This is a genomic window from Pseudoduganella namucuonensis (assembly GCF_900116645.1).
Taxonomy (GTDB): domain Bacteria; phylum Pseudomonadota; class Gammaproteobacteria; order Burkholderiales; family Burkholderiaceae_D; genus Rugamonas; species Rugamonas namucuonensis.
Genome location: NZ_FPBO01000020.1, coordinates 1 through 115,343 on the forward strand (window position 1 = coordinate 1; position 115,343 = coordinate 115,343).

Sequence of the window (115,343 nt, forward strand, 5' to 3'; positions counted from 1 at the left end):
CCAGCTCCATCAATATTTGCGGCCAGTGATCGACAAGGACGTGTTACTGGTCAGTGATTCCAACGCTGCTTATCGCTACTTCGCTAGCGAAGCTCAGATTACTCACGAAGTGATCAACCTGAAGGCGAAACAGCGAGTAAGGGGCGCAATCCACGTACAAAACGTCAATGCTTATCACAGTCGCTGTCGCCAATGGTTGGCGCGATTTCATGGCGTCGCAACGCACTACCTCCCCAACTACCTGGGATGGCGGTGGGCACTGGATGCTCGGCGCATCAATACACCAACGACACTACTGAAAGCAGCGGTCGGCGTATTTCCACACCTAGCCGCGACATAGCCTTTTTTTTCGCCGTGGCGAAATTACCAAATGGTAATTCGTTAGACAAATATCAATGTGTCGGTTTTTCTGCCAGTTATATTTTTCCAGGTGGAATGAGGTCAGGACCGGCATATGCTCAGCTTTGAACGCTCCGGCTTGAGCCGGAAATTAACCATCATCAGTGCCTGGTCGACCGGCAGCGCACTGCTGCTGGCGTTCGCCGTGTTCGCCACGACCCACGTCATCAGCCAGCTGGAACTGGAGCGCCGCCAACTGTACACCCTGGCCGGCACGCTGGCCGCCGCCAGCGAACTGGCCCTGCTGTATGTGGACCCGTCGCAGGGCGACCAGGTGCTGGCGCTGGCCACCTTCGACGGCCGCGACGACATCCGCCAGGTGGTGCTGTTCGACCGCGACGGCAAGCTGCTGTCGCGCAGCGCCACGCGCGAGGACGGCCCGCCCGCGCCGCCGGACCTGGACCACCACCGCCTGCTCGAGGCGGGCAAGGCCGGCGCCTGGGAGTTCAGCGGGCCGTTCTGGACGCCCGGCATGCGCCTCTACCGCGGCGTGCATTTCCACCAGGACCAGGTGGGCGCCGTGATGCTCGAGGCCGGCATACCGCGCATGTGGCTGGGCGTGCTGCAAAACCTGCTGGCCGGGGCGCTGGCCGCCGTGCTGTCCTTCCTGTGCGCGCAATTCCTGGCGCGGCGCTTCCGCGAGGGCGTGGCCGAGCCCATCGCCAGCCTGATCGCGGCGGCGCGCCAGGCCGCCGACGGCCAGGCCGGCGTGCACCTGCATCACAACCGCGGCGACGAGCTGGGCGCGCTGATCGACAGCTTCAACGACATGCTGACGCAGATCGCCAGCCGCGACGCCAAGCTGGCGCAATACCGCGACCAGCTGGAGCGCCAGGTGGGCGTGCGCACCGAGCAGCTGGAGAAGGCGAAGAACGCGGCCGAGGCGGCCAGCCAGGCCAAGAGCGCCTTCCTGGCCACCATGAGCCACGAGATCCGCACGCCCATGAACGGCGTGCTGGGCATGACCGACCTGCTGCTGGCCACGCCGCTGTCCGAGCAGCAGCGCCACTACACGGAGATGGTCAAGCGCTCCGGCGAGCACCTGCTGGTGATCATCAACGACATCCTGGACTTCTCCAAGATCGAGGCCGGCAAGCTGACGGTGGAGTACATCCATTTCAACTTCCGCGAGCTGCTCGACGATATCGACCAGGTGTTCTCGCCGCAGGCGCACGGCAAGGGCATCGCGCTCGAATTCGCCATCGCCAACGACATCCCGGTGGCCATCTGCGGCGACCCGAACCGGCTGCGCCAGGTGCTGTTCAACCTGCTGGGCAACGCCATCAAGTTCACCGAGACCGGCAAGATCACCGTCAAGGTCCATGTCACCACCGAGGACGCGCAGGCGGTCGGGCTGCGCTTCGAGGTGCACGACACCGGCATCGGCGTCTCGCGCGAGGCGCGCGGCCGCATCTTCGATTCCTTCTCGCAGGCGGACGGCTCCACCACGCGCAAGCACGGCGGCACCGGGCTGGGGCTGGCGATCTCCAAGCAGCTGGTGGAACTGATGGGCGGCTCCATCGGCGTCGACCACGCGCTGACGCAGGGCTCGATCTTCTGGTTCGCCGTGTCCTTCGACAAGCGCCGCGTCGACGGCGAGGACGGCGCCTTCACGCCGACCTTGACCATGGGCCTGCGCGCGCTGCTGGTGGACGAGCGGGCCGAGGGCCGCCTGCCGCTGGAGCGCCAGCTGGCGCGCTGGCAGCTGAACAGCGACAGCGCCGGCGACGCGGCCGAGGCGCTGCGCCTGCTGCACGAGGCGGCCGCCCGCGGCCACCCCTACGACGTCGCCATCGTGGACATGGACCTGCCGACCGGCAGCGGCCTGATGCTGGCGGCCGAGATCAGGGCCGACGCGCTGATCGCCGGCACGCGCGTGATCCTGCTGAGCAGCGAGCGCAACGCGGCCGACACGCTGCAGCGCCGCCAGGCGGGCGTGGCCTTCCAACTGATCAAACCGCCCCGCGCCTGCGACCTGTACGACTGCATCGCCGCCCCGCCGCGCGGCAAGGAGCGCAAACGCGCGGCGCCGCCCCCTCCCCCGCCCGCAGCCCCCGGTGGCGCGCACGCCGGCGACGCGGACGCCGGGGCGTACGCCGCGCCCGGGCAAGCGCACGCGGCGCAGGCGGCCCGCGAGCGCGCCGGCGAGCCGGCCAGCGGGCCCGCCGACCGGCCGGCGGCAAACGCGGTGGGACAAGGGGCGGCACAAACGGCGGGACGAACGGCGGGACAAGCCGCGCTACACGCGGCTGGATACGCGGCGGACGCGCCGGGAACGGCGCCGGCCCAGGCCCCTGCGCACCCGCACGGCAAGGGCCGCCGCGGGCGCCAGCGCAAGGTGCTGCTGGCGGAGGACAATCCGGTCAACGTCGAGGTGGCGTCGGCCATGCTGGAGGGCCTGGGGTTGACGGTGAGCCGCGCCGCCAACGGCGCCGAGGCGCTGGACGCGGTGCGCGGCGGCTCCTTCGACGCCGTGCTGATGGACTGCCAGATGCCCGTGATGGACGGCCTGGCCGCCACCGCCGAAATCCGCCGCCACGAGCAGCGGCTCGCGCCGCCGCGGCACGTGCCGGTGGTGGCCATCACCGCCAACGCCCTGCCCGGCGACCGCGAAACCTGCCTGGCCGCCGGCATGGACGACTACCTGAGCAAGCCCTTCACCCAGCAGGGCCTGAGCGACACCCTGGCGCGCTGGATCAAGCTGCCGCAGCCGCGCCAGGCGCGCGCGAGCGAGCCCCAGGACGACGGCGCGGCGGCGCGTCCCGCCATCCCCGCGGCGCCCGCCCCGGCCACCCTGAACCTGCGCGCGCTGGAGCACATCCGCGCGCTCAATCCCGAGCGCGGCGGCGCCCTGCTCGAACGCGTGCTGCGCACCTTCCTGCGCGACACGCCCACCCACCTGGAGACGCTGCGCCAGGCCATCGCCGAAGGCGATGCGGCCACGCTCTGCAGGACGGGACACAGCCTGAAGTCGAGCAGCGCCAACGTCGGCGCCGACACGCTGGCCCGCCTGTGCAAGGACATCGAACAACTGGGGCGCGCCGGCATCGCCGATGGCGCCTCCCCCGTGCTGGCCGCCATGGAACACGAATTCCAGTGCGCGCGGCTGGCGCTCAGCGCCATCCTCGAAAGGGAAATATGACATGGCTGCGCTCACCCCCACTCCCCGCGGCACCGTCCTGGTGGCCGACGACGATCCCGTCATGCGCTTGCTGATGCTGGAAATGCTGGCCCAGGTCGGCCTGGACGCGATCGAGGCCGAGGACGGCCCGGCCGCCCTGGCCTGCTACCAGCACATCCAGCCCGACCTGGTCATGCTCGACGTCGACATGCCGCGCATGGACGGCTTCACCGTCTGCCGCGCGATCCGCGCGCTGGAGAGCGGCGCCACCGTCCCCATCATCATGGTCACCGGCAGCGACGACCTGGAGGCCGTGACCCAGGCCTACGAGGACGGCGCCACCGACTTCATCTCCAAGCCGATCAACTGGCCCATCCTCGGCCACCGCGTGTTGTACGTGCTGCGCGCCAGCGACGCCATCGCCCGCCTGCGCGTGGCCGACGCCCACAACCGCGCGGTGCTGGCGGCCATTCCGGACACCTTCTTCCGCATCAACCGCGACGGCTACTACCTGGACTACGAGCAGGGCCAGGACGCCTGCGCCGCCATCGACACCACCGACTGCGTCGGCCGCCACGTCAGCGAGGTGCTGCCGCCGGCCATCGCCGTGCACGTGCTGGAGGAGATGAACATGGTGCTGGAGACACACAACATCCGCTCGCTGGACTACGAGCTGCAGCACGAGGGACAGGTGATGCACTTCGAGGCGCGCCTGGTGAGCACCGGCGCCGGCGACGTGCTGGGACTGGTGCGCGACATCAGCGAGCGCAAACGCGCCGAGGACCAGATCCGGCGCCTGGCCTATTGCGACAGCCTGACCGGCATCCCCAACCGCCAGGCCTTCCTGGAGACGCTGGAGCGGGAACTGGCGCGCTCGCGCCAGCTCGGCAAGAAGTTCGCCGTGCTGTTCATGGACCTGGACTCCTTCAAGCGCATCAACGACACGCTCGGCCACAACATCGGCGACCTGCTGCTCAAGGTGGTGTCCGAGCGGCTGCGCGAAACCATCCGCCCCAGCGACACCGTCACGCGCGCCGAGAACCACGGCAACCTGGCGCGCCTGGGCGGCGACGAGTTCACCATCCTGATCCCGGACCTGGAAAAGGTGGACAGCGCGCTGGCCGTGGCGCAGCGCGTGAAGGACGCGATGCGGCGCCCGTTCCAGCTGGAGGGCCACGAGATCTTCGTCACCGCCAGCATCGGCATCTCGCTGTACCCGCAGGACGGCGAGGATTGCGACTCGCTGCTCAAGTTCGCCGACACCGCCATGTACCACGCCAAGAACTGCGGCAAGAACAACGCCAAGCTGTACAGCTCCTCGCTGACGATGCAGATCATGAGCCACGTGAAGCTGGAGGTCGGCCTGCGCAAGGCCATGCAGAACAACGAGCTGTATCTGCTGTACCAGCCGCAGGTGGACGTGGCCAGTTCGCAGATCGTGGGCGTGGAGGCGCTGGTGCGCTGGCGCCATCCGGAGCACGGCGTGATTCCGCCCAACGAGTTCATTCCCCTGGCCGAGGAGACGGGGCTGATCGTGCCGATCGGCGAATGGGTGCTGCGCACCGCCTGCGGCCAGGCGCGCGCGTGGCAGCACACCTGCCGCCGCGCGATCCGGATGGCGGTCAACCTGTCGGCGCGCCAGTTCAAGGACGACAACCTGACGCAGACGGTGGTGTCCGCGCTGGTCGACACCGGCCTGGAGCCGCGCCTGCTGGAACTGGAGCTGACCGAGGGGACGCTGATGGACGACGCGCGCGCCACCATGGCCACCTTGGAGCAGTTGCGCGGCATCGGCGTGTTCCTGTCGATCGACGACTTCGGCACCGGCTACTCGTCGATGAACTACCTGAAGCGCTTCGACGTGCGCGCGCTCAAGATCGACAAGAGCTTCATCAGCGGCCTGCCGCAGGACTCGGAAAACGCCGCCATCACGCGCGCCATCATCGCCATGGCGCACGGGCTGAAGATGATCGTGGTGGCCGAGGGGGTGGAGACGGACGAGCAATTGCTGCTGCTGGAGCAATACGGCTGCGACATGGCCCAGGGCTACCTCCTGGGGCGGCCGTCTCCGCAGGAGGCCATCACGCAGATGCTCACGGTGCAGCGCGGGCCCATCGCGAGGCTGGCCTAGCTACAGCACCTTCTCGGCGCGCAGGACGGCGATGTCGGCGTCCGAGTAGCCCAGCGAGCGCAACACCTCGTCGTTGTGCTCGCCCAGCCCCGGCCCCATCCAGTTGGTGTGGCCCGGCGTCTCCGACAGCTTGGGCGAGATCGCCGGCAGCTTGACCGGCGTGCCGTCGGCGAAGTGGTGCTGCTCGAACATGCCGCGCGCGACGAACTGCGGGTCCGTCATCATGTCGCGCACCGAGTAGATCTTCCCGGCCGGGACGTCGGCCGCCTTCAGCACCGCCACCGCCTCGTCGATGGTCTTGGTGTCGCACCAGGCCTGGATCGCGCCGTCGATGTCGGCTGTGCGCGCCACGCGGCCGTCGTTGCGTTCCAGCTGCGGGTCGCCCGCCATGTCGATGCGGCCCATGGCAAGCATCAGGCGCTTGAAGATGGCGTCGCCGTTGCCGGCGATGACGATGTTCTCGCCGTCCCTGGTGGTGTAGGTGTTGGACGGCACGATGCCCGGCAGCGCGCCGCCGGTGCGCTCGCGCACCACGCCGGCGTGGTCGAACTCCGGCACCAGCGATTCCATCAGGTTGAACACGGATTCGTACAGCGCCACGTCCACCATCTGGCCCTGGCCGGCCTCGCGGCCGCCGGTGGCGTCGCGGTGGCGCAGCGCCATCATGGCGCCGATCACGCCGTGCAGCGCGGCGACCGAGTCGCCGATCGACACGCCGACGCGCACCGGCGGCCGGTCCGCGTGGCCGGACACGTAGCGCAGCCCGCCCATCGATTCGCCGATGGCGCCGAAGCCCGGCTGGTCCCTCATTGGACCGGTCTGGCCGAAGCCGGACAGGCGCACCATGATGGTGGACGGCCTGGCGGCCTTCAGCTGCTCGTAGCCGATGTCCCACTTCTCCAGCACGCCGGGGCGGTAGTTCTCGATGATGATGTCCGCCTCCAGCGCGAGTCGCTTGGCGATGGCGCGGCCGCGCGCGTCCTTCATGTTGAGGGTGATGCTCTTCTTGTTGCGCGCCTGGACCGACCACCACAGCGAGGTGCCGTCCTTCAGCACCCGCCATTTGCGGATCGGATCGCCCTCGCCGGGCGCCTCCACCTTGATCACCTCCGCGCCGAATTCGCCCAGCATGCGCGCGCAAAACGGGCCCGCGATCAGCGTGCCGAGTTCCAAGACTTTGATGCCCCGCAAAGGGCCGTGGGTGGGTTTCACTATGTGCTGCGCCTGTCGAGCATGGCCCGCGCGATGGTGCCCGCGTCCACATATTCAAGCTCGCCGCCGACCGGCACGCCACGCGCCAGACGGCTCACCCTCAGTCCGCGCGCCTTCAGCATCTCGCTGATGTAGTGCGCGGTGGCTTCGCCCTCGTTGGTAAAGTTGGTGGCCAGGACCACCTCGCCGACCACGCCGTCGTTGGCGCGTTCGACCAGTTTTTCAAGGTGGATGTCCTTGGGGCCGATACCGTCCAGCGGCGACAGCCTGCCCATCAGCACGAAGTACAGGCCCTTGTAGGTCAGGGTCTGCTCGATCATCATCTGGTCGGCCGGGGTCTCCACCACGCACAGCATGGCCTTGTCGCGCTGCTCGTCGGCGCAGGTGGCGCAGACCTCGTCCTCGGTGAAGGTGTTGCACAGCGCGCAGTGGTGCACCGCCTCCACCGCCTGGTACAGGGCGCGCGACAGCATGGCCGCGCCCTCGCGGTCGTGCTGCAGCAGGTGGAAGGCCATGCGCTGCGCCGATTTCGGCCCGACCCCGGGCAGGCGGCGCAAGGCCTCCGTGAGGAACTCCAGCGACTTCGCCATCGATCAGGCCTGCTTGAAGGCGCTGAGGATGTCGGCCGTCATGGTCGGCACGAACTCGGTGATGGCGTAGCTGGCCGCGCCGGCCTCGTTGAAGGGATCGAGTTCGATCACCGCCTCGATGTCGGCCCGGCTGTCGGCCGTGGCGATGATGACGCCGCCGGTGCGCGGCACCATGCGGCCGGACATCAGGAACATGCCGTTGTCATACTGTTCGCGCAGGTACTCGCGATGCGCGGCCAGCAGGGCGTCGATCTCCTCGGCGGGCTTGAGGTACGTGAGCGCGATGATGAACATGACGCGTGGCCGGCTTAGAACGGCATCTTGAAGCCGGGCGGCAGGGCCATGCCGGCGGTCAGGCCGCTCATTTTCTCGGCGGAGGTGGCCTCGGCCTTGCGCACGGCGTCGTTGAAGGCGGCGGCCACCAGGTCTTCCAGCATGTCCTTGTCGTCGGCCAGCAGCGACGGGTCGATCGACACGCGCTTGACGTCGTTCTTGCAGGTCATCACCACCTTCACCAGGCCGGCGCCGGACTGGCCCTCGACCTCGATCGAACCCAGCGCCTCCTGGGCCTTCTTCATGTTGTCCTGCATGGCTTGCGCCTGCTTCATCAGACCGGCGAGTTGGTTTTTCATCATGATGGTGTGCTCCGTTGAGGATAAGTATAGGGATTTTAATGCGCGGCAGGGGCCGGCGGCGGCACGATCGAACCGGGCACCACGAAGGCGCCGAAGTCGCGGATCATGCTCTTGATAAAGGGATCGTTGGCGACGGTCTGCTCGGCGGCGCGCTGCACCGCCTCCCGGTGGGCGGCGGCCTCGGCGCTGGCCGTGTAGAAGGCCGGTCCCAGCTCGGTCTCGACGCGCACCGGGCGGCCGAAACGCTCGGTCAGCGCGACGGCCAGCTTCTCCACGTTGGCCGGCGTGCGCCAGGTTTCGATCGGCACGCGGATGCGGAACTGGGCGCTGTGCGCGCCGTCCGGCAGGCATTCGATCAGTTCGGCCTGGGTGGCCAGTTGCTGGGCCACGCCGCGCAACGGCAGGCGGGCGGCCAGCGCGGGCCAGTTGCCGTCCCAGTCCAGCTCGGGAACGGGCGTGATCACGTAGGCGTAGGTCGGCCTGGCGGGGGCGCGCGACGGCGCCTGCTGCTGCGGGGCCGGCGCGGCGGCGGCCTCGCCGGCCGGCATGGCGCTGGCGCTGTCGTCGGAGAATTCGGTGACCCATGGCGGCAGGTCGTCCTCGGGCTCGGGTTCGGGCTGGCGCTGGGCCGCGGCGGGCGCGGCGGCGCCCATCGAGGGGCGGCCATCATCCCACGGGGCCGACGCGGGCGCGGATGCGCGCGACGGCGCGGCTTGCCCCGACGCGTCATCCCATGGCGCAGACGCGGCGGCACGCGGCGCGGCGGACGCGTTCGCGGCGGGCGCGTCGTTCCAAGGCGCGGACGGCGCGCCGGCGGCGCGACCGGCCGTCCCGGGCGCGTCCGCCGAGGAGGCGTCCTCCCACGGCGCGGGCGAAGCGGCGCGGGACGGGGCCGTCCCGGCGGACGCGGGCGACGCGGCGGAGTGCGGCGCGCCGGCGGCCGGCGTGGCGTCGGGCTGCGCATCCTCCCAAGGCGCCGGCGCGCGCGCGGCGGCTGGCGCTGGTGTTGCGGCCTCGGCCGCGGCCGGCGCTTGCGGCGCGGCTGGCGCAGCCTCGGCCGAGGGCGCCGGCGCGACCGGACGGTTCAGAGGCTTCATGCCGGACGCCGCGCGGGCGGCTTCCAGCGCCGCCTGGATCGCGGCACGGGCCGGACTCAGCGGCACACTGGACGCGGAGGCGGCGGCCTGCGGTACGGACGCCGTAGACTGTGGCACGGACGCGGCAGGCCGCAGTGCGGACGCGGCGGGCTGCGGCGCGGACGCCGTTGGCTGTGGCGCGGGAGCGGCGGGCCGCGGCGCGGCGCCGGCGGGCTGCGCCGCCATATGGCCACCCGTGCCGGCGGTGGCCGCCGCCGGCTGTGCATTCATCCCGCCGGCCGGAAAGCCAGCGGCTTGCGGCGCGGCCGGACGGCCCGCGTCGGCGCGCGCCATGGCGGCGGCACCGGCGACAACCGACGGCGACGGCGACGGCGGCAACGACGCGTGGCTGGCCAGCGAGGCGGACGCGGCGCGTGCCGGCGCGCCTGCCACCACACCCGCGGCGGCCGCGGCGGCGCGCGCGGCGCCCGGGCCACGGGCGGCGGCCGGCAATCCCTCGGCGCCGCCTACGCCGGGCCGAAAGGCCAGCATGCGCAGCAGCGTCATGGAAAAGCCCGCGTACTCGTCCGGCGCCAGTCCCAGTTCATTGCGGCCGTGCACGGCGATCTGGTAATAAAGCTGCACTTCCTCGGCGTCGAACTCGGCGGCCAGGCGCACGATGTCCGCGTATTCCGGCAGGTCCGACGGCACGGCCGACGGCACCGTCTGCGCCAGCGCGATACGGTGCAGCAAGGTGCCCAGGTCCTGCAGCGCGCCGTTGTACGACAGGCTGCGCGTGGCCATCTCGTCGGCCACCGCCAGCAGGTCGGCGCCGTCCTGCCGGGCCAGCGCGTCGAGCAGGCGGATCAGGTAGGACTGGTCCAGCGCGCCCAGCATGCCTTGCACCGCCTCCAGCGTCACCTCGCCGGCGGCGTAGGCGATGGCCTGGTCGGTCAGCGACAGCGCGTCGCGCATGGAGCCGTGCGCGCCCTGCGCCAGCAGGCGCAGCGCGGGCTGCTCGAAGGCGATGCCCTCCTGGCCCAGGATGTTGTCCAGGTGGCCGATGATGTGGCCGGGCGGCATCTGCTTCAGGTTGAACTGCAGGCAGCGCGACAGCACGGTCACGGGGATCTTTTGCGGGTCGGTGGTCGCCAGGATGAACTTCACGTGCTCCGGCGGTTCCTCCAGCGTCTTCAGCATCGAGTTGAAGGCGTGGTTGGTGAGCATGTGCACCTCGTCGATCATATAGACCTTGAAGCGCGCGTTCGACGGCGCGTACACCGCCTGCTCCAGCAACTGCGCCATCTCGTCCACGCCGCGGTTGGACGCCGCGTCCATCTCTATATAGTCGACGAAGCGGCCGCCGTCGATGGCGGTGCAGGCCTCGCACACGCCGCACGGGGTGGCGGTGATGCCGCCGTCGCCGTCCGGGCCGACGCAGTTGAGCGACTTGGCCAGGATGCGCGACAGCGTGGTCTTGCCGACCCCGCGGGTGCCGGTGAACAGATAGGCGTGGTGCAGCCGGCCGCTGTGCAGCGCGTGCGTGAGCGCGCGCACGACGTGCTCCTGGCCGACGAGCGTTTCAAAGTTCCGGGGACGGTATTTACGGGCGAGGACTTGATAGGACATGGCGGAATTCTACCATCCCACAGCCGGGATGCGACGGCGGCTTTGGCCGCGCCAAAAAGCGGAACGAAAAAAAAGCCGCTTGGGTAAGCAGCTTCTTTCTAAAAGGCGAGCCTGATCTGCGGCACTTGCGGTGAATAGCTGTGGCTGCTTCGTTCCCGACCTGACCAGGTTGGCCATGCCGCAATGCGCAGGGGCCCGCCGGGGACAATTATAACCGCTCTTGCCGATTCCGCCTAATGCCCCCCGGAAGCGGCGTCAGCGGCACTTTGGGGTCAGACCCCAGCCGTGGCTGACGCCGCTTCCGGAGGGCAAGCTCCTACAGGCCCAGTTCCTGCCAGATGCGGTCGACGCGGGATTTCACCTCCGGCGTCATGGCGATCGTGGTGCCCCACTCGCGGCTGGTCTCGCCCGGCCACTTGTTGGTGGCGTCGATGCCCATCTTGCTGCCCAGGCCGCTGACCGGCGAGGCGAAGTCCAGGTAGTCGATCGGCGTGTGGTCGACCAATGTGGTGTCGCGCGTCGGGTCGACGCGGGTGGTGATGGCCCAGATCACCTCCTTCCAGTCGCGGATGTCGACGTCCTCGTCCACCACCACGATGAACTTGGTATACATGAACTGGCGCAGGAAGCTCCACACGCCGAACATCACGCGCTTGGCGTGGCCGGCGTACTGCTTGCGGATCTGCACCACCGCCATGCGGTAGCTGCACCCTTCCGGCGGCAGGTAGAAGTCGGTGATCTCGGTGAACTGCTTTTGCAGCAGCGGCACGAACACCTCGTTCAGCGCCAGGCCCAGCATGGCCGGCTCGTCCGGCGGCTTGCCGGTGTACGTGGAGTGATAGATGGGGTCGCGCCGCATCGTGATGCGGTCGATGGTGAACACGGGGAACCAGTCCTGCTCGTTGTAATAGCCGGTGTGGTCGCCGTATGGCCCCTCCAGCGCGTGCTCGTAGCCGGACGGGTGGTTCTGGTCCGGATAGATATGGCCCTCCAGCACGATCTCGGCCGAGGCCGGCACCCGCAGTTCGCTGCCGATGGCCTTCACCAGCTCGGTGCGGCCGCCGCGCAGCAGGCCGGCGAACTGGTATTCGGACAGGGTGTCCGGCACCGGCGTCACCGCGCCCAGGATGGTGGCCGGATCGGCGCCCAGCGCCACCGCGACCGGATACGGCTTGCCCTTGGTCTGCGCCCCGTGCTCGCGGAAATCCAGCGCGCCGCCGCGGTGCGCCAGCCAGCGCATGACGACCTTGTTCGGCCCCAGCACCTGCTGGCGGTAGATGCCCAGGTTCTGGCGCTTCTTGTTCGGCCCCTTGGTGATCACCAGGCCCCAGGTGATCAGCGGCGCCACGTCGCCCGGCCAGCAGTGCTGGATCGGCAGCCTGGACAGATCGACGTCGTTGCCCTCCCAGACGATCTCCTGGCACGGCGCGCCGCGCAATTCCTTGGGCGACATGTCCCACACCGCCTTCACCAGCGAGCCCATGTCCATCAAATCCTTGAATCCCCGGGGCGGCTCCGGCTCCTTCAGGCGGGCCAGCACGTGGCCGATCCTGCGCAGCTCGCCGACATCCTCGGCGCCCATGCCCAGCGCCACGCGGCGCGTGGTGCCGAACAGATTGGCCAGCACCGGCATGCTGTGGCCGGTCGGATTCTGGAACAACAGCGCCGGTCCGCCCGCCCGCAGCGTCCGGTCGCACACCTCGGTCATCTCCAAATGCGGCGAAACGGGGGTGGAAATGGGCTTAAGTTCGCCCATTCGTTGCAACTGAGAAATAAAATCACGCAAATCTGAATATTTCATACTTTTTTACTTTTTTTTCGCTTTGGACGGGCCAAGTGAGGTTTTTATGTCAAGTGGTTGATTTTATTGGTTTTTGCTGCGGCGCAAGCCAAAATTCTAGATTCAAAAGTTATAAAGAACGCGTTTGTTAGTATTGACGTGATATAAAACGCCTTCTACAATTTGCCTACTTGAAGAGGACATGGTCACTTAGCCAACTTTGTTGTCACTCATTCATTCACGGAGCCGGGGCTCCACATGACATTTTAAGGAGTGTTTTCAAAAGGCGTCTGCCTTCCCCCCGAAAAAAGTTGTATTGCGACTGTTAGGCTTCACCTGCACTAGACCAGGTAGCAACAGCTCAGGCAAGCAATGATGGCGTCACCCGCGCGCTCCCAGCGGCGGTGGACGATTTAAATCTGATGCACGGCATTGGCACATCGAGAACAGCTGCGTTTGAACGCGGCGGGGATGCGCTCGTTACGGACATTTCAGGGAGGTCTATGACTCATCGTAACACCGGGGTAGCCGTGTCTACCCACACGCTGGCCGCCGTGGCTACCAGCCTGGCGAAGTCGCGCGTCACCGTGCGCAGCCTGCTGACCACGTTCCAGCACACCCTCACGATCTTCGGCGTCACCGCCCTGGTCGTCATCGGGGTACTGTACGCCCGTCCCGACCTCGCTCACGCCCTCAGCAAGAGCCTGGCGCAGCAAGCCGCGGTGGAAGTGGCCACCGTAACGGCCCCGCCCCTGTCGGCGCTGATGGAAGCCCCCGCGTCCGGCGCCCAGCCGGTCGCCGAGACGCCCCTGACGGCGGACGAGAAAGCCCTGATGGGCACGAAGAAGCAGCAGGAATGGGTGACCTCCTGGCTGTCCAAGCGCTACCGCGTGGCCGGCGACGCCGCCAACATGCTGGTGTCGACCGCCTACCTGACGGCGCGCGAAATCAAGCTGGACCCGCTGCTGATCCTGGCGGTGATGGCGATCGAATCGGGCCTGAATCCGTTCGCGGAAAGCCCGATGGGCGCGCAGGGCCTGATGCAGGTGATGTCCAAGGTGCACCACGACAAGTTCCAGGACTTGGGCGGCGTGCAGGCGGCGCTGAACCCGGTGGCCAACATCCGCGTCGGCTCGCTGATCCTGAAGGACTACGTGACCCGCGGCGGCTCGGTGGAAGCCGGCCTGAAGACCTACGTCGGCGCCGCCGCGTTCGAGTCGGACGACGGCTACGGCTACCGCGTGTTGGCCGAGTACCGTCGCCTGAAACAGGTTTCGGCCGGCAAGAAGGTGCCGACCACCAATCCGGTGATGGCGGCCGCTCCGGTGGCCCCGGCGCCGGCCAAGCAGCCCGAGACGGTCGCCGCGGCCAAGATGCCGGACTCGCAGATCGCCGGCCTGTAACAAGCGCCCGCACTATAAAGAGGCCCCTTGAGAACCAAGGGGCTTTTTTTCGTCCCGTCTATCGGATACTTAGGCGGCGGCCAAGCGCAGGGCGGCCCGCACGCCGCCGCCCTCCGGGTGCTCGATGCGGACCGCGATGCCGGCCCGCTCCCCCAGCCGGCGCGTGATCGACAGGCCCAGCCCGAATCCGGCGCTGCCCTCGCCTTTCACGCCGGGCTGGCCGACGCGCCCGCGCAGCGCGGCGGCGATGCCGGGGCCGCTGTCGGCCACCACCAGCCAGCCCTCCTCTATATAGATGCGCACCAGTCCCCGCCCGCCATGGCTGAAGGCGTTGCTGACCAGGTTGTCGAGCAGGATGGCGAACGCCGCCTCGTGGCACACTGCGCGCGCGTCGGCCGCCACCCGCACGTCGACCTCGGCGTCCGAACCGTCCAGCAGATGGGCGTAGCGCACCACCGCGCCCTCCACCAGCGGCAGCACGGCGAAGGACCCGGCCGGCCAGGCCGCCGGTCCGCCGTCGCCGTCGTCCTCGCGCGCCAGCGCCAGCAGGGTCCGCACCGATTGCGCCATGTGCGCGGCGGCGTCGCGGATGCGCCCCACCTGCTCGGCGGCCTGCGCCGGCAGCGGCTGCCTCGCCAGCAGGTAGCCCGCCCCCTCCACCACCGCCAGCGGCGTGCGCAGTTCGTGGCTGGCGTCCCGCGTGAAGTGCCGCTCGCGCTCGATGAAGGCGGCGATGCGGCCCATCGCCTGCTCCAGCGCGGTGGCCAGCGCGCCGATTTCATTGTCCGGGAAGCCGCGCGCGAAGCCTTGCGGCAGCTGGCCGGGCGCCGCGTCCGACATCAGCCGCGCCAGGCGGCTCAGCGGCGCGGTGGCGCGGTGCGCCAGCCAGTAGCCCGCCCCCAGCGTGACGCCGAGGATGGCCAGCGCCGACAGCCCGAGGAAGGTGGCGATGAACGGCAGGCGTGGACGCACCACCAGGTCGCGGCTGACCTCCGCCACCATATAAATAGGCGCGGCCTCGCCGGGCAGGCGCAGCGCCCGCACGTGGTAGTGGCGCCCCCGCTCGCCGTAAAACTCGCCGGCCCGCGCCGCGCCGGGCATCTGGCGCGCCAGGTCCGGCGGAAAGCCGGCCACGTCGCGGTGCAGGGAAATGGTGTCGCGCAGCGGCGGCGCCAGCCGGCGCGCCTGCGCCCAGGCGCGCGACTGGTGCGCGGCCTCCTGCTCCAGCATCTGCTCGAAGAAGCGGTCCTCGACCGTGTACACGAACAGCACGCAGAACGCGCTGAAGCACAGCGCCGACAGCAGCGCGAAGAAGGCGAAGGCGGCGACCAGGCGGCGGCGCAGGCCGTGGCGGGCCGCGCTCACGCCGACGCGTCCAGGCGCAGGCCGACGCCGTGCACGGTCAGCAGCATCGGCCGGCCGAAGGGCTTGTCCAGCGCTTGCCGCAATTGGTAAAGATGGGTGCGCAGCGCGTCCGAGTCGGGCGGATCGTCGCCCCACAGCTTGCGTGTGAGCTCGCTGCGCGTGAGCACGCGCGGATGCGCCTCGGCCAGCGCCAGCAGGATACGGTAGCCCACCGGCTGCAGCCGCAGCGGCCGCCCATCCCGCGTCACGGCCTGGCTGCGCCGGTCCACGCGCAGGCCGCCCACCTCGACGGCGTACGATTCGTGGCGGCAGGCCAGCGCGTGGCAGCGCGCCATCAGCTCCTCCAGCGCGAACGGCTTGACCAGGTAATCGTCCGCGCCGCGCTCGAAGCCGGCCAATTTGTCGCGCAGGGTGTCGCGCGCCGTCAGCATCAGCACCGGGACGCGGCGCGCCTGGCGCGCGCGCAGCTGGCGGCACACTTCCAGCCCGTCCATGCCGGGCAGCGCCAGATCCAGGATCACCAGGTCGTAATCCTGCTCCAGCGCCAGCCGCAGGCCCAGCACGCCGTCGGCGGCGAAATCGGCCGTGTGGCCGTGCTGTTCCAGCGCATCCGCCAGGTTGCGCGCCAGCGGCGCGTGGTCCTCGACGACCAGTATGTGCAAAGGCATCCGTTTTCCTGTGTTGTCATCCCCGGGCCAGGCGCTGCAGCTGGAAGGCGTCGGCCACCCGCCATTGCATGGCCGCCACCAGCGCGTGCAGCAGCACCAGCGACGGGTCGAAGCGCGCCACGCGCTCGGCCCGCGCCGCCGACAGGCCGCCCTGGTAATAGGCCGCCAGCATGCGCACGCTGTGCTCCTCCGGCGTGCGCTCGCGCGCCACCGGCCGGTGGCCCAGCGCCGCCACCATCGCCTCGGCCACCGACCAGGTGGACCATGGATTCTGCCCGGTCACGAGGCGGCCGTCCACCACCGTCGTGTCGACGAACTTGGGGCCGGCCTCGAAGCGGGCGCCCCGCTCGCGCGCGCGGTCCTCCAGCAGGAAGGGAAAGCGCGCGCGAGCGTCCTTCATCAGGAACAGTTCCTCGTCGTTGCTGAAACCCGTCATGCGCTTGCCCGCCACCAGCGGCCGGCCGTTTGCCAGGGTCACATCCAGCAGCGCGGCCGGGCCGTGGCAGACCGCGCCCACCACGCCACGCTCCGCCACGGCCCGCGCGATGCGGTTGATGTCGGCGTTGCCGGGAAAGTCGAACATCGCCCCCTTGCCGCCAACGAAGTAGACGGCGGCATAGTTCGATGGATCGACCCGCGCCAGCGGCAGCGTGTCCGCCAGCTTGCGCCGCGCCGCCGCGTCGTTGAGGAAGGCGTAATCGACGTCGCGCATGTCGTCGTCGTCGATGCGGGCGGCCGGCTGGCCCCCGGCGGGCGAGGCGATGTCCACCTCGTAGCCGTTGGCCTGGAACACATAATAGGCGCGCGACAGTTCGGTGAGCTCGTAGCCCGCCTTCTTTTGCGTGCCGGGGAAGCGGGGAGCGCTGCTGACCACGGCGAGCACGCGGCCGCGCTTCGCCGGTACGCTGTTTTTCAGATAGGCCAGTCCCTCCGGCGTGGCCAGCGGGTCGGCGGGCGTCGCGGCGTCCAGCCCGAAGCCGCGCGCGTACAGATAGGCGCAGATGGCCAGGACGGCCAGGATCGCGGCCAGCCATGCGGCCGCGCGTAGGGTTTTCTTGAGCATCGCTGCCTCCGTGAAGTCGGTAAGGCTGCCATGCTCGTCGAACGCGCGTGAAGGGGATGTGAAGAGGAAGGTGAAGGCGAGGAGCCGCTACTTCCAGAAACCCTCGTGGGCCCGCGCCGCCTCGTCCTCCAGCATCGGCCCCTCCACCGCGACGCGGCGCTGGCCGCGCGCGAACACTTCGCGGCACGGCAGCGAGAAGGTGGGATTCTCGGGATGGCTGCCGGTCAGCTCCAGCAGCTTGTGCTCGGACAGCGCGTACACCACGCGTCCCACGTTGGTCCAGTACACGGCGCCGGCGCACATGCAGCACGGCTCGGCGCTGGTATACAAGGTGCACTTGGCCAGCTGCTCCGGCGTGAGGCGCCGCGCGGCCTCGGCCACCGCCACCAGTTCCGCGTGCTGGGTGGGATCGCCCTCCGGCGGCATGGAGTTGTTGCCGGCGCGCGCGACCACGTTGCCCTCCCCGTCCGCCACCAGCGCGGCGAAGGGATGGCGGCCGTCGGCGCGCGAGCGCGCCGACAGCGCGATGGTTTCGCGCAGCAGCGCCAGGTCTTTCGCGTTCAGCGCCGCCGCGCCCGGATCATTGCTCATCTGTCGCCTCCATGGGTGGGAAGGCCATGGTAGCGCACGACAAAATCGGCCCGTATATCGGCCGGCATATGGCGGCCATATGAAAACATGAAAAAAGCCACCGGCGCTGGCGCGGCGGTGGCTTCGGGAGGCGATGGAGGCGGATCAGCGCTTCTTGTCGGCGTCCACCTCGTCGGGGCGGATGCGGCCGGCCAGCTTGTCCAGCACGCCGTTCACGTACTTGTGGCCGTCGATGCCGCCGAAGGACTTGGTCAGCTCGACCGCCTCGTTGATGACGACGCGGTAGGGGATCTCCAGGTTGTTCTTCAGCTCGTAGGCGCCGATCAGCAGCACACCGTGCTCGATGGGCGACAGTTCGGACACGCCGCGGTCCACCAGCGGCGCGAAGCTGTCGCGCAGCGCCTGGCAATCCTTGATGGCGCCGTACAGCAGGTGCGTGAAGTGCTCCGCGTCCGCCTTGTCGAAGCCGTGCGCGCCGCGGATGTTGTTGACGACGGTGGTGGCGTCTTCATTGTTCAGCAGCCACTGGTACAGGCCCTGCAGCGCGAACTCGCGCGCGCGGTGGCGCGGCGTGCGGTTCTTGCTGGGGTTGGCGTGCGTGGAAGTAGATTTGTCGGTCATGTTGTTGCCTATGTTCTGATTGCTTGTTACTCGTCGTCGCCGGCGTCTTGCTGCAGTTCTTCCAGCGCGATCGACAGGTTGGCCATTTCCACGGCCACGCGGGCCGCGTCGGCGCCCTTGACGGCCATGCGCACCTCGGCCTGCTCGTCGTTCTCGGTGGTCAGCACGGCGTTGGCGATCGGGATGCCGAAGTCCAGGCCGATGCGGGTGATGCCCGCGCCGGACTCGTTCGACACCAGCTCGAAGTGGTAGGTTTCGCCGCGGATGATGGCGCCCAGGGCGATCAGCGCGTCGAACTGCTGGGACTCGGCCAGCTTTTGCAGGATCAGCGGAATCTCCAGCGCGCCCGGCACGGTCACGTGCAGCACGTCCTCGTCGGCCACGCCCAGGTGTTTCAGCTCGGCCAGGCAGGCCGACAGCAGGCCGTGGCAAACGTCCTCGTTGAAGCGCGCCTGGACGATACCGACGCGCAAGCCTTCGCCGGACAGATTGGTTTCGTAGCTTCCTACAGTCATGGCAGCCCTCTTGTATGGTGTGTGTTGGTTGAAAAAAGCGGGCGCCTCAGGCGGCCGGTCTGGCCAGGTAGCCCGTCACTTCGAGATCGAAACCGGTCATCGACGGCATCTTGCGCGGGCTGGCCATCAGTTGCATCTTGCGCACGCCCAGCGCGCGCAGGATTTGCGCGCCGATGCCGTAGGTGCGCAGGTCCATGCTGGCGGCGCGGCCCTGCGGCTTGGTTTCCGGCTTGTCCAGCGCGGCGAACTGGTTGAACAACTGCTCGGCCGTCTCCTCGCAGTTCAGCAGCACGATCACGCCCTGCCCGGACGCCTTGATCGCCTTCATGGACGAGGAGATGGTCCAGGAGTGAGTGGTCACTTCGGATTCCAGCACGTCCAGGATGGACACCGGCTGGTGCACGCGCACCAGCGATTCCTGGCCGGCGGCCATGTCGCCGTGCACCAGCGCCAGGTGGGCCGAGCCGCTCGGGGTGTCGCGGAAGGCGATCATGCGGAAGTCGCCGTAGGCGGTTTTCAAGGTGCGCTCGGCCACGCGCTCGACCATGCACTCGTTCTGGCTGCGGTAGTGGATCAGGTCGGCGATGGTGCCGATCTTCAGGCCGTGCTCCTTGGCGAACTCCAGCAGGTCCGGCAGGCGCGCCATGGTGCCGTCGTCCTTCATGATCTCGCAGATCACGGAGGCCGGGGTCAGGCCGGCCATCGCGGTCAGGTCGCAGCCCGCCTCGGTGTGGCCGGCGCGCATCAGCACGCCGCCCTTGACCGCCTTCAGCGGGAAGATGTGGCCGGGCTGGACGATGTCCAGCGGCTTGGCGTCCCTGGCCACGGCGACCTGGATGGTTTTCGAGCGGTCGGCCGCCGAGATGCCGGTGGTCACGCCCTCGGCCGCCTCGATCGAGACCGTGAAGTTGGTGCCGAAGGAAGTGCCGTTGCGGGTCGTCATCATCGACAGGTCGAGCTGGTTGCAACGTTCCTCGGTCAGCGTCAGGCAGACCAGGCCGCGCGCGTGCTTGATCATGAAATTGATGGCTTCCGGCGTGACAAAGTCCGCCGCCAGCACCAGATCACCCTCGTTTTCCCGGTCTTCCTCGTCGACCAGTATCACCATGCGGCCCGCGCGCAGTTCGGCGACGATTTCTTCGGTGCTGGAGATTGACATTGCTTTATCCTTGGTTTCAAGTTTCCCTAACCCTCTATTTTAAAGGATTTGGCGCGCCCCGGCCTGAATAACCCCTCAAAACTGCCGTGCGCCCCAGAAACAGGGCGCGGAGTAGCATCGGTTAGACTGGACAGATATTGAAGTTCCGTGGAGAGAGCATGTCCGAATCCGACCCGAAGACCGATCCCGAGACAGAAGAGGCGCCCCCGCCGCCGCAAGGCCCGAGCCGCACCGTCCTGATCGTCGACGACCGTCCCACCAACCGCGCCTTCCTGGCCACCCTGCTCGGTTTCACCCCGCACAAGCTGCTGGAGGCCACCGACGGCGCCCAGGCGCTGGCGCTGGCGCGCGGCGAGCGGCCCGACCTGGTGGTGACCGACCTGCTGATGCCGACGATGGACGGCTACGCCTTCACCCAGCAGCTGCGCGCCGACCCGGACCTGGCGGACACCCCGGTGATTTTCTTCAGCGCCACCTATTCGCTGCAGGAGATGCGCGCCATGGCCGCCACCTGCGGCGTGCGCACCGTGCTGCAAAAGCCCTGCGACCCGCAGGCGATCCTGGACGCGGTGAGCATGGAGCTGGGGCTGGACGACGGCGGGCCGGAGCGGGACGCGCCGCCCGCCCCCCGGGACGGCGCGGCGCCCCCGTCCGGCATGGCGCAGGCTCTGGCCGCGCTGGCGCCGGCGCCGCCGGCCACCGCCGCGCTGCTGGTGGACCTGGGCCTGCGCCTGAACAGCGAGCGCGACTGCGCGGCCATGGCCGCGCTGTTCACCGAGGCGGCGCAGCGCATCCTGGACTGCGAGTGCGTCGCGCTGTGCCTGCTGGACTGCCACGAGCAGCAAATCCAGCACCTGTCGGCGCGCGGCGTCGGCGCCGCCGTGCTGCAACCGCACGCGCTGAACCGGGACGCCCTGCCCGGCTGTCTGCTCGAGAGCCGCGACGTGCTGCGCCGCGCCGCGCCCGCGGGCGCGCTGGAGCGGCTGCCGGACGGCCATCCGCCGGTGCGCAACCTGATGGGCATGGCCATCCGCGACCAGTTCCACCTGCACGGCTGGCTGTACTTCGCGGGCAAGCACGGCGCCCCGCAGTTCAGCGACGAGGACGCCGAAACGGCCGCCACGCTGGCCGCCCAGCTGACCGTCGCCTACGACAACCTGAACCTGTACCAGGTGGTGCAGCGCCACGCGGCCCAGCTGCAGATGGAGGCCAGCGCCCGGCGCGACGCCGACCTGGCCCTGCGCGCCAGCGAAACGCGCTACCGCGCCATGAGCGAGTCGGCGCCGGACGCCATCGTCACCCTGGACCACGAGCTGCGCGTGCTGCACTTCAACCGCGCCGCCGTCGCCATGTTCGGCTACAGCGAGGCGGAGATGGTGGGCCAGAGCGTGATGGAGCTGATGCCCGAGCGCTTCCGCGACAAGGCGCGCCAGCGCTTCGGGCAGTTCCGCCGCACCCAGCGGCCCTATTACAGCGGGCGCGTGGTGGAGATGCACGGCCGCCGCAAGAACGGCGAGGAGTTCATCGCCGACCAGGCGCTGTCCATCGTCCACGTCGACGGCAAGCAGATCTTCACCGCCATCCTGCGCGACACCACCCAGCGCCGCCTGCTCGAGAGCCGGCTGCGGCTGTCGGCCATGGTGTTCGACAGCACGCAGGAAAGCATCACGATGACCGATTCGGACTGCAACATCATCGCCGTCAATCCCGCCTTCGAGCAGATCACCGGCTACCGCGAACAGGAGGTGCTGGGCCGCAATCCCAGTCTGCTGCACTCGGGCCGGCACGACGGCGCCTACTACCGCGCCATGTGGAACTGCCTGGAAACCGTCGGGCACTGGCGCGGCGAGATCTGGAACCGGCGCAAGAACGGCCAGGTCTATCCGGAACGCATGAGCATCTGCGCGGTGCGCGACACGCACGGCCACGTCAGCGCCTACGTCTCCGTGTCCAGCGACATCAGCGCGCTGAAGGAGGCCCACCATCAGCTCGACTTCCTCGCCAACCACGACCCGCTGACCCTGCTGCCCAACCGCAACCTGCTGAACGACAGGCTACAGCTGGCCGTCGCCTCGGCCGAGCACGGCAACGCGCTGGTGGCCATGCTGCTGTTTAACATCGACCGGCTGCAGCGCATCAACGACAGCCTGGGCCACGACGCCGGCGACGCGCTGCTGCAGGAGCTGGCGCGCCGCCTGGCGAAAATCGTCGCGCCGGGCGACACGCTGGCCCACCTGGGCGCCGACGAGTTCGCGCTGATGCTGACCAAGTGCCAGGACGTGGACGACGTCATCGTGGCGGCGCGCCAGTTGATGGAGGAGATCGCCCGGCCGGTGCACCTGCAGGGCCAGGACGTCTACGTGACGGCCAGCGTCGGCATCAGCATGTACCCGCGCGACGCCAGCACCCCGGGCGCGCTGCTGATCGGCGCCGACGTCGCGCTGTCGCACGTGAAGGAGGCCGGCCGCAACGCCTTCCGCTTCTTCACCGGCGAGATGAACGCGCACGCGCAGCGCTTCATGTCGCTGGAAACCCATTTGCGCCACGCCATCGAAAAGGACGAGCTGCGGCTGCACTACCAGCCCCAGGTGTCGCTGATGGACGGCCGCATCAGCGGCATGGAGGCGCTGCTGCGCTGGAACAGCCCGGAACTGGGCGCGGTGTCGCCGGCCGACTTCATCCCGCTGGCCGAGGACACCGGCCTGATCCTCGAAATCGGCGCCTGGGTGCTGAACCAGGCCTGCGCCCAGAACAAGGCGTGGCAGGCGACCGGGCTGGCGCCGCTGCCGGTGGCCGTCAACGTGTCGGCGCGCCAGCTCGCCGCCGGCAACCTGCCGCAGGTGGTGCGCACCGCGCTGGCCGCCAGCGGCCTGGCGCCGGCCAGCCTGGAGATCGAGCTGACCGAAAGCATCATGATGCATGACAACGAATCGACCCAGTCCCAGCTGGCCGAACTGGCGGCGATGGGCGTGGCCGTCTCGCTGGACGACTTCGGCACCGGCTATTCCTCACTGGGCTACCTGTCCCGCTTCACCCTGGACAAGCTGAAGATCGACCAGGCATTCGTGCGCAACATCACCTGCGAGCCGCGCAGCGCCGCCATCGCCCAGGCCACCATCGCGCTGGCGCACGGGCTGAACCTGGTGGTGGTGGCCGAGGGCGTGGAAACGCCGGGGCAGTTGAACTACCTGCGCAACATTGGCTGCGACAAGATCCAGGGCTACCTGTTCAGCCGGCCGCTGCCGGCCGACGAGATGGCCGTGCTGCTGCGCGAGAAGCGCACGCTGGACCAGGAAAACCTGGCACTGGCGCCCGCCCGCACCCTGCTGCTGCTGGACGACGAGCCCGGCATCCTGTACGCGCTGGTGCGCCTGTTCCGGCGCGAGGGCTACCGCATCCTGGTGGCGCACAACGCGCGCGAGGCGCTCGAGCTGCTGGCCGCCCACGCGGTCCAGGTGGTGATCTCGGACCAGCGCATGCCGGAAATGAACGGCACCGAATTCCTGGCCCGGGCGCGCGAACTGTACCCGGAGACGGTGCGCATCCTGCTGTCCGGCTACGCCGACCTCAAGGAGGTGACGGACGCGGTCAACCGCGGCGCCATCTACAAATGCCTGAGCAAGCCCTGGGACGACGCCGACCTGAAGGCGGCCGTCCAGATGGCGTTCCGCGTGGCCGAGCAACTGCAGGGCGAGCGGGCCGCCGGCTAGCTGTTGCCGGGCCGCACTAAAAAAATGGTAGCGCTACACCGGAACGGCCGTTTTTGAGGCATAGTTACGCCTTCCATCCCGCTCGTTTTTCAACCCACACCAATGAACGCCGTGACTGCACAATCCAAAGACCTCACACCCCGCCTGCTGTGGCAACTGGGCGCCGAACTGGGCGAAGGCCCGCTGTGGCTGCCGGAACAGCAACGCCTGTATTTCGTCAACCTGAAGGGTTCCACCCTGCACGCCAGGGACGCCGACGGCGCCACCCACAGCTGGACGCTGCCCACCTACATCTGCTGGATCGTTCCGCGCCGCGACGGCGACGGCTTCATGGCCGGCCTGCGCGACGGCATCGTGCGCCTGTGGCTGGAGCCCGAGCTGCGCTATGAATACGTGGGCAAGCCGGTGGCCGCCGACCAGGGCGTGCGCCTGAACGACGCCAAGGCCGACGCCCAGGGCCGCATCTGGGCCGGCTCCATGAACGGGTCCGACGTCAGCCGTCCGGACGGCCAGGTGTTCCGGCTGGACGCGGACGGCGAACTGAGCGCCGTGCTGAACGATTATCACATCTGCAACGGCCCGGCCTTCAGCCTGGACGGCAAGACCATGTACCACAGCGACAGCTACCTGAACCGCACCTACGCCTACGACGTGGCCGAGGACGGCGGCCTGGGCGAGCCGCGCCTGTGGCGCCAGTTCGGCGACGGCGACGGTTCGCCGGACGGCATGACGGTCGACAGCGAGGGCTGCGTCTGGATCGCGCAATGGGGCGGCGCCCGCGTCTGCCGCTACAGCGCCGACGGCGAGTTGCTGGCCACCATCCGCATGCCGCTGTCGCAGCCCGCGTCCTGCGTGTTCGGCGGGCCGGACCTGAAGACGCTGTACATCACCACGGCCTGGGAAGGCATGAGCGAGGAACAGCGCGCCGCCGAGCCGCTGGCCGGCTCCCTGTTCGCGGTCGACCTCGACGTGGCCGGCGTGCCGCCCGCCCGCTACGGCAAATAACGCCACCAAGGGGACAGACCCTCCGCGCCAGTCGCCTTCGCAAAGGCAGCCGGTGCGGATCGCCGGTCTGTCCCCGGTTTGAAGCCGCGGCTCCCCATGCGGCCACCGCATATGCTTACCCCCCCCTCCCGCATAAGCTTACTCGCCCCCTCCAGATAAGCTAGCGCAATCTTATTCGTTCCACCACGCCGCGGGCGTGAATAGACTCGGTGTCTCCAGGTACTCATAACCTGTCATGACAGGTCAGCCGCCATGCCGTGCAACGAATCCCAAGTCTTTCAACCGATAGCGCTCTCGCCCGTTCCGCTGCACACCCAGCTGCGCGAACGCCTGCGCGAACGCATCCTCGACGGCAGCTACGCCCCCCACGCGCAGCTGCCCGCCGAGAGCGAACTGGGCGCCATCTTCGGCGTCAGCCGCATCACCGTGCGCCAGGCGCTGGGCGACCTGCAAAAGGAGGGCCTGATCTTCAAGGTGCCCGGCAAGGGCACCTTCGTCGCCAAGCCCAAGGCCTTCCAGGAACTGACCCAGCTCGAGGGACTGGCCGAGGCCATGTCGCGCATGGGCTACGAGATCTACAACCAGGTCGTCAGCCACAAGACCGTGCCCGCCTCCGCCAAGGTGGCGCAAAAGCTGGGCCTGGCCAAGGACCAGCCGGTGTGCGAGATCAAGCGCGTGCGCCACCTGAACCGCGAGCCGCTGTCGCTGGAGATCACCTATGTGCGCGCCGAACTGGGCGAGCGCCTGGCCGGCGAGGACCTGGCCGGGCGCGACATCTTCGCGATCCTGGAAAACGACTACGGCATCACCCTCGGCCACGCCGACCTGCGGATCGAGGCGGTGCTGAGCGACGCGGCGCTGGCGCACGCGCTGCGCGTCGACGAGGGCAGCGCCATCCTGCGCATGGAACGCCTGACCCACAGCGCGGGCGCGGACGGCACACCGCATTCGCAACAAGTGCCGCTGGACTTCGAATACCTCTACTTCCGCGGCGACGCCTTCCAGTACCGCCTGCAAGTCGCGCGCCGCCACCCATAACGAACGGAGAGACCATGGAAACACATTACCAAACAGTGGACGTGCTGGTGATCGGCGGCGGCACCGCCGGCCCGATGGCCGCCGTCAAGGCCAAGGAAGCCAATCCCGCGCTGCGCGTGCTGCTGCTGGAGAAGGCCAACGTCAAGCGCAGCGGCGCCATCTCGATGGGCATGGACGGCTTGAACAACGCCGTCGTGCCCGGCTTCGCCACGCCCGAGCAGTACGTGGAGGAGATCACCACCGCCAACGACGGCATCGTCAACCAGAAGACCGTGATGGCCTACGCCGAGGGCAGCTATCCGATGATCGAGGAGCTGGACCGCTGGGGCGTGAAGTTCGAGAAGGATGAAAACGGCGACTACGCGATGCGCAAGGTGCACCACATGGGCACCTACGTGCTGCCTATGCCCGAGGGGCACGACATCAAGAAGGTGCTGTACCGCCGCCTGAAGCGGGCGCGCGTGGAGATCACCAACCGCCTGGTGGCGACGCGGCTGCTGACGGCCGAAGACGGCGGCATCGCCGGCGCCATGGCCTTCGACTGCCGCACCGGCGACTTCCACGTGGTGCGCGCCAAGACCGTGGTGCTGTCCACCGGCGCGGCCGGCCGCCTCGGCCTGCCCTCTTCCGGCTACCTGTTCGGCACCTACGAGAACCCGACCAACGCGGGCGACGGCTACAGCATGGCCTACCACGCGGGCGCGGAACTGAGCGGCATCGAGTGCTTCCAGATCAACCCCTTGATCAAGGATTACAACGGTCCCGCGTGCGCCTACGTGACCGGCCCCTTCGGCGGCTACACCACCAACGCCAAGGGCGAGCGCTTCATCGAGTGCGACTACTGGAGCGGCCAGATGATGCAGGAGTTCTACAACGAACTCCAGGGCGGCAACGGCCCCGTGTTCCTGAAACTGGACCACCTGGCCGAGGAAACCATCAGCACCATCGAGACCATCCTGCACACCAACGAGCGTCCCAGCCGCGGGCGCTTCCACGAGGGCCGAGGCACCGACTACCGGCAGCACATGGTGGAGATGCATATCTCCGAGATCGGCTTGTGCAGCGGCCACTCGGCCTCCGGCGTGTGGGTCAACGAGCACGCCGAGACCACGGTGGCCGGCCTGTACGCGGCCGGCGATCTGGCCTGCGTGCCGCACAACTATATGCTGGGCGCCTTCGTGTACGGCAAGCTGGCCGGCGAGAGCGCGGCGCGCTACTGCGCCGAGCGCGAGCTGCCCGAGGTCGACGAGGCCCAGGTGGAGCTTGAACGCGCGCGCGTCTGGGCGCCTTTGGCCCGCAAGGACGGCCTGCCGCCCAACCAGGTGGAATACAAGCTGCGCCGCATGGTGAACGACTACCTGCAGCCGCCCAAGGTCACGCGCAAAATGGAACTGGGCCTGGCGCGCTTCGAGGCGATCCGCGCGGACCTGGACCGGCTGAGCGCCGCCAATCCGCACGAGTTGATGCGGGCGATGGAGATCCACGCGATCCGCGACTGCGCCGAACTGGCCGCGCGCGCCTCGCTGTACCGCACCGAGAGCCGCTGGGGCCTGTACCACAACCGCGTCGACTACCCGGAGCGCAACGACCAGGACTGGTTCGTGCACGTGCAGGTGAAGAAGGTGGACGGCGAGATGACCTGCTTCAAGCGCCCCATCGCGCCCTACATCGTGCCGCTGGACGAGCACGAGAAATCGGCCTACCAGCACCTGCGCGTGAAGAAACCGGAACCGGCGGCCAACGAAGCGCTCGCCGCATGAAAGGAGCAACACCATGACCACAGCCTACATCCCGGCCAGCCTGCCGGTACGCATAGACGAAGACCTGTGCATCGCCAACAAGGGCTGCACCGCCTGCGTCGATTCCTGCCCGCTGGACGTGCTGGCGATCGACATGATCAAGGGCAAAGCCTATATGAAGTTCGACGAGTGCTGGTACTGCATGCCTTGCGAAAAAGACTGCCCCACCGGCGCCGTCACCGTCGATATCCCTTACTTACTGCGCTAGGAGTTAACACATGAAGCAAAAACTGATCGCCCTGCTGCTGTCCACCGCCATCGCCTCCGTCACCGGCGGCGCCGCCAGCGCAGAAACCATCCGCGTCGCCATCGGCACGCAGGACACCACCATCAACTGCGCCACCGGCGGCCTGCTGATCCGCGAACTGAAGCTGCTGGAGAAGTTCCTGCCGCGCGACGGCAAGTACAAGGACGCGCAGTACGACATCCAGTGGAAGAACTTCACTTCCGGCGCGCCGTTGACCAACGAGATGGTCGCGGGCAAGCTGGACCTGGGCTCCATGGCCGACTTCCCCGGCTCCTTCAACGGCGCCGCCTTCCAGAAGGCCGGCAAGCAAAGCCAGTTCATCACCGTGCTGTCCGGCAGCACGCAGGGCAGCGGCAACGGCATCGTGGTGCCGAAGGCGTCGCCGGTGCAGTCGCTGGCCGAACTGAAAGGCAAGACCATCTCCGTGCCCTTCGCCTCCACCGCGCACGGCATGCTGCTGCGCGCCGTGAAGGCCCAGGGCTGGGATCCCGAGAAGGACGTGACCATCGTGACCCAGGCGCCGGAAGTGGCCGGCTCCGCCCTGCAGAGCAACAAGATCGAGGCGCACGCCGACTTCGTGCCCTTCGCCGAACTGTTCCCGCACCGCGGCTACGCCCGCAAGATCTTCGACGGCTCGCAGGCCAACGCGCCCACCCTGCACGGCAGCCTGGTGGACACCGACTTCGCCAGGAAGTATCCGGAGATCGTGGTGGCCTACCTGCGCGCCGCCATCGAGGCGGAACGCCTGATCGCCGCCGAACCCGAGAAGTACAGCGAGTTGATCGCCAAGGTGACCGGCATCGAGGCCGAGGTGAACTACCTGTTCCACGGCCCGCTCGGCCTGCAGACGCGCGACTTCACCTGGAAGCCGGAATACCGCCAGGCGGTGAAGACGTCGATCGAGACGCTGCTGCTGATGAAGCGCACCGACGCGGGGCTGGACGTGAACACCTTCATCAACGACCAGTACCTGAAAACGGCGTTCAAGCAGGCCGGCATCGACTACGACGCCAAGCTGAAGAACTACGGCCGCCAGCCATTGACCGCCAAGGACGCCGCCACCGGCAAGGCCATCACCGACTTCAAGCGCGTGGCGCAGCTGTGGGTGGACGGCGAGCCGCTGGTGCGCTCCTACGCCTCCACCGAGGCCGCGTTCGGCGAACTGGCCAAGCTGGAGAAGGCCGGCAAGAAGGTCCGCGTGGTGTACGCGCACGACCGCAACAGCGGCCTGAAACTGCTGGCCGAGGACGCGTGGTTCGTCAGCTCGAAGAAGGAGATCAGCAGCTTCCTGTTGAAGGACGCGGCCGAGGCCTGGGCCAGGAAGAACGGCGGCAAGGTGCTGGACTTTAGCGCGGCGAAATCCGCCGCCATCTGACAGGGAGACGCAGCATGAGCACAGCCGCACAAACCGTACCGGGCCTGCCCGCGGGCGCGGGCGAGCAGCCATCGCCGCGCGGCGCGGCGACGGGGGGGGAGCCGCATCCGCCGGCGGCCCGCTCGCTGGCCGAGGCGGGCGCCCGCGCGGGCCACCTGTTCCTGCGCCTCGCCTCGCTGGCCCTGTGCCTGCTGGGCTGGCACTGGGCCTCGACCCACCGCGTCGACTTCGGCCTGGTCACGTTCCAGAACGTGCCGCCGCCGGTGGAGGTGCTGAACGCGGGCCTGGACCTGGTGCGCTCGCCGAAGCTCGGCCAGCACCTGGGCGCCAGCCTGGCGCGCGTGTTCGCCGGCTTCGCCGCGGCGGCGGCGGCCGGCATCGCCCTCGGCCTGCTGATCGGCCGCTCGCGCTGGGCCGAGGACGTGCTGCTGCCGCCGCTGGAAATGCTGCGCCCCATTCCCGCCGTGGCGTGGATACCGCTGGCGATCCTGATGTTCCCCTCGTCCGAAATGTCGATGGTGTTCATCACCTTCACCGGCGCGCTGTTCCCCATCCTGCTCAACACCATCCACGGCGTGGAGCACGTGGACGCCCGGCTGGTGGCCTCGGCCCGCAGCCTGGGCAGCGGCCGGCTGTCGATCTTCACCGACGTGATCCTGCCCGGCGCCGCGCCCAGCGTGGTGACCGGCCTGGCGATCGGCATGGGCACGGCCTGGTTCTGCCTGGTGACGGCGGAGATGATCTCCGGCCAGTTCGGCATCGGCTACTACACCTGGGCCTCGTACACGGTGCAGAACTACGCCGAGATCGTGGTCGGCATGCTGTTCATCGGCGTGTTCGGCATGGGCAGCAGCGCCCTGATCAAGCGGCTGGGCCACGCGCTCATGCCTTGGCAAACAGAGGAGAAAAAACCATGAGCACAGGATCGAACACAAAAGCGGGTGGCCCGGCCACCGGGCAAATCAGCATCGAGCGCCTGCACATCCATCTCGGCCAGGGCGCGCGCGCCTTCGAGGCGGTGCGGGACGTGAGCCTGGCCGTGGCGCCCGGCGAATTCGTCTGCCTGCTCGGCCCCTCCGGCTGCGGCAAATCCACCTTGCTGGGCGCCCTGGCGGGCCACCTGGACCCGAGCCGGGGCGGCATCGCCGTGGACGGCCAGCGCGTGCGGGGACCGCATCCCGAGCGCGGCCTGGTGTTCCAGCAGCACACGCTGTTCCCGTGGAAGAAGGTGCTGCAGAACGTGGCCTTCGGCCTGAAGATGAAGGGCGTGCCGCGCGCCGAGCGCCACGCCCGCGCGCTGGAGCTGATCGAGCTGGTGGGTCTGAAGGGTTTCGAGCACCACTACCCGTCGCAGCTGTCGGGCGGCATGAAGCAGCGCGTGGAGATCGCCCGCGTGCTGATCAACCATCCGCGCGTGATGCTGATGGACGAGCCCTTCGGCGCGCTCGACGCGCAAACCCGGCTGATGATGCAGCAGTTGCTGCTGGACGTGTGGGCGCGCATCAAGACCACCATCGTCTTCATCACGCACGACATCGACGAGGCCCTGTTCCTGGCCGACCGCATCCTGGTCATGAGCCCGCGCCCCGGCCGCATCGTCGAGGAACTGCGGCTGGACTTCGACCGTCCGCGCGACGCAGAGCTGGTGACCTCGCCCGAATTCACGCGCCTCAAGCGCCATTGCATGGCGCTGCTGCACCCGTCGGTGCACCAGTTGCCATTGGAACGCCTCAGCCCACTGGGCCCGGCCAACCCCACCCTGATACGAAAGACCGCATGACTACCATCCTGAACGACGATCCCGAACTGCTGGCCCGCATCCGGCACGAGGACAGCGGCGTGCGCCGCATCGCCCTGCTGGAACTGGCCGACTACGCCGACGACGAGCACATCCCCGTCTTCATCGCCGCGCTGAACGATCCCGCCGCCGACGTGCGCACCCAGGCCGCCCGCGCGCTGGAATCCTGCGAAAGCCCGGAAGGCACGGCGGCCCTGGCGCTGGCGCTGGCCGACGCCGACGAGGACGTGCGGGCCGCCGCCGCGCAGACGCTGTCCGAATTGAAGCAGACCTCGTCCGCCGCGCCGCTGCTGCCGCATGTGTCGCACGCCTCGCCGTACGTGCGCGCCGCCGTCCTGCGGGGGCTGCGCGAGTTGCGCGTGCCCGGCAGCCTCGGCCCCGCCCTGGTCGCGCTGGAGGACGCCGACGCCACCGTGCGCCGCGAGGCCGTCTCCGTGCTCGGCTACCTGAAGCATCCCGACGCGCTCACGCCGCTGACCGCCGCCGCCCGCGGCGACGCCGCGCCCGAGGTGCGCCGCGCCGCCATCGGCGCGCTGGGCTACGCCGGCGACGCCGTCCCCGCCCATGTGCTCGACACGCTGCTGAACGCCCTCGCCGACCCGGTCTGGCAGGTGCGCGAGGAAGCGGCGACCACCTTGGGCAAGCTGCGCCCCGCCTCCGCCGCCGGCGCGCTGACCGCGCTGCTGGACGACGACTACTGGCAGGTGCGCCTGCGCGCCGCCCGCGGCCTGGGCCGGCTGCGCCACGCCGGCGCCATCGCGCCGCTGGCCGCCGCCCTGTCGCACACCATCGCCAACCTGCGCAAGGAGGCCGCGCTGGCGCTGGGCGAGATCGGCGACGCGCGCGCCCTGCCCGCGCTGGCCGCGATCCAGGACGACGCCGACCCCGAGGTCCGCAAATCGGCCCGCCTCGCCATCGGCCAGATCCGGAAGACCGCCGGGAGCGCCGCGTGAGCATCCAGGGCATCAGCAACGACCGCGCCGCCGGCACGCTGGAGCTGGCGCTGGAGGGCGGCGAAACGCGCCGCCTCAGCCACGCCGGGCTGCGCGCGCGCTGCCACTGCGCCGACTGCAAGGCGCTGCGCCGCCGCGGCGAGGAATTGCAGGTGGACAACAGCATCCGCCTGATCGACATCGTCCCGGTCGGCGCCTACGGCGTGCAACTGGTCTTCAGCGACGGGCACGACCGCGGCATCTACCCGTGGCGGCTGCTGGAGTCGCTGGAGCCGTCCATCCCGGAAACGCCTATCCCTTAAGTGAGCGGCGCGAAATCCACGATCGGCATAGGATGGTCGCTCCCTGTACAACGTACTGAAAGGAGCGACGATGAAGACTCACGGATCTGCCGTCTGGTCGGGCGGCATCAAGGACGGCAAAGGCGCCATCAGCACCAATAGCGGCGCGCTGAAGGACTACCCCTACGGCTTCGCCAGCCGCTTCGAGGGCAAGCCGGGCACCAACCCGGAGGAACTGATAGGCGCCGCCCACGCCGGCTGCTTCACGATGGCGCTGTCGCTGATCCTGGGCGAAGCCAAGCTGGTGGCGGAGAAGATGGAAACCAGGGCCGAGGTCACGCTGGACAAGGACGGCGACGGCTATTCCATCACCGCCGTGCACCTGACGCTGCAGGCGAAGATCCCCGGCGCGGACAAGGCCACCTTCGACGAGCTGACCGCCAAGGCGAAAGCCGGCTGCCCGGTCTCCAAACTGCTCAACGCCGCCATCACCCTCGACGCGACGTTGCTGTAAGCAGTTACTTTCGCGCGCTTGGAGGGCGCGCGGGTTGATGGTATAAATGGGACTCGCTTCCGAGCCCGAGCGTCCGTATGCCCAGCAAACCCCAGCCCGCCCTCAGCGCCCTTTCCGCCGCCCCGGCGCCCGCCATGGCGCCGAAACGGCGCGGCCGCCCCGCGAAGAGCGAGAACGACAGCCTGCGCGGGGAGCTGATAAAAAAATCCGCTTTCCTGTTCCGCACCCAGGGCTACGACAACACCACGGTGCGCGACATCGCGGCGGCCGCCGGCATCCATTCGGGCAGCTGGTTCTACCACTTCAAGACCAAGCAGGACATCCTGGCGGCCGTGATGGAGCAAGGGATGACGCAGTCGCTGGCCGACATCGAGGCCATCGCCCTGCACACGCTGGCGCCGCGCGACGCGCTGCGGCGCCTGGTGGAGGTGCACCTGCAAACGCTGCTGGCGCCCAACCACGATTTCATCCCCGTGCTGCTGTACGAATGGCGCTCGCTGGACCCGCTGTCGCGCGCCCGCATCATCAAGCTGAAGGACCGCTACGAGGCCATCTGGGACGGGGTGCTGAAGGCGCTGCACGCGTCCGGCGAGTGGGCGATGCCGACCCGCTTCGACCGCCTGCTGATGTTCGGCGCCCTGAACTGGACCGCCCAATGGTACAAGCCGGGCGGCGCCATCGCGCTGCGGGACCTGGCCGACAGCGCGGTGACCTTCATCCTGCGCTCCCCGCCCCGGCCCGCGTAAGCACTTTGTTTTCGCCGCGGCGCCGCGCAGGCTCACGGCAGGTGGAAGTATTCCCTCGGTATCTGCCGGAAGGCGTTGCTGAGATTGGGGTTGTCGAGCTGGATGATGGTGCGCTCCCGCAGGTTGTCGCGCAAACGGATATCCAAATCCAGCAGCTTTTGCAGGCTGCCGTCGGCGAACGCCTTGCGCAGTCCCGCGTGGATCGCGTCGCGCAGCTCCTGGTCGCCCTTGCGGACAAAGAACAGCCTGGCGAACGGATAGTGCAGGGCCAGATGGGGTTCGACGACGACGTCGGGCGCCTGCGCCCTGTAGCGCTCCAGCAGCGGCAAGATCTCGTCCGCGCCCAGCGGATAGAAGTCGATGCGTTTCGCGTTCACCATGCGGAACAGCGACGCGAATTCGGCGGTCTTCACGCCGATGCCCGCCGCGCTCAGGATCTTGATGTCGGCCCATCCCGGGCCCTGGCCGGCGGTCATTTCCGCCAGCTGACCCAGCGTCCGTATGCGCGCGAAGTCCGGCGCGCGCTCCTTGTGGATGAGGAGCAGCCGGTAGCCGCTCAGGCCTCGGTCCAGGGGAAAGTAGACCGGATCGTAGCGCGCCTCGAAGTCCGCGCTGACGCCCGCGTCCAGCACCGAGATCTCGCCCCGCTCCAGCAGGAGGCGGGCGCGCTCCTGGTTCATTTTCACCTTCGACATGGACAGCGCGTGCGGCACGCCGGACTTCGCCAGCGCCAGTTCCAGCACCTTGTAGCCGTAGTCGTCCGGCGGCCGCTCGTCGATGCGCGGGTACACCACGTTCAGCGCGCACCAGGCCGGCGCCATCGTCAGCAACAGGCCGACCATGGCGCAGCGGCAAAGCAATCGGCGGAACCGGGTTTTCGACGCGAACGCGGGCATGCGTCCAACATATACCGATTCGGCGACCCGCTCAAGCCATTCGGAACGCGGCCATTACCCAATGGCAAGCACCTGGCGGCCGTGCATCAAGTCGCTTGACGCCACGCACGTCGCGATGTTACTGTACTATCAATACTAGTACAGGAATTCACCCCATGACACTCCGCGTCCCGCTCATGCTGCACATCGCCACCGGCGATCCCCGCCCCATCCACCGCCAGATCGTCGACGGCGTGCGCCGCCTGGTCGCGAGCGGGGACCTGCCCGTCGGCGCCGCCCTGCCCAGTGTTCGCGGCCTGGCCCAGCAACTGTCCATCAATCCCAACACGGTCGCCAAGGCCTACGGCGAACTGACGCAGGAAGGATGGCTCGACGCCCGCGCCGGGCTCGGCCTGTTCGTGGCGGTGCCGCGGCAGCGCTTGTCGAACGAGGAGCGCTCGCGCCGGCTCGACGACGCCGTGCAGCGCTTTGTCGGCGACGTGATCGGCCTCGACTACCCGAACGCCACGGTGCTCGACCGCGTCGCCGGTGAACTCGAACAATGCCAACCCAGGAAGCTCGCCTGAACATGGACACGCCAGTCATCCACACCGAGGACTTGTGCCTGCAATACAAGCGCAAGATGGCGCTCGACCATCTCACCCTCACCATCGAGCGCGGCGGCATCCACGCCATCGTCGGCGCGAACGGCGCGGGCAAGTCCTCGCTGTTCCGCGTCTTGCTGGGCTTCGAAACGCCCAGCGCGGGCAGCGCGCGTTTGCTCGGCTGCGCCAGCGGCGGGCTGACGCCGGACGTGCGCGGGCGGGTCGGCTTCGTCAACGAGGAACACACGCTGCCCGGCTGGATGCGTGTCGACGAACTCGCCGCCATGCAGCGCCGGCAGTACGCGCGCTGGGACGATGGCCGCTACCGGGACGTCGTCCACAACTTCAACGTCCACGCCGACCAGAAGATCGCGCAGCTCTCGCGCGGCGAACGCGCCGGGGTCAACCTGGCGCTCGCGCTGGCGCAAGGCCCGGAACTGCTGATCCTCGACGAGCCCACGCTCGGCCTGGACGTGGTGGCCAAGCGCGCCTTCCTCGAAGCCCTCATGCAAACCAGCTACGACAGCGGCGCGACCATCATCTATTGCTCGCACCAGATGGAGGAAATCGAGCGCGTGGCCGACAATCTCGTCATTCTCGAACGCGGACAGCTGCGCCACCAATCCGAACCCGCCGCGTTTTGCGCCCGCGTGCGGCTGTGGGTCGCCGAGTTCCCGTTCAAGGCGCCGGACACGCGCTTGCTGCCCGGCGTGCTGGAGGCGCGGCGCATCGACGAAATGACCCACCTCATGGTGTTCGACCAGGACGAGGGCTTCGACGCGCGCCTGAAGCTGCTGGGCGCGCGTAGCGTGCACTCCATGCCCGTGAGCCTGGACCGCGCCGTCAACGGCTACCTCGCCAAAGGCCACATCTCCACCACGCCCCGCGCCGCTTAAGGATCATCATGCTCGACCTGTTCATCTCCGAGTGCCGCCGCTTCCGCACGCCGGCCATCCTCTTCGCCACCGCCAATTCGATGCTGCTCCTGCTGGCCAACCAGCTCGCCGACATCCTTCAGGAACGGCGCGAAATCCACCTCGTCATCCTGGCGCTGTACATGCTGTGTGGGATGGCCTTCGCCCTCTACCAGTTCGGCAGCTATCGCCAGCCCGCGCGCTGGATCTGGCTGCTGCACCGCCCGCTGCCGCGCTGGCGCGTGTTCGCGGGCGTGATGCTGGCGTCGGCGTTGCTGATCGCGCTTTGCGTCGGCATACCCTCGCTGGCCGCGGTCGGCATCCTGGACGCGCTCACGGCGCGCACGGTGGACGCCCGCCATTACCTGGCCGCGACACAGCTGACGCTGTTCACGCTGATCGCGTGGCTGGCGGGGAGCTACATCGTCCTCAACCGCAGCAAGAGCGCGGTCGTGATACTGGTTCTGCCCATGCTGGTTCTTCTACGGATGGCCTCCGGCCTCGTGCTGGTCCCGTTGGCCTGCGCGTGCGTGGCGCTGCTGGCGTTCATCGTCTACGGCGCGTTCAAGCCCGACCGCATGGCGCCGCCGGCCTCCATCGCCGGCAAGCTCGCCACCGCCATCCCGCTGCAGATCAGCTGCTACTTCGTGCTGCTCTGGGCCGGCTCCACTCTTTTCCAGTACGGCCAAGTCCTTTCGGGCGCGCACCCGTTCAGCATGCCCGCCGCGCCGGCCGGCGGCCATATCGAGGCGACACGCGCGCTTGGCTCGGAAAACATGCTGGCCGGCCTGGCTGGCTCAAGCGATCCGCGCGCCGCCGGGTGGCGGCGGCAGATCCCCTTGGTCAAACCGGGAAGCATGCTGCCGGACCAGCGGCAATACCCGGTCCGCCACATGCTGAGCAATGAAGGCGACGCCCGCTGGTATACCGATGCCGCGACCTGGAGCTTCAGCCACGACGACATGCGCTACCAGGGCATGGACCGCCGCCGCGGCACGGCGCTTGGCTGGTACGGCGCGGCCGGATACGGCAGCGGCGCGGCGTTCCCGGCGCCGCCCGCGGTGAGGGTCGCGAACCACCGGGGTTATCTCGTCACGCCGCAGCAGGCCTACCAGATCGGCCAGGACACGCGCCAGTTGACCCCGCGCGTCGCGCTGGCCGGATCGGAACAGTTGCTGCACGTGCCAACGAAAATCGGCGCCCATGTCTACCTCGTGACCAACCATCGGCTGCTCGCGTACAAGGACGGCGCGGCCGGCATGTGGCCCGAGGCGTTCAGCGTACGCCTCGCCCATGACGCCTCCACCTTGGCGCGCGTGGACGTGGCCGAATTGGCGGAAGGGACGCTCGCCACCTTCACCCACAGCGCGCGCATGGCGGACGGCGCGGGCGAGGCGCGCCAGGTGACGGTATTCGTCGACCCGGCCGGCCACGCCGCGCAGGTCGGGCAGCGCGCGATGACCCACGACTTCCCCCGGCTGTTCGAGCACAAGGACTGGTGGCTCTCCCCCGTGCTGCACGCCGTCGTCGCGTTGCCCGACCTGCTGATCGACAAGGGCATGGTGCTCGACGCGGGACAGAAGCGGTTCGACAACGCCTACCTGGCGGTCCGTCCCGCGCCTGTGTGGTTCGCCGCGCTGGCGGTGTCGCTGCTGTCCGCGCTGGCGGCGCTGTGGTGGCTTGGTCCGCGCGGTTCCCAGCGCCGGGCGTGGATCGCCGCTTGCCTGCTGCTTGGCCCGGCGGCCTTCTGCGCGCTGGCCATACTGGAGCCGCGGGCGCGCCGCGAGCCCGCCGCCGTCGCGCAACCGGATGCCGTCGCCGCGAGCGGCTAACGCCGGTCGATCCCAAGCGGTATTGCCCAAATATTTGTTTTCAAACACGCAGGATAGCGATAGCATGCCGATAGCTATTATGATATCGATAACATCGTCACCCGACCTTCACGCCGCATCCCGATTCGATAGCGGCGCGACTCTTCAACGCATCATCTTTCATCTATCTCTATGATTTTTACACGGACCGCGCTTATCACGGTTGTGGCGCTCGGCGTCATGTCGAACGCCTGGGCTCAACAAGCGCCAGCGTCAAATGGGGCGCCGCCAGCGACGGTGGAGGTCAAGGGCATGGCGGACAGCGCCCGCCGCAACGACACCGCCGCCAAGATTGTCATCAACCAGGCGGAAATCGCGAAATTCGGCGATCCCTCGGTGCTCGACGTCATGAAGCGCCTGCCCGGCTTGACGGTCAGCGATTCGTCGGTGCGCATGCGTGGGCTGGGCAATGGCTATACCCAAATCCTGCTCAACGGGGAACGGCCCCCGGCTGGATTTTCGCTCGATTCCCTGGCGCCGGATATGGTTGAGCGCATCGAGATCATCCGCGCCGCGACCGCGGAATTCAGCACCCAGTCGATCGCGGGCACGGTCAATATCGTGCTGAAAAAGGCCGTGGCGAAGGCCTCGCGCGAGATCAAGAGCGGTGTGGGCGCCGGCCCCGGAAGCCGTTCGCAACAGCTGAACCTGGCCATGTCGAACAAAATCGACGCCTTTTCCTACACGCTGGGCGCCACCCTGCTGCACCAGAACGCGCACCTGGCGCCGGTGGAATCGGTCGACCGGCGCGACGCCGCCGGCAAGCGGCTCCAGCAGTATGAAACCCGTTCCGACAATGACAACGCCTATACGGCCGTGAACCTGAACGCGCGGCTGAACTGGAAATTGGACGGCATCGACAGCGTGACGTGGCAAACGTTTGTGGCCGATGGCCGGGCGCACGGCGCCGGCGAGCAAAGCACCAGCACCTCCGCCGGTCAACGCCACCCCTATGCGGCATTGCAAACCAGCTACTTCGGCAACACCACAAGCGTGCGCTCCGACGTCAGCTGGGTCGCCGGGATAGGCGGGACCGGCAGGCTGGATACCAAAATCGGCGTCGCCCTCTCCGACAACCAGCGCGGACTTTTCCGTGTGGCGCGCAACGACGCGGCGACGCCGGTGCTGGACCGCGACTACGTGAGCGATATCCAGGACGAGGGCCTGTCCTGGAGCGGCAAGTTGTCGATGCCGTGGGCGCGGGGGCATGCGCTCGGGATCGGCTGGGACACGGGCCACAACCGACGCGGCGAACGCGAAAACCAGGTGGACCGCGTGCCGCCCGGGAACGTGCCCTTCGATTTCGACAACGGCTTCGATGCCCGGATCACGCGCGTGGCGCTGTACGCGCAGGATGAATGGGATATCTCCCCGGCCTGGTCGATCTACCTGGGCATGCGGGGCGAGGCGATGCGCTCCCGGACCAGCGGCGCCGGCATTCCGACCTCGCGATCGCAGTTGCAAGTGCTCAGCCCGCTCGCGCAAACCTTGTGGAAAGTTCCCGGCGCCAAGGGCGACCAGTTGCGCCTGGCGCTGACGCGGACCTTCAAGGCGCCCGAACTGAGCCGCATGGTGCCGCGCCACTTCTATACCTCGTTCAATACCGAGATTTCACCCGACTTCACCGGCAATCCCCGGCTCAAGCCGGAGCTGGCGCGCGGGGTCGACTTCGCTTACGAGCACTACTGGGCGGAGGGCGCGCTTGTGTCGGCGAGCGCGAGCGTGCGCGAAATCGAAGGCCTGATCCGCGGCGAAGTCGCCTACAACGGCGGCCGTTGGGTCGCGGTGCCGCAAAACCTCGGCACGGCCCATGTGCGCGGCATCGAACTCGAGTCGAAGTTTCCGCTCAAGGCCGTCATGGACACCGCCGCGCAGGTCGATTTGCGCGCCAGCGTCAGCCGCAACTGGTCGCGGGTCGAGGGCGTGCCCGGGCCGGACAACCGTCTCAACGGCCAGCCGCGCTGGTCGGCCAATTTCGGCGCCGACTATGCCAAGGGCGCCTGGAGCGGCGGCGCGAGCCTGGCGCTGGTGGCGGGCGGCTGGACGCGCGACGCCTTGTACGAATCGAAATTGCGCTCGGCGCAGCGAGCCCTGGAAGCGTACGCGGTCCACAAGTTCGGCCCGCGCAGCCAACTGCGGTTTACCGTGCTCAATCTGCTCAAGGTCGGCCAGTCCGGGTCCGCGCGCTATGCCGATCCGTATGGCAGCGTCCAGAGCGACGAACGTCGCGCAGGCTATGTTTCCTGGCGCGCCCAGCACGAGTACCGTTTCTAACCATTCATGGTCACACTGGATACCGACAGCATCCGCTCGACGTAGCGCGCGATGAGGTCGATCTCCAGGTTGACCTTTTTGCCGGCCGCCAGGTGCTTCAGCGTGGTGACCGAAATGGTGTGCGGGATCAGGTTGATCGAGAACTGGCACACCAGGTCGTCGCCGCTGCCGATGTCGGTCACGCGGTTGACGGTCAGCGAGACGCCGTTCACCACCACGGAACCCTTGAACGCCAGGTACTTGGCCAGGTCGCGCGGGGCTTCGATGACCAGCTCCCACGATTCGCCCACCGGCTCGAACTTGCGCACCACGCCCAGCCCGTCCACGTGGCCGGACACCAGGTGGCCACCCAGGCGCTCGGCCAGGGTCAGGGCTTTTTCCAGATTCACCTCGGTGGTGCCGTCCAGGCCCACGGTGCAGTTCAGGCTTTCGCGCGAGACGTCGACCTTGAAGGTGGTGGCGGTCTTTTCGATCACGGTCATGCAGGCGCCGTTCAGGGCGATGGAGTCGCCCAGGGCGACGTCGGCCAGCGGCAGGCCGCCGGCGTCGATTTCCAGGCGCACGCCGGCGTCATGGCCGCCCGCCAGCGGCTGCACCGAGGTGATTTTGCCGACGGCGGCAACGATTCCAGTAAACATAGTCGTAAGGTCTTATTGAGTGGTGAATCGGGCAAGGATACGCAAATCGGCGCCGATCTGCTTGACCTCGTGGAATTTCAGGCTGTGCTTGCCGCCCAGGTGCGCCAGCGGCGGCAGCGAGAACATGCCCTGCGCGTCGCCCAGCAGCATGGGCGCCAGGTAGACCAGCAGCTCGTCGGCGCAGCGCTCGCGTATCAGCGAGCCATTCAGCTTGCCGCCCGCCTCGACGTGCAGTTCGTTGATCTGGCGGCGCCCCAGTTCGCGCATCAGCGCCGGCAGGTCGACCTTGCCGTGCGGGTTGGGCAGCTTGATGATCTCGGCGCCGGCGGCGCGCAGCGCGGCCTCCTTTTCCGGGTCGTCCACGGCGGCCACCACCCAGGTCCCTCCGCCCTCGAGCACGCGCGCGGAGGGGCTGATGTCGAGCCGGCTGTCGACCACGATGCGGCGCGGCTGGCGCGGCGTGTCCACCGCGCGCACGTTCAGTTGCGGGTCGTCCGCCTTGACGGTGCCGATGCCGGTGAGGATGGCGCAGGCGCGGGCGCGCCAGGCGTGGCCGTCCGCCCGCGCCTCGGGCCCGGTGATCCACTGGCTTTGGCCGTTGTGCAGCGCCGTCATGCCATCCAGGCTGGCGGCGGTCTTCATGCGCACCCACGGCAGGCCGCGCGTCATGCGCGAGAAGAAGCCGATGTTCATTTCATGCGCCTCGTCGGCCATCGGACCGGTGGCGACCTCGATGCCGGCGGCGGCCAGCCTGGCCATGCCCTGCCCGGCCACCAGCGGATTCGGGTCCTCCATCGCCGCCACCACGCGGCCCAGGCCAGCGCGCACCAGCGCGTCCGAGCATGGCGGCGTGCGGCCGTGGTGGTTGCACGGTTCCAGGGTGACGTAGGCGGTGGCGCCGCGCACGTCGTGGCCGCGCCGCTGCGCGTCCTTCATGGCCTGGATTTCGGCGTGGTCCTGGCCGGCCGGCTGGGTCACGCCCTCGCCTATCACCCGGCCGTCGCGCACGATCACGCAGCCGATGCGCGGGTTCGGCGACGTGGTGTACAGCCCCTTGGCGGCCCATTCCAGGGCCAGCTTCATGCCTTCGGCGTCGTTTGCGATGTGTACGGTCATGGTCTTCAATCCGCGCCGGCGCAGTCGGGTTGCGTGCTGGGATCGCACACCCTTACCCGGCCCAGCATGTTGATTTTAATATGCCGCCGCTGTTCGCCCGCCTCCAGCGTGAAGGTGCCCCAGCGGGCGGCCTGGCTGTTGTCGGAACGGCAGCTGCGTCCAGCGGCATTATATGCAATATAGCTGTTTCCGGTGCCGGCGGTGAATTGCGCACGGATATGCAGGCCATGGGCCAGCGCCGCTTGCTTGTGGAACGATTCCTCGCCCGGATCGCGGCGGCGGTTGCCGTTGCGGTCCGCGAAAACGGTCCAGCCCTGGTCCCAGCCGGCGCCCGGATCGGCCTGCGCCAGCACCACGATGGCGCCGCGGCCGATGGCGAGGGAACGGGTGAGCGCGATGTCGCCCAGCAGGTCGTTGAGCGCGGCGCGCATGCGCTGGCGCTCCAGCATGGTCTGGTAGGCCGGCGCCGCCGTCCCGGCCAGCACGCCGGCGATCAGCAACGCGACCACCAGCTCCACCAGCGTGAAGCCGCGCATCAGCGCCAGCAGCCGGTGGAGGCGCCGGTGGCCTTGCGTTCGCCGGCGCTGGTCAGGATCAGGCTTTCGCACACGGCGTCCTTGTAGTTCGCGTCCACCTGGGCGGTGCCGGGCTTGGCGATCAGTTGCACGCAGTCGCCTATCTCCTCGCCGTCGCAGGCCTTGCCTTCCACCTCGTAGGCGCTGTCGGCGGCCTTGACGCCGGTCCACCATTTGAACTTGCGCTCGTCCGCGTCGGTGGATGAGGAGGAGAAGGCGAGGTAGCTGTTATGCACGCTGAAATAGCGCTCCTGCTGCTGCATCAGCAGGTACAGCGAGGCCTGCGCCTCGGTGCGCTTGCCGCGGACGACGAACTGGGCGTAGGACGGGTAGGCGGCGGCCGCCGTGACCATCATGATGACCAGCACGATCATCGCTTCGATCATGGTGAAGCCCTGGCGGCGTATGGCGTTCCTGGCGTTGTGCATGCGGGTCTCCTTCAGCGCTTGGCCGCCTGGTGCAGTTCGCGCCAGTTGGCTACTTCGCGCCAGCTGATACGGCCGGCGGGGATGGCCACGCGGGTGCGCGCGGCCGCTAGTGGGCCGGGTGTTCCGGCGCCGAAATTGATGACGGCGACCTCCTTGGCGACGACGGCGCGTCCGCCCGCGCGCCGCGCGCGGGTGCGCGCGATGGTCACCGGGGCCGGGGCGGCCGGCAAATAGTCGCTGGTCAATTCGCCGGTGGACTCGCCGGTGGCCGGCAGGCCCAGGCTGTCCGGCGCGAGGCCGGCCAGCGGGTCCAGCACGTAGCTGCGGCTGGCCAGCGGCGCGCACGGGCCGCCGCCGGGCAGTATGGTGTTGAAGTAGAGCTTTCCGTCGGCCAGTGTGGCACTGGCGGTGCTGCGCTCGCCGGTGCTGGCCGCGTTGGGAAAGTCGATGTACCACCCGCCGCGCGCGGACGCGCCGGTGTAGCTGAATCCTCGCCCCCGCACGACGACGTTGCGCGCGCCGGGGGCGCCGTCCAGCTCCCGCCGCGCGAGATCGGCGCGGTCCATGGGCCGGGCGGACGACGCGGGCGTCGCGCCCGGGCCCGACGGGTCGTCCAGCACGGCGTAGAACGATTGCGTGTCCTTGCGCTCGCGGTCGGTTTCCTCCAGCAGCCGGCCGGTGCCGAACAGGATGACGTAGCCGCCATCGGGCGCATACGCGGCTTGCGGCTGCTGGGTGATGGGCTGGCGCTTGCCGTCCGCGTCGCGCGCGACGAACAGGGGCTCGGAGCCGCTGGCGCCACTCCACGGCGCGACACCGGTGAAGCTGAAGCGCCACAGGTTGCCCTGCAGGTCGCCCGCGTAGGCGTGGCGCAGCGCGCCGCTGTCGTCCAGTATCAGCGCGGGCGCGCCCAGGCCGTTGGCGAGGGCCGGGTCCCCGGCCGGCGTCCGCAGGCGGTAGTAGTTGACGCCGCGGCGCCAGGCCTCGTCCTTCGGTTTGTCCAGCGCCAGCAGGAACAAGGCGTTGGCCGCCGTGCCGTCGGCGTTGCCGTCCTGCGCATAATTGTTCACGCCGCTGGGAACGACGGCGAAGTAGCGGTACTCCGGCACGCCGCCGCGGGTGCGCACGTGCGCGCGCGCGATCCGCGGCGGCGTGGTCACATTGCCCATGGCGTCGTCGTCGCGGTCGGTGAATTCCCATAGCGCGCCGGCGCCGTTGACGAAATCCGCGGGATCGGTGATGTCCAGCGCGAACACGCCTTGCGCGCCGCCGCCCATGGCCGACACCAGCACGGTGCGCCATGCGCCGGCCAGCTGCGCCTCGGCCGCGGTGGCGGGTCCGTCGATGTAGGCGTGGTGCTCATAGCCGGGGTCCGGCAGGCGGTTCAACAAGGGGAACAGCGCGTCGGGCACGTAGGCGAACAGCTCGGCGCCGGTGACGGCGTCGAACGCGTGCAGCATGCCGTCGTTGGCGCCAAGGTAGACGGCGGCGCGGCGCGCCTTGTGGCGTTCGAGGAAGCCGGCGTAAGCCTCGCCCTGCAGGTCCACGCGCGGCGGGCCGACGTACAGCGGCGCGCTGTGGACCGCGTCCCCCAGGACGTGGCCCCGCCGGCGGAAAAGGCCGCCTTCCTCGCTCCGGTCTCCGCGCAACCAGGCGAGCCGCGATTCTCCGCGCCGGTCGGATAGGGGTTTGGCCGGCGGCGGCGGGCGATTGAGGGCGGTGCGCTGCTGGGTGGAAAGGCTGTCCCATTCAAAGGGCATCGTGGTCCGCACACCTTGCACCAGCGCGGACGTGTAGATGCGGCGGGCGTGGTTCACGTCCAGCAAGTCCGCCGCGTCCCATAGCTGGCGCGTTTGCGGTAGGCCGGCGGCGTCGACGCTCAAGGCGCCGCGCGTGAGCTGGCCGCTCCAGTCGACAGGACGGGCGCCGGCCTGGAACACCGCCGTGCCGTCGGGGGTCGCCGCCACGGCCGCCGCGCCGCGCATGAATGCCGTGCCAGGGCCGCATGCGGCGTTGAGCGGTTCGGCCGCGAGCTCGATGACGGGCGGCGCGGCCGTCGCCGGCGGCGCGGCAAGCGCGGCGGCCAGGAAGGCGGCGACGAAAGCCGCGTGGCGGGCGGCGCGGGCAGCTCCGGCCCTCATGGCTCGCCTCCCTCGTCCTTGCGGTAACTGCTTTGCAGGACCACCTCCGTGGACTCCCGCGCGCCGAATCCAACGGCGGTGACGCGGTAGAAGTATTGCGGCGGACCGGCCGCGTCGGCACCCGGCGGACGATAGGGCACGCGCTCGATCACGTAACGGGGATGGCGGAATGGCAGGAAGCCCTGCCCCGTCTCCATCTCCGCGCCCGTGTAGCGGCCATACGGCACGGAGCGGGATCCGGGGCCGTCGTCGCCAATGTCCACCGTTTGCCACACGGGCGGCTCGTCGGCCCCCGCTTGCGCGCACAGGCCAAGGCCGGACGCTTCGCCGCCGCATCCCCGCACGAAGCCCGCGCCGCCGGCCAGCAGTGCCTGCCGCTCCGGCGAGTTGCCGCCGCCGGACAACTCCTTTTCCGCGTCGTGCAGCGCGTCCTCGGCGGACTGGATGGCGACGTAGCGGTCGCGGTCCGCGCGCGCGGCCTTCTCGCCCTGCACCGCCATGCGGGCGGCGGACGCGCCCATCAGCAGCACGGCGATCAACATCAGCAAGGCCACCAGCAGCGCCACGCCCTGCTGGTGGAACACGCCGCTATCGGATGCTTGCCTGAGCGCGGCCATCACGCACCTCCCGCGTTGCGCAGCACGATGGTGGTGGTGAACACGCGCCGCGCGCGCTGCCTGTCCTCCCGCGGCAAACGGTCCTCATCGATATGGACGCCGGGATCGCGTCCCTGCGCGGCGTCGGTATAGGCGGCGCCGAACAGGTCGTACTTCAAGGCCGCGCCGTCGAAACGCGAGTGCCGTTCGCCATGCAGCAGCAGCGCCACCTGGATGCTGGCGACGCGCTTCCACCAAGTCTTGCGGTTGTGGTCGCGCCCGCGCGCGGCCTCGTCCTCGCCCTCCAGCGGCAGTGCCGCGTCCATTTGCTTGATGGCGGTGGCGTTCAGGTAGGCGTTGGGGACGCCGTCCGCCGGCGTGTCCGTGTCGACGCCGTACAGCACCTGGAAGGTGTCGACGCCGCGCACGATGGCGTCCGCGCCCCAGCCATTTTCCCCCTTGTATTTGCAACGCAGTTCGGCCGCGCCGTCGCCGCCGACGGCCACGTAGAAAATGCTCCAGCCCCGCTGCGCCTCGCTGGACGCGGCGCCGACGCCGAAGCCCGCGCAATTGAGGATGGAGCCGTCGCCATCGCCCGCGCCGGAGCCGGCGTAGCGGATCGCCAGCACGTCGCTGCCGTTGGCGTCGGAGGGACGCGGGTTGTCGATGCCGTCCGAGTTGCGCGAGACGCTGGCGGCGTCCAGCCCGGCGATGCTGGCGCCGGCGTCGGGCAGCACGGCGGACGGGGCGTCGCGGTCGTCCCAGTTGACGAAGGCCGCCTGCCGCACCGCGCCGGCGATACCGGCCAGCGCATAGCGTCCGCCATCGTTCAGGCGCGCGCTCTCGGCGTGGTGCACGTAGCTGGCGTTGGCCTCGACCAGCATGCCGCTCGCCACCAGCGTGACCAGCACGCCCAGCATCAACGAGACGATCATCTCCACCAGGCCGAAGCCGGCCGCGCGACGGGCGCTCACGGCCCCACTCCCGCCAGCGCCAGCGCCACGCCGGGCGCGTATTCGCCGGCATCGTCCTTGCCCGGCGTGCCGTCGGGGTTCTTGCCGCGCCAGCCTATCTTCACGACCACCGGCGCGCCGGCGCCGCCGCTGCACGCCCAGCGCAAGCGCCCGGCGCTCCACATGCCCGCGTCGCGGCAGATGCGCGCGCGCCCGGAAGGGAATTGCGCGGCCACCTGCTGTTTCAGTTCGTAGAGGTCCGCCCGCGCCACGGCGGCGCTGTCGCAGCCGCCGTTCCAGCACAGCGGCGGCGCGGAGGGGACGGGATCGGCGTGCGCGTCGTAATCGAGCGTCAGGTAGACCGCGCCGATCTGCCCGTCGTTGGCGCGCATGCGGTCCGCCATGCCGGACGCGAGCTGCATCGCGGCCGACATCAGCACCGACTCCTGCCGCACACGCATCGCCGTCAACTGCATGGCGGCCGCGCCCAGCACGCCCAGCGCGAGCACCAGCAGCGCCACCAACACTTCAAACAGGGTGAATCCCGTCGCCAGCCGTGGTCGCATGCGGCACCTCCGCGAAAAACGGATGAATGGATGACCTGGACTTGAAGTTAGCAGCGGACGCTACTTGTGGTATGACGCGGATCAAGGCCGGTGCGAACCGGCCTCATAAATACGGGGAATGTTTGCCCGGCACTATTGCGGGGCGGAATAGAATGTGCTGGCGCAATAACGGCCAGGCGTCAGAGCTTGCGCGGCGCGCGCTCCTGGCCCGCTTCGACGATGGCGTCCTGGAACTCGGCCAGGTCCTCGAAGTTCTTGTAGACCGAGGCGAAACGGATGTAGGCCACCTTGTCCAGGCGCTTCAGTTCCTGCATCACCAGCTCGCCGATGTAGTGCGAATCGACCTCGCGCTGGCCGCTGGTCAGCAGCTTTTCCTCGATCGACTGCACCGCGTTGTCCACCGCCGCTGCGGCGACGGGACGCTTGCGCAGGGCCAGCGACAGGCTGCCGCGCAGCTTGGCCGCCGAGTACTCGGTGCGGCTGCCGTTCTTCTTGACCACGTAGGGCATCACCAGCTCGATGCGCTCGTAGGTCGTGAAGCGCTTGTCGCACTTGCCGCAGCGGCGCCGGCGGCGGATCGCATCGCCCTCTTCCGACACGCGGGTGTCGAGGACGTGGATTTCTTCATGCTGACAAAACGGACATTTCATGTGGCGATACGCCTTTAAAAGTTAAAAGAGCGCCGGCCCCAGGGCGCGGCGCTCCGATGTTACCAAAACAACAATCAGGCGTAAACCGGATGCGCGTCGGCCAGCACCTTCACCGCCGCTTTGACGCGCTCGATGGTGGCGGCGTCGTGCGGGTTGTCCAGCACGTCGGCGATCAGGTTGCCGACCTGCTCGGCTTCCGCTTCCTTGAAGCCGCGGGTGGTCATCGCCGGCGAGCCCAGTCGGATGCCCGAGGTCACGAACGGCTTTTGCGGGTCGTTCGGGATGCCGTTCTTGTTGCAGGTGATGTGGGCGGTGCCCAGGATCGCCTCGGCTTCCTTGCCGGTCAGGTTCTTGGCGCGCAGGTCGACCAGGAACACGTGCGACTCGGTGCCGCCGGAAACGATGCGCAGGCCGCGCTTGATCAGCGTCTTGGCCAGCACGTCGGCGTTCTTCACCACTTGCGCCTGGTATTCCTTGAACGACGGCTGCAGCGCTTCCTGGAAGGCCACGGCCTTGCCTGCGATCACGTGCATCAGCGGGCCGCCCTGGATGCCGGGGAAGATCGCCGAGTTGATGATCTTCTCGTGCTCGGCCTTCATCAGGATGATGCCGCCGCGCGGGCCGCGCAGCGACTTGTGCGTGGTCGAGGTGACGAAATCGGCGTGCGGCACCGGGTTCGGGTACAGGCCGGCGGCGATCAGGCCGGCGTAGTGGGCCATGTCGACCATGAAGTAGGCGCCGACGGCCTTGGCCACGGCGGCGAAGCGCTCGAAGTCGATCTTCTTGGAGAAGGCGGACGCGCCGGCGATGATCAGCTTCGGCTTGTGCTCCTTGGCTTGCGCCTCCATCGCGTCGTAATCGATGTCCTCTTCGGCGGTCAGGCCGTAGGAGACCACGTTGAACCACTTGCCGGACATGTTCAGCGGCATGCCGTGGGTCAGGTGGCCGCCCTCGGCCAGCGACATGCCCATGATGGTGTCGCCCGGTTTCAGCACGGCGAAGAACACGCCCTGGTTGGCCTGCGAGCCGGAGTTCGGCTGCACGTTGGCGGCCTCGGCGCCGAACAGCTTCTTCACGCGGTCGATCGCCAGTTGCTCGACCACGTCCACGTACTCGCAGCCGCCGTAGTAGCGCTTGCCCGGATAGCCTTCGGCGTATTTGTTGGTCAGCTGCGAGCCCTGCGCTTGCATGACGGCCGGCGAGGTGTAGTTCTCGGACGCGATCAGTTCGATGTGGTCGTGCTGGCGGACGTTCTCGTCCTTGATGGCGGCGAACAGTTCGGGGTCGATGTTGGCGAGGGTGTGGTCTTTTGCAAACATGAATAAAACTCCGTGAGGGTAGATGATTTGGCGGTGGATCGAATGAGGAAAGCCGGCGATACGGATAGGCAGCCTCTTCCGTGCAACTCCATCGGTGGCTGCCCAGGCGAACGGCTATTTGAAATTCTCACGTTCCCCGGTGGATGCCCACCTTTCGCCGATAGATCGCGCTGCTGCAGCGGCGACCCGGCTTTTCGCCAGTCACGTGAGACGTAATGGAGCCCAGATTGTATGTTAAGTGCCTGATTTGAGCAAGAAACGATGCCGCCCTGTCAAGCCGCCCGCCCGTAGGCTACAATTTTCCCAAAAAAGACCCCAGGGGTACTTATGAAATTACCCCTGGGGTCTTTTTCCCGCAGGTCAACTTTCTTCCAGGATAGAACATGATCGTCTTCATCACCGGCGCCAGCGCCGGCTTCGGCGCCGCAATGGCCCGCGTTTTCACCGCCAACGGCCACAAGGCCATCGTCAGCGCGCGCCGCGTGGACCGCTTGCAGGCCCTCGCGGCCGAACTGGGCGACAAGGTGCTGCCGATCCAGCTGGACGTCACCGACAAGGCCGCCATCGCGGCGGCGCTGGCCGCCCTGCCCGCCGAGTGGCGCGAGATCGACGTGCTGATCAACAACGCCGGCCTGGCGCTGGGCGTGCAGCCGGCCCACGAGGCCTCGCTGGAGGATTGGGAGACCATGATCGAGACCAATTGCAAGGGCCTGGTCACGATGACGCGCGCCGTGCTGCCGGCGATGGTGGCGCGCGGCAGCGGCACCGTGATCAACCTGGGCTCCACCGCCGGCGCCTATCCCTATCCGGGCGGCAACGTGTACGGCGCCACCAAGGCCTTCGTCGAGCAGTTCACCCTGAACCTGCGCGCCGACCTGGTGGGCACCGGCGTGCGCGCCACCAACCTGGCGCCCGGCCTGTGCGGCGGCACCGAGTTCTCCAACGTGCGCCTGAAGGACGACGCGGCCGCAGCCAAGGTCTACGAGGGCACCACGCCGCTGTCGCCGGAGGACATCGCCAACACGGCCTACTGGATCGCCACCCTGCCACCGCACATGAATGTGAACCAGATCGAATTAATGCCAACCTGCCAAGGTTTCTCACCGTTCAATATCAAGCGGAAATCGTAAGCGGATGTTACAACTGTTGGTATTTAGACTCGAATAGTCTCTACTGTCGCCGGTGCAACGAGGCCCGTACGGGTTCCCGCTATATTTCGTGAGAATTAAGCCGGGAATCCGCGTCCTGAGCTGCAAAATCGCGTAAAATGTTGCCCAATCTCATTAGTAGTCAAAACAACATGCCATCAGAGTTCACCTGGAATGTCCGTGTCTATTACGAAGACACCGATGCCGGCGGCATTGTCTATTATGCAAATTACCTGAAGTTTTTCGAACGCGCGCGCACCGAATGGCTGCGCGCGATCGGCGTTAACCAGCACGCGCTCTTGCAGGAACACGACGCCATGTTCGTTGTAAAGAATGTTAGCGCTGACTATCATGCGCCTGCAAAGCTCGACGATGTACTAAAATTAACGTTGAGAATCGAAAAGCTGGGCCGCGCCTCCATCCTGTTCGCGCAGGAAGCGTGGAACGGCGAGCAATTGCTCAACACGGCGCGCGTCAAGGTAGGCTGCGTCGACTCTTCCCTGCGTCCCCGCGCAGTGCCCGACGTGGTCGCGGCCCGCATGCGCGGCGCCGAGTGAAACCCGAACAGACTGAGAACCAATGAACGTCACCCAAGACCTGTCCTTTTTCGCCCTCATCGCCAACGCCCACCTGATCGTGCAGCTGATCATGGCGCTGCTGGTGGCGATTTCGCTGTTCAGCTGGACCTATATTTTCCGCAAGATGTTCGCGGTGCGCGCCGCCCGCCGCCAGACCGGTGATTTCGAGAAGACCTTCTGGGCCGGCGGCAACCTGCACGCGCTGCACCAGAGCGCCGGCAACAACCGCGAACAGAGCGGCGCGCTGGCGCGCATCTTCGAGGCCGGCATGGGCGAATTCATCAAGGGCAAGGCGGCCTACGCGGCCAGCCGCGAGAGCATGGACCTGGGCGCGGTGCTGGACGGCGCGCGCCGCGCCATGCGCGCCGCCTTCCAGCGCGAGATGGACGTGCTGGAAAGCCACCTGGCCTTCCTGGCCTCGGTCGGCTCGGTGTCGCCGTACATCGGCCTGCTGGGCACCGTGTGGGGCATCATGAACGCCTTCCGCGGCCTGGCCAACGTGCAGCAGGCCACGCTGGCGGCCGTGGCGCCCGGCATCGCCGAGGCGCTGATCGCCACCGCCATCGGCCTGTTCGCGGCCATTCCGGCCGTGGTCGCCTACAACCGCTTCTCGCACGACATCGACCGCCTGGCGATCCGCTTCGAGAGCTTTGTGGAAGAGTTCTCCAACATTCTGCAGCGCCAGTCGCGCTGATCGGGCGGAACAGCCATGGCCTCTTCCTTCTCCAGCAGCATGCGCGGCGGCCGTGGCGGCCGCAACAAACTCAAGTCCGAGATCAACGTCGTGCCCTACATCGACGTGATGCTGGTGCTGCTCATCATCTTCATGGTGATGCCGTCGTCGAACAACCCGTCGCAGATCGACCTGCCGCAGGCCGAGCGCTCGACCCGGCCGCCGGACGACTACCTGCAGATCGTGATCAAGCCCAACGGCGCGCTGTCGATCGGCGTGCAGGGCAAGAACCAGGAGGCGCCCGAGACGGCGCCCAACCGCGACGCGCTGGTGAAGAAGCTGCGCGCGCTGCACCAGGACCACCCCGAGTATCCGGTGTTGATTTCCGGCGACAAGGAAAGCAAGTACGACGACGTGATCCAGCTGATATCCGAAGCGAAGAAAATGGGCATCAACCGGGTTGGCCTGGCCACGAAGTAACGGCATGACGATGAAATCGGGAACTGCGGGCGGCCCCTACAAGGTGCCGAAGGATGAAAACGGTTTGCGTTCGCTCGGCATGGCCGCCGCGATGCACGCCGGGCTGCTGCTGTTCCTGTGGATAGGCGTGTCTTGGCAGAACAACGAGCCCGTCGCGGTGGAGGCCGAGGTGTGGGACATGTCGGTGCAGCAGGCCGCGCCGGCCGCGAAGCCGCCCGAGCCGGAACCGGAGCCGGAACCGCGGCCCGAGCCGACCCCGGCCCCGCCGCCGCCCCGTCCGGTGGCGCCGCCCGTCGAGGCCCCGCCGCCCGCCAAGGACCCGGACATCGCGCTGGCCAAGCGCAAGGCCAAGGAAAAGGCCGAGAAGGAAAAGGTCGCCGAGGAAAAACGCCTGGCCAAGCTGAAGCAGGAGCAGGAAGAAGAGGACAAGGCCAGGAAACTGGCCGAGAAGAAGGCCAAAGAGCTGGAACAGAAAAAGCTCGACGAGAAAAAACTAGCGGAAGAGAAGTCCAGGGAAGAGAAGAAGCAAGCCGAGAAGCTGGCCAAGGCCAAGGCGGAAGCCGAGCAGAAGAAGCTGGACAAGCAGCGCGAGGCGGAAATGAAACGGATGGCCAACGTGCTGGGCACCGGCACCGCCGGCGCCACCGGCACGGCCGCGAAGTCGACCGGGCCGCGCACGGACGCCGGCTACCAGGCCGCCATCCGCGCCAAGGTGCAAGGCAACATCTCGTATTCGGGCAGCAAGCAGGACGTGGAGGCCGTGTTCCGCGTCACGCAGTTGCCGACCGGCGAGATCATCTCGGTGAGGAAAGTGAAGAGCAGCGGTAATTCGACTTACGATACCGCGGTGGAAAACGCCATCAACCGCTCCAGCCCGCTGCCCAAGAAGAAGGACGGCAGCGTGGACCGGGAGCTGGAACTGGTGTTCAACTTGAAAGACATGCCCTGAGACCATGAAAAAACTGCATAAAATCATCTTCTATTCGGGCCTGCTGATCGGCCTGAACGCCCACGCGCAGCTGCGCGTGGAAATCTCCGGCGTGGGCAGCAACCAGATCCCCATCGCCATCGCCGCCTTCGCCGACGAGGACATCGCGCCGGCCAAGATCTCGGCCATCATCAAGGCCGACCTGGAGCGCAGCGGCGCCTTCAAGATCATCGACGCCGGCGCCATCGCCAACGTCAACGACATCGATTACAGCCAGTGGAAATCGCGCGGCGCCAACGCGCTGGTGGTCGGCACGGTCGAGAAGCTGGCCAACGGCAGCTTCGACGTGCGCTACAAGCTACACGACACCATCAAGGCCACCAAGCTGTCGCAGCTGGACCAGTCCGCCGTGCCGCAATACACCCGCCTGTCGGCGCACAAGATCGCCGACGACGTGTATGAAAAGCTGACCGGCGTGCGCGGCGCCTTCGCCACCCGCATCGCCTACGTGACCCAGCAGGGCCGCTCCTTCCGCCTGGAAGTGGCGGACGCCGACGGCGAGGGCGTGCAACTGGCGCTGAGCTCGAACGAGCCCATCATCTCGCCGTCGTGGTCGCCGGACGGCACCCGGGTGGCCTACGTGTCGTTCGAGCAGAAGAAGCCCGTGGTCTACGTGCAGAACCTGGTGACGCGCGCGCGCGCCGTGATCGCCAACGAAAAGGGCAGCAACTCGGCGCCGTCGTGGGCGCCGGACGGCAACAAGCTGGCGGTGGCCCTGTCCAAGGACGGCCACACCCAGGTCTACACCGTGAACGCCGACGGCTCCGGCCTGCGCCGCGTGTCCAACAGCGCCGGTATCGACACCGAGCCGCAGTTCTCGGCGGACGGCCAGAGCATCTACTTCACCAGCGACCGCAGCGGCGGCCCGCAGATCTACCGCATGGGCGCCAACGGCGGCGACGCGCAGCGCGTCACCTTCGGCGGCAGCTACAACATCAGCCCGCGTATTTCCTCCGACGGAAAGACGCTGGCCTACATCTCCCGGCGCGACGGCAACTTCCAGCTTTATGTGATGGATCTTGCCAGCGGCCAGGAACAACGCCTCTCCGACACCACCAGCGACGAGTCGCCCAGTTTCGCGCCCAACGGCAAATTCCTGCTGTACGCGACCGAATCGGGACGCCGCAAATCGCTGGCCGTGGTGTCGGTGGACGGCCGCGTTAAGCAACGCTTGACCATTCAAGCGGGCAATATCAAGGAGCCCACGTGGGGTCCTTTCATGAAGTAAATAAAGTAGTCCTTTACCAACGACCAGGAGAAATACCAATGCGTACCGTTAAAAGCGTAGCCTTCCTCATCAGCACCGCGGCCCTGCTGTCCGCTTGCTCGACCCCAGTGAAAATCGCCGAGCCGGCCAAAGTGGAAGAAAAGCCAGTGACCCCGGCTGCGCCAGTGGCCGACAGCCGCGCCGTGGCCCCAGTGCAGACCCAGTCGATCGATCCGCTGGACGATCCTAAAGGCGTGCTGGCAGCCCGTTCCGTGTACTTCGACTTCGACAGCTACGTCGTGCGCGAAGACGGCAAGCCAGTGGTGCAAAACCACTCGGCCTACCTGGCCAAGAACAGCAAGCGCAGCATCCTGATCCAAGGCAACACCGACGAACGCGGCGGCGCCGAGTACAACCTGGCCCTGGGCCAGAAGCGCGCCGAAGCCGTGCGCAAGTCGATGGCCGCCCTGGGCGTGCCTGAGAGCCAGATCGAAGCCGTATCGCTGGGCAAAGAGAAGCCAAAAGCCGAAGGTCACGACGAAGCAGCATGGGCGCAAAACCGCCGTGCAGACATCGTCTACAAGTAATCCACAGCACGCAGCATGGCAACACACGGGGCGGCGCGCAGTTTATACTGCGCCCTGCCCCGTTTCCATTTGAAAGCGCTCAATGACGACATTCACCAAATCCGGCCTGGCCGCCGCAATGCTGGCCGTGTTCGCATACCTGCCCCTGCATGCCAACGCCGCCCTGTTTGACGACGACGAGGCCCGCAAGGCGATCCTGGACCTGCGCGCCAAGGTCGAAGCCATGCGCAACGAGCTGGGCGGCCGGATCGACACCAAGGCCGACAAGAGCAGCACGCTGGACCTGGTCAACCAGCACGAAGGCACGATGGCCGAGATCGCCAAGCTGCGCGGCCAGATCGAGGTGCTGGCCAACGAGATCGCCAACACGCAAAAACGCCAGAAGGACTTCTACCTGGACCTGGACGCCCGCATCCGCAAGCTCGAGCCGCGCCAGGTCAACATCGACGGCAAGGAGGCCGCCGTCGACCCGGCCGAACAGAAAGCCTACGACGCCGCCCTGCTGCTGTTCAAGGCGGGCGACTACAAGAACGCCGGCCTCGCGCTGGGCGACTTCGTGCGCATGTATCCGGAGTCCGGCTACGCGGCCAACGCGCAGTACTGGCTGGGCAACTCGCACTACGCGCTGAAGGACTGCAAGGCTGCCATCCTGGCACAGCAGGTGGTGGTGAAGGCCTACCCCGACAGCCCGCGCGCCGCCGACGCCCTGCTCAACATCGCCAGCTGCCAGACCGAGCTGAAAGCCCTGCCCAACGCCAAGAAGACACTGAACGAGCTGATCTCCAAGTATCCGGATTCGGAGGCTGCCGCGACGGCGAAAGAGCGGCTGAAGGCCAAGTAATAATCGGAGCCCGGCGCGTGCTCCTGCCTGTGGCGGTGCACGTCCTCTGGGGCGAGTCATGCCCGTGCCGCCAGCGTCTCATCCTCGTGCCGCCAGCGTCTCATCCCCGCGCCGCCAGCGTGTCATCCCCGCGCAGGCGGGGATCCAAGTTCAGCACTCCACGAACGTTAGTGCTGTAGAGCATTTGACAGCTTAGCCGAAGGCCCCTATAATCTTGCTTCTTTCGGGGGTCGTTAGCTCAGCTGGTAGAGCAGCGGACTTTTAATCCGTTGGTCGCAGGTTCGAATCCCGCACGGCCTACCACTCGAAAGAAGCCAAGGTTTACACCTTTGGGTCGTTAGCTCAGCTGGTAGAGCAGCGGACTTTTAATCCGTTGGTCGCAGGTTCGAATCCCGCACGGCCTACCAAGAATTGTCAAGGAAGCCCACGAATTTCGGTTCGTGGGCTTTTTTGTTTCTGGTCCATTTCTGGTCCTTGCCTCGCCGCCCCTCTCCTTGGGACCGGTGCACATTGTTCTCCGGTGGATAAAGGGAGGGAAATTGAAACCACAAAGCGAGGGGGCAAAGCGACAGTTGTATGCCCGTCTGGGCGATATTGGTTGCCACTCATCCTGCGGAGGGCTCTAAATAGGACATTGTGGCGAGGCTGGCTAGCACAGGCACCAACGCGTACCACTTGGTGGCAGCGTCCCCCATCAAAAGCCAGAGCGACGGACAACGCGTCAGTAGCAATTCAGTGCATGAAACTCAGTCTGCCCAACGGATGACGTGTCTATAAGGGGCACTGACCTGACCAGCTTCAAGGGAAAAGCGTTCAACTATAATTTGACCATTGTCCGACGCATGAATTTTTGATTCTTCTTTACCACAGGTGCAAATTTATTTGATCAAAGTGACAATTGGTTAGAAATTCAGAGCTGCCCCTATCGCACAATCTGCTTAAGTAAACATTGATTTTGCGCAAGGAGTTGCTCATGCACAAGCCTTCAAAGAAGAGTTTTTGCCTCAGCGCCCTATTCAGCACCTGCGCCAGCGCAGGCGCTGAACCGATGAGTTTTACAGTTGAAGTGGAACCATCGACCAGCGCCTATCTGTCAAAGAGCGATGGTAAGTTCCTTCAAGCTCTCGGCAAGCTATCTCTAAAGCACACATTTACGCACACACCATCCGCCCCATCAGCCTTTGCTGAAATCATCCCGGGACTCAGTTCCGAGACCGAAAAACGACTGAAATTATCGGCGATCGCAAAAATGGGGGGCGGCGCGAATGGATGTTTGGCGGCAGGCACGAAAGCCGTAGCAGCTACCGCGACATCAAAATTCCTCATTAAATTCGGCGCAGACACCTTGCCGGGAAAGTACCGCGTCGCCATCAACTCTAAACTGGCTGGCGATGGGGCTGCCGACATGATTTTTCTGCGCGACTCAGAAAACCGCACTGTCGTCCCGGACGAAAACGGTGTAATCGAGTTCGAAGCAAAACGGAACAGCGCTGCAACGGTTACCGCAGATGTGCGCACAACAGCGGGGCTTAGCGATAACGGGTGTGTCAACCAAAGCAAGGGCGCACTGGACATAACGCTATCAGTTACTCGTGCCCCTATGATGGGTGGGGCAGTCGTTCCCTTCATGCTTCATAGCCCAATCACACAAGATTTCGGCGCTGTAGGCGTTATTGCAAAGAAAAATGCGGAAAATAAATACGAGACTCATTGCACCGGCACGTTGATTGCCAGCAAATCAGTCCTCACTGCAGCACACTGCGTTGCTGGAGACTACGAAAACGAATTTAACGCAGGAAGATACTACTTCGTGCTCGGCTACGATACCGTCGCCGCCATCTCTCCAATACCGATCAGCGGAGTTACCTATCCAACAGGAGAGGCCCCCTGGAAATTTACATACGCCAAGACATCCATCGACGGGAATGACACTACCAAAAACGATGTCGCGCTCATCTACCTTAAGACTGCGCAAACCGAACGCCCCCTATCCTTGTATGAAGGCGACCCATCCTTAAAGAATATTTACAACACCAAAGAAGAATTGCTTTTTGTGGGATTCGGGTACAACAACATCGATAGCAATGGCAAGCCCAATTACAAAGAGACAGACAAAAAGCGCAGTGCAAAATTGCCCATCAGCTCCATGGATGATTTTATCTTCAGCTATCAAGCAAATGCCAAAGGCCAACTAACTTGCCGCTATGACTCAGGCGGTCCCGCCATGCGGCTGACACCGACAAAGGGATGGCAAATTATTGGCGTCACCGCCTTCGGTTCAAAGTTTTGCGACGTGAGCGGAAGCAGTATGCGGGTCGATACCTATGCCGGATGGATACGAAGCAAAATCAAAAACTAGCGCTTCAGGATTCAGTAGTCTTTTCCAATGTAGCATTCAACAGCAACTCAAAAAAGGGCTCTCATGGACTACTATCGTTTTCTGCCAATAACCACTCTCAGTCTTGCGCTGCTGGCCCCGACATGTGCCGATGCCGCCAACAAGAGCAACAGTGATATAGCTAAATTAGCCAAGGCAGCCGAGGATGCGGCGCAAGCTGCCGCAGCAGCAGCCAAGGCAGCGGCCGTCGCAGCGGAGGCTGCCAACAAGGCCGTTACAGCTCTTCAGGCAGCCTCCGCTCCAAAAAAAGAAGAGTCTAAGCCTTTGACTCCCGAACAACTCAAAGAAAAGGCGAAGGCTGAAACAATTGCGGAAAATCAAGGCAAGAATTTTTTCACACCATCAGCGCAAGACTCTCCTGAGAAAAACCCTTCCGCCAGTTGGATATATATATCCTCACTGCCATTGGACCCTGACCACAGTAAATTTATGCAAGACCCGCCTCTCCGCTTTTATCACAGGGATCAATTCACGCCGATCCCAGCATTTGAAAAGCCCACCTTTAAAAATCAATCTATCGGGTTCACAAAGTCTGGTCGCCCTCCCGAAATGAAATTGTTCGAACCAGGGAGGGAGATATGGGAAAAAGGGCATGAGATAAGAATCGGCTACATTGTACCAGGCGATTGCAAGGACATTCCTGAGTTTGTGGCGTTCAACGAAGAACAACGGTCGACGCTGCTTCAGAATCAGGCCAAACAGTTGGCAAGCTCACTTATCAAGGCAGATAAGTCAACAACCAATACGGACGAGGACCGGTACTGCATATACGGCGACGGTTACACGCTGCAGGAAAAGCGCGCCAATTTGAAGCTCGATGTGAAGGGTACCGGCGCTGATGAACGCAAAACCAAATCTGCGACCATAATCACCGGACCGGAAGAACACTGGTACCTGTCCACCGAAGCCCGCCTCAATTCGCTGAAAGAACTGACTTACGACAAGGCCACAAAGAGCATCACGGAAAAGAAGAAATCGGGAAATATGTACCTGGGGCTGAATTATATGGTCGGCGATATTCTGACCGATCACGGCCTAACTTCCCTGAAAAATTTCGGGGTGAAGCTCATGGTCAATGCACATGACAAGCCACTCGACTCCATCGGCCTAGGCGTGTCCTATCAACTCAAGTCCAATGTATTGGGCACCAACCTGCCGGTCTCCTATGCGGTTTTTGGCGGCTACTTCCGCCAAAAGGGCCAGAACGGTGCGGCCAGCAGCGGCGCGTGGGCGTGGGGTCTCAGCTACAACTTCGTCAGCGGGGAAAACCCCAAGGAAACGGAAGCCAAAGACTCTGCGGCAAAAAAATAAACAAAAGAGGGAAGTCTTTTATGATGCATGTTCACAGACACATGACGACCTTGGCCTGGGCAGCGTCGCTGGCACTTTCTCCTGCAGTGTTTGCCCAAGAGTTGGCCAATGGTGGGGATAGCCGCTATTTGTCTCGCCTTGTGCCTTTCGAATCAAGCCATGCGATTGTTCAGCGCGCCCAAAATGACGAGACTGCGCTGAACGCCCGCTACTCGTTCCGCTATAGCATCATCTCGGATGAATCTCATCACATGCCCTGCCGGGCTGCTACGCCGGACGCAACTGATGAGAGAGATTGCAGCGAATGGTTTCTTGCCTATAACGGAGAGTTTGATTTCTATGCAGGGACCCGCCCGTCTGGGCCGGTGATTAACCGAACCAGCAATCCCTCTGGACATTTTCGTTGGCGCGACAAAGAGGGATCCTACGTAGATGTCGGCATCCAGCATCGCTCGAACGGTCAAGTCCAGGACCCCAGCGATCCGCTGGTTCAGGAACGGGCCGCGCATGCCTATGCCATTGGCGATCATGCTTACTTTGACGGCATGAGCCGTAGCTCAAACTACGTGTCGCTGGAGGGTGGCAAAAGGTGGCGTGAGAACTATCAACTCACGGCCAGCGGCAAGCTTTATTTTGCTCAGGATGGCGACGTCAGCTGGGGACCGCTGGCCAACTCCCGGTCCAAACTCTCCGACTATGACCGCCTGCAATTCCGGGCGCGCGCCAAGTTCTGGCGTGCGGATGCCGGAATCGAATGGACTGTCGGCGACAAAGGTTTGCATACCGACTCCTGGAATGCAGACATATCCATTGTCTATGGCGGCCTCCCCTTTTACCTTCGCTACCATCACGGTCCCATGCGTACCTTGTCCAACTACACCGTGCCGCAGAGCACAATTGGATTTGGCCTGATATTCCTGCCCGACCCCTGGGCGCGTGCAAACAGGGATACCGATACCAAAGCCCGCAAACAGGACAGCAAGAATGTCCAATGAGCCAACAAGCTCCCCCAAAGCCGCCCACGGCGGCTAAGGCATAGCTACCACGCAAATGCGCGTGCCAGATGCGCTGCATGCAATGCTCTTACTTGACAGGCTTTTTCTTAGCACCATGGGCGGCTTCGTAAATAGTCTTGACGTCCTTGTGCGTCTGGTCGATAGTTGTCCTCGTGCTTGACGAAGAACGCCTTGTCTTACGCACCGACCACCGGCTTGACGGCGGTGGCTTCGGCCATGCCGTATTTTTCGAAGATCAGTTTACTTGCCTGGGTCGGTGTACATCGTTCTCTGGGGGATATAAGGGGCGGAGTTGAAACCAACTGCCCTCCGCCCTCGACTCCGCTCGCTATGGCACCGTCTAGGCCGATGCAGCTTGAACCGCATGCTGAGGTGAATCGCCAGCGACACTTGAAGAAGATTGACTGTTTAGTACCCGAAGACATAGACTGCGCTAGTATCGCGACGACTGTAGTCGCTCAGTGAACGCAGCCAAACTAGGGAGCTTCATGCAAGGTAATCTGTTAGACCTCATTCGCGGCTATTCAATGCCGTACGTTAAACGCCTCACAGGCTCGCCATCAGATGCTCGCGAATATGCGGCACTCGTAGATTTTCAGATAAAAGTTGCCCTTACTCTGCTTGCAGCTTATAGCGGTCGGACAGCCGCCCCAATTAAGCTCGGTGACACGCCGGGAGTTGGGCAAATGCTAAGCGGAATTAAACTTGCCAAGAAATGGACCGCTAGCCTAGACCCTGTTATCGTTGGGTGGCGCGAGTTCGCAGAGAGACTTCTTAATGAATTTTCCAGGAACATCCATGATGGCAAAGGCTTTAAGGCCATCCGCGATGAACTTTCGCATGGCACGCCAATTCCCGTCGAAGATGCTTCTGCCGCCGCTATCTGCACAGCCTTGCGCGAATTTTCTGAGATAGTCGGTCAACACATTGAAACTCAGGTCAGCAAATTCTGCTATGCGGCGACCCCTACGTCGATTCGGCTCTCATGTGGAGCGGACAATCAAGAAGTTGCCCCGTTGTGGGACTTCAACGCAGCGCAAGGTGTAATTGGGATCTACTCAACCTTTGACACCGATGGCGTGTATTACCTATGCCCGTCCATTGGCGCCTATCGCAATCAGAGACCTGAGAATACGGCAGCGTTTCGTACGACATTTCTTAGCAAAGATCCCACAGAAAAGCATTTCGGCCAGTTCGTATTTGAAATTACACGAGATATTGCGGGTTTCTGTGAAGATCATTCTCCGCCGCCTTATGACTTCGGTGAAGGCGAGCACGCTGGTGTTATTTTTGTAACTTGGACCCAGGCGAGCAGCCAGGGCAATACTCACAGGACGGATATGTTCCGTCGCGGGCAAGATAATCGATACGAATGGTTTGACGTCAGCGCTAACACTTGGATTGGATTTTCCAGTTTCCTCCGAAAAATTGCGAATTGGACTCTACTGGCGCGACGCGTCCGCATAGAGCTTGACGAACAAGAGCGGCGCAAACAAGTGGCTGAGATGGGAACATCACAGCCGACAGGCGGCATGAAAATCACGGCGGTGCTAGTCGAAGAGGCCGAGACTCCTGATGATTCGTCGCCTGTTCAGGTGACTCCAATTAACCTTCAAGCGCGCGCCGACAATTCTTGCCAGCCCTCAAAGAATTTCACAACCGTATATTTTGTTGTCGGCGACGCAGGCATGGGTAAGACTGATTATCTACTGACGCTCGCCCGTGCTCGTGCCCATGCAGTCGAAACAAATCCGACAGTCGAATCACCGCTCTATTTGTTCGTTAGCTCTACAGGACGCGCTCTTTCCAACCTAGACGATGCGATTAACACTTCACTCAGCATTACACACATACTAAACAACCATAGCGCGAAGGTCCTATGCCGAAACGGTTTGCTTGTGCTTATCGTCGATGGTTTCGATGAACTTCTGGGCAGCAGTGGCTATGATAATCCGCTCGGCTCTCTAGAAGGATGGTTCAAGGATTTGCGCGGCCGAGGAGTTATGATCGCCTCTGCCCGCTCTTCTTACTATATGACCCGGTATCGTCGCTCTCTTAGCGAGACAACGGACCTGAATGTGGAACATACGGTTGCGGATATTCAGCCATGGACACCAGAAGATACAACAGCATTCCTGCATAGCTATGGCGTTCCTGCAACGGCCCTGACCGACCTCAGTGCACGTGACTGGCGGTTGCTGACTATCCCCTTCTTTGCCAAAGCATTTGCGACCTGGTCTACGACGTCTCGATCCAATGGTGAGGAACCGACTGGAGTCTTCCAGATCGTTGTTGAACAATACCTCTCGCGTGAATCAACGAAAATTGCGGACCAAAATAACGCGCCTATTCTCTCTAAGTTAGAGCTTCAAACTCTGTTCAGTGAGTTCGCTGAGATGATGCACATTGAAGGCAAGAGAGAGCTTGAGCAATCAGATCTGGAACTTTGTGCTAGTGCGGCGCTAGGGTTCAATGACATCGATAAAGAAAGACCCGGATTGCGACGTCGTCTAACCTCGCTGTGCGGCCTATCAGTCGGAGAAATGGTTGCTGGGGACAGCAAATTTGGATTCTCTCACGAAGTAATCTTCGATTGTTTTCTGTCTCTAAGCTTGCAACGGCGTTGTGCGGCAGGAGTCGAAATGACTTACGTCAACAACGTTTTCAGCAAGGCGGCGATTAATACAGCTGTCATTGAGTGGTTTGTCGCAGCCAACGTAAACGTGGCGCAAAGCGTCCTGGACATCCTCCGTCCCGCTGGCGGCACGTCTTCGATCTGGAAGAAAAACGTTGGAGCTCTCTGGACCGCGCTTCTAAATCACAGCGGGGGCATGCCCCCCACTCTGGCAGCGTCAGAGCTTGAATTCCAAACCGTTGAATTGAGTATGGGCCGAGGGAAGCAACTCACAATGCGCGGTGCCAAAATCGATCAACTTAAAATCTCGCGGGATGCCCCCATCATTGATATCAAAGAAACATCCATCAAATACCTAACTGTGGATGAAGCCTCAACGCTTAGCCTGCTTCGTGGTGTCGCGCCTGAAATGATCCAAAAAATGCAAGCTCCGGGGAGTTATTGTGACACGACCGCGAGCGTCCGCACCGTCTTGGAAGAGGCTGGAGTTATTGCAAAACAAGCATCTGCTGCGACCCTGGAATGGCTAGATACGGCTAACTACTTTATTGAATCGCTGGTAAGCCGCCCGGATGCACCCATAGTAGTAATGCATGACAACCTAGAACCGGACTCGGAACGGTTAGGCTGGGCAACGAGGCTCGGATTGGCGAAATGGACACAATTTCTTAATCGACTCACCCAATGCAAACTGGCATCGTGGGAACCACTTGTTGCCAAAAAGCAACCAAAGAAGCGACTGGTATTCCATGTGTCTCCTGCTGAAATTTCGCGGCGAAATAGCAGCATTCCTGGGATAGCCGATTTTTGGAACTCCTAACTTGCTGGGGATATCAATCATTAGCTGCAGCCAACAGCTCTTAGCGTGCTGAAGCAAGGAGTCTACGCTCTGCTGACCAGTCAAGAATCCGGTCAATGTACGGTTCTACGGCCCGCTCTGGTCCTGTTCTGGTCCTCGCAAGGAGCCAATTGACTCGGCGCGCTATTAGCTATGTTTGCAGGTGGATGGGCGTTTATACATGCTGAGCGTCAAAGGTAACTACTGCGCCCCACCGGACTTTTAATCCGTTGGTCGCAGATTCGAATCCCGCACGGCCCGCCACGAATTGTCGAGGAAGTCCACGAATTTCGGCTCGTGGGCTTTTTTGTTTCTGGCCCATTTCCGGCCCGTCCCTCCATCCCCACCGTTGTTATTATTGGACGGAACTGGGCGCCAAGCATGTCGGCATGGCCAGAATCACGTCCCGGCCTTGATACCCAGCTTGCATCGCTAGCGCACGATGCTCACCACCGAGTTTTCCGTCAACACATACAGCGCGCCCCGCTCATCGATGGTCATGCCACCCAACAGCCCCAGGCTGCCCGGCATCGGCGATGGAATCAAACCAAACTGGTCGTTGCGGCCGGCGACGATTTGCGCTTGTCCCGATGGGCCGATCATTTGCACCTGCGTCGGCGGCAAATTGGCATTGGCCAGGAACAGATTTCCCTGCGCATCCACCGCCATCCAGCCATAGTATTTCTGGTCCACCGCCATGGTCGACACGCTGCCGGTGGACGAAAACTTCAGCACGGCATTGTTATTGGTCGACGCAAACAGATTGCCCTGGCGGTCAGCCACCAGACTCCATGGCTGGCGCGTGCCGTCATCCTTGGGCGCGACATACATCGTCGTCACCACGCCCCCCGGCGTCACCTTGCGGATGCGGTTTTCAAACCCGTCCGGGAAGCCGTTCGGGTCGCTGTGCTGCGCATAGCAATCCAGCAGGTACAGGTTGCCGCCGCCATCGCGCGTCACGCCGCAGACCGTGTCAAACCCGGCTTGCACGCCCGTGCCATCGGTTTTGCCCGCCACGCTGGACGAACCGGCCAGCACGCGCATGCCGCCGTTTTCATCGACCACATACACCACCCGGCCCGCCACGCCAATCAGACTGCCTTGGTGGGCCATGCCGCCGGCGAAATACCGCATGGTGTTCTGGCTCGCATCCTTCTGGGGCAGTTTCAGCGTCGTGACCATACCGGCACGGGTGACTTTGCGCACCTTGTCGCCCTGCACCAGGTACAGGCTATCCTTGCCGTCGTAGGTCAGGTCTTGCGCGTCCCGCTGGAAACGCGCTGCCGCGCCCGCGCCATCCACCAGGCCAGGCGAGGGCGTCTTGCCCGCCACCGTGCTGACCATACCGGCGGGCGTGACTTTGCGCACGACACTGTTGGCCTGGTCGGTGACATACACATTGCCGCTGCCATCGGCGGCAAGGCGGGCATCGCACGCATCCGAATCCGCGAGGCCAAAGCTGGCGACGCCGCCGGCGCCGTCGACCGCGCCGCGGCGGGTATTGGCCCCTGCCAGCAGCGACACCACGCCGGCCGTATCTTCCTTGTACAACGCGCATTGCGTGAAGCCATACAGGTTACCGCCACGGTCCGCCGCCACGGCGCTGATGGCCTTCAGCTTGGTATCGACCCGTACGCCTGCCGGCGTCACTTTGCGTACAAAGGCATCCGGGTCCGCCACCGCAATCACGAGGTTGCCGGCGCCATCGAACGCCAGCCCGCTGACACTGCGGACCACGCCCATCGGCTTGCCATACAGTTCGCCATACTGGTCGAACAAGGCATTGCTGGCCGCCACATGGGTGCGCACTTCCCCGGCCGGGGTCACGGTGCGGATGCGATTCAAGTCAGCGACATAGACCAGCCCCGCGCCATCAACCGCCAGTGCGGTCGGCATGACAAAGCGGGCCTGGGCGCCAGTGCCATCGCCACTGCCACTCCACCCTTCCGTACTCTCACTCCCCGCCACCAGCGTTTCCACGCCGTCGGCCCCGATGCGCACGATACGGTTGCCGGCTATGCCATACAAGTTGCCCGACGCATCGGCCGCCAGCGCGCGGTGGGCTTCACTCCCAGTTCCCCGCCAGCGCGTGCTCACCACCATGGTCCCATCCGCACCGGGCGCAATGCGGCGCACGGTGGCGCCCCAGTTGCCGGTGACTGCCGAGGCGCTGGCGTAGAGCACGCCATCCGGACCGATGGCCAGCGCCAGCGGATCAAACAGGCGGCCCGTCACGCCATCGGCATTGCCGGAACCGCCAGGCATCCCCGCCAGCACAGTCATCCCCTTGGGCGGACCCGGATCCGGCACGGGTGCGGGGCCACCGCCTCCGCCGCCACAGGCCGACAACATCAACCCCATTACCACCGCAACCGATACAAGACGCAACCGCATAATTTCACTCGGGAGTTACCAATTTAATAATTATACATTTCTGAATATACGCCGGCATAGTCGTATCGCCATACCGTAAGTATTGCGCGTGGATGGCACCTACCCTGAACTGACGTCGTATCCGCGCGTCGTCATCAATGTGCAGGGCGGCGAAAAACATGGACTGGCCGAGGCGCCTGTGGCAGCTCAAATCGCCCGCCGACATGGCGTCAGGAGCGCTGAATGATAGTCCCGCCATTCCCTTCCCATTCCGCCAAAGGCTGCCGCATCAAATGCCGCAGGCCTTCCACATCCTGGGTCTCCACCGCCGTCACCCCATACCACCCGTTGCGCCCGCTGTTCTTCACCAAATACAAGGCGGCATCGGCAAGCTCTCCCACGGCCTGCCAGTCCAGCAGGCGCGGGAATTTGCAGGCGAGCGGGAAACAGGCATAACCGATCGAACAGGTTTTCGGCAACGCGCCGCCATCCGGCAGCGTGAACGGCTCGTCGGCGATCGCCGCGCGCGTGCGTTCGGCCAATTCCGCCGCGCGTTCACGCCGCGTGCCGCGCGCGACCACCAGGAATTCCTCGCCGCCCCAACGAATCACATAATCGCTCTCGCGGAAGATGGCCTGCAGCCGGTACCGCATCTGGCACAACACCGCGTCGCCCGCCGCATGCCCATGCTGGTCATTCACGTGCTTGAAATGATCGATATCGATCAGGAAGAAAATCAGGTCGGCATCGTCGGCGGGCGCCCCTGCGCGGCGCAGGCGGTCTTCATGGCGGCGCACGCACAGCGCGACGTCCGCATCGATGTGTTCGGAAAGAAAGCGCCGGTTGTGCAAACCGGTCAGCGGGTCGGTCAGGCTGGCCAATTCCAGCGCCTGCGACTTCACCGCCAGCGCGGCCGAGACCTCCTGCAACTCCGCGGTCCGCTCGGCGACGCGCAACTCCAGTTCCTCCTTCCTGCGGCGCAGGCGCAGCGTACGCCACTGCACCACGCCCATCACGGCAGTGCCGGCCAGCGCCAGCATGCCCAGCCTGGCCCACCATGTTTCCCACCAGGCCGGCAAACTGGTCACCGCGAGCGACGCCACCGCATCGCTCCACGCGCCATCGCGGTTACTGCCCTGCACCTGCAAGACGTATTCGCCGGGCGGCAAATTGTCGTAGCTGGCCACGCGCAGGTTCGCGCCCGTCTCGCGCCAGCCGGAATCATACCCCTGCAGCCGGTAGCGATAGCGGTTGCGTTCGGGGAAACTGTAGTCGAGCGCGGAAAACTCGGCGCGGAACGAGCGCCGCGGCGGAGCGATGGTAATCTTGCCGGCTGCCGGGAGGTCCACCGGCCGCGCGCCAACCGACAGGGCGGTCAGCACCACCGGCGGGCGATACAACCAGGCCGCGTATTTGTCCGGCTCCACCTGCAGCAGGCCGGCCGTGCCACCGAACAGCATGCGACCGTCGCGCAATTGCGTATAGGAGCGGAACCAGCCAGTCCCGATATCGACGCCGTCGGCAACGCTCAGTTCATCATAACGCCGCGCGGCCGGGTCGTGCACGCCCCGGTGGGTCCATATCCTTCCGGCCTGATCGCGCAGCAAATTGGCGCCAATGGCATGCCCGCCCGGCCCTGTCCTGCCGAAGGCCAGCGTGTAGCGCGCCTGGTCGCCATCGATCCGGTCGATTCGATAGCGGCCGCCATCGGAGTCGATCCAGAGCCCGGCGGCATCGGCCAGCATGCCTTTCACGGCGTGGTGGCCGTCGGCCGGCGTGGGCGCCGCCTCCAGTTTGTGCGCCGTGCCGGTGGCGGTGTCGATCCGGAAAATGCCCGCGACATTGCCGGCCCAGACACGTCCCGCGGGATCCTGCGCCAGGGCGTCGACATTGCCGCGCATCGGGCCACCCCGCGCCAGCATCACCGGCGCGAGCGTGGCCGCGCCCGGGTCCCTGCGCAGCAATCCATTGCCGGTACCGATCCATACCACGCCATCGCGGTCGGCCAGCATGCGCCGGATCTTGCCGCCGACGTCGTAACGGCGAACGAAGCGCCTGCCCTCGTCGAATTCATACAGGCCGTTGTCGGCGCCGATCCAGGCATGGCCGTCGGGCCCCTGCGCCATGGCGGCCACCATCCCGGCGGGCGCACCGCCGCCGCCGGACTGGCCGGGCAGCGCGATGTCGCCCGCGCGCCGCAAGCCCTGGTCGAGCACGGATATGCCACGCAAGGCGCGCCCCAGCCAGATTTCGCCATTGCGCATTTCCAGGATGCTGCGGATGCCAATGCCATCCCATGGATCGTCCAGCGCCGGCCTATGGACGAAAATGCCCGGCAGCGGCGGCACATAGCGCTGCACACCACCGCCATACATGCCGACAAACAGCACGCCCGAACGGTCGCGCACGATGCCCTGCACATCCGGCGACGCCAGCGAGCCGGTCCGTCCGGCGACGTGCCGTATCCATTGCCGCGCCGCGCCGCTGTCGGCGGCCCGGATTTCTATACCGTTGGACCGCCCTATCCACATCTGGTTGCCATCGGCTTCCTCGATGGCGCTGACCGGGCCGCTCGACACGGCCTCGCCGTCGACCAGCCACGTGGCCTGCCCGGAAGCCGGGTCCACAATCAACAGGCCGCCACTCTGTGTGCCGACCCACAGGCGGCCCCGCCGGTCTTCCCGCAGCCTGGATACCCCTTGACGGGCCAGCCTTGCCGCGTCCCGGGGATCGCTCAGCACGGGCGCGTAGCGGTCGGCCGCGCGCGGCTTGCGCACCAATCCGTTCGCGCCGCCCACCCACAGGTCGCCGCGGCTGTCGAGTAGCAAGGCCGCAATATCGTCGTCCGGCAGGCCGTCATGCGCGGCGCGGAAATGCGCAAACCTGCCCGTGGCCGGATCGAAGTGATCCAGTCCGGCACCCTGCGTGCCGATCCAGAAGCCGTCGGCGCCATCGGACACGATGGCGCGCACCGAACCGTCGGCCAGCGAATGCGGGTTCTTCGGATCGTGACGGTAAAACACGGAGCGCCCGGTGCGCGGGTCCAGCGCCACCAGCCCGACGGACACCAGGCCCAGCCAAAGCCGTCCATCGCGCCCGGCCGCGATCGTCGTGACCGAACTGATCACCTCGGCATCGCCGGCATGCGCCTTCAGTGGAAACCTGACGAAGTGATAGCCATCATAGCGCGCGACGCCGGTTGCCCCGCCCGCCCAGATATAACCCTGGGCATCCTGCGCCACCGCGGAGACCACCCCATCCATAATGCTGTTGTTGGTGAGCGTCTGAACGAATTGGGGTTCGGCAAGATGCTGAGCGCCGGCGCATGCCAGCGATGCCTGAAAAAACGCGGAGAACAGCAGTGGCCGGAGCCAACGATCGGCCCAGCCTCGGGTTCCAGTAATGGGCTGCGGTTTTTCAGTCTTCAATTTTCCTCCGCATGGAAGCTATACGCCAGCCATGCACGCGGCGCTGCTTATCTCATCTGAAACATTGTATCAGGCGCCGTTCCCCGCTTACCAGAACGCCAGGGCCTTTTAATCGCGTGTAGCACCGCTAGCGTTCGCCGCCCCGCCATTTCCCGACCGGAACCGGTATTCGATCCAGCCGAGGTGTATTCCCGCCCACGACATCCCAAGCGCCAGCGAGATGGCCAGCATCCGATACCAGCCGGCGGGATGGGATGGCAGGCCGGCGTTAAGCCAGTCGGTAACGCAGATGGAAAACAGCACGACAGCGAAGTAGCCAATTCCTTCAATGAGCAAGAATTGCCACGGTCCCCGGTTACGCACGCCGCCGAATTCGCGCAGCCTGCGCTCCTGGTCGAACGCCGAAAAGAACTTTTTGCTAGTCATGCATACTTTCTACGCAACGGACACCTCATTCCTCTTTTGACAACAAAAGACCGCGATTTGTTGTGTTTTCTCAACAAACGTATGATTTTATCCACTCACAACCGTGCCTTCACCCCCCTGCCCGCACCGGCGCTTCATAGCGAGGCGATGGCCAGCTATGCAATAAATACACAATTATAACTGATATCGATATCAGTTATCGATAACAACAATAACTGCTGCTCTGTTAGCATCAGTGCGCTGTCAGAACACTCACAAAATCAACGCCGCCCTTCATGGAGACCTCCGAATGACGCAGCCAAACAATCACGTCGATACTTCCCTCGCCTTCCCCACCAGCGCAGACAACGCAGAGCTGGCGCAGCACCTGTCGCGCCGCAGTTTCCTGTACAGCCTGGGCGCACTGGCGCTGACCGCCTGCGGCGGCGGCGCGGGCGAGCTGCTGTCCTCCTCAGCCACTTCGGCGCCGCGCACGGCCGGCGCGCCCACGCCGTTCGTCCATCCCGGCCTGCTGCACACCGCGGCCGACTTCACGCGGATGGCGGCGAAGTACACCACCAGCCCGTGGTCCGGCAGCTGGAACCTGTTGACCAGCAATTGGCACGCGCAAACCACCTATAACCCGTCGCCGCAAGCGGTGGTGTACCGTGGCGACGATGGCGTCCATGCGCAGAATTACAGCAAAATGTACAACGATGTGGCGGCGGCCTATGACTGCGCACTGCGCTGGAAAATCTCAGGCGACACGGCCTACGCCGACAAGGCCGTACAGATCATGAATGGCTGGTCGGCCGTCCTGACCGCCATCGGCGGCGATACCAACGCGCTGCTGGCGGCCGGCATCTATGGCTATGAATTCGCCAACGCGGGCGAAATCATGCGCAGCTACAGCGGCTGGGCGGCGGCCGACCAGACCAGATTCAAGAACATGATGACCGGCATTTTCTATCCGATCTGCACAGACTTCCTGGTCCGTCACAACAATACCGAGTGGACCCATTACTGGGCCAACTGGGACCTGTGCGCGATCGCCTGCATCATGGCCATCGGCGTGCTGTGCGACGACGGCGCCAAGTTCGACGAAGCCGTCAATTACTTCAAGAGCGGCGGCGGCAATGGCCGCCTGTTCAAATCGGTGTATTACCTGCACCCGGGCTACCTCGGCCAGTGGCAAGAGTCGGGACGCGACCAGGGCCACGCCACGCTCGGCATCGCGCTGGGCGGCGCCATCTGCGAAATGGCGTGGAACCAGGGCGTGGACCTGTACGGCTATGACAACAACCGCTTCCTGGCCGGCGCCGAATACGTCGCCAAGTCCAACCTGATCCAGTCCGGCACCACGTACTACACCGTGCCGTTCGTGCCGTACAACAACGTCGACAACGTCAACCATACCGTCTTTTCGACGACAGGGATAGGCAACCTGCGCCCCTGCTGGGCGCTGGTGTACAACCATTATGTCAACCGCCGGGGACTGGCGGCGCCGTATTCGAAACAGTTTACGCTGCAAATGCAGCCCGAGGGCGGCAGCGGCTATTACGACCCGAACAGCGGCGGCTACGACCAACTGGGCTATGGCACGCTGACCTGCGGACGCGACCCGATCGCCACCGGCGCCGTGCCCAGCGGCCTGACCGGCTATGTCAGCGGCGGCCCGGTGGTGCTGTCGTGGTGGGGCAGCGCCTACGCCACCAGCTACAACGTCAAGCGCGCCACGGTATCGGGCGGCCCGTACACGACCATCCAGACCGGCATTACCGACCTGCTGACCTATACCGACACCACCGCGCCGACCGGCACCTGCTATTACGTGGTGACGGCCATTACGCCGTCGGGCGAAACCGCGCCGTCGAACCAGGCCGCCGTCATCACCGGCACGCCGCTGCACACCTATCTCACCTTCGACGCCAGCAGCGGCACCACCGCCGCCGATTCCACGGGGCTGGGCCACACCGGCACCCTGGTGGGCGGCGCCAGCTGGGTCGCGGGCAAGAAAAACAACGCGGTGTCGCTGAACGGCAGCACCGGCTATGTCAGCCTGCCGGCCAATCCCTTGCTCGACGTCGGCGACTTCACCATTGCCACCTGGGTCTACTGGAACGCGTCGAGCAACTGGCAACGCATATTCGACTTCGGCGACGGCACCGGCCAGTACATGTACCTGTCGCCGCGTACCGGCTCCGGCGTGGCGCGCTTCGCCATCACCGTCAACGGCGGCAAGGGCGAACTGGGCATCAACCACACGGCGGCGCTGGCCCTCGGACAATGGGTGCACGTGGCCGTCACGCTGTCCGGCAAGACCGGCACCCTGTACATCAATGGCGTGAGTGTCGGCAGCAATGCCAATATGTTCCACGCGCCGTTCCGGTTGGGCAACACCAGCCAGAACTGGCTGGGCCGCTCGCAGTTTTCCGCCGATCCTTACTTCAACGGGAAACTCGACGACTTCCGTATCTACCGGGGGGCGCTGAGCGCAGCTGCCATCACCACGCTGTATAACAGCTGACAATGCGCAGCTGATCCACATCCGAGCAATTGGCCGGCGTGCTGCTCGAACACGCCGGCCGCACCCCGTTGCGCAAGGTGAGGGGAGTTCCAAGTGCGGCCGGGATTTAGAAAGCCACCCTCAAGCCCACGCTCACCCTGCGTCCCACATCCTCCAAGGTCAGGAACTGGCTCTCGTTCTTGGCATATTCATGCATTCTCGAATTGCTCAAGTTGATCGCGTCCGCGTAGATGGCCAGCGTAGGCGTCAGGTTGTAGCGCAGGCTGGCGTCGGTCTGTCCGTAGGCGGCGCGGTTGCGGGGCTGGGTGCTGCCGCCGCCGCAGTCGACCGAGAAGCGGTTGCGCCAGTTGTAGCTCACCCGGGCCTGGAATTGGCCATTCTCGTAAAAGACCGAGCCGTTGTACGATTGCGGCGACAAGCCCGGATATCCGCATGCCGGCACCCCGCCCGCGCGGTTCGCGCTCGCGTCCACATAGGTGTAATTGGCGGCCACGCCAAAGCCCTGCAGCAAGGGAATCGCGTTGTCGAAGGCGTATTGGGCGGCGATTTCCACGCCCTTGATCTTCCCTTTTTGACCATTGCGCACGCGGGTGTCGTGAACGATCTCGTCGAATTGCGGGATCTTCATGTCCACCAGCTGCGTTTCAAGGAAGTTGGACACGTTCTTCAGGAAGAAGGCGGTGCTGACATAATTAGTCTTGGACAGATACCATTCGTACGAGACGTCGAAGTTCTTCGACTCCATCGGCTTCAGGTAGGGATTGCCGCCACCGGTCTGCACGTCGCCGAATCGGCCGCCGTACCAGTTGTCCACGCCCATTTGGCTCAGCGTGGGACGCGTCTCGGTTTTGGAGGCCGCGAAGCGCAAAATCATCTCGTCCGTCAGGTCGAATTTCAAATTGGCGGACGGCAGCACGCTGTTATAGCTGTTGCTTACCGTGGTCACGGTGGTCGGGCCCCAGTTTTGAATGAACGTCGTGTCGTTCGGGCTCTTCACCGCCGACAGCAGGCTGCGGCTGATGCCGGTGGAAGTGGAATCCACCCGCACCATGCGCACGCCCGCGTTCGCGGACCATCCCGCGCCTTCCCATTTGCTGTCCAGGAAGATGCTCGACACTTTCTCTTTCACGCCCCACATCGACGGCTTGGTGTAATCGATGGCCATGGGGCCGTTCGGGAACCTGGTCAGGTCCGAATAGGTCGCAGGATCATTCGATTGGCTCAGCAAGGAGGGCTGATTCAGGTAGTTCATGTAGGCGACCGGATCAAAGCTGAGATAGGCCGGTGGCACTTTTGCGCCGCCCATGAAACTGTCCATCGGCGTGACCGTGAACAGCGATGACGGCAAGGCGACGTGGTAGCCGCTGTAGGCGTTCCAGGCGTCGTTGCCCCACCGCGTCCGTTCAACGTTGCGCTGCGAGTAGGCCACGCCGGAATCGATGCCCTTGAAATAACCCATCTCGTGATTCCACGACAAATGCAAACGTCCCTCCTGCAGCTCGTCGAGATTTCGGACGTCGCCGCTGGAGATCGCGTGGGCGCGCACCGCGTTGGGATCGGCGATGCCGTCGCCGAAAGTCAGGCTGGGCGTGCCGTCAAAGGTCAGCACGTCGCCGTTCTTCGGCACCATGCCGGCGACCACCCACATGTCGGGCGACTTGGACGTGGAGCGCGAGCTGGATATATCGCCTTCCAGTTTCCAATCCTGCGCCAGCTTCCATTTCGAGTTCAGGCCGAAGGCCTGCGTGACCGACAGCCGGTCGCCGCCCTTGACGATCATGTCGTTCGAATTGGCCTCGCCCAGCAGTTTGCCGGCGCCCGCGATCGCGGGGTTGTTCGCGTAGAAGATCGAGCCGGGACGCAGGAAACTGGTGATCTGGTCCTGGGCGTTGTATTTCACGCCCAGCTGGACAGGGTTGTTCCAGTCGCTGAAGGCGATCACCGCGTTGCGCTGGTCGAGGCGCGAATACAAGGCGTCGGCGGTCATTTTCCAGTCGGGCGACGGATTGTATTGGACCGTGACGTTGCCGACCAGCCGCTTGCGTCGTTCATTTTCCTGCTGATAACCGAAGCTCTGCGGGATATACAGTTTTTTCGTCGTCACATTGGCCATCGTTAACCCCTTGGAGTTAAGATCGCCGTCGATCATGGACACGTCCCGGTAATTCCACGCATCCGTGATGGCTTTGTTTTGCTTGGAGGCGCGGTCGGTGTACGAGGCCGACGCGGTCACGCCAAAGGTCCGTTCCTGGTTGGCGAAGGAATACATGCCGCTGGCGCTGGGCGTATTCTTTTTGGAATTGGAATCGTACGAGTCCGAGACGTTGAAGACCGAGGAATGTCCCACTTTTCCGGACAATGGCCGCGCGGTCTGGATGTCCACGGTCGATCCAATGCCGCCTTCCGGCAGGAAGGGCTGGGAGGTCTTGTAGACCAGGGCTTTCGAAATCAGGTCGGAGGACAGCAGGTCGAAGGAAAACTCCCGGCCGCCGGTGTCGCTGGTCAGGGTGCGGCCGTTGACCAGGACATTGTTGAACTCGGGCCCCAAGCCGCGGACGGAAATATAGCGCCCTTCGCCGTTGTTGCGCTGGATTTGCACGCCCGTGACACGCTGCAGGGATTCGGCGACATTTGTGTCCGGAAACTTACCGGCGTCCTCGGCCGACACCGCGTCCACCACGCCGTCCTGGATGCGCTTGGTCGTCAGGGAGGAGCTGAGCGATGCGCGGATACCGCTGACGACCACTTTCGCGGATGGATCGACGGTGACCGGATCATCGGCGGCTTGCGCGGAGGCGCAAAGCGACATCATTATTTCGGCGATAAGGGCCGCCATGATGGTTTTACGTATGGTGGTGTGGTGCGTTGTCATTGAGCCTCCAGTGTCCTCGTTATAAAAATTATGTGCCTACGAGGTGGATATTACGCCCATGACAACTATGCCAATCTATTACTTATTTACAAAAAGACATTCCAAAAACATATATGTCGCACGTTACCATAGACAATTTCCGGCTTGAAATCCCGCTTTCGCGCGCTGAAGCAGGCGCACGGACGTCCCTGCACGCGATTCGGGAATGGATGATAATCATCATCCATTCATCATGACGAGCCATCCCATGACCGCCCTGACCGACTTCCCCATCACCGCCAAGTGGCCTGCCCGGCACCCCGAGCGCCTGCAGCTCTATTCGCTGCCCACGCCGAACGGCGTCAAGGTCTCCATCATGCTGGAGGAGACCGGTTTGCCCTACGAGCCGCACCTGGTCAGTTTCGATACCAACGACCAGCTGTCGCCGGCCTTCCTGTCGCTGAACCCGAACAACAAGATCCCCGCCATCGTCGATCCCGACGGTCCCGGCGGCGAACCGCTGGGCCTGTTTGAGTCCGGCGCCATCCTGCTGTACCTGGCTGAGAAGACCGGGCAGCTGATCCCCCAGGACGCGGCGGGACGCTACGAAACGATCCAGTGGCTGATGTTCCAGATGGGCGGCGTCGGGCCGATGTTCGGCCAGGTCGGCTTCTTCCACAAGTTCGCCGGCAAGGAATACGAGGACAAGCGTCCGCGCGACCGCTACATCGAGGAATCGAAGCGCCTGCTGAACGTGATCGAGCAGCGCCTGGAGGGCCGCGACTGGATCATGGGCGACCAGTACACGATCGCCGACATCGCCGTCTTCCCCTGGGTGCGCAACCTGATCGGTTTCTACGGCGCGGGCGAGCTGGTGGAAATCCAGCGCTTCCCGAACGTGCGGCGGGTGCTGGAGGCGTTCATCGCCCGCCCGGCGGTGGCGCGCGGCCTGGCCATCCCGGCGCGCGGCTGAGGCGCCCTTCCCCGCCTAGCGTTTCTTCAATATCGATCCCAGCACGCCCCGGATGATCTCGCGGCCGACCTGGGAGCCGATGCTGCGGGCCGCCGATTTCACCATGGCCTGCACCGCCGTGTCGCGCTTGCCGGTCTTGCCGAACAGGCCGCCCAGCACGTCGCCGAAGATCGAACCGTCCCCGCCGCCGGCGTCGTCGTCCTGCCGCGGCGCGGGCGCGTGGCGGCCGGCCGGCGTGACGGGGCTGTCCTCGACCGGACGCGAAGTCGCCACCACCCGGCTGTTCAGCTTTTCGTAGGCCGACTCGCGGTCCACCGCCTTTTCGTAGATGCCGGCCACGACCGAGCCGGCGATGGCGGCCTGGCGCTCGCCGGCGTCGATGGGGCCGAGCTGGCTGCCCGGCGGCAGGATGAAGGCGCGCTGCACCACCCGCGGCGTGCCCTTCTCGTCCAGGAAGGACACCAGCGCCTCGCCCACGCCCAGCTCCGTGATCACCTGCGCCACGTCGAGCGCGGGATTGGGGCGGAAGGTCTCGGCGGCGGCCTTCACCGCCTTCTGGTCGCGCGGCGTATAGGCGCGCAGCGCGTGCTGCACGCGGTTGCCGAGCTGGCCCAGCACCGAGTCCGGGATGTCGAGCGGGTTCTGCGTTACGAAGAACACGCCCACGCCCTTGGAGCGGATCAGCCGCACCACCTGTTCGATCTTTTGCAGCAGCGCCTTCGGCGCCTCGTCGAACAGCAGGTGCGCCTCGTCGAAGAAGAACACCAGCTTGGGCTTGTCCACGTCGCCCACCTCGGGCAGGTTTTCGAACAGCTCGGACAGCAACCACAGCAGGAACACCGCGTACAGGCGCGGCGAGTTCATCAGCTTGTCGGCGCTGAGGATGTTGACCACGCCCTGGCCGCGCGCGTCCGTTTGCAGCAGGTCGTCGATGTTCAGCATGGGCTCGCCGAAGAAGCTGTCGCCGCCCTGCTCCTCGATGGCGATCAGGCCGCGCTGGATGGCGCCGATGCTGGCGGCGCTGATGTTGCCGTAGCTGGTCTTGTAGTCGGCGGCGTTGTCGCCCACGTGCTGCAGCATGGCGCGCAAGTCCTTGGTGTCGAGCAGCAGCATGCCGTTGTCGTCGGCGATGCGGAACACCAGTTGCAGCACGCCCTCCTGCGTGTCGTTCAGGTTCAGCATGCGCGCCAGCAGCAGCGGGCCGAGGTCGGACACGGTGGCGCGCACCGGGTGTCCCTGCTGGCCGAACACGTCCCAGAAAGTGACCGGGCAGCCGGCCCACTGCGGCGCCTCCAGCTTGAGCGACTCCAGCCGCTTGCCCATCTTTTCGCTCAGCGCGCCGGCCTTGGCGATGCCGGACAGGTCGCCCTTGACGTCGGCCATGAACACCGGCACGCCGATCCCGGACAGCGATTGCGCGATCCGTTGCAGCGTGACCGTCTTGCCGGTGCCGGTGGCGCCCGTGATGCAGCCATGGCGATTCACCAGGTTGGACAGCATGTCCAGCGTGAGCTGGTCGTTCTTGGCGATGGGAAGGGAGCTCGGCATGATCATTCACTCGGAGAAATGATGAAGAATCGATCATACCCCAGTTGCGGCGGCGGGTTTTATGGAGTTCCGCTGTTACCTGTCCACCACAAATCGCCAACCGCACTTGTCTACATGCTATGATTCCAGAAGCAAATAATTGCCGATGAATAAGGTTTGGAAATAGGAAATGAGCGAACAGAGATGCTCCTGCTGCGCGCGCCCGTTGCGGCGCAAGCTGGTGCTGGGAACGGCCGCGGCCTTGGGTGGCGGTCTGGCCGCCGGTCTCGCGCGGGCCCAAAATGACCTGTTGAGTCCATTCGCACCCGTCAAACCGAAACCGTCCGCGGCGGGTTCGCCCATCGCCGCCAGCCCCGCCGGCCAAGCCCCGGCCGGATCGAGCGCGCCGCCGTCCCGCGGCGGCGTCTCCTTTCCCATCTCCGAACCACGCAACATGGCCGAGCAGACCGTGTCCGCCATCGCCAGCCTGTGCCGCAGGGCCACGGAATTGGCCGCCCAGCTGGACAAGCTCAAGGCGGAAATCGCGGCGCTGCGCGGCAAGCGCGCCGAGCTGATCGCCTTCATGGAAGCGGAAATGGAGGACTACCGCAACGGCCTGTTCTGCAGCGGCTGCAACCGCACCAAGCGCGACATCCTGTCCAAGGGCGACACCTTCCCCCATCCGGGCCAGAAGATCATCGCCCCCACGCCGGAACAGATCGCCCGCAAGGAGGCCGAGCTGCAGCGCCCCATCGACCAGGCGACGGCGGACTTGAACAAGCACGGCAAGGATGTGGACGCGATCGACGCTATCAAGCGCGACGCCCAGGACCAGGTCGGCTACGGCGTGCTGCTGTGGGAGGCCAGCGTGGGCTACGAGCGCGTGCTGATCCTGCGCGACACCAAGAAGCGGCTGGACAAGCTGCTAGCCGAGCAGCAGCAGATCCAGAAGACGCTGGACGAGCTGCGCAGCAAGGAATTCGCCACCAAACAGGCCGGCGAGCTGCGCCTGCTGGAGGAGGAGCGCCGCATGTGGCTGGACGTGCAGCGCAAGCGCGCCCAGGCGATGCAGCAGGAGCGCGCCAATCTGCAGCAGGAATCGGCCGCCGCGGACCGCGTGCGGGTGGACGAGCAGATGCGCCTGGTGGAGGTGGTGGGCAACAGCAAGGTCGGCCTCTACGTCGCCCCCAACCTGAGCGGCCGCAGCCCGACGCTGGACGCGCAATCGCTGGGCGTGCGCTTCCGCCTGGGCAAGCTGCTGGCGCGCAGCGAGGTCCGCACCGGCGTCGTGCATGACATTCTTCCCTCGGTGGAGCGCTTCGTGCTCACCTACAAGCAAAACGGCATCTAGCATGTTGATCAAGAAAACACTTCTGCCGGCGGCGCTGGCCCTCGGCGTGGCCGCCGCTTCCCTGGCGCCGCTCCCCGAAGCCAACGCGCAGGGCGCCAAGCCCAAGCGCGCGGCGCCCGAGGCGCAGCCCGCCGTCAATTTCGACGCCATCATCGCCGAGACCGTGGAACTGATCGGCAAGAACGAGCTGATTCCCGCGCTGTCGATGGCGCGCAAGGCGGTGCAGGCGCGTCCGGTGAACTACAAGGCCCATTACTATGTCGCCTTTGTGCTGTTCCGCATGGGCAACTGGGACATGGCGGACGACGCGGTGCGCGAAACCCTGCGCTTCAGCACCGACGACGTGCGCGACGACGTGCTCAAACTGCAACAGGCCATCGCCTGGGGCCGCGCCTCGTCCCAAGCGGCGACGGACGCCGTGGCCGCGCAGGAGGAAGGCTTGAACGGCAAGGCCGCCGCGCTGTTCAAGCAGGCGTGGGAAGCCGGCTACCAGCAGCCGGAAAACGCCTTCAGCGCGGCGCAGCTGTTCAGCACCCGATTGTCCCAGCCGGTCGCGGCGGGCAAGCTGCTGCGCGAGGTGCTGGCCAAGTCGGCCGATCCGGACGTGGCCGCGCGCGCGCAGACGGAATTATCGAAGCTGCAAGCCCAGTTGAACGGCATCGCCGCCGCCAAGCTGAAGGCGGCCGAGGGCGCCAGCGGCCAGCCGCGGCAACAACTGCTGGCCGAGGCGCTGGACGCGGACCCCGACCACCTGCCCGCCCACGCCCTGCGCGCGAAACTGGCGGCGCAGGCCGGCGATATCACGGCTTTGAAAGGCGTGCTGCAGGGACTGTCCCGCCGCAACAAGCTCGATCCCGCCCTGCTGAAGGGCGAGGAGTATTCTGAGCTGGTGAAGGACCCGGCCTTCGCCGCCTGGTTGAACGACCTGATGGGCGGCGCGGCGGTGCAGCAGCTGCAGGCGGAGATCGCCGAGCTGGACCGCATTCGCGCCCTGAAGGCGCGCTACGCGGAGCAGAAGGCGGAATATGAAAGGCAAGTGCGGCAATACCAAGCCACGCTGGCCGAGCACAAGAAGTTCGCCCCCTGCGTCAATCAGGCCAAGGCCGTGCATCAGCGGTGCGAGGCGACCATTCCCGCGCTGGACACCGGCTTCCTCGGCATCGGCAGCAACGCCGACACGGTGGCCGCGATGCGTGTCGGCTGCCAGGGCCAGCTGCAAACCAACTTCAACCAATGCCGCGGCGCTTATCCGGAGCAGCCACCGGTCGCCCCCGTCGCGCCCACCGCCCCCGCCATTTGATTGCCTGAATCCCCGCGCCGCGTGACACACCGCGCGTCCCCACGCGCGCGGCTTGATAGAATGACCGGATACGCGCGGTGATAAAGGGAGACGGCTATGCGACGGTCTTTGCTGTGGCTGGTAATGGCGTTTGTGCTGGGATTCGCGCGGCTGACGCACGCCGCGGACGCGCCGCAAGCGCTACAGATTGTCACGGCCGATTTACCGCCATTCGCCATCGAGGGAAACCCCAATCGTCCCGGCCTGCATGTGGAAATCGTTGAACAGGTTTTGCAAAGGGCGGGACAGCCGGTAAAGGCCGCGTTTTATCCATGGGTGCGCGCTATCGCCATTACAAAGCACACGCCTCGCACCGCCATTCTGCCGCTGACCCGCACGCCGGAGCGCGAGCCGCATTATAAATGGCTGATGAAACTCGACACCCAGCATTTCGTCTTCATCAACCGCAGCGAGGATGCGCCCATTACCACGCTGGAGCAGGCCCGTAAACTGCAAATAGTCATACTGCGCGGCTCCCCCAACCTGGCCCAATTACTTAACCGCCAATTCGCCGAAACCCAGATAATCCAGGTGGCGCGCGTGGAGGAAATGCTGCGCGCGGTGGAACGGGGTTTGGCCGACGCGCTCTACGGCGGCGATGTCATCAATATGGCGAAAATACGCTCCTCCGGCCGCAATCCCGCCAATTTCCGGATTGGCATGCGGGTTGAATCCGCCGATATGTGGCTGGCCGGCGGAAAAGGCTTCGACGAAGCCGAACAATTAGCTTGGCAGCAGGCCTATGATTCCATGGCGAAGGATGGAACACTGGCGCGGCTATACCGCGTATATCAAGTCCCCATGCCATAACAGCCCTCCCCGTCCGATTCGCTCGCAACGCGTAAAACAGGTCGAAACGGGCCGAAGCGGCCGAAAACCGCCCTTTCCATGCCAGTTTCTAGCTTGATCACGCCAATTTTAAGCATTTCCAGGGCAAAAAAAGGGCCGCCGCGCCCAGCGCGGCGGCCCTTCCCATTGAGCCGGAATCAATTAAGCGAACGCGCGACGCTCAGTTTGCGGATAAAGACCTTGGTATGGTCGCCTTGCAGCAGCAACGGTCCGGCCTCCGTTTCCCGGCTATCGAGCGCGCCGCCGGTAATACCCGGAATCTCCTGGCCATCGATAACCGTCACGCCATTCAATACCACGGTGACAAATCGTCCGCTCAAGGTGACTTCCAGCGTTTGCCATTCCCCCGCTTTGCGCGACGCATTCGCTTGCGGCCGCACGTGGCCATAAACCGCGCCCATGCGCAATGGATCGACCGCCAATCCATAAGCGTCGCTGATCTGCACTTCGTATCGTCCGCGCAAATAGAGTCCGCTATTGCCGCCGGCGACATTCATGAACTCCATGCGGACTTTGAAATCGCCAAACGTCGCATCGCTGATTAAATTGGTGCACGGCGCGGCGTTGGTCAGCAAGCCGTTTTCAATTTGCCAGCAAGGCGCCGCGGTCACGTGCTGCGGACGCCAGCCATTCAAATTCCGGCCATTGAACAATTCAACGGGCTTGCCCCATTTCTGCCGCCCTTTACGCGGCAATTCCGGCGCGCGTTGCGCAGACCATGAAATAACGGCGCCGTCCTCATTGGTGGTTGTTCCCACCAATTGCTCATCCACCAAAGCGCCGTCGAATACCAGATCGGAAATATCCTGCTCATATTGGCGCGGCACCCTCAATTGCAGTTTCCCCTTGCTGTATTCAACCGCCGTCGCGTGCCGCGTGGAGCCGAAGCGGCCCACCACTTCGGCCATCAACTCGGATTCCTTGCGCAGGCGGATGTCGAACCAGGACGGGTATTGGGTGCCGTCCTTGGCGGTGACGGTGAGATTCCAGCGGCCCAGCACGGGGTCGGCGAACCCGGCGGGCTGCTGGGGGTCGGCGGCGCAGGCGGCCGCTGAAACGGCGAACAGCGCGGCCAGGCGCGCGAACAGGCGGAGTGGGGATATCTTCATTCAGGCCGGTTTCGGAAATGGACATACGGAACTGAATATTAGCACCCGCGCAAGACGCGCCGCGGGGAGAATCCCCCGTCAGCGATAGCGCGCCAAGGCCGGCAAGGCGCCGAGCGCGGCGCCGTCGTCGTACCAGCGGGAAAACAGCCGCTTCAGCTCGCCGCTCGCCTCCAGTTGCGCCAGCGCGCGGCGCAGCTTGTCCAGAGTCTCCTGCGCCACGTGCTTGCCCGCCACCATGTGGAAGCGTTGCAAATCCATCACAGTCGGCAACACCCTGACCTTCCCTTCCAGCGCGGCTTGGCGGATCTCGGTCGCGATGCCGGGGGAGCGGTGGTAATAAAAGCGTCCCCTGCCGGCCATCAGCTTCATCAGGTTGGTGCGGGCGTCGCTGCCGCCGGAGTCGAGTTGCAGCCCGCCGATCTCCTTCAGGCGCGCTATCGGACCGAAACCATGGATCAGCAGGATGGTGCCCTTGTCGCCCAGGCCGCGCACATCGTCCCAGCTGTTGATTTCCACGTCGTCGTCGGCGCGCGCCACCAGGAAATAGGTGACGGAAAACAGCGCCGTGTCGAGGTAGTGGTAGCTGGCCTCGCGCTCCTTGTTGCGCAGCAGGCCGCAGGCGATGTCCAGGCCGCCCTTGCGCACTTCGGCCTCGATCCGTGGCAAGGGGCGCCAGGTCTGGTCGCCGACGATGCGCAGCGAGGGATCGATGCGCTCGATGGCGCGGTGGATGTCCACGCACAGCCCGGCCACCTGGCCGGCGCCCTGCTGGACGAACTTGGGCGACGACGACAGTTGCGCCGCCGTGCGGATTTCCATGATTTCCCCGGCCACGGCCGGGCCGGCCCACGCCAGCCGCATCATGCATGCGGCCGCCATCACGCAGGCATACGCGTGTCTCCTCATCTCGCTCCCCCTCGGTGCCTGGATCGACGGCGATCTTGTGTCGCTCTGGATCTGGCATCTGTTCCCGCCCCGCGCATGTTCGCGGGTGCTGAGGACATTCTAGGCCGGATTGGGCGTACCGGTATCAGGAATAACGCGTATCAGTAGCCAAGCTGCTTCAGGTATTCCGCCCGGGCCGCCAGCGCCGTGTCGGCGAAGTCCGAGAACAGGCCGTCCACGCCCAGCGCGTAGAACTGCTTGTATTCCGCCTTCGGGTCGCCCTTGTAGTCCGCCGCCAGGCGGCGCGGCTCGTTGCGGAAAGTGTAAGGGTGGACGAACAGGCCGGCCTTGTGCGCGTCCGCCACCAGGGTCGTGGCCGGCAGCGTGGCGGCGTCGGTCTCGTTCACCTTGCCGTCGCCGTTCACGTCCGCCACCTTGCCGTCGGCGCCCACGGTGCCCTTCACGCTGACGATGTAGCGCTTCCACGGGCCGATGCCGTCCGCGTAGGTCTTGATCTCGGCCAGGCCGGCGGGGCTCACCATGGCGCTGAACAGGCGTTTGTCGCCCGCCTGCGCCCAATCGTAGGGACGGTCGTACGGCGCCGCGTAGGTCAGCGCGCCGGTTTTCAGGTCCACGTCGTCGGCGTCGATCAGCTGCACCAGCTTGAGCGTGGAGCCCTTGCCGCGCAGGTATTTCAAGCTGCCCGGCTCGAACGATTGCACGAACACGGGCGCGTCGCGGCCGCTCCAGCCGGCCGCCGCCAACAACGCCAGCAACCTGTCCTCCAGCGGCACGCCCTGCTGGCGGTGGAAGGTGGGGTTCTTGGTTTCCACATACAGCGCGATGTCGCGGCCGCTTTTCTTGATCATGTCGATCACTTCCTGGATGGTCGCGATCTTGTAGCGGCCATTGAATTCCTGCGGCCGCTCGGCGTCGGTCGAGACGCCGCCCAGCGTCTTGATCTCGGCCAGCGTGAAGTCGCTGGCGAACCAGCCCTCCTGCATTTCGCCGTCCACGTTCAGCGTGCGCTTGCGCGCGGCGAACTCCGGATGTTGGGCCACGTCCGTGCTGAACGCCAGGTTGGGATCGTGGCGCGCGATCAGCACGCCGTCCTTGGTCGAGATCACATCCGGCTCGATGGCGTCGGCGCCCTGCTCGATCGCGCGGGCATAGGCCTCCACCGTTTCCTCGGGCAGGTAGCCGCTCGCGCCGCGGTGCGCAAGCACCATCGTGGGCCGGCCGTTCAGCGTTGGCAATTCCACCGGACGGTCCGTCGCGCCGCACGCCGACAGCGCCGCCACGGCGCAGCCCCCAGCCATTTTCAAATACCTTAACATTGCCCGCTCCTTAACTTTATCGACGCGCCAAGTGTAGGGAACATGGATGACAGGGGCATGACGCCCGGATGAAGCGGAAACGCCACGAAGGTCCGCAGATTGTGAGAATTCGTGAGAATTCGTGAGAATTGTGATGTATCCTGAAATCAAGAACCCAACGCCCCGCGCGTCCCGCGCCGGCGTCTTGCGGTCTGTCCCCACATGCCTCGGCGGCCGACGGCCCGCCCGGGCGAGCTCTTCCGAACTATCGCCGTCGCAACCGTAACGGAGTCACTATGAACATTCGCAACCTGAGCATCGGCACCCGGCTTGGCGGGGGCTTCGCCATCCTGACGGCGCTGCTGTTGCTGCTGGCGGGCCTGGGCATCAGCCGCATGGCGCACATCCAGGACGACCTGATCGAGATCGCCAAGTTCAACAACGTCGTGACACAGCACTTGGTCCGGATGCGCATGACGGTCCTGGACCGCGGCGTCGCGGTGCGCAACCTGGTCCTGCTGAAAGACGCGGACAGCCTGAAGACGGAAGCCGAGCGCATGCGGAAAGACGCGAGCGAATACGCCGACGCCGAGGCCGCGCTGAACACGCTGCTGGCATCCCGGCCCGAGGATACGGCGACCCAGCGGGAAGGGATGACCCGCGTCAAACAGGACGAGACCACCGCGCTGCCGCTGTTCGCCAAGGCGACGGAGCTGGGCCTGGCCGGCAAGACCGAGGAAGCGACCGCCGTGCTGGCGCAGGAGTTGCGCCCCAGTCAACTCAAATGGATGATGGACTTGAACGAGCTGATCACCTTCGTCGACAAGCTCAACCAGTTGAGCATCACCGACGCGGAAGTCACCTACGCCAACGCGCGCAATATGATGCTGATCATCGCCGCCATCGCCGTCGCGGCCAGCGTCTCGGTCGCCATCGTCATCACGCGCGGCATCACCGGTCCCCTGCACGAGGCGGTGCGGGTCGCGCAGACCGTGGCCGGCGGCGACCTGACCAGCCGTATCGACGTGCGCTGCACCGACGAGACCGGCCTGCTGATGCAGGCGCTGCGGGACATGAACGCCAGCCTGGTCAAGATCGTCGGCGAGGTCCGCACCGGCACCGACACCATCGCCACCGCCTCGGAGCAGATCGCCAGCGGCAACCTGGACTTGTCGTCCCGCACCGAGCAGCAGGCCAGCTCGCTGGAGGAAACCGCGTCCTCGATGGAGGAATTGACCAGCACGGTCCGCCAGAACGCCGAGAACGCGCGCCAGGCCAACCAGCTGGCCGAGTCGGCGTCGGACGTGGCGGCCCGGGGCGGCGCGGTGGTGTCGCAAGTGGTGGACACCATGGCCTCCATCAACGAGTCGGCCAGGAAGATCGTCGACATCATCAGCGTGATCGACGGCATCGCCTTCCAGACCAACATCCTCGCGCTGAACGCGGCGGTGGAGGCGGCGCGCGCCGGCGAGCAGGGCCGGGGCTTCGCGGTGGTGGCCTCCGAGGTGCGCAACCTGGCCCAGCGCTCGGCCGGCGCGGCCAAGGAGATCAAGACCCTGATCAACGACTCGGTGGAAAAGGTGGACCTCGGCAGCAAGCTGGTCGACCAGGCCGGCACCACCATGTGCGACGTGGTGGCCAGCGTCAAGCGCGTCAACAGCCTGATCGGCGAAATCGCCTCGGCCAGCCTGGAGCAATCCTCCGGCATCGAACAGATCAACCAGGCGATCACGCAGATGGACGAGGTGGTGCAGCAGAACGCCGCGCTGGTCGAGCAGGCGGCCGCGGCGGCGGGTGCGCTGCAGGACCAGGCCGGGGTGCTGGTGCAAGTGGTGGGGGTGTTCAGCACCGGCGCGGCGGCGCGGGCGCCGGAGCCAGGCGCGCGGGGGCCAGAGCCAGGCGCGCGGGTGGCGCGGAACAAACCCGCCGCGCTGCCCCCGGCGCGCAAGCCGCTGACGGTGGTGAAGCCGAAACCGAAGCTGGCGGTGCTGGCCGCGGCGTCGACCGGCGGCGACTGGGAGGAGTTTTAAGCGCCGGCCCTTGCGCGGCGGCGGGACGGGCTATATAATTCCGGCCCTTCGGGTCGTTAGCTCAGCTGGTAGAGCAGCGGACTTTTAATCCGTTGGTCGCAGGTTCGAATCCCGCACGGCCTACCACGAATACAGCAGTACAGATCAGGCTTACCCGCTTCGGCGCGTAAGCCTTTTTTGCATCGCCAACGGGCTCGCGCTCAAATTCGCTATTTCCAATTTCACTTCAATGTGGCTCTAACCTGGGCCAACGCATCTTCCAGCGGAATCAACTGGGCCGTTCCATTTTCGATTTCCTCCACGCGCCGCTCGATCTCGCGCTCCCACGCCTCGTCGTAATCGGCGTCCGGGTGCAGACTCTCGAGCAATAGCTGGGCCAAAGCGGCCCTGTCCGCCTCCTGCATGGCCAGGGCCTCGGTTACGAGTTTTTCAAGTTGCGTCGCCATGGGTTCCTCACCTTTCGTGGCCTCCCCATTTACAACGCCACCACTTCGCACCCGCCATACGGTACTCTTACTTCTTGGCACTCCCTGGAAAAAACCAAGATGGCAAGCAAGCGGCGCAAACGGCAATGGAGGTCCCGGATGGTCTGGCTCATCATGTTCGTCCCCTTTCTCCTCATCGGCGTATTCCTGCTGGGATTGGCGGCGCTGAAGATCGCCCAGCACCTGGACGCGCAGTCGTGGCAGCCGGTCCGCGCGACCTTGCTCGAGCGCGGCATCGCGGTCGAGCAGAACGCCGGCGGCGGCGACCGTCCCGGCGGCGCCTCGCGCGTGAGCGGCGCTTTCAGCTACCAGTGGCAGGGCAAGCGCTACGAAAGTAGCCGGCTCAGTTTCTTCACCGCGAAAACGCGCGCCATGGGCTACGCGCCGGACGACTGGGACGCGCGGCTCGACGCCATCGTGGGCGAGCCGGGCGGCGCCTTCACGGCCTGGGTCAATCCGCTCGACCCGGCCGAGGCGGTCGCGTTGCGCGACTTGCGCTGGCTGGAGGTCGGCGCGATGGTGGGCTTCGGCCTGTTGCTGGTGTGGCTATGCTCCGCGCTGCTGTTCGGCGGCGACCCGCACCAAGCCGCGGCGGGGTTCTCGTGGGGGACCGTGGGCGTGATGTGGATCGTCGGGCTCTTGCTGGGCGTGTTGTGCCCCTTGCTGTGGCGCGACGGCCATCCGGTGTGGGCCGCGCTGACCGCGCTGCCACTCATGCTGGCGGTGTACGGCACGGGACACGGCTTGCTGCTGCTTTTCCGCGGCGCGCCCTAGCGGTCAGGCTAGCCCGGGCCGCGTGCCCACCAGCACCGGCTGGTAGAAAGCCCCGTCGATGCGCCGCACATCGTCGAAGCCCGCCTCGCGCATCAACTCGCACATCTTCGCGGTGGAGATGGCGTAGTAGCGCGAGCGCATCGCGTGCGTTTGGACGGCGCCGCTGGCCAGGTCTTCCTCGATGAAGTAGAACACCAGGTCGTAATGCTCTCCCTCGAAATCCCATACCTGGAACAGCAGGTAGCGCTTGCCGTTCTCGGTCCGCACGCCATACGGTTTCACCAGATTGACGCCGCGCTCCTCGCGCTCGTAGTCGCGCAGCGTGATCAGGCAGCCGCCATCAGGCGACAGGCAGGCCAGCATCTGCCTGAGCGCGACCAGGATGTCGTCATCGGTCAGCAAATGCGGCAGGGAGTTGTCGCCGGAGAGGACCACGTCGAATCCCGCGCCGTGGTGGTCGTGCGCGCGCCGCATGTCGCATACGGAGAAGGCGACATCCACGCCGGCGGCGGCGGCCTCGCGCCGGGCGCGTTCGACCTCCTTCGCGGACAGGTCCGAGGCGGCCACGCTGTAGCCGCGCCGCGCCAGCCCGATGGCCTGCGTGCCGATGCCGCACGAGACGTCCAGCAGCTTCCCTGCGCCGGGCCATTCGGCCTCGATCAACGCGGACAGCTGCCCGCCCTGAAGCTCCACGCTGGCGTGCCAGTCCTGGTGGATCAGGTGATAGAAAGGGGTAAGCCGGTCGTAGAAATCGCTCATGTTCCGCTCTTCGAGTTTGTGGCGGAAATGATAACCGCGATTCCAGCTCAGCGGGCCGTGCGCGCCCGCAAGGCGTCCACCATGGCCCGGCTGTCGAAGGGATCGTCCGCCATCTCGATGTCGGGCCGCAGCAGCACGGGTTCCGTCGCCCCGGACGGGCGCTGCAGGATGAGGCGCGGGGCGCTGACGATCAATCCCGTGTTGGGCAGGACGGCGCGCTGCGTGCCGCCGCTTTGGCTGGTCCGGGCGTAGCCGCCGCCAACCACCTTGCCGAAGCCGAAATCCTGCACGACGTTGGCGAACAGGATGGCGGAGGAGTAGGTGGAGCGGCCCACCAGCAGATAGGTTTTGCCCGTGAAACGCAGCGGGTGGCCGGGCTCCGGCTGCACCCATTTGTCCACCGTGCCCGTGACCACGTCGCCGACTTTTTCCGTTCCGCTTGCCCTGCCCTGTATCACCTTCTTGCGGTAGCCCGAGGCCCAGCGGTAGGGTTTGTCCGCGATGTAGCGTAAAATGCCGTCGATCCACATGTCGTCGTTGCCGCCGCCGTTCGCGCGTATGTCGATGATCAGGGTCGAGACCCTGGCGTCGCGCAGCGCCGCGAAGGCGCGCCCGGTGAAGTCCAGATAGCGCGCCTTGTCGGCCCAATGGAAGTTGTTGAGCGTTAGCAGCGCCGCGCCGTCCGTCAGCAATTCGAATTTGAACTGGCGGTCGAAGTCGGCATCGTCCGTCAGAAGCGCGGGCGTCGCGCCGCTGGCCGGTTTCAGCTCGCTGGCGCCGCCGTCGCGCTGCGACAGCAGCAGCTCGTAGCTGGCGGATTGGCCGTGCATCTTCCAGAAGAAGAACCACCAGCGCCGGGAAAGCAGGTGCGCGCGGAATTCGGGCGTGTCGCCGTGCATGCGCGCCAACAGGCCGGCGGCGATGTCGCGCGCGGGAACGCCGTTGATGCGCTCGATCCGCGCCCCGGCCCGCGGGCTGGCCGCGCCCCCGAGTTCGGAGCGTATGCGGACCTCGCCGGCGGCGTCGACCTGGACTTCGTAGGGGAACAGCGTGCCGCCCGCCTTCAGGTGCGCGGCGGTCTGCCCCATCCAGTCGGGCTGGCCGACCAGCAGGTGCGCGTCGGCGAACAGGGGATTGAGCGTCGCCAGCAGGCGCCAGGCCTCGTCCGTGGTCATCGGCGCGCGCAGTCGCGCCTCGATGTCGGCGTAGGCCGATTCGAGCCGCCCCGGCGGCACCGAGTGGGCCGGATCGGGATGGGTGTTGGCGATCATGTCGCGCAGCGCGCGCAGGTCCTGCCGCAGCTGTTCGGCGGAATGGCCGGCCGGCTCGGCCGGCGACGGCGCGGCGGACAGCAGGAGGGAAAGCGCCAGCAGGACGGCGCGGAACGTCGCGGACATGGGGAACCTTTTGCGGATGGCGCAGGAAGTCGTTGCGCAAAAGCGTAATTGTTGAAATAATATAAGTTAATTTCAACAATTACAAGAATCGCCATGTCTAGAGACGAAATCAACTACCGCGCCATCAGCGACGCCGCTCGCATCCGCCTGCTCGCCTCCCCCATACGGCACGAGCTGGTCGACACCCTGGCGGCGCTGGGCGGCGAGGCCAGCGCGGTTGAACTGGCGCTGCAGCTGGGGCGTCCGGCAGACGGACTCTACTACCACCTGCGGCTGCTGTGCAAAGCCAACCTGATCGACGAGCAAGAGGACGAGCCGGGCGCCGAGCGGCGCTACCGTCTCTGCGGCAAGGGCGACGCGCCGCTGCGCCTGAGCTACAAGACCGGCGACAACGCCAACACGGCGGCGCTGCACAAGTTCGCGCACGGCCTGCTGCAGGTGGCGAAGCAGGACTTCGAGAACGCGCTGGACACGCCGGGCACCGTGGTCGAGGGGCCGCAGCGGCAATTGTGGGCCGCGCGCAACAAGGGCTGGCTGTCCAGCGAAGAACTGCGCGAAGCCAACACCCTGCTGGAGCGCCTGTGCGAGCTGATGAGCAATCCGCGCACGCCCGAACGCAATCAGCTGATGAGCTGCGCCTTCGTGCTGGCGCCCGTCACGCCGCGTCCGATACGCCGCACCCAGGACGAATAAGGTTCCCGCGCCGCCAGCGCGGTGCGCTTTATAAGGCGAAGCACTAGCGGAACTTCTTCGAATGCCGGCGCCGCGTGGCGGCGTTCTGGTCCTGCAGCAGCGTGTCGACGCGCTCGGAGGCCTGGCGCGACAAATCCTGCGCCATCGCGATGTCGGGGAAGTATTCGGGCAGGCGGTAGCCCAGCCACGCGTAGGCCGAATACAGCCGGCAGGTGTCCTCCACCTCGTGCAGGCCGAGATGGTGCAGCGGCTGGCGCTCGGGGTCGAGCCGCGTGGGCTTGCTGCGCGAGAGCGAAATGGCCCAGTGCTCCCACGCGTTCTGCAGCGACATCACCTTGCCCGAAATCGGCACCAGCGACATGGTGAACTTCTCCGCCACCGACAGCGGCAGGCTGTCCAGCCATTCGGCGCGGCCGCTCTGGTCCTCCGTGATGCGGGGATAGAAGAAGCCGTCCGGCACGTCGATGTTGTGCACGAAGCGCTTGAGCAGCTTGGCCAGCGAGGTCTCGCCCGTGACCGAGGCGATGCGGTGCAGGTGCTCCAGCGTCGGCGCGACCGAGAAGCCGCTGGTGTTCAGCGGCGCCGGCTTTTCCTTCAGCAGCGCGCGCATCACCTGGTGCGTCTCGTCGTCGAAGCCCGCCACCAGGCCCTCCTCGTGGATGCCGTAGCGCCCCGCCCTGCCGGCGATCTGGCGCGCCAGCGCGGCCGGGATCTCCTCCTCCTCGTAGCCGTTGAACTTGACGCTGCTGGTCATGACGATGCGCTGGATCGGCATGTTCAGCCCCATCGCGATGGCGTCCGTCCCCACCACCACGTCGGCCGCGCCGTCGCGGAAGCGCTGCGCCTGCGCGCGCCGCACCTCGGGCGAGAGGTTGCCGTACACGGTGGCCACCGAGAGGCCCGCCTCCGTCACCATGTCGCGCCACATCAGCACATCGCGCCGCGAGAAGGCGATCAGCGCGTCGCCGCGGCGGATGTTCTTCAGCTTGCGCACGGACGTGGCCTCCACCGACAGCGGCCCCTTGCGCTTGAGCACATGCACCTCCAGCTGGCATTCCAGGCGCTCGGCCAGCGCCTCGATGGCGCGCCTGGCCTCCGGCGCGCCCACCAGGTAGACGGTGCGCGCGGGCGCGCCGCAGACGGCGGCGGTCCAGGCGGCGCCGCGGTCGCGGTCCGCCAGCATCTGGATCTCGTCGATCACGGCCACGTCCACCAGCGTGCGCGTGTCCAGCATTTCCACCGTGCTGGCCACGTGCGTCGCGCCCTCCACGACCCGCCGCTCCTCGCCCGTGACCAGGCTCACCGCCAGCGGCTTGCCGTGCGCGGTGAAGCCTTGCAGGCGCTCGTAGTTCTCCAGCGCCAGCAGGCGCAATGGCGCCAGGTAGATGCCGCTGGGCGCCTTGGCCAGCGCCTCGATGGCGCGGTGCGTCTTGCCGGAATTGGTGGGGCCGAGCAGCGCGATGAACTTGCGCGGCAGCCGGCGCGCCACCTCGAACGAGGCCGGGTATTCGGCCAGGTTGATGCTTTGCTTGGTGCGCTCGGCGTGGCGTTCCTCGCGCTGGCGTTCCACCGCGTGCTCCAGGCGCTGGCGCACGCGGTCGAACACCACGCCGGCCGGCTCGGAGGTTTGCAGGTCCTCCAGGGTGCGCAGGAAGGTCATGGCGTCCAGGCCGTAGTCCTCGCACTCGCCGGCCAGCTCGCGCACGAAGGCGGCGGCGCCGTCGTGCAGTTCGCGCACGGCCCGCTCGCCGGAGCGTTCCCGCAGCAGGTCCAGGCGCGTTTCGCGGTCCATCTTGCGCCACTTGGACGGCTTGGCCAGCACGCCCTGGGCCGGGACCAGCTCGTACGGCACCGTCAGGCCGGCGTCGCGCACCTCGCCGGAAAAACGCAGGAACACGCGGCCCTCCATCTTCACCAGGTGGATGCCGCGGGCGGGCAGGCCCAGTTCGGAACAGAGTTGGTCGTCGTCGCTTTCGTGCTCGGGCGCGGAGTGGTTGCTGGTCATGGCGGATGGCGTAGTGAACTCGGCCCGAGTATAGCGCGCCGTTCCCGGGCGTGTAGCGGGCAAGGTACAATCGCGCCCATGCCGCAATCCATCACCGCCCCCGTCCACAGCGAACTACTGATCAAGAAAAGCCGCTTCATCGCCTGCGTGCAGCCGATGGCGGACCGCGCGTCGGCGCAGAAGGTGGTCGCCGAACTGTGGGCGCGCCATCCCGGCGCGGCGCACGTGTGCTGGGCGCTGCTGGCGGGCGGACAGTCGGCCGCGGTGGACGACGGGGAGCCCAGCGGCACGGCCGGCCGTCCCATGCTGGACGTGCTGCGGCACCAGGACCTGGAGGGCGTGCTGGCCACCGTGGTGCGCTATTTCGGCGGCGTGAAGCTGGGCGCGGGCGGGCTGGTGCGGGCTTACACGGACAGCGTGGCGCAGGCGCTGCTGAAGGCGGAGAAAGTGGCGATCGTCAAGCTGCGCGCGCTGCGCTGCACGGCGCCGTACGCGCTGGAGGGGCTGGTGCGGCGCGAGATCGAACTGGCCGGCGCCGCGCTGCTGCAAGTGGCGCACGGCGACCTGGTGACAGTGGAATTCAGCCTGCCCGAGGGCGACGCCGCCGCGCTGGTCGCACGGCTGGGCGAAGCTGGCCATGGGCGCATCGGCTGGCTGGAGGACGAGGACGAAGCCGGCCAAGACTGACGCGGCTTCGCGACCGCGTTACGTCCGCGCAATACCGCCACTGCCGACGCCGATTGGGGCCTGACCCCGAAGCGGCGTCGGCAGTGGCGGGCGGCGGGGATTATTTGCAGGCGGCGATTTTCCGGGTTTCCTTCTTGGGCTTCTGGCCATCCGCCTTCTCGTCCTTCTTCTCTTCCTTCTTGTCCTTGTCGTCCTTTTTCTCGTCGGCTTTGGCGGCGGACGCGGAGGCGTCGCCGGTCGTGGCGCCGCCGAAGCTGTTGTCGCCGCCGCCCACGGTTTGCTGTTCGAACGCCTGCGCCAGCATCGTGGCCGCCGGGGCGGTGGTCGTTGACGATGCCGATGTCGTCGCGGTGGCGGTCTGCGTGGCGGCGGGTTCCGGCTTCGGCGCTTCCACCGGCGTCGATTTGCCGCTTTGCGCGCCGCTGGCGGCCTTGGACGCCAGATCGGCGGCCTGGCGCGCCGCCTCCCCGGCCGAGGCGGCCGCGGAGGCTTTTGCGGCGGCGTCGGCGCTCGCCTTGGCGGCCGCGTCGGCCGCGGCCTTGTCCGCCGCCGCCTTGGCCGCGGATTCCGCCGCCTTCGCGGCCGCTTCCGCCGCGGCTTTCGCGGCCGCCTCGGACGCCGCCTGTTCCGCCGCCGCTTTGGCCGCGGCGTCGGCCGCTGCCTTGTCGGCGGCGGCCTTCGCGGCGGCTTCGGCCGCGGCCTGATCCGCCGCCGCTTTGGCCGCGGCTTCCGCCGCCGCTTTGGACGCCGCCTCTTCCGCCGCCTTGGCCGCCGCTTCGGCCGCGGCCTTGGCGGCGGCTTCGGTTGCCGCTTGGGCCGCGGCGTCGGCGGCGGCTTTGTCGGCGGCCGCTTTCGCCGCCGCGTCGGCGGCGGCTTTGTCGGCCGCCGCCTTGGCGGCGGCATCGGCTGCCGCCTTCTCGGCCGCGGCTTTCGCCGCCGCCTCCGCCGCGGCCTTGGCGGCGGCGTCGGCGGCTGCCTTGTCGGCCGCTGCCTTGGCGGCGGCTTCCGCGGCGGCCTTGTCGCCGGCCGCCTTCGCCGCCGCGTCCGCCGCGGCCTTGGCGGCGGCGTCTGCCACCGCCTTCTCCGCCGCCGCCTTGGCGGCCGCCGCTGCCGCGGCCTCGGCCGCATCGGCGGCCGCCTTGTCCGCCGCGGCCTTCGCCGCCGCTTCCGCCGCCGCGGCTTCGGCGGCCGCTTTCGCGGCGGCTTCGGCGGCGGCGTTGTCCAACAAGGTCGATGAGATGACGGGGGTGGCGCCCGCGAAGGCACCGGCGGGCGCCACCACGGTGCCGGTGGGCCCTTCCGCGCGCAGCGTGATCGCGCCGCCGCCGCTGTCCACGGAGGCCGCCGCGTCCACCACCACGTTGCCGTTCCGCGCCAGCATCGCGATCGGCGCGCTGGCGGTGTTGGTCAGCCGCGCCGCCGCGCCCAGCGTGACGCTGGTGCTGGCCGTGAGGCCTATGCCCGCGCCGCTGGTGATGGCCGTGTTCACGGTCAGCGGGCTGCGCGCGGTCAGGCTCACGGCGCCGGACGCGGAGATCGCCCCCGGCCCGTTCGCCGCCAGCGCCCCCGTGTTGTCGATGACGATATCGCCGCCCGTGTTGCCGATGGCGCCCAGGCCGAGCGTGCCCACTCCGCTGATGTTGGTGAACGCGATGTGGCCCGCGCCGCCGTTGGCCGCCGCGAACGTGGCCACGTGGTTTTCACCCGTCAGTACGATGCCGTTCCTGGCCGAGATATCCAGGCCGTTCGCCGTGATGGTTTCGCCGCCGCTCCGGCCGAAGGCGCCGTTGTTGACGAACTTCACGGTGCCTGTCACGCCCGGGGCGGCGACGACGCCGCCGCCCGCCAGCGTCATCGCGCCGGTGTGGGCGGCGTCGCCCAGCACCAGGTTCGGCGTGGCGAAGGCCGCCATGTCGCGCGCATTCAGCAGCAGGCCGTCGCCGCTGTCCTCGCCGGCCAGCGAGCTGAATGCCATCGGCCGCGCCGCGTCGAAGGAATTGACGCTCACGCGATTGGCCGCCCCGCCGGCGGAGCGCACCGCGCTGCCGTTGTACACGTCGATTTCGTTGGCCACCAGCGCCACGTTGCCGGCGTTCGACGCCACGTCCGCGTTGATCGCGAGCGGGCCCGCTCCCGCGTTGAGGGCGAGGTCGCCCAGCGCGGTGAGCGCGCCGTCCACGGCCGCCACGCCGTTCACCGACAAGGCGCCGCCCGCCGCGCCGCGCACGGCGGCGATGGTGTTGGCGCCATCCAGCATGGCCGCGCCCGAGGTGGCGAGCTCCAGCCGCTGCACCGCCAGCGCCGTGCCGCTCAGCTGCGACAGGCCGCCCGCGCCGGTGGACGCCTTCAGCGTGTTGGCCGCGATGTCCCCCAGCGTCAGCGCGCCGGTCGTCTGCGTGATGTCCACCGTGCCCATGGCGCCGGTGATGGCGCCGCCGGTCTGGCTGAAGGCGCCGGTGACGGTCAGCCCGGCCGCCGCCGCGCCGTTCAGCGTGCCGCCCGTTTGCGCGTAGGTGGCCGTGGTCAGCGTGCCTGCGGCGAGGCTCGCCGCGCCGCCGTTCTGCCGATAGGCGCCGATGGCCGAAGACGCGCCGCCCAGCGTCAGCGCGCCACCGTCGACCGTCAGCCGGCCAGCGCCGGACAGGTCGCCGAGCGTGGCCTGGGCGCCGTCGCCCGAGAGCGTCATGGCGCCGTCGATTCTGGTCGGCCCGGTCACCGTCAGCGCGCCGCCGGAAACGGCCAGCGCGCCGCCCAGGTCGAGCGCGGCCACGGTCTGCGCGCCGCCCGCGTACTGCACCGGCAGCGAGGCGTCGATGGCCACGCTGTCGCCGGCGGCCGGCAGCGCGCCGCCGCTCCAGTTGGCGGCGTCGCTCCAGTTCATGGTGCCGAAGGCGTTGCTGAAATAGGCTGTGGCGGCCGGCAGGTAATCGATGCGCGCCGCCTCGCCGGTGGCCAGCGAGTAGCCGGTCTGGTAGCCCGCCGCGCCGGTGAAGCTGGAGAACACGCCGGTGCGCCCGCCGCCTTGCGTGACGACGGCGATGTTCGCGTTGGCCACCGGGACGTAGGCGCCTATCGGGGCCACCGTGAGGTTGCCGTCCAGCGCAACCGCGCCGGACACGGCCAGCTTGTCGGCCTGGCCCGGTCCCGCGCCGGCCACGTCGATCAACAGGCTGCCGCCCGCGCCCTGCGTGTAGTTGCCCGTGATGGTCAGGGTGCCGGCCGCGCCGGCCGCGCCGGGGCTGACCTTGCCCAGGTTGGTCAGCGTGCCGCCGCTCAAACCGATGGCGCCCCGGCCGGAGATTTCACCGGTGGCGGCCAGCGTCAGGCCGGCGTTGTCCAGCTTGACCAGCGAGCTGCCGCCGCCGATGTCGATCTTGCCCGCCAGCGTGGTGGCCGCGCTGCCCAGCGACAGCGCGGCGTTGCCGGTCAGCGCCAGCGTGCTGTTCGCGCCCAGCTCCAGGCCCTCGACGGAGGTGGGGCCGAAGGCGCCGTTCAGCGTCACGGTGAGGGTGTCCGGCCGCGCGATGTGCACGGTCTGCGCAGCCGTCGGCAGGCCGGCCTGCCAGTTGGCGGCGTCGCTCCACAGGCCGGAGGTGTAGACGCCGCCCGTGTTGCGGGTCCAGTAATTGTCCGACGCCACGGCGGCCAGGCGCACCGCGTGGTAGGAGGGGCTGACCTTGGACAGCGCGAAGCCGCTGACGGCGGGCAGCGCGCCGGCGATCGCCGCGCCGCCGCTGCGCAGCACGTCGAACACGTCGCCGGCGGAATACGCGGCGGCCAGGTCGCTGCGGCTGATGGTGGTGCCCGCGCCGACGGTGACCGTGCCGCTGGCCACCACCTGGTCGTAGGAGACCGGCGTGGTCAGCTCGGTGTAGATCAGGCCGGCCGAGGTGTCCAGGTCGCCCGTGATGCTCAGCGTGCCGATGGTGCCGGTGCCGCCCGGCGCGAGCGCGCCCGCGTTGGTGACGTTGGCGACCACGGTGCCGTTGCCCAGCAAGGTGCCCTTGTTGACCAGCGCGCCGCCCCCCGCCTGCACCGTGGCGCCCCCGGCGATGGCGATGGAGCCGCTGTTGGTGTTGGCTGTGAGCCCGGACAGCACTAGCGTGCCGTTGTGGACGGCGATGGCGCCGGTGACCTCGTTGGCCGCGATGGACAGCGTCTGCGCGCCTGCAACCGTCTTGACCACGCTGCCGGCGCTGACCAGGCCCGCGCCGCCGGACAGCGGCGCCGCGTGCGTGCCGGTCAGCCGGATCGTGCCGCCCGAGCCGTTGGCCATCGAGGCGCCCGCGCCCAGCAGCACCTGGCCGCCGGCGCCGCCGATCTCCAGCACCGCGCCGGCCTGGTTGGTCGAGGCGCCCGCGCCCAGGGTCAGCGCGCCGGTGACGGTGGTGGCGCCGAAGTTGTTCAGGCTGGCGGTGGTCTCGGCCGCGCCGATGTCCAGCGCGGCGCCGCCGGCCACCGTGACGGCGGCCGTGTCGGCCAGGCGTTCGGCCGCGCCCAGGGTCAGCGTGCCGCCGCTGACGTTCACCACGGCGCCCGCGTGCGTGCCGGACAGCGTGCTGGCGCCGCCGGCCTGCGCCAAGGTGCCGGTGCCCAGGTTGGCCGACACGGTGGCGCCGTTCAGCGTGTAGCCGCCCGCCGCCTGCACGGTGCCGCCGCCGGTGAGCGCGCCGGACAGCGCCAGGCTGCCCATGGTTTCGGTGTAGCCGCCGGTGTCCAGCGTGGCGCCGGCGGCCACCGTGACGGCGGCGGTGTCGGCCACGCGCTCGCCCGCGCCCAAGGTCAGCGCGCCGCTGGAGACGGTCAGCGCCTTGCCCGCGTAGCTGCCGTTCAGCGTCACCGCGCCGGCCACCGTCAACGCCCCGTCCAGCACACCGTTCACCACGCCGCCGGTCAGCGTCGTGCCCGAGGTGGCGACCAGCGTGGCGCTGCCGGTCACGGTGCCGCCGGCGGCGATGCTGGCCACCGTCTCGGCGTTGGCGCTGTAGTTGAAGGTGGCGCCCGAGGCCACCGTCAGCGTGGCGGTGTCGGCCAGGCGCTCGGCGGCGCCCAGTGTCAGCGTGCCGCCGGCGACGTCCACCGCGTTGCCCGCGTGGGTGCCGCTCAGCGTGGTGGCGCCGCCGGCGTGGGTCAGCGTGCCTGCGCCGAGATTGGCCGTGACGGCGCCGCCGTTCAGGGTGTAGCCGGTGGTGGAGGTCAGCGTGCCGTTGCCGGACAGCGCGCCCTCGCTGGTGAAGCTGGCCACCGTGTCGGCGCCGGACATCTTCAGCGTGCCAGCCGCGCCTATGGTCAGCGCGGCGGTGTCGACCAGGCGGTCGGCCGCGCCCAGCGCCAGCGTGCCGCCGTTCACGGCCACCGCGCCGCCCGCGTAGGTCCCGCCCAGCGTGGTCGAGCCGCTCTGCTGCGACAGCGTCCCGCCGGCCAGGTTGGCCGACACCGCGCCGCCGCTGAACGTGAAGCCGGAGGTCGCGGTCAGCAGGCCCGCGCCGCCGATGTCGCCACCGCTGGCCACGCTGGCCACGGTGTTGTCCGCGCCCAGCGCCAGCGTGGCGCCGGCGCCGATGGTCACGGCCGCCGACGACGCCAGCCGGTTGGCGCCGGACACGGTCAGCGTGCCGCCGTTGACGTTGACGGTGTTCCCCGCGAACGCGCCGCTCAGCGTGGTGCTGCCCGCCCCTTGCGTCAGCGTGCCGGCGCCGAGGTTGGCGGACACGGTGCCGCCGTTGAGCGTGTAGCCCTGTGCCGCAGTCAGCGTGCCGGAGCCGCCGATCGCGCCGCTGCTGGTCAGCCTGCCGCTGGTGCCGACATCGGCGCCCAGGTCCAGGGTGCCCAGCGGGCCGATGGTGATGCTGGACGCGGTCAGCCCGCCCAGCGCGCCCACCGACAGCGTGCCGCCCGTGACGGACGTGCCGCCCGTGTAGTTGTTGACGGCGTTGAAGCGCGTGGTGCCGGCGCCGGACTTGATGACGTTGCCGGCGCCGCCGATGGCGCCGTCGAAGACCTCCTCCGTCGCCGACGTCAGCTGCAGCCTGGCGCCGCCGGCCAGCGTGACCGCGCCCGACTGCGCCAGGCCCTGTCCCACCTGCAGCGTGCCGCCCGTGACGGCCAGCGTGCCCGTGTTGGTCCACGGCGTGGCGATGCTGGCGCCGGCGGTGGCGACCGCGCCGCTGGTGGCCAGGCCCGTCAGGCCGCCGATCAAGCCGCCCAGCGTGGTGCCGCCCGCGCCGGACAGCGTCAGGCTGTGCGGCAGGCCGTCGCCGAAGCCGGTCACGCCGCCGGTCAGGCCGAGCGCGCCGCCCGCCGTCAGCGTGGGGTTGGCCGACAGCGTCACCTCGCCCGCATAGGACTGGGCGCCGGTGGTGGTCACCGAGCCCGCCAGCGCGGCCTTGCCGGCCACCGTCAACGCCCCCAGGGCCTGGCCGCCGCCGCCCACCACGCCGCCGAATTCCACGTTGTCGCCGCCGCCCGCGCCGTTGGCGGTGACGGACAGCTTGCTGGCCAGGGCGCTGCGCAGCGTCGACGAGAACGCGACGTCCGAGCCGGACATGGTGGTGTCGCCGGCCAGCGTGACGGCGCCGGTGTAGGCCTGCGCGCCCGTGGACGTGATGGCGCCGCCGACCAGCGTGATGGCGTTCGAGGCCGAGTTCAGCGTGATGCCGCCGCCCGTGCTGGCCATGGCGCCCGCCGAAATCGCGCCCGATGTCACCGTGCGCAGCGTGATGTCGCCGCCGGCGGCGGGCAGGCCGCCCACGGACAGCGCGCCGCCCTCGCGCGCGATGGTCAGCGCGCCGCCAATGGTGGCCGGCAGGGTCGGTTGCGCGTAGGCGCCGCCCGCGCCGTAGTACAGGCTGATGGCGACGGGCGTGCCGCCCGAGGCGATGGTGAGCGCGTTGCTGAATGCATTTCCCGTATTGGCCAGCAGCACGCTGGCGCCGTTGCCGACCGTGATGGCCGGCGTGGCGTTCGTCGCCAGGCTCAGCGCCGTGCCTCCGGCCTGCGTCACGCCGCCGGCGGCGTTGATGGTCAGCGCGCCGTTGGCGACCGAAACGTCGCCCAGCGCCAGGGCGCCGCCGGAGTGCACCGTGGCGGCGGCGCCATTGGCGGTCAGCGCCACGGGGCCGGTGAACTGGTTGGCCTGGTCCAGCACCACGGCGTTGCCGGCGCCGGGCGCGAAGGTGGCCGCGCCGGCGCCGGCGGCCTGGGTGATGATGCCCGTCTGCGAGATGGCCGCGCCGGACACGGAAAGCGTGCCGCTGCCCACCGTCAGCGCATCCAGCGCCATCGGCGTGGTGGAACGCAGGGCCACGTTGTTGGCGCCCGAGTTGGACACCTTCACGCCGTTGAACTGGTTGCCGGTGTGGACCAGCGTGACCGCTCCGGCGCCGGCCGCGAGGTCCAGCATGCCGCCGACCTTCCAGCCGGCGGACTGGCCGATGCCGCCCGATCCGGCCGCCAGCGTGGCGTTGCCGTCCACGTCCAGCGCGTCCGAGATGGTCAGCGCGGCGCCCGACTTCAAGCTGAGGTTGCCGTCCACCGACAGCGCGCCAGCCAGTTCCAGCGTGCCGCCGGCCGCGATGCTGAGCCCCGCCCCCGTGCCGGCCATTGTCGCGGTGCTGGCCACGCCGGCGCCGGAGGCCAGTTTCAATTCGTCGTTGAAGGCCAGCGCGCCCACCGTCACCGCGCCGCTGGCGGCATCGCCGATGTTGATCGCGCTGAAGCCGTCGCTGAACATGGTGGCGAAGTTGGCCGCGCTCAGGCTCAGCGAGCCGGCCGCGCCGGCCAGGCCTATCGTGGTGCCCGCCGTGTGCTGGCGGATGTTGAGCACACCGCCGGCGCCCTGCAGGGCCGAGCCGATGGCCATCTTGTCGGCCACCAGCGTGATCACACCCGCGCCGGCGTCGATGCCGCCATTGTTGACCACCATGCCGCTGGCCGAGGCGGCGTCCGTGATGTGGATGCCGCCGGTGGCGGCGAGCGTGCCGCCGGCGAGCTCCACGCCGCTGGCGGCGGCGCTGGCGCCGCGCATGGTGATGGAGCCGGCGCCCGCGTTCAGGCTGCCCAGCACGCGGATGCCGGCGCCGCCCGCGTTGGCGGCGTTGGAGGCGTAGCCGGCACCATCCGCGCCGCCGGAGAAGGTGATGTTGCCGCCGTTGGTGGCGACGGTGGCGCCGCTTTCGACCAGGATGCCGCCCGCCTTGTCGCCATCGGCGTCGGCGCGCAGGTTCACATCCAGCTTGCCCGCGCTGGAGGAGATGGCGGCGCTGCCCTCCAGCTTGATGTCGCGGTGCGCCAGCAGCGACAGCGCCGCGTCGGCGCCGCCGGTCTTGGCGATGGCGCCGGCCAGCGTGATGTCGCCGTCCTCAGCGCCGCCGGCGCTGGTGGTGATGGTGACGCTGGTGCCGTTGTTGAGCGCGGTCTGGATGGTGGCGATGGAGATCACGGCGCCGTCGCCGGTGGTGTTGAAATCTCCCGTCGCGGCGGGATCGAGCAACACCACCTTGGCGTCGGCGACGCCGGCCTTGATGGTCACGCTGTTCGGGTCCAGCAGCCAGGTGCCGGCCTTGCCCTTGGCGGCGGAGGCGTCCGCCGCCTGGCCGATGTCGAGCATGCGCTTGCCGGAGGTTTCGATCAGCCCGCCGTCGCCGCCCTGCGCGCCGCCGCGCGCCGAGATGGCGCCATGGGCGGCGGTGGCGCCGTCTGCCCACAGCACCACCTTGCCGCCGTCGCCGTTGGCGGTGGCGTCGGCGCGGATGGCCGTCCCGGCCGCCGCGTAGCTGGCCTGCGCGTTGCGCACGGCGGGATTGCCGCCCTGGTAGTCGCCGCCCATCAGCACCGTGCCGCCGCCGGTGGCGCCGGAGGCGTCCAGCGTGGCGCTGTCCAGCAGCGCCACGCGCTCGCCGGTGACTTCGATGGCGCCGCCCTTCGTTCCGGTGGCCGCGACCGAGGCCGCGCCGTCCACCGTCGCGCTTTTCGCCGCGCGCAGGAACACGCGCCCGCCCTCGCGCGCCACGCCGCTGGCGTTGAGCGCGCCGCTGTTTTTCACCAGCACGCCGGCCATGCCGATGCGGCCCGCCTCGCTGATCACCTGCCCCACGTTGGTGGCGTTGCCCTCGGCGCCCGTCAATTCCACCTTCACGCCCGGCGTGGCGGTGTCGATCAGTTCCACGCTGGCGCCGGCGGCCAGTATCACCTCGCCGTTCGGCGCGCGGATGATGCCGTGGTTTTCAACGTTGGGCGCCACCAGGTAGACGCTGCCGCCGGAGGGCGTGGCGATGCCGCCGTAATTGCGCACCGCGCCGGCGTCCGGCGTGGCGTTGAAGCGCATCCTGCCGGCCAGGAAGTCGGCGTCGTGCACGGCCAGGGTGCTGGCCACGAAACCGTGCAGGTCTATGGTCGCGCCCTGCCCGATCATGATGCCGGCCGGGTTGATCAGCCACACCTTGCCGTTGCCTGACATGCTGCCCAGCAACTGGGAAGGCTCGTTCGAGCCCACCCGGTTCAGGATGACCGAATTGGCGCCGGGCTGCTGGAACGTGACCGAGGCCTGGCTGCCGATATTGAAGGTGTTCCAGTTGAGGATGGCCTTGTCGCTGCCCTGGACAATGTTCATGCGATTGCCGGACTGCGAAATCGCGGCCTGCCCGGCGGCGAGCGCGCCGCCGGTGGGCAGGGCCCCCGGCGCGAGTTGGGCCACTTGAGCCGGAAGGGCCGGCGGCGCGGCCAGCGCGGGGGCCGCTCCGGCGGCGGCCGTCGCCACCGCGCCGAAAATCGCCCGCCAGGAAGAGATCAGCAAGCGCTCCAGCAGGCGCGGCACGCGCCGCGGCGGCCGCCACGTCAGCGTCAGGCGGCGGCGCCCGATACGCATGATGATGGATACGGGGCACAGCCTGGACTGGGGGGCTTTGGCGCTCATGATGGTGACTTTTTGATCTTTATTATTGAATAGGCCTGGGCACACCCCGCCTAACTTATTATCGGTCAACAAATTACGGATTGCATAGAAAATTTACATCATTCAACACTTTGCAACAACGCCGCCACGGGAGCGCCTTCCATCGTGCATGCCGGGTATAGTCGCAACAAATAACGGAGGCCAATATGAGATGGGAAGGCAATCGCGAAAGCGACAATGTGGAGGACCGGCGCGGAGGTGGCGGCGGTGGCGGCGGCTTCGGCTTCGGCGGCCGTTCGATCGGCATCGGCACGGTGATCCTGGCGCTGATCGGCTCATGGGTGTTCGGCGTCAATCCTCTCACCATGCTCAATCTTCTCAGCGGCGGCGGCGGCCCCGTGCCGCAGGTGCAGCAGGGCCCCGCCCCGGCGCCGCCGGCGTCCGACCGGCAGGCCAAATTCGTCTCCACCGTGCTGGCCGACACCGAGGACGTGTGGGGCAAGCTGTTCAGCGCGCAGAACGCCAGCTACGAGCGGCCCAAGCTGGTGCTGTTCTCCGGCAGCACGCCCACCGCCTGCGGCACCGGGCAGTCGGCGGCCGGGCCGTTCTACTGCCCGGGCGACAAGAAGGTCTACATCGACCTGAGTTTCTACCGGCTGATGCAGGAGCGCTTCAAGGTGTCGGGCGAATTCGCGCAGGCCTATGTGATCGCGCACGAGGTGGGCCACCATGTGCAGCACCTCACCGGCGTGTCGGACCAGGTTGAAAACGCGCGCCGCCGCGGTTCCGAGCGCGAGGGCAACGCCATGTCGGTGCGGCTGGAACTGCAGGCCGACTGCTACGCCGGCGTCTGGGCCTTCCACGCCAACCAGGCGCGCAGCATCCTGGAACAGGGCGACATCGAATCGGCGCTGAACGCGGCCACCGCCATCGGCGACGACACGCTGCAACGGCAGTCGCAAGGCCAGGTGGTGCCGGACTCGTTTACCCACGGCACCTCGGCGCAGCGGGTGCGCTGGTTCAAGCGCGGCGTGGAAACGGGCGACGCCGCCCAGTGCGACACCTTCAAGACACGCCAGCTCTGATCTTCTGGCACACTATGGGCTCCTTTTTTCGCCGGAGCCCATAGCAGCCATGAGTGCCCCTCCCCCTCCTCCTTCCCCGCCTCCTGAAGAGCAAACCTTCCTGCGGGCCTTCGCCGCGCTGCGTCCGCGGCTGTTCGCCATCGCCTACCGCATGCTGGGCGTGCGCGCCGACGCCGAGGACGTGGTGCAGGACGCCTGGCTGCGCTGGGACCGCACCGAGCACGCCGGCGTGCAGTCGGCCGAGGCCTGGCTGGTGACGGTGGTGACGCGGCTCTCCATCGACCGCCTGCGCGCCGCCAAGGCCGAGCGCGAGGCCTACATCGGCTGGTGGCTGCCGGAACCCCTGGTGGAACTGGACGAACGCACGCCCGAATCGGCCGCCGAAATGGCGAGCGACCTGTCGGTGGCCTTCCTGTGGGTGCTGGAGCGGCTGGGACCGGAGGAGCGCGCCGCCTTCCTGCTGCGCCAGGTGTTCGACCATGACTACGCGGAAGTGGCGGAGGTGCTGGGCAAGAGCGAGGCCTCCTGCCGCCAGATGGTGCACCGCGCCGCCGAGCGCGTGCGGCAGGAGCGCCCGCGCTTCACCGTGCCGAAGGAGGCGCACGGCAGCCTGCTGGCCAGGTTCATGGACGCCGCCCGCAGTGGCGAGCGCGATGCCATCAAGGCGCTGCTGGCCGAGAGCATCGAGCTGGTGGGCGACGGCGGCGGCAAGGTGCCGTCGTTCATGGAGATCGTGCGCGACATCGACCGCATCGTCGAGCTGTACGCGGGCATGGTGGACAAGTTCCCCGGCCAGGTCGCGTACCGGGCGGCGACCATCAACGGCGAACCCGGCTTCCTGCGCTACGTGGCGGGCAAGCTGGAATCGGTGCAGTGCATCGTCACCGACGGCTCGCGCATCCTCGGCATCTACGCGGTGCGCAATCCGGACAAGCTGGCGGGCGTGCCGCAAACGCTGTAGGGGGCGGTGTTGCTTTAAGGCACAGCCCACTTGTCTCGGGTCCGAAAAGGCATAAACTGGGGGAGCGCAACTTGCATCCCCGCAGTTCACCATAACCAGCCCCACAGGAGCCCCCCATGCGCGCATTCCATCCCCTCAAGCAGTTCCTGTCCGCCCTGTTCGCCCTCTGCCTGTGCGCCAGCGCCTGGGCGCAGAAGCCTGCGCAGGGCACCGCCGAGGAGGCGGTCGCCATGGTGCAGCAGGTGATCGCCTCGATCAAGGCCAACGGCCGCGAGAAGACCCTCGCCGAGATCAACAACACCACCGGCGGCAAGTTCCGCGACCGCGACCTGTACATCACCGTCAACGACATGCAGGGCAAGAACCTGGCGCACGGCGCCAATCCGAAAATGCAGGGCAAGGACTTGATCGACATGAAGGACGCCGACGGCAAGCCCTTCGTGCGCGAGCGCGTGGAACTGGCCAAGACCAAGGGCAAGGGTTGGCAGGACTACAAGTTCGTGAACCCGGTCAGCAAGCAGATCGAACCGAAGTCCATGTATTTCGAGAAGTACGAGGACATGATCATCAATTGCGGCATCTACAAGGGCGCCAAGTGATCTGATACGGTGTTTACGGGGCCGTTCTGCGTCTGTTTTAAGGCCCCGCAAGGGCGGACAATGGGGCATCCAAACAAGGAGTCCGCCATGTCCGCCAAACGCACCTTCGGGGAAACCCTGACCGCCGTCGCCTGGTCCTTCGTCGGCCTGCGCCGCAAGCGCGACTTCGACCGCGACGTCGGCGCGTTCAATCCCTTCCTCGTGCTGGCCGCCGCGCTGATCGGCGTGGCGCTGTTCGTCGGCCTGCTGCTGGCGGCCGTGCGCCTGGCCACCGGGTGACAATGCGTGAGTATTCCGGGAGGAAAAGTTGGTAAAATCCAAAACTTTTTCTCCCGGATCACCCCATGGCTGACGACTACTCCTCCGACACTACCCGCACCGGCCTGCTGAGCACCGGCGGCCAGACCACCGGCTCCTTCGAGGCCGCCTACGACAACGACTGGTTCAAGGTCGCCCTCACGGCAGGAAACTACTACACCTTCGAACTGTCGGGCGGCACGGGTTTCAACCCGGGTTACAGCCAGTTGAGCGCCTATGACGCGCAAGGCGCCTATCAGTATTCGAACTATGGCAGCTATGGCAACACGACGGTCAGCCTCACTTTCAAGGCCGCCGTGACGGGCAATTACTACATCGCCGCCGGCGACCGCCATTACGACGCCATCACCGCCACCGCCTATACGCTCAAGGCCGGCGCGGGCGTCGCGGACGACGTCGGCGACACCCGCGCCGCCGCCAAGACGCTGGCGCTCGACGTGAAGACGCGCGGCGTGTTCGAGGGGCCGTCGGACACCGACTATTACAAGATCGCCGTCGTCGCCGGCAAGACCTACAGCATCGCGACCGCATTGAATCCGGACGGCACCGGCTCGAGCTCCAGCTACAGCGCCCAGCTGCGGCTGGAGGACGCGACCGGCGGCTACCTCAACGGCTACTACCTGTACAACGCCAGCAACACCTCCTCGTTCACCGCCACCAGCACGGGCGACCTCTACGTCGCCGCCGTCACCTCCTACGGCGCGATCCCCGCCTATACGCTGACGTTCGGCGCGGCGGCCGACGATTTCAGCGCCAGCAAGACCGGCGCCGGCACCCTGCCGATCGGCACCGGCGTGGCCGGCGTCTTCAACGTCGCCAACGACAAGGACTGGTTCGCGGCCAGCCTGACGGCCGGCGCCACCTACTGGTTCACGCTCGGCACCGCCGGCGACACCGGCGGCACCGCCTACAGCGGCAGCAGCGGCGTCATCAAGGTGTTCGACGCCGACGGCAACGTCATGGCCACCTCCAGCGGCTACACCTACGTCACCACCGGCACCTCGCTGCTGCTGCAGTACGTGCCGGCCAAGTCGGGCGTCTACTACGCCGAGGTGGCCGACACCAACGGCGGCACCGGCCGCTATACCCTCACCGCGGCGCTGGGCGAGGTGGACGACGTGGGCGACACCCAGGTCACGGCGACGGCGCTGTCGCTGGGCGCGACGCAAAAAGGCAGGCTGGCCATTCCCACCGACCGCGACGTCTACAAGATCGCCGTCAAGGCCGGCTCCACCTACCTGATCGAAATGAACGCGCAGGACGTCGTCAACAGCGCCTCGCCCTACGTGACGGCCAGCCTGGCCGACGGCTACTACGGCGACGGCCTGACCAGCTACACCAAGCCCGGCGTGACCGACTACAAGGTGTACACCGCCACCCAGACCGGCGACTACTACGTCACCGTCAGCAACAACAACCAGCGCGGCACGGCCGGCTACACGCTGAAGGTGAGCGAACCGGCCGTCGACGACTACGCCGCCGCGAAAAGCACCAGCGGGGCGTTGACGGTGGGCGGCAAGACCTCCGGCAAGATCGACTACACGGGCGACGTGGACTGGGTCAAGGTGACCCTGCAGTTCGGCGTCAAGTACGCCTTCCAGCTGCGCGGCGCGGGCAGCGGCGAGGGCACGCTGGTGCTGGATGGCGGCAACAACCTGTCGATCTCCAGCAGCCAGCAATCCGGTTACTCCTACCTGTCGCAGGGCAACGACGGCACCTACACCTTCACCAGCCAGACCGGCGGCGACTATTACCTCGCCGTGCGCGGCTACAGCGGCTACAGCGGCACCAGCGACGGCACCGGCGCCTACGCCCTGCACGCGGTGGCGCTGTCCGGCGACACCAGCGCGCCCACCGTGACGTCCTATTCGCCGGCCGAGAACGCCGGCCTGTACGACAACATCGTGGTCCAGTTCAGCGAAGCCATCATGCGCGGCACCAACAGCGGCAACGCCTACATCACGCTGCGCGACAGCCTCGGCGTGGCGCTGGAAAGCTATTACGGCGGCGACAGCCGCATCGCCATCAACGGCAACACGCTCACCATCAACCCGAGCGCGCAACTGAAGCTGGGCACGAAGTATTTCCTGGACATCCCGGCCGGCACCGTCACCGACCTGGCCGGCAACCAATACGCCGGCGGCGAACTGTACACCGTGAACACCATCCCCACGGTGACCATCGGCGGCGCCGGCAACGACTACCTGGTCGGCCTGGGCAACGGCATCAAGCTCGACGGTGGCGCCGGCGTCGACACCGTCGTCTACGGCTACAGCCGCGGCAACTACCAGGTCACGCACACCGCGGCCGACACCAAGGTGCAGAGCTCGAGCTGGCCCGGCTCCACCGCCGGCGACGTGCTCACCGGCGTCGAGCGCCTGGTCTTCAGCGACACCGCCGTGGCGCTGGACACCGGCGGCACCGGCGGCCAGGCCTACCGCCTGTACCAGGCCGCGTTCAACCGCGCGCCGGACAAGGCCGGCGTCGGCTACTGGATCGCTCAGCTGGACAAGGGCGCGGCGCTGCTGGACGTGGCGCGCGGCTTCCTCGACAGCGCCGAGTTCGCCTCGCTGTACGGGACCTCCCCCGGCAACGGCGTGTTCGTCCAGAAGCTGTACGACAACGTGCTGCACCGCACGCCCGACCAGGCCGGCGTCGATTACTGGCTCGGCGTGCTGAACCAGGGCGGCGACCGCGCCGAGGTGCTGGCCGCGTTCAGCGAAAGCCCGGAGAACCAGAAGGCCGCGCTGCAGGTGATCGGCAACGGCTTCGAGTACACGCCGTACGGCTGATCGAAATCAAGGCCGCGCCGGCGGTGGGAATTGGGGAGATTTTCCGGCCATGGGAATTGCTACAATAAAATATTTCTCATAGAAAACATCACCCCATGGCCGACGACTTCTCCTCCGATTCCACCCGCCCCGGCGCGCTCGCCGTCGGCGGCCAGACCGCCGGCAAGTGGGAGGCCCGCGACGACGGCGACTGGTTCAGGATCACGCTGGGCGCGAGCCAGTGGTACACCTTCGAACTGAGCGGCGACGCGGGCTTTGTTCCGAAGGAATCGAAACTGGGCGTCTTCAACGCGGACGGCGTCGAACTGTCATACATCATCCCCACCGCCGCCGGTTCGCCGGTGAAGCTCAATTTCATGGCGGTGGGCGGGGGCGACTATTATGTGATGGCGCGCGACCTGCGCGCCGCCGGCTACTCTCCCATCGGCTACACGCTCAAGGCCTTCTCCGGCCTGGCCGGCACCGGCGACAGCCGGGCCACGGCGGAGGCGCTGACGCTGGGCCAGGCCACGCGCGGCACGATCGACAGCGGCAGCGACGTGGACTACTACAAGGTGGCGCTGCAGGAAGGCAAGACCTACACCCTGGCGCCGTCGTGGAACCCGGACGGCGGCAGTGGCCTCAACGGCACGATGCGGGTGGAGGACGCCGATGGCAAGGCCGTGACCAGCGTCTACGGCGCCAGCGGCTCGTTCACCGCCACCCGCACGGGCGACTATTACATCGCCGCCAGCAACCCCTATTCGAGCACCCAGGCATACGCGCTGACCCTGGGCGCGGCGCCCGACGACCACGGCGCCAGCGAAACGGGCGCCGGTGCGCTGACGGTCGGCTCGCGCGCGACCGGCACGCTGAACGTCGCCCAGGACAAGGACTGGTACGGCGTCGCCCTGGCGGCCGGCACCACCTATTGGTTCACGCTGGGCACCGCCCCGACCACCAGTTCCGGCGCCGGCTACGCGAGCAGCTCGGCGGTGCTCAAGGTGATGGATGCCGACGGCAACACCGTGGCCACCTCCAGCCCGGGCAGCGTGGGCAGCGGCGCTTACGTGCTGCTGCAATACGTGCCCGGCAAGTCGGGCAGCTACTATGTCGAGGTCGCCGACCAAAGCGGCAGGACCGGCAACTACGCCATCGCCGCCGCGCTGGGCGATGTGGACGATCACGGCGACACCACCGCCACCGCGACCACGCTGGCCGTGGGCGCCACGCTGACCGGCAGGCTGGCCATCGGAACGGACACCGACGTGTTCAAGTTCGCGGTACAGGCCGGTTCCACCTATATGATCGAAATGACCGCGCGGGACGCCGCCGGCGGCGCCACGCCGTCGCTGGCCACCCACACCGGCAACGGCTACAGCGGCGACGGCGTCGTCGGCTACACCAAGCCGGGCGTCACCTCCTACAAGCTGTACACCGCCAGCCACTCCGGCGACTACTATCTGTCCGTGAGCAACAGCGCCAAGCGCGGCGACTCCGGCTACACGCTGAAGGTGAGCGCGCCCCCGGCCGACGATTACGCGGCCGCCAAAACCACCGCCGGCGAGGTCGCCATTGGCGGCGGCGCCACCACCGGCAAAATCGACTACACGGGCGACGTCGACTGGATCAAAGTGACGCTGCAATTCGGCGCCAGGTACGCGTTCCAGTTGCGCGGCGCCGGAAGCGGGGAAGGCACGCTGGACGGCGGCAGCCTGGCCATGGCCAGCGGCGCGCAGGCTGGCAGCGCCTACCTGACCAACGAGCGCGACGGCATCTACACCTTCACCAGCCAGACCGGTGGCGACTACTACCTGGCGGTGCACGGCAAAGCCAGTTCCACCGTGGGCGACGGCACCGGCAGCTACACGCTGACCGCGGTGGCGCTGGCGGGGGACACCACCGCGCCCAGGGTGATGTCCCACAGCCCCGCCGAGGGCGCCGGCATGTACGACAACATCGTGGTCCGGTTCAGCGAGGCCATCATGCGCGGCGACAGCGCCGGCTACGGCGTCAACTACATCACGCTGCGCGACGGCCTGGGCGCCGCGCTGGAGAGCTACAGCAGCACCGACAGCCGCATCGCCATCGACGGCGCCACGCTGACCATCAACCCCGGCGTGAAGCTCAAGCCCGGCAGCAAATACCTGCTGGACATGGGCGCCGGCAGCGTCACCGACCTGGCCGGCAACAAGTACGCCGGCGGCGAGCTGTTCGCCGTGAACACCACGCCCACGGTCACCGCCGGCACCGCCGGCGACGACTACATGATCGGCCTGGGCAGCGGCATCAAGCTCAACGGCGGCGCCGGCCTCGACACCGTCATCTACGGCGCCACCCGCGCCAGCTACGTGCTGATCCACACCCCCGCCGAGACCCAGGTGCAAGGCAAGGGCGCGGTGGCAGGCCTGTCGGCCGACGTGCTGACCGGCGTCGAGCGGCTCATGTTCAGCGACGTCGGCGTGGCGCTCGACACCGCCGGCGCCGGCGGCCAGGCCTACCGCCTGTACCGTGCCGCCTTCGACCGCGCGCCGGACAAGGCCGGCGTCGGCTACTGGATCGCGCAGCTGGACAAGGGCGCCGCGCTGCTGGACGTGGCGCGCGGCTTCGTCGACAGCGCCGAGTTCAGCGCGCTGTACGGCGCCGCGCCCGCCAACGGCGCCTTCGTCGAGAAGCTGTACGCCAACGTGCTGCACCGCGCGCCGGACCAGGGCGGCGTCGACTACTGGACCGGGACGCTGAACCAGGGCGCCTCCCGCGCCGAGGTGCTGGCCGCGTTCAGCGAGGGCGGCGAGAACCAGGCCGCCGCGCTGAAGGTGATCGGCAACGGCTTCGATTACACGCCTTACGGCTGACGGCGCCGCGCCGGCATCGCCTTCGATGTGGAAACAGATTCACTTCCGAATAGAGTCGAATTCACCATTGCCCCGCGAGCACCGCTCCGGAACGCCAGGAGACGGCTCGATGGCTTCGGATTCGCCCGGCGATAAACACTGCACCCCGGGTTGAATTGTTCATGACCCAGGGTTGATAATCATGCCGTGCCCAAGCGATTCGAGGCTGAGGGCGGCATTGTCTGGAGACGGTATGGATTCAACTCAACGGGTTCGCGCGATTCTTTCTTTTGTAAATGCCGCCGATGCCGGCAGTTTCGCGGCCGCGGGCCGCCTGCTTGGGCTCACCTCTTCAGCGGTCAGCAAGAACGTGGCGAGCCTGGAGAAGGCGCTGGGGGTGCGTTTGATGAATCGCACGACGCGCAACCTCCAACTAACTCAAGAAGGTACGGCCTTTCTGCGACAGGCCCGTCTCGCGCTTGAGGCGCTCGACGATGCGGTCGACGCGGTCGCAACGCAGCGTCTCGGCCCCAGCGGGCGCCTGCGTATTTCGACGAGTTCGGCGTTCGGACACGAACACTTGTTGCCGGTTCTCCCCGGGCTGCTGTCACGCTACCCGGCGTTGTCGGTGGACGTCGATTTCGACGACCGGGTCATCGACATGGTGCGCGATGGCTACGACCTTGCGTTCAGAGGCGGCAACATCCCGGACTCCACCATGATATCGCGGCCGGTTTGCAAGTTGAATGTCGCGATCATGGCATCGCCCGAATACCTGGCGCGCCAAGGCGTTCCGCACACGCCACAAGAGCTGCGAGCGCACCGGCTGGTGGCCCGGCGTTTTCTCGGCGGACGGGTTTCCATGTGGAGTTTCCAGGGAGAGGACGGCAGCATCACCACGTTCGACCCCACGGATGCCGCCGTGTTGACGCTGTCCGCGCCGGAAGCGGTCGTCCAGGCCGCATGCGATGGGGCCGGAATCGCCCAGGTCGGCGTTCACCTCGCCTGGCCGCACTTGCTTTCCGGCGCGCTGAAAGTCGTCCTGCATCGCTATCACCACGCAGGAAGCTACGAGATGGTGATGCAATATCCGCATCGCGCATTGCTTGCGCCGCGCGTGCGGGCGACCGTGGACTACCTGCTCGATGCGTTCGCCGCGAACAAGGCCTTGCACGTGCAGCTGGAGGCATTGAACTCATACGTCGCGTGACGGGGCTAGGGGCATCGTCTGTTCGGAACCCCGCCCCCCTCTCCCGAAGCGCCAGGACTGCGATCATTTTTTGCGCGCGATCGATACCCTGTTTGGGATTGGACAGGAAGCGCGGACCTCCCGATACTTGACGCGCGGCGACGGGCCTTGGTCCGCGCCGCGACGACCGCCACAAAGGCGGCGCAACCAATCACGGAGACCAGCCATGACCGACTACCCCATCCCGAACGCGGGAGGCCGCGTGCCGCCCCTGCCGCCGGCGCCGCGACGCGCGCGCACCCTCGCCCTTGCACTCGTTCTGCCACTGTGCCTGCTGGGCGGCTCCGCCGCGCAGGCCGCGTCGACCACCTTCATCAACCCGGTCGGCCCGGCCCAGCAGTCCTCGGCCGACCCGTTCGTGATGCGCCACACCGACGGCTTCTATTACTTCGTGTCGACCGCGCCGGGATGGGACAAGCTGGAGCTGCGCAAGGCCTCCAGCCTGGCCGGCATCGGCGCCGGCGCGGCGGTCACCGTGTTCGCGCCGGCCGCCGGCACCACCTGCAACGGCAGCAACTGCAGCAACAAGGAGGTCTGGGCGCCCGAGATCAATCACATCGACGGCGCCTGGTACATCTACTTCGCCGCCGCCGGCAACGACGGCCAGCACCGCGTGTTCGCGATCCGCAACGCCAGCGCCGACCCGACCACGGGCAGCTGGGGCGCGCCCGTCAAGGTAGCCGACAGCGACGACGCCTGGGCCATCGACCAGACCGTCGCGCGCATCAACGGCCAGCTCTACATGGCGTGGTCGGACATCTCCGGCGGCGGCCCGCAGCGCATCAAGATCGCGAAGATGAGCGGGCCGACCACCATCGTCGGCCGGGGCGCCTTCATCTCCGCGCCCACGCTGGGCTGGGAGACCTCGGGCGCGCCGGTCAACGAGGCGCCGCAATTCCTGGTCCGCAACAACAAGGTGCACATGAGCTTTTCGGCCAGCGGCTGCTGGACCGACGATTACAAGGTGGGCCTGCTGACGGCGAACCTTGGCGCGGACCTGACCAATCCGGCCAGCTGGACCAAGCTGGCCACGCCCATCCTGCAAAAGACCGCCGGCGCCTACGGCCCCGGCCACAACGGCTTCGCCAAGTCGCCCGACGGCACCGAGGACTGGATCGTCTACCACGCCAACCCCGCCTCGGGCCAGGGCTGCGCCGATTCGCGCACCACGCGCATCCAAAAAATCACGTGGAACGGCGACGTGCCCGTGATCGGCGCGCCGGTGGCGGCCGGCACCGCCGTGACGCGGCCGGCCGGCGAAGGCACGGGCACCATCTGGTACCGCGTGCGCAACCAGGCCAGCGGCAAGGTGATGAGCATAGACCGCGCCGCGGCGGCCAACGGCGCGGCGATCTGGCAGTTCACCAACTTCAACAACTCGGACCAGCTGTGGTCGCTGGACCCGGTCGGCGGCGGCTACTTCAAGCTGGCCACCGCCTTCAACGGCAACGTGGCCGACGTCTACAACTTCAGCCTGGCGCCGGGGGTGTATGTGAAGTCCTACCCCTACATCGCCACCACCAACCAGCAATGGATGCTGGTGCCGACCGAGACCCAGCACTACAAGGTCAGGAACCGCAACAGCGGGCTGATGCTGGACAACAAGGACGGCAGCCTGCAGGACGGCGGCGTCATCCAGCAGTGGACCGACAACAACCTGGCGCCGCAGCGCTGGCTGTTCGAAAGGGCGAACTAGTTCGCGCGGCGGCGCGGCGAATGACCCGGCGGCGCCGCGCCATCGCCAACAGCATCAGCGCCTCGGGCATGGTGGTGCTGGTGCGCGAGGAGTCGGTGCCCAGCCCGATCGCCAGCCGCGACAACCCCAGCGCGTAAAAAGAACACGCTCCAGTCCAGGTCCTCGGCCTTTGGTGCAGGCCCTCCAATCCGTCCGCCCGGTGACAATGCGCGCATTTTCCAAGGGGTGGAATGTAATATCCTTTGCGCAAGACAGTTACTCATGATGCAAGCATGCCCAATTCCACCGATCAAGCCGCGCTCGGCGCCCTCCTCAGCTACCGCGTGGTGACCGCCGGCCCGCGCGACGGCCACACGCATGAACACGTGTCGGCGCGGCTGGCCGCGCTGTTCCGGCGCACCGAGGAACAGATGCGCGCGCTGCTCGCCGCGCCGCGCGCCATCATCAAGAAACAGATCGATTTCGCCGATGCGCAGCGCTTCAAGGCGGCGCTCGAGGACTGCGGCTGCGTGTGCGTGGTGGAACCGGAA

87 protein-coding genes, 3 tRNA genes, 1 other RNA gene and 1 riboswitch (1 of these 92 running past the window's edge) are annotated in these 115,343 nt (G+C 66.7%); of the genes, 53 read left to right on the forward strand and 38 right to left on the reverse strand.

The genetic code is table 11. From position 1 onward, the window contains the following. The 3 genes from BM436_RS20055 to BM436_RS20065 all read left to right on the forward strand — a co-directional run. Nucleotides 1–340: IS1595 family transposase (locus tag BM436_RS20055; protein ID WP_143133243.1), on the forward strand; the 340-nt coding region annotated here is incomplete at its 5' end. A gap of 114 nt (nucleotides 341–454) precedes the next feature. After that, the gene (locus BM436_RS20060) at nucleotides 455–3,541 is read left to right on the forward strand and encodes a hybrid sensor histidine kinase/response regulator (protein WP_093557310.1); all 3,087 of its coding nucleotides are present in this window, start codon (nucleotides 455–457) and stop codon (nucleotides 3,539–3,541) included. A gap of 1 nt (nucleotide 3,542) precedes the next feature. Next, on the forward strand, nucleotides 3,543–5,651 hold the full coding sequence (locus BM436_RS20065; RefSeq protein ID WP_093557311.1) for a putative bifunctional diguanylate cyclase/phosphodiesterase: 2,109 nt from the start codon (nucleotides 3,543–3,545) through the stop codon (nucleotides 5,649–5,651). On the opposite strand, the gene BM436_RS20070 is transcribed toward BM436_RS20065, so the two are convergent. From BM436_RS20070 to ubiD, 7 genes are all read right to left on the reverse strand, one after another. Then, nucleotides 5,652–6,863 (reverse strand): CaiB/BaiF CoA transferase family protein, encoded by a 1,212-nt coding sequence (locus tag BM436_RS20070; protein WP_229490535.1) that lies wholly within the window; start codon nucleotides 6,861–6,863, stop codon nucleotides 5,652–5,654. Further along, nucleotides 6,863–7,453 carry a recombination mediator RecR gene (gene recR / locus BM436_RS20075; protein ID WP_093557313.1) on the reverse strand — a complete coding sequence of 197 codons (591 nt, stop codon included), beginning with the start codon at nucleotides 7,451–7,453 and terminating at the stop codon, nucleotides 6,863–6,865. Before recR ends, BM436_RS20070 begins: the two co-directional genes overlap by 1 nt. A 3-nt stretch (nucleotides 7,454–7,456) precedes the next feature. Next, nucleotides 7,457–7,747: a YciI family protein gene (locus BM436_RS20080; RefSeq protein ID WP_093557314.1), complete on the reverse strand. Its 291-nt coding sequence runs from the start codon at nucleotides 7,745–7,747 to the stop codon at nucleotides 7,457–7,459. A 14-nt stretch (nucleotides 7,748–7,761) separates the two neighbouring features. Then, entirely contained in the window at nucleotides 7,762–8,088 is a 327-nt protein-coding gene (locus BM436_RS20085; RefSeq protein ID WP_093557315.1) for a YbaB/EbfC family nucleoid-associated protein, read from the reverse strand. Between the two features lie 35 nt (nucleotides 8,089–8,123). Further along, nucleotides 8,124–10,793, reverse strand: coding sequence for a DNA polymerase III subunit gamma/tau (gene dnaX / locus BM436_RS20090; protein WP_093557316.1), 2,670 nt, complete (start codon nucleotides 10,791–10,793; stop codon nucleotides 8,124–8,126). A 101-nt stretch (nucleotides 10,794–10,894) separates the two neighbouring features. Further along, nucleotides 10,895–10,993: signal recognition particle sRNA small type (ffs, locus tag BM436_RS20095), an RNA gene on the reverse strand. Between the two features lie 116 nt (nucleotides 10,994–11,109). Next, nucleotides 11,110–12,594 carry a 4-hydroxy-3-polyprenylbenzoate decarboxylase gene (gene ubiD, locus BM436_RS20100; RefSeq protein ID WP_093557317.1) on the reverse strand — a complete coding sequence of 495 codons (1,485 nt, stop codon included), beginning with the start codon at nucleotides 12,592–12,594 and terminating at the stop codon, nucleotides 11,110–11,112. Between the two features lie 578 nt (nucleotides 12,595–13,172). Here ubiD and BM436_RS20105 point away from each other — a divergent pair. Then, the gene (locus BM436_RS20105; RefSeq protein ID WP_229490546.1) at nucleotides 13,173–13,976 is read left to right on the forward strand and encodes a transglycosylase SLT domain-containing protein; all 804 of its coding nucleotides are present in this window, start codon (nucleotides 13,173–13,175) and stop codon (nucleotides 13,974–13,976) included. A 69-nt stretch (nucleotides 13,977–14,045) separates the two neighbouring features. Here the strand turns inward: BM436_RS20105 and BM436_RS20110 are convergent, their stop codons facing one another. From BM436_RS20110 to ribBA, 7 genes are all read right to left on the reverse strand, one after another. Then, on the reverse strand, nucleotides 14,046–15,341 hold the full coding sequence (locus tag BM436_RS20110) for a sensor histidine kinase (protein WP_093557319.1): 1,296 nt from the start codon (nucleotides 15,339–15,341) through the stop codon (nucleotides 14,046–14,048). Further along, the gene (locus tag BM436_RS20115) at nucleotides 15,338–16,009 is read right to left on the reverse strand and encodes a response regulator transcription factor (RefSeq protein ID WP_177307364.1); all 672 of its coding nucleotides are present in this window, start codon (nucleotides 16,007–16,009) and stop codon (nucleotides 15,338–15,340) included. The genes BM436_RS20110 and BM436_RS20115 overlap by 4 nt, the downstream gene beginning before the upstream one ends. Nucleotides 16,010–16,025: 16 nt before the next feature. Then, nucleotides 16,026–17,072: a type 1 glutamine amidotransferase domain-containing protein gene (locus BM436_RS20120; protein WP_093557320.1), complete on the reverse strand. Its 1,047-nt coding sequence runs from the start codon at nucleotides 17,070–17,072 to the stop codon at nucleotides 16,026–16,028. Between the two features lie 87 nt (nucleotides 17,073–17,159). After that, complete coding sequence (locus BM436_RS20125) at nucleotides 17,160–17,663, reverse strand: nucleoside deaminase (RefSeq protein WP_093557321.1); 504 nt, start codon at nucleotides 17,661–17,663, stop codon at nucleotides 17,160–17,162. Between the two features lie 144 nt (nucleotides 17,664–17,807). Continuing rightward, nucleotides 17,808–18,284: a transcription antitermination factor NusB gene (gene nusB / locus BM436_RS20130; RefSeq protein ID WP_093557322.1), complete on the reverse strand. Its 477-nt coding sequence runs from the start codon at nucleotides 18,282–18,284 to the stop codon at nucleotides 17,808–17,810. A gap of 26 nt (nucleotides 18,285–18,310) precedes the next feature. Next, nucleotides 18,311–18,799 carry a 6,7-dimethyl-8-ribityllumazine synthase gene (ribH, locus tag BM436_RS20135; RefSeq protein WP_093557323.1) on the reverse strand — a complete coding sequence of 163 codons (489 nt, stop codon included), beginning with the start codon at nucleotides 18,797–18,799 and terminating at the stop codon, nucleotides 18,311–18,313. A 46-nt stretch (nucleotides 18,800–18,845) separates the two neighbouring features. After that, nucleotides 18,846–19,958 carry a bifunctional 3,4-dihydroxy-2-butanone-4-phosphate synthase/GTP cyclohydrolase II gene (gene ribBA / locus BM436_RS20140; protein WP_093557324.1) on the reverse strand — a complete coding sequence of 371 codons (1,113 nt, stop codon included), beginning with the start codon at nucleotides 19,956–19,958 and terminating at the stop codon, nucleotides 18,846–18,848. A 158-nt stretch (nucleotides 19,959–20,116) separates the two neighbouring features. On the opposite strand from ribBA, the gene BM436_RS20145 reads away from it, so the two are divergent. The 12 genes from BM436_RS20145 to BM436_RS20200 all read left to right on the forward strand — a co-directional run bounded on the left by BM436_RS20145 (nucleotide 20,117) and on the right by BM436_RS20200 (nucleotide 33,424). Then, nucleotides 20,117–23,668, forward strand: coding sequence for an EAL domain-containing protein (locus BM436_RS20145; protein ID WP_093557325.1), 3,552 nt, complete (start codon nucleotides 20,117–20,119; stop codon nucleotides 23,666–23,668). Nucleotides 23,669–23,779: 111 nt separating this feature from the next. After that, nucleotides 23,780–24,673 (forward strand): SMP-30/gluconolactonase/LRE family protein, encoded by an 894-nt coding sequence (locus BM436_RS20150; RefSeq protein WP_229490537.1) that lies wholly within the window; start codon nucleotides 23,780–23,782, stop codon nucleotides 24,671–24,673. A gap of 252 nt (nucleotides 24,674–24,925) precedes the next feature. Continuing rightward, on the forward strand, nucleotides 24,926–25,711 hold the full coding sequence (locus BM436_RS20155; protein WP_093557327.1) for a GntR family transcriptional regulator: 786 nt from the start codon (nucleotides 24,926–24,928) through the stop codon (nucleotides 25,709–25,711). Nucleotides 25,712–25,725: 14 nt separating this feature from the next. Continuing rightward, nucleotides 25,726–27,471: a fumarate reductase/succinate dehydrogenase flavoprotein subunit gene (locus BM436_RS20160; RefSeq protein ID WP_093557328.1), complete on the forward strand. Its 1,746-nt coding sequence runs from the start codon at nucleotides 25,726–25,728 to the stop codon at nucleotides 27,469–27,471. 13 nt (nucleotides 27,472–27,484) lie between these two features. After that, nucleotides 27,485–27,718, forward strand: a complete 234-nt coding sequence (locus BM436_RS20165) for a 4Fe-4S dicluster domain-containing protein (protein WP_093557329.1) — start codon at nucleotides 27,485–27,487, stop codon at nucleotides 27,716–27,718. Between the two features lie 10 nt (nucleotides 27,719–27,728). Further along, entirely contained in the window at nucleotides 27,729–29,132 is a 1,404-nt protein-coding gene (locus BM436_RS20170) for an ABC transporter substrate-binding protein (protein ID WP_093557330.1), read from the forward strand. A 14-nt stretch (nucleotides 29,133–29,146) separates the two neighbouring features. Beyond that, nucleotides 29,147–30,049, forward strand: a complete 903-nt coding sequence (locus BM436_RS20175) for an ABC transporter permease (RefSeq protein WP_093557331.1) — start codon at nucleotides 29,147–29,149, stop codon at nucleotides 30,047–30,049. Next, on the forward strand, nucleotides 30,046–30,912 hold the full coding sequence (locus tag BM436_RS20180) for an ABC transporter ATP-binding protein (RefSeq protein ID WP_093557332.1): 867 nt from the start codon (nucleotides 30,046–30,048) through the stop codon (nucleotides 30,910–30,912). The genes BM436_RS20175 and BM436_RS20180 overlap by 4 nt, the downstream gene beginning before the upstream one ends. Further along, complete coding sequence (locus BM436_RS20185; protein WP_093557333.1) at nucleotides 30,909–31,883, forward strand: HEAT repeat domain-containing protein; 975 nt, start codon at nucleotides 30,909–30,911, stop codon at nucleotides 31,881–31,883. Before BM436_RS20180 ends, BM436_RS20185 begins: the two co-directional genes overlap by 4 nt. Further along, nucleotides 31,880–32,185: a DUF971 domain-containing protein gene (locus BM436_RS20190; RefSeq protein WP_093557334.1), complete on the forward strand. Its 306-nt coding sequence runs from the start codon at nucleotides 31,880–31,882 to the stop codon at nucleotides 32,183–32,185. The genes BM436_RS20185 and BM436_RS20190 overlap by 4 nt, the downstream gene beginning before the upstream one ends. 70 nt (nucleotides 32,186–32,255) lie before the next feature. Next, nucleotides 32,256–32,678 carry an OsmC family protein gene (locus BM436_RS20195; protein WP_093557335.1) on the forward strand — a complete coding sequence of 141 codons (423 nt, stop codon included), beginning with the start codon at nucleotides 32,256–32,258 and terminating at the stop codon, nucleotides 32,676–32,678. Nucleotides 32,679–32,755: 77 nt separating this feature from the next. Continuing rightward, entirely contained in the window at nucleotides 32,756–33,424 is a 669-nt protein-coding gene (locus BM436_RS20200) for a TetR/AcrR family transcriptional regulator (protein ID WP_093557336.1), read from the forward strand. Nucleotides 33,425–33,456: 32 nt separating this feature from the next. On the opposite strand, the gene BM436_RS20205 is transcribed toward BM436_RS20200, so the two are convergent. Beyond that, complete coding sequence (locus tag BM436_RS20205; RefSeq protein WP_093557337.1) at nucleotides 33,457–34,266, reverse strand: substrate-binding periplasmic protein; 810 nt, start codon at nucleotides 34,264–34,266, stop codon at nucleotides 33,457–33,459. Nucleotides 34,267–34,475: 209 nt separating this feature from the next. On the opposite strand from BM436_RS20205, the gene BM436_RS20210 reads away from it, so the two are divergent. The 4 genes from BM436_RS20210 to BM436_RS20225 all read left to right on the forward strand — a co-directional run bounded on the left by BM436_RS20210 (nucleotide 34,476) and on the right by BM436_RS20225 (nucleotide 39,963). Then, nucleotides 34,476–34,886 (forward strand): GntR family transcriptional regulator, encoded by a 411-nt coding sequence (locus BM436_RS20210; RefSeq protein ID WP_218164898.1) that lies wholly within the window; start codon nucleotides 34,476–34,478, stop codon nucleotides 34,884–34,886. 2 nt (nucleotides 34,887–34,888) lie between these two features. Then, complete coding sequence (locus BM436_RS20215; RefSeq protein ID WP_093557339.1) at nucleotides 34,889–35,800, forward strand: ABC transporter ATP-binding protein; 912 nt, start codon at nucleotides 34,889–34,891, stop codon at nucleotides 35,798–35,800. A gap of 8 nt (nucleotides 35,801–35,808) precedes the next feature. Further along, nucleotides 35,809–37,650, forward strand: a complete 1,842-nt coding sequence (locus tag BM436_RS20220) for a hypothetical protein (RefSeq protein WP_093557340.1) — start codon at nucleotides 35,809–35,811, stop codon at nucleotides 37,648–37,650. Between the two features lie 291 nt (nucleotides 37,651–37,941). Next, a complete protein-coding gene (locus BM436_RS20225; protein ID WP_177307366.1) occupies nucleotides 37,942–39,963 on the forward strand; it encodes a TonB-dependent receptor plug domain-containing protein in 2,022 nt (673 codons plus the stop codon). On the opposite strand, the gene BM436_RS20230 is transcribed toward BM436_RS20225, so the two are convergent. The 10 genes from BM436_RS20230 to glyA all read right to left on the reverse strand — a co-directional run bounded on the left by BM436_RS20230 (nucleotide 39,960) and on the right by glyA (nucleotide 48,945). After that, on the reverse strand, nucleotides 39,960–40,601 hold the full coding sequence (locus tag BM436_RS20230; RefSeq protein WP_093557342.1) for a riboflavin synthase: 642 nt from the start codon (nucleotides 40,599–40,601) through the stop codon (nucleotides 39,960–39,962). The genes BM436_RS20225 and BM436_RS20230 overlap by 4 nt on opposite strands. A 12-nt stretch (nucleotides 40,602–40,613) precedes the next feature. Then, nucleotides 40,614–41,684 (reverse strand): bifunctional diaminohydroxyphosphoribosylaminopyrimidine deaminase/5-amino-6-(5-phosphoribosylamino)uracil reductase RibD, encoded by a 1,071-nt coding sequence (ribD, locus tag BM436_RS20235; RefSeq protein ID WP_177307378.1) that lies wholly within the window; start codon nucleotides 41,682–41,684, stop codon nucleotides 40,614–40,616. A gap of 38 nt (nucleotides 41,685–41,722) precedes the next feature. Continuing rightward, nucleotides 41,723–42,253 carry a GspH/FimT family pseudopilin gene (locus tag BM436_RS20240; protein WP_093557344.1) on the reverse strand — a complete coding sequence of 177 codons (531 nt, stop codon included), beginning with the start codon at nucleotides 42,251–42,253 and terminating at the stop codon, nucleotides 41,723–41,725. After that, nucleotides 42,253–42,720 carry a type IV pilin protein gene (locus tag BM436_RS20245; RefSeq protein ID WP_093557345.1) on the reverse strand — a complete coding sequence of 156 codons (468 nt, stop codon included), beginning with the start codon at nucleotides 42,718–42,720 and terminating at the stop codon, nucleotides 42,253–42,255. Before BM436_RS20245 ends, BM436_RS20240 begins: the two co-directional genes overlap by 1 nt. 11 nt (nucleotides 42,721–42,731) lie before the next feature. Then, nucleotides 42,732–44,861, reverse strand: coding sequence for a pilus assembly protein (locus BM436_RS20250; protein WP_093557346.1), 2,130 nt, complete (start codon nucleotides 44,859–44,861; stop codon nucleotides 42,732–42,734). Then, nucleotides 44,858–45,478: a pilus assembly PilX family protein gene (locus BM436_RS20255; RefSeq protein ID WP_093557347.1), complete on the reverse strand. Its 621-nt coding sequence runs from the start codon at nucleotides 45,476–45,478 to the stop codon at nucleotides 44,858–44,860. The genes BM436_RS20250 and BM436_RS20255 overlap by 4 nt, the downstream gene beginning before the upstream one ends. Then, on the reverse strand, nucleotides 45,478–46,431 hold the full coding sequence (locus tag BM436_RS20260) for a PilW family protein (RefSeq protein ID WP_229490539.1): 954 nt from the start codon (nucleotides 46,429–46,431) through the stop codon (nucleotides 45,478–45,480). Before BM436_RS20260 ends, BM436_RS20255 begins: the two co-directional genes overlap by 1 nt. After that, nucleotides 46,428–46,976 carry a type IV pilus modification protein PilV gene (gene pilV, locus BM436_RS20265; protein ID WP_093557348.1) on the reverse strand — a complete coding sequence of 183 codons (549 nt, stop codon included), beginning with the start codon at nucleotides 46,974–46,976 and terminating at the stop codon, nucleotides 46,428–46,430. The genes BM436_RS20260 and pilV overlap by 4 nt, the downstream gene beginning before the upstream one ends. A 179-nt stretch (nucleotides 46,977–47,155) precedes the next feature. Continuing rightward, entirely contained in the window at nucleotides 47,156–47,626 is a 471-nt protein-coding gene (gene nrdR, locus BM436_RS20270) for a transcriptional regulator NrdR (protein ID WP_093557349.1), read from the reverse strand. 74 nt (nucleotides 47,627–47,700) lie between these two features. Beyond that, nucleotides 47,701–48,945, reverse strand: coding sequence for a serine hydroxymethyltransferase (glyA, locus tag BM436_RS20275; protein WP_093557350.1), 1,245 nt, complete (start codon nucleotides 48,943–48,945; stop codon nucleotides 47,701–47,703). Nucleotides 48,946–49,038: 93 nt separating this feature from the next. Continuing rightward, nucleotides 49,039–49,160, reverse strand: a riboswitch (ZMP/ZTP riboswitch). A 168-nt stretch (nucleotides 49,161–49,328) separates the two neighbouring features. Between glyA and BM436_RS20280 the strand changes: the two genes are divergently transcribed. The 14 genes from BM436_RS20280 to BM436_RS20345 all read left to right on the forward strand — a co-directional run bounded on the left by BM436_RS20280 (nucleotide 49,329) and on the right by BM436_RS20345 (nucleotide 63,627). Further along, on the forward strand, nucleotides 49,329–50,075 hold the full coding sequence (locus BM436_RS20280) for an SDR family NAD(P)-dependent oxidoreductase (RefSeq protein ID WP_093557351.1): 747 nt from the start codon (nucleotides 49,329–49,331) through the stop codon (nucleotides 50,073–50,075). A gap of 170 nt (nucleotides 50,076–50,245) precedes the next feature. Beyond that, nucleotides 50,246–50,650, forward strand: a complete 405-nt coding sequence (ybgC, locus tag BM436_RS20285) for a tol-pal system-associated acyl-CoA thioesterase (RefSeq protein WP_093557419.1) — start codon at nucleotides 50,246–50,248, stop codon at nucleotides 50,648–50,650. Between the two features lie 22 nt (nucleotides 50,651–50,672). After that, nucleotides 50,673–51,365 carry a protein TolQ gene (gene tolQ / locus BM436_RS20290; RefSeq protein ID WP_093557352.1) on the forward strand — a complete coding sequence of 231 codons (693 nt, stop codon included), beginning with the start codon at nucleotides 50,673–50,675 and terminating at the stop codon, nucleotides 51,363–51,365. A gap of 15 nt (nucleotides 51,366–51,380) precedes the next feature. Continuing rightward, nucleotides 51,381–51,824 (forward strand): ExbD/TolR family protein, encoded by a 444-nt coding sequence (locus tag BM436_RS20295; protein ID WP_093557353.1) that lies wholly within the window; start codon nucleotides 51,381–51,383, stop codon nucleotides 51,822–51,824. Between the two features lie 10 nt (nucleotides 51,825–51,834). Beyond that, the gene (gene tolA, locus BM436_RS20300; RefSeq protein ID WP_093557420.1) at nucleotides 51,835–52,773 is read left to right on the forward strand and encodes a cell envelope integrity protein TolA; all 939 of its coding nucleotides are present in this window, start codon (nucleotides 51,835–51,837) and stop codon (nucleotides 52,771–52,773) included. A gap of 4 nt (nucleotides 52,774–52,777) precedes the next feature. Further along, nucleotides 52,778–54,040 carry a Tol-Pal system beta propeller repeat protein TolB gene (tolB, locus tag BM436_RS20305; RefSeq protein WP_093557354.1) on the forward strand — a complete coding sequence of 421 codons (1,263 nt, stop codon included), beginning with the start codon at nucleotides 52,778–52,780 and terminating at the stop codon, nucleotides 54,038–54,040. Nucleotides 54,041–54,078: 38 nt separating this feature from the next. Next, nucleotides 54,079–54,606 carry a peptidoglycan-associated lipoprotein Pal gene (gene pal, locus BM436_RS20310; protein ID WP_093557355.1) on the forward strand — a complete coding sequence of 176 codons (528 nt, stop codon included), beginning with the start codon at nucleotides 54,079–54,081 and terminating at the stop codon, nucleotides 54,604–54,606. A gap of 82 nt (nucleotides 54,607–54,688) precedes the next feature. Next, complete coding sequence (gene ybgF / locus BM436_RS20315) at nucleotides 54,689–55,447, forward strand: tol-pal system protein YbgF (protein ID WP_093557356.1); 759 nt, start codon at nucleotides 54,689–54,691, stop codon at nucleotides 55,445–55,447. A gap of 227 nt (nucleotides 55,448–55,674) precedes the next feature. After that, nucleotides 55,675–55,750: transfer RNA gene (locus BM436_RS20320), tRNA-Lys, on the forward strand. Between the two features lie 28 nt (nucleotides 55,751–55,778). Then, nucleotides 55,779–55,854, forward strand: a tRNA-Lys gene (locus BM436_RS20325). Nucleotides 55,855–56,420: 566 nt separating this feature from the next. Continuing rightward, nucleotides 56,421–57,806 carry a trypsin-like serine protease gene (locus tag BM436_RS20330; RefSeq protein WP_093557357.1) on the forward strand — a complete coding sequence of 462 codons (1,386 nt, stop codon included), beginning with the start codon at nucleotides 56,421–56,423 and terminating at the stop codon, nucleotides 57,804–57,806. Between the two features lie 63 nt (nucleotides 57,807–57,869). Beyond that, nucleotides 57,870–59,156 (forward strand): hypothetical protein, encoded by a 1,287-nt coding sequence (locus BM436_RS36320; protein WP_143133245.1) that lies wholly within the window; start codon nucleotides 57,870–57,872, stop codon nucleotides 59,154–59,156. Between the two features lie 41 nt (nucleotides 59,157–59,197). Further along, a complete protein-coding gene (locus BM436_RS36325; protein ID WP_143133246.1) occupies nucleotides 59,198–60,151 on the forward strand; it encodes a hypothetical protein in 954 nt (317 codons plus the stop codon). Nucleotides 60,152–60,660: 509 nt separating this feature from the next. Further along, complete coding sequence (locus tag BM436_RS20345; RefSeq protein WP_093557360.1) at nucleotides 60,661–63,627, forward strand: NACHT domain-containing protein; 2,967 nt, start codon at nucleotides 60,661–60,663, stop codon at nucleotides 63,625–63,627. A gap of 450 nt (nucleotides 63,628–64,077) precedes the next feature. Here BM436_RS20345 and BM436_RS20350 read toward each other — a convergent pair whose 3' ends face one another. The 3 genes from BM436_RS20350 to BM436_RS20365 all read right to left on the reverse strand — a co-directional run bounded on the left by BM436_RS20350 (nucleotide 64,078) and on the right by BM436_RS20365 (nucleotide 69,872). Continuing rightward, the gene (locus BM436_RS20350) at nucleotides 64,078–65,928 is read right to left on the reverse strand and encodes an NHL repeat-containing protein (RefSeq protein ID WP_143133247.1); all 1,851 of its coding nucleotides are present in this window, start codon (nucleotides 65,926–65,928) and stop codon (nucleotides 64,078–64,080) included. 320 nt (nucleotides 65,929–66,248) lie between these two features. Next, on the reverse strand, nucleotides 66,249–69,446 hold the full coding sequence (locus BM436_RS20360) for a ligand-binding sensor domain-containing diguanylate cyclase (protein ID WP_143133248.1): 3,198 nt from the start codon (nucleotides 69,444–69,446) through the stop codon (nucleotides 66,249–66,251). 108 nt (nucleotides 69,447–69,554) lie between these two features. After that, nucleotides 69,555–69,872, reverse strand: coding sequence for a hypothetical protein (locus BM436_RS20365; RefSeq protein ID WP_093557364.1), 318 nt, complete (start codon nucleotides 69,870–69,872; stop codon nucleotides 69,555–69,557). Nucleotides 69,873–70,161: 289 nt separating this feature from the next. Here BM436_RS20365 and BM436_RS20370 point away from each other — a divergent pair, with 289 nt between their 5' ends. Then, a complete protein-coding gene (locus BM436_RS20370; protein WP_093557365.1) occupies nucleotides 70,162–72,378 on the forward strand; it encodes a LamG-like jellyroll fold domain-containing protein in 2,217 nt (738 codons plus the stop codon). Nucleotides 72,379–72,484: 106 nt separating this feature from the next. Here BM436_RS20370 and BM436_RS20375 read toward each other — a convergent pair whose 3' ends face one another. Then, nucleotides 72,485–75,250, reverse strand: coding sequence for a TonB-dependent receptor (locus BM436_RS20375; protein ID WP_093557366.1), 2,766 nt, complete (start codon nucleotides 75,248–75,250; stop codon nucleotides 72,485–72,487). 247 nt (nucleotides 75,251–75,497) lie between these two features. On the opposite strand from BM436_RS20375, the gene BM436_RS20380 reads away from it, so the two are divergent. Beyond that, nucleotides 75,498–76,202, forward strand: a complete 705-nt coding sequence (locus tag BM436_RS20380; RefSeq protein ID WP_093557421.1) for a glutathione S-transferase N-terminal domain-containing protein — start codon at nucleotides 75,498–75,500, stop codon at nucleotides 76,200–76,202. A 15-nt stretch (nucleotides 76,203–76,217) separates the two neighbouring features. On the opposite strand, the gene BM436_RS20385 is transcribed toward BM436_RS20380, so the two are convergent. Continuing rightward, nucleotides 76,218–77,750, reverse strand: coding sequence for a helicase HerA-like C-terminal domain-containing protein (locus BM436_RS20385; RefSeq protein WP_093557422.1), 1,533 nt, complete (start codon nucleotides 77,748–77,750; stop codon nucleotides 76,218–76,220). 169 nt (nucleotides 77,751–77,919) lie between these two features. On the opposite strand from BM436_RS20385, the gene BM436_RS20390 reads away from it, so the two are divergent. The 3 genes from BM436_RS20390 to BM436_RS20400 all read left to right on the forward strand — a co-directional run bounded on the left by BM436_RS20390 (nucleotide 77,920) and on the right by BM436_RS20400 (nucleotide 81,229). Next, nucleotides 77,920–79,080 carry a hypothetical protein gene (locus tag BM436_RS20390; protein ID WP_143133249.1) on the forward strand — a complete coding sequence of 387 codons (1,161 nt, stop codon included), beginning with the start codon at nucleotides 77,920–77,922 and terminating at the stop codon, nucleotides 79,078–79,080. A gap of 1 nt (nucleotide 79,081) precedes the next feature. Beyond that, a complete protein-coding gene (locus BM436_RS20395) occupies nucleotides 79,082–80,380 on the forward strand; it encodes a tetratricopeptide repeat protein (RefSeq protein WP_093557368.1) in 1,299 nt (432 codons plus the stop codon). Between the two features lie 96 nt (nucleotides 80,381–80,476). Continuing rightward, nucleotides 80,477–81,229: a substrate-binding periplasmic protein gene (locus tag BM436_RS20400; protein WP_093557369.1), complete on the forward strand. Its 753-nt coding sequence runs from the start codon at nucleotides 80,477–80,479 to the stop codon at nucleotides 81,227–81,229. Nucleotides 81,230–81,405: 176 nt separating this feature from the next. Here BM436_RS20400 and BM436_RS20405 read toward each other — a convergent pair whose 3' ends face one another. The 3 genes from BM436_RS20405 to BM436_RS20415 form a co-directional block, all read right to left on the reverse strand. After that, complete coding sequence (locus BM436_RS20405; protein WP_093557370.1) at nucleotides 81,406–82,377, reverse strand: 3-keto-disaccharide hydrolase; 972 nt, start codon at nucleotides 82,375–82,377, stop codon at nucleotides 81,406–81,408. 78 nt (nucleotides 82,378–82,455) lie between these two features. Continuing rightward, nucleotides 82,456–83,283 carry a substrate-binding periplasmic protein gene (locus tag BM436_RS20410; RefSeq protein ID WP_093557371.1) on the reverse strand — a complete coding sequence of 276 codons (828 nt, stop codon included), beginning with the start codon at nucleotides 83,281–83,283 and terminating at the stop codon, nucleotides 82,456–82,458. A gap of 140 nt (nucleotides 83,284–83,423) precedes the next feature. Then, nucleotides 83,424–84,581 (reverse strand): glycerophosphodiester phosphodiesterase, encoded by a 1,158-nt coding sequence (locus tag BM436_RS20415; protein ID WP_229490541.1) that lies wholly within the window; start codon nucleotides 84,579–84,581, stop codon nucleotides 83,424–83,426. Between the two features lie 293 nt (nucleotides 84,582–84,874). Here BM436_RS20415 and BM436_RS20420 point away from each other — a divergent pair, with 293 nt between their 5' ends. Then, the gene (locus BM436_RS20420) at nucleotides 84,875–86,608 is read left to right on the forward strand and encodes a methyl-accepting chemotaxis protein (protein WP_093557373.1); all 1,734 of its coding nucleotides are present in this window, start codon (nucleotides 84,875–84,877) and stop codon (nucleotides 86,606–86,608) included. Nucleotides 86,609–86,658: 50 nt separating this feature from the next. Beyond that, nucleotides 86,659–86,734: transfer RNA gene (locus BM436_RS20425), tRNA-Lys, on the forward strand. A 95-nt stretch (nucleotides 86,735–86,829) separates the two neighbouring features. Here BM436_RS20425 and BM436_RS20430 read toward each other — a convergent pair. Beyond that, nucleotides 86,830–87,054 (reverse strand): addiction module protein, encoded by a 225-nt coding sequence (locus tag BM436_RS20430; RefSeq protein WP_093557374.1) that lies wholly within the window; start codon nucleotides 87,052–87,054, stop codon nucleotides 86,830–86,832. A gap of 138 nt (nucleotides 87,055–87,192) precedes the next feature. Between BM436_RS20430 and BM436_RS20435 the strand changes: the two genes are divergently transcribed. Further along, the gene (locus BM436_RS20435; RefSeq protein WP_177307368.1) at nucleotides 87,193–87,867 is read left to right on the forward strand and encodes a DUF3592 domain-containing protein; all 675 of its coding nucleotides are present in this window, start codon (nucleotides 87,193–87,195) and stop codon (nucleotides 87,865–87,867) included. A gap of 3 nt (nucleotides 87,868–87,870) precedes the next feature. Here BM436_RS20435 and BM436_RS20440 read toward each other — a convergent pair whose 3' ends face one another. Together BM436_RS20440 and BM436_RS20445 are read right to left on the reverse strand one after the other, a co-directional pair. Then, entirely contained in the window at nucleotides 87,871–88,626 is a 756-nt protein-coding gene (locus BM436_RS20440) for a class I SAM-dependent methyltransferase (RefSeq protein ID WP_093557376.1), read from the reverse strand. Nucleotides 88,627–88,673: 47 nt separating this feature from the next. Beyond that, nucleotides 88,674–90,023 carry a S41 family peptidase gene (locus BM436_RS20445; protein ID WP_093557377.1) on the reverse strand — a complete coding sequence of 450 codons (1,350 nt, stop codon included), beginning with the start codon at nucleotides 90,021–90,023 and terminating at the stop codon, nucleotides 88,674–88,676. Between the two features lie 93 nt (nucleotides 90,024–90,116). Here BM436_RS20445 and BM436_RS20450 point away from each other — a divergent pair, with 93 nt between their 5' ends. Continuing rightward, nucleotides 90,117–90,716, forward strand: a complete 600-nt coding sequence (locus BM436_RS20450; protein ID WP_093557378.1) for a winged helix-turn-helix domain-containing protein — start codon at nucleotides 90,117–90,119, stop codon at nucleotides 90,714–90,716. A 43-nt stretch (nucleotides 90,717–90,759) separates the two neighbouring features. Here BM436_RS20450 and BM436_RS20455 read toward each other — a convergent pair whose 3' ends face one another. Next, complete coding sequence (locus tag BM436_RS20455) at nucleotides 90,760–92,721, reverse strand: helicase-related protein (protein ID WP_093557379.1); 1,962 nt, start codon at nucleotides 92,719–92,721, stop codon at nucleotides 90,760–90,762. Between the two features lie 78 nt (nucleotides 92,722–92,799). On the opposite strand from BM436_RS20455, the gene BM436_RS20460 reads away from it, so the two are divergent. After that, nucleotides 92,800–93,408 carry an IMPACT family protein gene (locus tag BM436_RS20460; protein ID WP_093557380.1) on the forward strand — a complete coding sequence of 203 codons (609 nt, stop codon included), beginning with the start codon at nucleotides 92,800–92,802 and terminating at the stop codon, nucleotides 93,406–93,408. 100 nt (nucleotides 93,409–93,508) lie between these two features. Here the strand turns inward: BM436_RS20460 and BM436_RS37145 are convergent, their stop codons facing one another. Further along, nucleotides 93,509–103,321: a two-partner secretion domain-containing protein gene (locus tag BM436_RS37145; protein WP_093557381.1), complete on the reverse strand. Its 9,813-nt coding sequence runs from the start codon at nucleotides 103,319–103,321 to the stop codon at nucleotides 93,509–93,511. Nucleotides 103,322–103,506: 185 nt separating this feature from the next. Here BM436_RS37145 and ypfJ point away from each other — a divergent pair, with 185 nt between their 5' ends. The 9 genes from ypfJ to BM436_RS20510 form a co-directional block, all read left to right on the forward strand. After that, on the forward strand, nucleotides 103,507–104,385 hold the full coding sequence (gene ypfJ, locus BM436_RS20470) for a KPN_02809 family neutral zinc metallopeptidase (protein ID WP_093557382.1): 879 nt from the start codon (nucleotides 103,507–103,509) through the stop codon (nucleotides 104,383–104,385). 49 nt (nucleotides 104,386–104,434) lie between these two features. Further along, nucleotides 104,435–105,346, forward strand: coding sequence for an RNA polymerase sigma-70 factor (locus tag BM436_RS20475; RefSeq protein WP_093557383.1), 912 nt, complete (start codon nucleotides 104,435–104,437; stop codon nucleotides 105,344–105,346). 116 nt (nucleotides 105,347–105,462) lie between these two features. Then, complete coding sequence (locus BM436_RS20480; protein WP_093557384.1) at nucleotides 105,463–105,945, forward strand: cache domain-containing protein; 483 nt, start codon at nucleotides 105,463–105,465, stop codon at nucleotides 105,943–105,945. 87 nt (nucleotides 105,946–106,032) lie between these two features. Then, on the forward strand, nucleotides 106,033–106,224 hold the full coding sequence (locus tag BM436_RS20485) for a DUF2970 domain-containing protein (RefSeq protein ID WP_229490543.1): 192 nt from the start codon (nucleotides 106,033–106,035) through the stop codon (nucleotides 106,222–106,224). 65 nt (nucleotides 106,225–106,289) lie between these two features. Continuing rightward, a complete protein-coding gene (locus BM436_RS20490) occupies nucleotides 106,290–109,055 on the forward strand; it encodes a DUF4214 domain-containing protein (protein ID WP_093557386.1) in 2,766 nt (921 codons plus the stop codon). Nucleotides 109,056–109,150: 95 nt separating this feature from the next. Then, a complete protein-coding gene (locus tag BM436_RS20495) occupies nucleotides 109,151–111,889 on the forward strand; it encodes a DUF4214 domain-containing protein (RefSeq protein WP_093557387.1) in 2,739 nt (912 codons plus the stop codon). A gap of 232 nt (nucleotides 111,890–112,121) precedes the next feature. Next, nucleotides 112,122–113,078, forward strand: coding sequence for a LysR family transcriptional regulator (locus BM436_RS20500; RefSeq protein WP_093557388.1), 957 nt, complete (start codon nucleotides 112,122–112,124; stop codon nucleotides 113,076–113,078). Between the two features lie 205 nt (nucleotides 113,079–113,283). Further along, nucleotides 113,284–114,813: a family 43 glycosylhydrolase gene (locus BM436_RS20505; protein ID WP_093557389.1), complete on the forward strand. Its 1,530-nt coding sequence runs from the start codon at nucleotides 113,284–113,286 to the stop codon at nucleotides 114,811–114,813. Between the two features lie 272 nt (nucleotides 114,814–115,085). Further along, nucleotides 115,086–115,343 carry the 5' portion of a hypothetical protein gene (locus BM436_RS20510; protein ID WP_093557390.1) on the forward strand. 552 nt of this gene lie beyond the right edge of the window, so the window shows 258 of its 810 coding nt (coding positions 1–258); it begins with the start codon at nucleotides 115,086–115,088; the stop codon falls past the right edge of the window.

What these genes read in the sequence shown, in the direction of transcription:
- BM436_RS20440 (WP_093557376.1), bottom strand. Translation starts at nt 88,626, where the DNA reads ATGAGCGATTTCTACGACCGGCTTACCCCTTTCTATCACCTGATCCAC.
- recR (WP_093557313.1), bottom strand. Translation starts at nt 7,453, where the DNA reads ATGGCGAAGTCGCTGGAGTTCCTCACGGAGGCCTTGCGCCGCCTGCCC.
- BM436_RS36325 (WP_143133246.1), top strand. Translation starts at nt 59,198, where the DNA reads ATGACGACCTTGGCCTGGGCAGCGTCGCTGGCACTTTCTCCTGCAGTG.
- pilV (WP_093557348.1), bottom strand. Translation starts at nt 46,976, where the DNA reads ATGCGACCACGGCTGGCGACGGGATTCACCCTGTTTGAAGTGTTGGTG.
- BM436_RS36320 (WP_143133245.1), top strand. Translation starts at nt 57,870, where the DNA reads ATGGACTACTATCGTTTTCTGCCAATAACCACTCTCAGTCTTGCGCTG.
- BM436_RS20475 (WP_093557383.1), top strand. Translation starts at nt 104,435, where the DNA reads ATGAGTGCCCCTCCCCCTCCTCCTTCCCCGCCTCCTGAAGAGCAAACC.
- BM436_RS20345 (WP_093557360.1), top strand. Translation starts at nt 60,661, where the DNA reads ATGCAAGGTAATCTGTTAGACCTCATTCGCGGCTATTCAATGCCGTAC.
- BM436_RS20255 (WP_093557347.1), bottom strand. Translation starts at nt 45,478, where the DNA reads ATGGCCGCGCTCAGGCAAGCATCCGATAGCGGCGTGTTCCACCAGCAG.
- BM436_RS20415 (WP_229490541.1), bottom strand. Translation starts at nt 84,581, where the DNA reads ATGGCTGGGGGCTGCGCCGTGGCGGCGCTGTCGGCGTGCGGCGCGACG.
- BM436_RS20280 (WP_093557351.1), top strand. Translation starts at nt 49,329, where the DNA reads ATGATCGTCTTCATCACCGGCGCCAGCGCCGGCTTCGGCGCCGCAATG.
- BM436_RS20460 (WP_093557380.1), top strand. Translation starts at nt 92,800, where the DNA reads ATGCCGCAATCCATCACCGCCCCCGTCCACAGCGAACTACTGATCAAG.
- ribD (WP_177307378.1), bottom strand. Translation starts at nt 41,684, where the DNA reads ATGAAGCTGGCCCTGGAATGGGCCGCCAAGGGGCTGTACACCACGTCG.
- BM436_RS20180 (WP_093557332.1), top strand. Translation starts at nt 30,046, where the DNA reads ATGAGCACAGGATCGAACACAAAAGCGGGTGGCCCGGCCACCGGGCAA.
- BM436_RS20385 (WP_093557422.1), bottom strand. Translation starts at nt 77,750, where the DNA reads ATGCCGAGCTCCCTTCCCATCGCCAAGAACGACCAGCTCACGCTGGAC.
- BM436_RS20065 (WP_093557311.1), top strand. Translation starts at nt 3,543, where the DNA reads ATGGCTGCGCTCACCCCCACTCCCCGCGGCACCGTCCTGGTGGCCGAC.
- BM436_RS20220 (WP_093557340.1), top strand. Translation starts at nt 35,809, where the DNA reads ATGCTCGACCTGTTCATCTCCGAGTGCCGCCGCTTCCGCACGCCGGCC.
- nusB (WP_093557322.1), bottom strand. Translation starts at nt 18,284, where the DNA reads ATGACCGACAAATCTACTTCCACGCACGCCAACCCCAGCAAGAACCGC.
- ybgC (WP_093557419.1), top strand. Translation starts at nt 50,246, where the DNA reads ATGCCATCAGAGTTCACCTGGAATGTCCGTGTCTATTACGAAGACACC.
- BM436_RS20420 (WP_093557373.1), top strand. Translation starts at nt 84,875, where the DNA reads ATGAACATTCGCAACCTGAGCATCGGCACCCGGCTTGGCGGGGGCTTC.
- BM436_RS20395 (WP_093557368.1), top strand. Translation starts at nt 79,082, where the DNA reads ATGTTGATCAAGAAAACACTTCTGCCGGCGGCGCTGGCCCTCGGCGTG.
- BM436_RS20350 (WP_143133247.1), bottom strand. Translation starts at nt 65,928, where the DNA reads ATGACTGTGCTGGCGGGGATGCCTGGCGGTTCCGGCAATGCCGATGGC.
- BM436_RS20115 (WP_177307364.1), bottom strand. Translation starts at nt 16,009, where the DNA reads ATGCCTTTGCACATACTGGTCGTCGAGGACCACGCGCCGCTGGCGCGC.
- BM436_RS20495 (WP_093557387.1), top strand. Translation starts at nt 109,151, where the DNA reads ATGGCCGACGACTTCTCCTCCGATTCCACCCGCCCCGGCGCGCTCGCC.
- BM436_RS20225 (WP_177307366.1), top strand. Translation starts at nt 37,942, where the DNA reads ATGGCGGACAGCGCCCGCCGCAACGACACCGCCGCCAAGATTGTCATC.
- BM436_RS20080 (WP_093557314.1), bottom strand. Translation starts at nt 7,747, where the DNA reads ATGTTCATCATCGCGCTCACGTACCTCAAGCCCGCCGAGGAGATCGAC.
- BM436_RS20410 (WP_093557371.1), bottom strand. Translation starts at nt 83,283, where the DNA reads ATGAGGAGACACGCGTATGCCTGCGTGATGGCGGCCGCATGCATGATG.
- BM436_RS20295 (WP_093557353.1), top strand. Translation starts at nt 51,381, where the DNA reads ATGGCCTCTTCCTTCTCCAGCAGCATGCGCGGCGGCCGTGGCGGCCGC.
- nrdR (WP_093557349.1), bottom strand. Translation starts at nt 47,626, where the DNA reads ATGAAATGTCCGTTTTGTCAGCATGAAGAAATCCACGTCCTCGACACC.
- BM436_RS20120 (WP_093557320.1), bottom strand. Translation starts at nt 17,072, where the DNA reads ATGCTCAAGAAAACCCTACGCGCGGCCGCATGGCTGGCCGCGATCCTG.
- glyA (WP_093557350.1), bottom strand. Translation starts at nt 48,945, where the DNA reads ATGTTTGCAAAAGACCACACCCTCGCCAACATCGACCCCGAACTGTTC.
- tolB (WP_093557354.1), top strand. Translation starts at nt 52,778, where the DNA reads ATGAAAAAACTGCATAAAATCATCTTCTATTCGGGCCTGCTGATCGGC.
- BM436_RS20250 (WP_093557346.1), bottom strand. Translation starts at nt 44,861, where the DNA reads ATGAGGGCCGGAGCTGCCCGCGCCGCCCGCCACGCGGCTTTCGTCGCC.
- BM436_RS20445 (WP_093557377.1), bottom strand. Translation starts at nt 90,023, where the DNA reads ATGTCCGCGACGTTCCGCGCCGTCCTGCTGGCGCTTTCCCTCCTGCTG.
- pal (WP_093557355.1), top strand. Translation starts at nt 54,079, where the DNA reads ATGCGTACCGTTAAAAGCGTAGCCTTCCTCATCAGCACCGCGGCCCTG.
- BM436_RS20365 (WP_093557364.1), bottom strand. Translation starts at nt 69,872, where the DNA reads ATGACTAGCAAAAAGTTCTTTTCGGCGTTCGACCAGGAGCGCAGGCTG.
- BM436_RS20330 (WP_093557357.1), top strand. Translation starts at nt 56,421, where the DNA reads ATGCACAAGCCTTCAAAGAAGAGTTTTTGCCTCAGCGCCCTATTCAGC.
- BM436_RS20210 (WP_218164898.1), top strand. Translation starts at nt 34,476, where the DNA reads ATGACACTCCGCGTCCCGCTCATGCTGCACATCGCCACCGGCGATCCC.
- BM436_RS20490 (WP_093557386.1), top strand. Translation starts at nt 106,290, where the DNA reads ATGGCTGACGACTACTCCTCCGACACTACCCGCACCGGCCTGCTGAGC.
- dnaX (WP_093557316.1), bottom strand. Translation starts at nt 10,793, where the DNA reads ATGTCCTATCAAGTCCTCGCCCGTAAATACCGTCCCCGGAACTTTGAA.
- BM436_RS20375 (WP_093557366.1), bottom strand. Translation starts at nt 75,250, where the DNA reads ATGACAACGCACCACACCACCATACGTAAAACCATCATGGCGGCCCTT.
- BM436_RS20435 (WP_177307368.1), top strand. Translation starts at nt 87,193, where the DNA reads ATGGTCTGGCTCATCATGTTCGTCCCCTTTCTCCTCATCGGCGTATTC.
- BM436_RS20400 (WP_093557369.1), top strand. Translation starts at nt 80,477, where the DNA reads ATGCGACGGTCTTTGCTGTGGCTGGTAATGGCGTTTGTGCTGGGATTC.
- BM436_RS20245 (WP_093557345.1), bottom strand. Translation starts at nt 42,720, where the DNA reads ATGCACAACGCCAGGAACGCCATACGCCGCCAGGGCTTCACCATGATC.
- BM436_RS20500 (WP_093557388.1), top strand. Translation starts at nt 112,122, where the DNA reads ATGGATTCAACTCAACGGGTTCGCGCGATTCTTTCTTTTGTAAATGCC.
- ybgF (WP_093557356.1), top strand. Translation starts at nt 54,689, where the DNA reads ATGACGACATTCACCAAATCCGGCCTGGCCGCCGCAATGCTGGCCGTG.
- BM436_RS20145 (WP_093557325.1), top strand. Translation starts at nt 20,117, where the DNA reads ATGTCCGAATCCGACCCGAAGACCGATCCCGAGACAGAAGAGGCGCCC.
- BM436_RS20455 (WP_093557379.1), bottom strand. Translation starts at nt 92,721, where the DNA reads ATGACCAGCAACCACTCCGCGCCCGAGCACGAAAGCGACGACGACCAA.
- BM436_RS20160 (WP_093557328.1), top strand. Translation starts at nt 25,726, where the DNA reads ATGGAAACACATTACCAAACAGTGGACGTGCTGGTGATCGGCGGCGGC.
- BM436_RS20485 (WP_229490543.1), top strand. Translation starts at nt 106,033, where the DNA reads ATGTCCGCCAAACGCACCTTCGGGGAAACCCTGACCGCCGTCGCCTGG.
- ribH (WP_093557323.1), bottom strand. Translation starts at nt 18,799, where the DNA reads ATGACTGTAGGAAGCTACGAAACCAATCTGTCCGGCGAAGGCTTGCGC.
- ypfJ (WP_093557382.1), top strand. Translation starts at nt 103,507, where the DNA reads ATGAGATGGGAAGGCAATCGCGAAAGCGACAATGTGGAGGACCGGCGC.
- BM436_RS20085 (WP_093557315.1), bottom strand. Translation starts at nt 8,088, where the DNA reads ATGATGAAAAACCAACTCGCCGGTCTGATGAAGCAGGCGCAAGCCATG.
- BM436_RS20450 (WP_093557378.1), top strand. Translation starts at nt 90,117, where the DNA reads ATGTCTAGAGACGAAATCAACTACCGCGCCATCAGCGACGCCGCTCGC.
- BM436_RS20155 (WP_093557327.1), top strand. Translation starts at nt 24,926, where the DNA reads ATGCCGTGCAACGAATCCCAAGTCTTTCAACCGATAGCGCTCTCGCCC.
- BM436_RS20185 (WP_093557333.1), top strand. Translation starts at nt 30,909, where the DNA reads ATGACTACCATCCTGAACGACGATCCCGAACTGCTGGCCCGCATCCGG.
- BM436_RS20390 (WP_143133249.1), top strand. Translation starts at nt 77,920, where the DNA reads ATGAGCGAACAGAGATGCTCCTGCTGCGCGCGCCCGTTGCGGCGCAAG.
- BM436_RS20230 (WP_093557342.1), bottom strand. Translation starts at nt 40,601, where the DNA reads ATGTTTACTGGAATCGTTGCCGCCGTCGGCAAAATCACCTCGGTGCAG.
- BM436_RS20505 (WP_093557389.1), top strand. Translation starts at nt 113,284, where the DNA reads ATGACCGACTACCCCATCCCGAACGCGGGAGGCCGCGTGCCGCCCCTG.
- BM436_RS20165 (WP_093557329.1), top strand. Translation starts at nt 27,485, where the DNA reads ATGACCACAGCCTACATCCCGGCCAGCCTGCCGGTACGCATAGACGAA.
- BM436_RS20060 (WP_093557310.1), top strand. Translation starts at nt 455, where the DNA reads ATGCTCAGCTTTGAACGCTCCGGCTTGAGCCGGAAATTAACCATCATC.
- tolA (WP_093557420.1), top strand. Translation starts at nt 51,835, where the DNA reads ATGAAATCGGGAACTGCGGGCGGCCCCTACAAGGTGCCGAAGGATGAA.
- BM436_RS20175 (WP_093557331.1), top strand. Translation starts at nt 29,147, where the DNA reads ATGAGCACAGCCGCACAAACCGTACCGGGCCTGCCCGCGGGCGCGGGC.
- BM436_RS20405 (WP_093557370.1), bottom strand. Translation starts at nt 82,377, where the DNA reads ATGAAGATATCCCCACTCCGCCTGTTCGCGCGCCTGGCCGCGCTGTTC.
- tolQ (WP_093557352.1), top strand. Translation starts at nt 50,673, where the DNA reads ATGAACGTCACCCAAGACCTGTCCTTTTTCGCCCTCATCGCCAACGCC.
- BM436_RS20200 (WP_093557336.1), top strand. Translation starts at nt 32,756, where the DNA reads ATGCCCAGCAAACCCCAGCCCGCCCTCAGCGCCCTTTCCGCCGCCCCG.
- BM436_RS20430 (WP_093557374.1), bottom strand. Translation starts at nt 87,054, where the DNA reads ATGGCGACGCAACTTGAAAAACTCGTAACCGAGGCCCTGGCCATGCAG.
- BM436_RS20370 (WP_093557365.1), top strand. Translation starts at nt 70,162, where the DNA reads ATGACGCAGCCAAACAATCACGTCGATACTTCCCTCGCCTTCCCCACC.
- ribBA (WP_093557324.1), bottom strand. Translation starts at nt 19,958, where the DNA reads ATGTCAATCTCCAGCACCGAAGAAATCGTCGCCGAACTGCGCGCGGGC.
- BM436_RS20480 (WP_093557384.1), top strand. Translation starts at nt 105,463, where the DNA reads ATGCGCGCATTCCATCCCCTCAAGCAGTTCCTGTCCGCCCTGTTCGCC.
- BM436_RS20125 (WP_093557321.1), bottom strand. Translation starts at nt 17,663, where the DNA reads ATGAGCAATGATCCGGGCGCGGCGGCGCTGAACGCGAAAGACCTGGCG.
- BM436_RS20170 (WP_093557330.1), top strand. Translation starts at nt 27,729, where the DNA reads ATGAAGCAAAAACTGATCGCCCTGCTGCTGTCCACCGCCATCGCCTCC.
- BM436_RS20380 (WP_093557421.1), top strand. Translation starts at nt 75,498, where the DNA reads ATGACCGCCCTGACCGACTTCCCCATCACCGCCAAGTGGCCTGCCCGG.
- BM436_RS20240 (WP_093557344.1), bottom strand. Translation starts at nt 42,253, where the DNA reads ATGCGCGGCTTCACGCTGGTGGAGCTGGTGGTCGCGTTGCTGATCGCC.
- BM436_RS37145 (WP_093557381.1), bottom strand. Translation starts at nt 103,321, where the DNA reads ATGAGCGCCAAAGCCCCCCAGTCCAGGCTGTGCCCCGTATCCATCATC.
- BM436_RS20215 (WP_093557339.1), top strand. Translation starts at nt 34,889, where the DNA reads ATGGACACGCCAGTCATCCACACCGAGGACTTGTGCCTGCAATACAAG.
- BM436_RS20205 (WP_093557337.1), bottom strand. Translation starts at nt 34,266, where the DNA reads ATGGTCGGCCTGTTGCTGACGATGGCGCCGGCCTGGTGCGCGCTGAAC.
- BM436_RS20195 (WP_093557335.1), top strand. Translation starts at nt 32,256, where the DNA reads ATGAAGACTCACGGATCTGCCGTCTGGTCGGGCGGCATCAAGGACGGC.
- ubiD (WP_093557317.1), bottom strand. Translation starts at nt 12,594, where the DNA reads ATGAAATATTCAGATTTGCGTGATTTTATTTCTCAGTTGCAACGAATG.